Here is a 115,343-nt window from a genome sequence, read left to right on the forward strand (position 1 = left end):
TCCGCTTTTCTATGTCCAGCTGCAGTGGTCTGCTCCCGTTTGAAAATTAACCTTAGGCTTTTGAGGCAAAAAGCGCCTCTAAAGCCTAAGAACATTTTTCAAAGGGAGCAAAACGCCCACTTCCGCTTTTCTAATGTCCAGCTCCGGCGGCTAGAGGCTCGAGACATAAGCCATGCCAGCCAAAAAGGCAAAGACCGCCTTTGTGGCTGCCCTGTCTTATGCTTGTCGCCTCTGGGCGAGCCGCCTCCGCTTTTCTATTCATACACATGATACAACATTAGCTCGTGGAGTTGTTTTTTTAGGTCTTCTTCTTTGTTTGCAGGCGGTATATGGCCTGTCCATTCGATGTTCCCGTTTTTATGATAATTTCCTTCGTATTTCATTCCGCTGAAATAGAATGAGAAAGTCCATCCAGGAAGCTGTTTGTTTTCATACATATTTTTATATTGAAAATGCTGTATCAATTTAATCACCTCAATCCTCATTGTATACGTTTCATCATAAGCTGTGTAGGAATTCCTTTTATCCAATCATACTTTTCTTTTTCGATTAATAGAATGTAGGGAAGAAACTTGAGGAGGGCGAAGCATGAATTCGTTTATTCGGGATTTGGAGAAAGCGATCAGTGATGAATGGACAGCCTATTATTTTTATAAAGATTTGAAGAGCAGGACGAATAATCCTTTGTATGTCGAGTTCATCGGGCATGCCGGGAAGGATGAGAAGGAACACTATGAGATGTTTCAGTATCTGCATTATTTATATACAGGGGAGTATTACGAACATAAGAAGGAAAAGATCGAATATACAACGTTCAAAGAAGGAGTGCTGCTTGCCTTGAAGGATGAATTGGAGGCAGCGGAATTCTACAGGGATATGTTACTGGAGATGCCGAATCAGCAGGCCTATAATCCGCTATTCATTGCGATGACAGATGAGATGGAGCATGCTACCCGCTTTTCCACGATATATAATTCCTTGCGTTGAATTAAAGGTTGACCGATCGAATTGTCCATCAGGGTCAACCTTCTTTGTGCTGCTTCGAAAGTGTCATAAATGTACGGACCAGCTGCTTTCGCCTCTTTGTTTCTATATCTTCTTCGTCGAATGTCATCGGTTTCGAATTGATTTCAAATAGGACATACCCTCCATCTACCCGAGGGGCAAGGTCCATGGAGAATTCGCCTACATAACCGAATGCCTGTACAAGCTCCCTACCGCATGCTTTCATGATAGGAAGGATTTCTTTCTTTGTCCGCGGTGTCGATACATCCGTCAGAGAAATGATTTTTCCGCCTGCAGGGACATGTGTGGTCACTTCCTGGCGCTGTGAAATCCTGACGCCGATTCCAATGAGTTTAAAGTCTTCCCCTGTGTGCAAGACAAGGACACGGTAATCATACCGGTGATCATGAAGCGTCTTGCAGGGGATTGCTTCCTGCATGATTAAATGCTGATCGGAGTGGAACCATTCCTGGTAAGAAGTGAAAAATCGTGTAAGTGATGTAAACTTTTCTATTTTCTTTATACTCTTACAGATGATATGGCCGTTTGATTCCATCTCGATCAGTCTGATGCCCCTGCCCTGTGAGGCAAATGATGGTTTTACATAGATTTTCTGATGACGTTCCAAAAAATTCGTGAAGCTATCTTCCTTTTCCACCAGGGAAGTGGAGGGCAAATATCCCTGAAGCTCTCCGCACCGGGAAAGAATTTGATGAACGTCCCATTTACTAAAGAAGTGAGGGTTGAAATAGGGGATGTCAAATCTCTTGATGAATTGTTTTAATGTGATATAGTCCTGATTTTGTTCCGCCTCCCTTGATGGGATTCTATTGTAAATCACGCTTGGTATCGGAAATTGACATTTAACCCATTTATTTACATTATTATTGAAGGTGATTCCCTGGATGGATTTCCCTGCAGCATCCCCGGGCGAGAAGACGAAGCACATGCCACCGAGTTCTTCGATATCCAGCTGGATCGACCTGAATAATTCGAAATTCCCTTTATATTTATTCTGATCCCTGCTAGTAACGATGCCTACAAGCGGGACTGCCATAATCTTCTTTTCCGACTGAATCGTAAAGCTGTATGATTCTGATGTTGCTTTAGCAGAAAGCAGAAAGGAATTCTTCGCAAAAGGGACGGCAGTCAATGATTCCTCTCTGTGAAAGAAAACCTTCCTGGTCATGTCGTATAAAATGTTCATGGCATCATTTCCTCAGGGTGATGGATGGCACGCTGCGATAAGAAGACCCCGAATGATAAGGCGAGTTTCCGAGTCAGGATATCAAAATTTCTTAACTCAGGGTGGGAAAAGATAGCTCTCCCCGGTTTTGAATTTGCTTCAAACATCCATACCCCGCCGTTTTCATCCAATCCCAAATCAAAGCCGATTTCTCCGATGTAGCCTTCCATGTTGGATTCAATCGCACGGGAGAGCTTTAATGCTGCCTCATTCAGTGAGGCTTCCGCAACCATTTTCCGCGATGATTCAGGGAAAAGTTCAGAGAGGCTCCTTACCACTCCGCCATTATTGGCGTGGGAAGTGACGCTTCCAATACCGGCTACTTTCCCTGCCATAGCACTCACTTGCCAGCTGCCTTCTTCATCTTTGTTCGTATGAACACGGAAATCGATCGGCCGATTGTCTTCCGAGATGAGAGTGATTCCCTGCTGGATTAAAAACGTATCCAAGCTCCGGTTTTTAAAGATGGAATTTATCATCCGTTCGAGTGAAGAGAACCTGACCAGTCGATTTTTCCCTTCTCTATCACGGCACCGGCAGTAATAATCCTGAGATTGACGGTCGAAGGTAAGCTTGTGTATTCCGTTTCCTAAACTGCCGTTTTTCGGTTTTATAAAGACTTGCTTATAAAGGGAAAGCATTCGTTCAATTTCCTGGAATGATTGAAAAGAGTGGGTCTCTGGAAGGTATATGCTGACTGATTCATCCGATTCAAGGCGTTCGAAAAGATCCAGTTTGTTGAAGAATCCAGGGTTATACCAGGGAATGCCATACTCCCCCTGCAGTCTGTCTTTAATTTCTTTGCAGTTTTTTCTTTTTTCGCTCCGGCGGTTGGGCAGCCTGTCATAAATAACGTTTGGGAAGGGAACTGTTTCAGTTTCCCATCCCTCACCAAAATGGAAATACCCATCGATCAGCCCGTTTTCCCAGTCAATGTGCTTCTCCCCAAAGATGAAAGGGATGACGCCGAGAGAAGACTGTACGGATAATAGTTTTCTGAAGAAATAAGATCGTTCCCCGACAGGACTTGGTTTGAAGTTCGTAAATCCGGAGGTGAAGATCCCGATCAATACTCCCAGGTAGAGACAGTCGTCTTTGATGAATAGAGATAATGAACTCACTTTCTCCGGGAGATGGAGACTCTTCGCAAGCTTCGAACTGATTCCGATTACATTCCTTCCGTTCGGATGCCTTTTACATATGACAGATTGTTTTGCTGTTCCGAGGGCAGCTGTCTGCGGTAAATGGATCTTTTCTTGTTTCCAGCGCGAAGGCAGATAAAGGATGGCCTGTTTATCTTGAAACTGTTCGATCTTATAGGTTTTTAACATTTAAAAATCACCTCGCCTTAAGGATGGAATAGATTTTGAATAGAGATGCTCACAATATTCCAGAGGAGTCCGGTGTAAAGATTCGAGCTTCCCGGTTCCCAGAGTGTCCACAATCTTATGACCAGGCTTAGAGTTGATGTCGAGGATCCACAAAGAGCCGTCCTTTGCAAGGACGATATCAACGCCGATCTCAAACAGCGGAGAGAAATAATCTTCGAGTAGAGCAGGGAGTTCATTCAGGATGGCATTCAACTCGTTCCCGACGAATGCCCAATCTGCCTCTGGATGAATACTTTCCCAATCTTCTTGTGAAAAATAAGAGGCACCTCTGCTTATATTCGTTACGATACCGCCTTTTGTCCCTTCACGGATTGCACGTTGAAATTCCCGCCAATCTCCAAACTGATCCTTATTCAGCAGAATTCGTATGTCGAAAGGTGTATCGAGCTCCGTCCGGTTATCGATCCTTTCCTGCGCTATGAAGATATGCTGTTCAAGCATCCGTTCCGCCCAGTTCAAGAAGATGGACTTCGATGGGAATGATTGTTGGGTTATCTGATGATTTTTTGTCGTGCGGACGGTCACTTTACTATTTGAAAGTATTAAATGATAAACAGCAAAACCATTTGCTCCATCTACTGGTTTGATTATTATATCTTTATGCTTAATCAGTAAATTAAATAAATGAAGGTGGTTTTTAAGTAAGAATGTTTCTGGAATATAAGAGGAAAGTGTGCTGTTTTTTAATTTTTCGTACATAAGCCATTTGTTAGGCAGACCATACCCGAGAAAATGTATATGGGGCTGGTTTTTCATCCATTGCACCACAGCTTTCGCTTGTCTGGATTGCAGGCTTTTATCATAGTAGGTTCTGTCGTAAATAAAACCGGGGATGTCAAATATTTCTTTCACCCAATTCCCGGCTTCACGGTTGAATGCGTATCCTTCGACGGTCTCGTTGACCGGGGAGATGTCACGAGGTGAAAATAAGTACAAATCATTGGTGTTGGAGATGGATTGTTTTCCGATCCCGTTAAAATATGGGTTGGAAAGATCGGGATTCAGCGTCATGATACCAAGTGAATAATGCATATTAATCCTCCTTCTCATTCCAAATGTTGTAACTATATTCATAGAGGGCCTTTACTGAAGGTCTGACCCGTTCATTATCCATAAACGTCCGTTTGGAAGGTTTTGAATTGATTTCAATGATCCATGGTTTTCCGTTACCATCAATCCCGATATCAATACCAAATTCCGCATATTGACCATCGAGATGCTGAGACAAGAAAGAAGAAGCTGAAAGAGCTAAAGCTTTCATCTTTACGAGGATCACTTTTCCGTCCTCATGAGGGAAAAGGGAGGTCATGATTGAAAGTGGTGATTCAATTTGACCGCCCTGATCGATATTTGCTACAAATTGCTTCTCTGATGCGATCCGTCCTACTGATGAGATCACAGACCAGGTTCCTTTATGATTCTTGTGGCACAGGAAACGAAAGTCCAGCGGCTGGTCATTGACCGACACGAAAGGGATTGTCTGCTGAACGATATAGTGCGAAGCATGGCACCAGGATTGAAGCTGCTTGTAAAGGGATGAATAAGTCGGGAAAGTGAGAGTACGTTTAGAAGTGAAGGAATTTTGGTAAACGAGATAATCATTCGCCCTTTGTTGGACACGCAGGATGTAGCGGCCTTTGCTTCCATTGACAGCTTTTACGAATACATCCTTATAGATTGACAGCATTTCATCGATCCGGTCGATTCCTTGAACTGTTTCCGGCAAATGAGGATGTAGCTGTTTACTATTTCGTAATTGTTTATAAACGATATCCTTGGAAAGAAATGAAGAATTAAATAAGTGAACAGATTGACCTTCCGTCCTTTTCAAAGCGGATTCATAAAGTGGATGAGTTTCTAGTTTGCGGGAATGACTTCGATTGTAGATCACATGGGGGAGAAGCATTATTTTCTTCTGCCACTCACTTTGATTGAATACCCATGCTTCTGATCCGTTTTTTAATAAGGAAGTGACCGGGAGTAGATAAAATAGTCCGCCTTTCAGTTGAAACCATCTCTGACACTCTGTAAAATATTCCTTTAAAGAATGTGTATTCAGTTTATCTTCATGACAGTGATCGATTAATAAAGCCGTAACCGGGCCGATAGAGAGGCTGTTTTTGGCCGGATCCAATTTCACAAGGATATTTTCCATCCGTGGAATCGATGAAAATAACGGGTGACTCGTTTTCAATGTTATCTGTGAGTCCCCCCTTCCAGTCGGTAAGCAGTTTACATTTAGCGAAGAAGCACCTGCTCTCAGGGTCAGCTGCCTGGAAACATCAAATTTATGATAGATGCCTTCGGGTAAAAGTAATTCATCTGCATTTCTCTCATTCTCAAAACTGATGAAGGAGCATTTATACATCATAGACATTCCTCGTTTGCATATGAAGATGAGTTATAATTATAATTGTATATTGGGCTATTGTTGATATAGCATTGTATGTAAAGATGGGCAAAATGTTCAAAGCAGAAAAGGAAGGTGCAGTTATGCTGGATGCTATTATCCTCATTGCGTTTATGGTAGTGATTGGTGCGCTTATCGGAGGGGTAACCAACTCACTTGCGATCAAAATGTTATTCAGGCCATACAGGGCTTACTATATTGGAAAATTCAAAGTGCCATTCACACCGGGTCTCATCCCAAAAAGAAGAGAAGAACTTGCCCAGCAGCTGGGCAATATGGTAGTCGATCATTTAATCACACCAGAAAGCCTCCAGAAAAAAGTCATGAATGAAGAGTTTCAAAGAGATGTCGTTCAATGGCTCAGAGAAGAGTCAGAACCCGTTTTCTGCTCTGAAAAAACTGTCAATGAATGGCTCGACATGCTGCAGGTTCCTGTTTCAGCTGATAGATTGAATCAATGGCTTACGGATTGGGTAGAGGAAAAAGTATCCCGCACAAAAATGGAGTACAGCTCTAAACGAATCGAAGAAGCACTGCCTGAAAAGTGGCAGGAAAAAATAGAAGACACGATCCCGAAGCTAGTCGACATGATTGCCGGCCGGGCAGAGGCATACTTTACAAGTCCAGAAGGAAAAGCGAAAGTGAAGGTCATGATCGATGACTTTCTAAAGGAACGGGGTACGCTCGGGAATATCCTTGGAATGTTTCTTGGCAACGCGTCCGTTGCTGATAAGGTTCAACCGGAAATCGTGAAATTCATCAAGCATGAAGGCACACAGGAAATCCTCCACAACCTTCTGAGAAAAGAATGGGCTAAACTTAAACTCATGAAAATAGAAGAAGTGGTCGACAGGCTTCCTGAAGAAGATCTGATGTCGGAGCTTCATACATCCTTAATCAAGATCGTCAACATCAAAGCTCATCTGTCCCAACCATTATCACACTGGCTTTCCCCGCATCAGAAGACGATCACGGAGAAGTTGCTTCCACAATGGGTGGGAAAAGGGACAGACCTCCTGTCAAACAGGATCCCGAATCTAATGGCGAAACTTCACCTTCAGAAAATCGTCCAGGATCAGGTGGAATCATTTTCTGTGGCAAGACTCGAGGAACTGGTCCTTGGCATCTCACGACGGGAGTTTAAGATGATCACCTATCTCGGGGCCCTTCTCGGAGGAATCATCGGATTGATACAGAGTGTATTCGTCATGCTGTTCTCATAGATGGATATTGGCAGAAATATGATGGCACCATCTGGCCATAAGGAAACTTCCTAGAATTATCCCATATAGTTTGTTATAGTGGTGGAGGGAACAAAGAGTGAAAATTTTTAGGAGGTACGTATTTTGGCTATTAATTTATACGATCAAGCAAACGAACTGGAAAGTGCGCTTAGACAAAGCGACGAATTCTTGGAACTGAAAAGAATGTACGACGAAGTAAACAACGATGAATCTGCAAGCAATATGTTCGAAAACTTCAGAAACATACAGATGAATCTTCAGCAAAAACAAATGAGCGGTGAAGAAATCTCTCAAGAAGAAGTTGAGCAGGCTCAAAAAACAGCACAACTTGTGCAGCAGCATGAAAAAATCGCCAAGCTTATGGAAGCTGAACAGCGCATGAGCATGGTGATCAATGACCTGAACAAAGTCATCATGAAGCCTCTGGAAGAATTATACGGCTCAATGCAGAAATAATCTTATCGGCAGTTAAAGCATCCGGATTTGATCCGGGTGCTTTTTTTGATATCGCCCCCTTGTCATATTTGTCTCAATCCCCTCATAAGAGTATAGAAAGGATGTAGACACCATTTTAGGGGGGACACCAATGATTTATAGAATGCTGGCTCTAAACATCGATGGCTCTATAGTGAACGAAAACGGAAAAATTGCAAAGGAAACCAAAGAAGCGATTGAGTACGTTCAAAATAAAGGCGTGCAGGTCACTCTTGTCACAAGCAGAAACTTTGCATCTGCCAGAAAAGTCGCCAAAGCCCTTAAAGTCGAAGGGCCCATCATCACGCATGGCGGGGCCTATATTGCTGCTGAGCGTGACCAGCCATTATACGTAAGGAAAATCTCTGAAAATATTACGTATGAAATCACACAGTTTTTAGAAGGGTTCTCCAGTCAGATTCAACTATCTCATGAAAAACAAAGTATTGTAGGGAAAGCAAATAATCAGTCTAAAATGACATCAAAGCTTTCATGGGAAAGGGATTCCCGTTTTTTATACAGCAAGCAGTATGTGAATATCGTAAGCGAACATCAGCTGGAAAATCCGCTGGCTGTCCCGAAAATATCGGTGCTGCTGGAGCATAGAGAGGATTTATGGGATATCGCTGCCGCTATAAAAGGGATGTACGAGGAAGTGGAAGCGGTCCCTACATCCGAACATACACTCGATATCGTTCCTAAAGGCGTCTCGAAGCTGAGAGGTCTCATGTATTTGTCAGAAAGACTCGGAATCAAAAAAGAGCAGATCATCATGGTCGGTTCGGGTATCGATGATGTGGACGCCATCAGATGCTGCGGTCTGGGGGTAGCGATGGGCGAAGCACCGCGGGAGGTTAGAGCCCATGCAGACTGGGTGACAAGGAGTCAGGACCTAAAGGGTCTTCCATATTTCATAATGGAACTCTTCAGAAAGCAGCACCCGATTCCGTTTTTGAAAAAGATGAACATCATAAAATCCTGAAATCAGCCCTGTACCTTGAGTTATAAAGGTGCGGGGTCATTTGTTTTTTCATCTTCCTCTATACCAGGGTGCTCATTGACCATTCATGCCCCATTCTGTACACTAGAAAAAGCTAGCTCTATTGAAAGGTGATTTTGAAGGTGAATATTTTAATAACAGGAGTAGAGGATGAACGTTTTGAGCGCCCTCTTCGATTGATTGCCAATTTATTTTTTGAAGAAACATCCATACGGTTTACGGAATGTGATGACGTCGATTTAATGGTTCATATTGACATAAGTACGGTAGATAGAATTGAAGCGGCAGCTGAAATAACTGATCCTGCAAGCGGCAAGGAATATCACGCTGGGTATTCGAGTGACTGGCAGCCGTATGAAACCGATAAAGAACGGTTCCGGCAGGTGAAGACCGCGCTGTCCCATGTCTATCTCAATGTGCTCCAGGACTTGACGGGAATCCGGCAGAAATGGGGGATTCTTACAGGGATCCGTCCGACTAAACTGATCCACAAAATGAACCAGCAGGGTACTCCGAAAGAGGAAGTTCATGCAAAGCTGAGGGAAGAATATTTGATAACGGATGAGAAAATCGAGTTAATGCAGAATATAGTCGACCGGCAGCTGTCCGTTGTGCCTGATTTGTATGATGTGCAAAATGAAGTAAGCATCTATATCGGTATTCCTTTCTGCCCTACGAAATGCGCGTATTGTACATTCCCGGCTTATGCGATACTGGGGAAACAGGGACGGGTGGACTCCTTCCTGGCAGGTCTGCACTATGAGATACAAGAGATGGGGAGATGGCTCAAGGAAAAAGGGATCAATATCACAACCATTTATTACGGCGGAGGCACACCTACTTCAATTACCGCAGAGGAAATGGATGCACTTTATGAAGTGATGCACCGCTCCTTCCCGGACGTAGACAAGGTTAGGGAAGTAACGGTGGAAGCCGGGCGTCCCGATACGATCTCCGAAGAAAAGCTGGAAGTCTTGAATAAGTGGAATATCGACCGTATCTCCATCAATCCTCAGTCTTATACACAGGAAACCCTAAAGGCAATCGGACGCCATCATACAGTGGAAGAAACGATAGATAAGTTTCACCTTGCCCGTCAAATGGGGATGAATAACATCAATATGGATCTGATCATCGGACTTCCAAACGAAGAGCTACCTGAGCTTCAGCATTCATTGGATGAAACGGAAAAGTTGATGCCGGAATCTTTGACTGTCCACACTCTATCCTTTAAGAGGGCCTCTGAAATGACTAAAAATAAAGAAAAATATAAAGTCGCGGACAGGCTTGAGATCGAGCGGATGATGAATCTTGCAGAAGATTGGACAAGCGGGCATGGATACGAACCCTATTACCTTTATCGTCAAAAAAATATTCTTGGAAACCTTGAGAATGTAGGATATGCACTTCCAGGACAAGACAGTATATACAACATTATGATCATGGAAGAAGTACAGACGATTATCGGAATCGGATGCGGGGCAGCAAGTAAATTTATCGACCCGAAAACGGGAAAGATCACTCATTTTGCAAATCCTAAAGAACCTAATGCGTACAACCTGGGATTCAAAGAATATACAGAGAAGAAAATCAAGATCCTGGATGAATTGTTTTCCTGATCAAATGCAGTTCGTGAGCATGCGTCTCATGAACTGCATTTTTATATTTCCCCGGTTTAAAATGTATCGGAAATTATTGGGAATTCTCAATAAACTTAAAGGGAAATTGAAAGTTAAAGAGAATACTAACTAAAGATAGAAATGAAAGCGTTTACTATTTGAGGGGAGAGATGGAATATGATGCAAACACCTCTGCTTTTAACACAAATGATTGAAAGAGCTGAAAGGTATTATCCGAAGAAGGAGATTGTTTCACGAACTGAATCGGGAATTCACCGTTTCACTTACAAACAATGGGGAGAGAGAACAAGAAGGCTGGCAAGTGCCTTGAGTACATTGGGAGTGAAAGAGGGTGACAAGGTTGGAACACTCGCCTGGAACCACCACCGCCACCTTGAAGCCTATTTCGCAATTCCGTGCAGCGGAGCCATCCTGCATACAATCAATATTCGTTTATCGCCTCAGCATATATGCTATATCATCAACCATGCGGGGGATAAAGTGCTGCTTGTTGACCCGGATATTCTGCCGCTCATAGAGAAGATTAAAGACAGCATTCCGGTTGTTGAAGCTTTCATTATCATGACGGATGGTGAAATGCCGGAAACATCACTGGATAACGTCTATCATTATGAACAGTTATTGGAAAAAGGAAATCCGTCATTTGCTTTCAGGAAAGACCTGGATGAAAATGCCCCTGCCGGCATGTGCTATACCTCTGCGACAACGGGGAATCCCAAAGGGGTCATCTACTCTCACCGTGGAATTGTGCTTCACGCCATGGCGCTTGGGCTTGCTGATACGACAGGAGTCTGTGAAAGGGACACGGCTCTTCCAGTGGTGCCGATGTTCCATGTGAATGCCTGGGGTCTGCCATTTGCCTCTGTATGGTTTGGTACGAAACAAGTGCTTCCAGGTCCTTATTTTACTCCCGGCATCCTTGCAAGCCTGATGCAGGATGAGAAGGTGACGATTACGGCTGGAGTTCCAACCATTTGGCTGGGGCTGTTGAATGAGATGGAGCAGAACACGTATGATCTGTCCTGTCTGCGTTCTGTGCTGTGCGGAGGTTCTGCCGCCCCCAAGGGTATGATCAAAGCATTTGAGGAAAAATTCGGGATTCCGTTCATGCATGCTTATGGAATGACAGAAACAAGCCCCCTTGCTGTCATTGCAGCGTCAAAGAGTTATCACGAGAACCTGTCTAAAGATGAAAAGCTTGATTTGAAAGCGAAGCAGGGCATCCTTGTGCCGGGATTGGAAATGAAGATCGTCGGTAAAGACGGAGAAGTCGCCTGGGACGGGAAGGAAATGGGAGAACTGGCTCTGAGAGGTCCGTGGATCGCGTCGGAATATTATCAGGATGAGCGGAGTCAGGAAGCTTTCCGTGACGGCTGGCTCTATACAGGTGATGTTGTGACCATCGATGAAGAAGGATATATCAAGATTGTGGACCGGACTAAGGATTTAATCAAATCAGGAGGAGAATGGATTTCTTCCGTGGATCTGGAAAATGCACTTATGGCCCACGAAGAAATTTTTGAAGCAGCAGTCGTGGCAGTGCCGCATGAAGAATGGCAGGAACGACCGGTTGCCTGTGTTGTGTTAAAAGAATCGTCGAGCGGAAAGGTGACCGAAGAGGAAATACTCGACTTCCTTAAGCCGCAGTTCGCGAAGTGGTGGATCCCCGATGACGTCCTGTTTCTGGATGAAATTCCTAAAACATCGGTAGGGAAATTCTTAAAAAGAACACTAAGGGACCAGGTACAGGATAAAGTAAAGTAAGATTGATTCAAGAGAGGTCACCCATCCTGGGATGATCTCTTTTCTATTTAATTCCAAGTAAATAGTAAAACTATTCAAAAAAATGATTCACTATTCATTTTTGTTGGGGTATTCTAGACATAAGGGGAGGGATTACATTGACAGTGTCAAATCATTATGAAACGGTCAAGTTACATAAAGAGGGAAGGGTTGCAAGACTTCGACTTAACCGGCCGAAGTCATTGAATGCCCTGGATGCAGGACTGATGAAAGACCTTTTGGCAGCATTGAAAGAAGTGAAAAAAGATCCGGATATTTCATTGGTTATCCTGACAGGAGAGGGAAAGGGGTTTTCTTCAGGAGGGGATATCAAGTCCATGCTCACGTTAAGTGGCGAAGAACAATTTACAGGGGTAATGGATATCATCAATGAGCTTGTCATGACGCTGTATTGCATGCCCAAAGTTGTGGTTACCGGAATTCATGGTGCAGCCGCCGGACTTGGGTTCAGCCTGGCACTTGCCTCGGATTATATTTTATGTGAGGAAGACAGCAAGCTTGCCATGAATTTCATAGGAATCGGATTGATCCCCGATGGAGGCAGCCATTTCCTTCTGCAAGAAAGATTGGGAACCCATAAAGCGAAGAGATTGATTTGGAACGGGAAAGTACTCGATGGCCAGGAAGCGTTAATGAAAGGGCTTGTTGATGAAGCACTTCCGTCAGGCAAATTGGAGGTTGGCCTCCAGAGGTACATGAAACAATGTTTGGCAGCTCCCGTCAAAGCGATGCTCAAGACTAAGGAAGTCTATGTGACTTTGAATAAAGAAAGATTGCAGCATGCATTGGAGCTCGAGAAAGAAGGACAGTGGCTCATGAGGCAGACCGGTGATCATGAAGAAGGGATCAACGCATTCGTCGAGAAGCGTAAACCGGAGTTTAAAGGAATCTAGCAGGTTCTTATCATAGTATGAACACGTTGAGAAGAGGTCTCCCGCAGCCGATGCATGCTGCGGGAGACCTCTTTATCAGAATTTGTCTGTTAGTGAAAGGGACGACGCGGGTAAACAAGAGAAAGTGCTCAACAGCGTGACATTTATGCATTCGGAACTGACGTCCAAACATTTTATCCTGATCTACATAAACTATTACGATCAAGATAAAAAAGGAGGAAATGTATGAAGACGATCATCATCGATCCAGGCCATGGGGGAAGTGACCCAGGTGCAACATATAAAGGTCATGAAGAGAAGACACTGAATCTATCAACTGCGCTGAAAATAAGGGACTTTCTGGAGGAACACTATCAAGTGACGATTCATATGACCCGAAGTGAAAATAAAACGATGTCCCTGAGTGAGAGAACCAATTTCGCAAATGAGACGAATGCGGATTTCTTTCTATCGATCCACCACAATGCTGGCGGGGGCAGCGGTTTTGAAAGTTATACGTACAACGGAAATGTACCTTCGAATACACTTTCATACCAAACTATGATTCACAATGATTACATTTCAGCAATCAAGAAGAAACATACAGTCATTGACAGGGGGAAGAAACGGGCTAACTTCCACGTATTGAGAGAAACAAAAATGCCCGCTTTTCTTGTTGAGATTTTATTTATTGATCATGATAGAGATCTTGCTTTATTGACTAATACAGCCTTCATGAATGATGCTGCCAGATTTCTGGCAGAAGGGGTGGCAAAGGCACTGTCACTTCCAGAAAAAAGCGTAATCCCTGAAGGGCGGTTATTTAAGGTCATCGCAGGTTCTTTCGCAGAGCGAAAGAATGCAGAAGAGCGGATTGCTGAGCTTAAACAAAAATCTTTTCGTGCATTCATTGCAGCCGAGGTCATTTCAGGCAAGACGTATTACAGAGTGCAGGCAGGCGCATTTACTCATAGAGAAAACGCAGACACGCTTGTGGCAAAATTGAAAAGCAAGTATTTCGATGCCTTCATCATTGCAGAAGGTACCGGCATTGAAGCGCCTCCTTCAACAACTGAAGCCCCTCCGGAGAAAGATGTCACCATTTTAGGAGAATCCCTCTTAAAACCACACCAATTGAACGAATTTGTCAGAACGGTCAATCCATCGGCGCCTTTACTGGGGGATTATTATATAAAGTATGGTATGGTCTATGGTATCCGTGGAGACATAGCATATGGACAAGCTATTCATGAAACGAATTATTTCCGATTTACCGGACAAGTCAAACCCGGTCAAAACAATTTTGCGGGTCTTGGAACGACTGGTCCCGGTGTTGACGGGGCTTCCTTCACAACTCCAGAAGAAGGTGTCCTTGCTCACATTCAACACTTATATGCATATGCTTCAAACGAGAAGCTGCCGGATTCCTATCCACTCGTCGATCCGAGGTATTCGCTTGTCAGCAGGGGGAGCGCCCGGTATTGGGCAGGCTTGAATGGGAAATGGGCAGTTCCTGGTACAACTTACGGGCAAAGTATATTGAATGTATACAGCAGAAATCTGGATCATGCACTTGAAGAAATGGAAAGAGAAAAGAAGATCATTCAAGCAAGAATCGATCTGTTGAAATAGATGAAGGCCCTTCCGGGAGTGCGGTAAAGCACTCCCGGAAGGGCCTTTGGTTTCTCGGATCAGGCGTGGAATAATACAAGTTTACCAAGGGGGGAGGTACAGCGGTGTGTATGATCAAGGTATCCCTTTTCTCCGAGTAAGGATTCGCCCGCTTTCTTGGCTTCATTATCTGAGGATGCTTCGAAGGATTCGTCGAGAATTTTCGTGCCGTCTTTTTCAAATACCGTCAACTTATACGTTTTCATCATTTATACCCCTTTGTCTATAAATCTTCACTCTATATTATTTTTCCATAATTTTCGAGAAATTTAAAGTCTTAATGGATAATAAAATGAAAGTTGGAAAATGAAACCTTTTTCTAAGAGAATCGTAGAAGTATAGTAGACAGTAGGAAAAGGGAGAGGAGAAACTTCAAATGAGCTTATCAATTCACCAGGTCACCAAGAAATTTGGCAGCTTCACAGCAGTCGACAAATTGTCACTTACAATTGAACCCGGAGAAATGTTCGGATTCCTCGGAGCAAACGGGGCAGGTAAAACGACTACATTCAGAATGGTATTGGGATTATTGGATCCAACAGCAGGAGAAATAACATGGAATGGCAATATCATCGATTATTCCGCAAGCGGGGAAATCGGGTATTTGCCTGAAGAGCGCGGACTATATCCCAAGATGAAGGTCAAGGATCAGATTGTTTATCTGGCTAGACTTCGCGGGATGGACAAGAAAGACATACTAAAGGAATTATCCATATGGCTGGAACGATTTAATATCCCCCAGTATCTAGATAAAAAAGTGGAAGAGCTCTCGAAAGGAAATCAGCAAAAGATTCAATTCATTTCTTCGGTCATTCATAAACCGAAGCTTTTGATTCTGGATGAGCCATTCAGTGGATTGGATCCTGTAAATGTGGAACTGCTTAAAGATGCAGTCAGAGAACTAAAGAAGAAGGGCACGACCATTGTCTTCTCAAGTCACAGGATGGAGCATGTGGAGGAACTTTGTGAAAGTTTATGCATCATGCACAAGGGACGTCCGGTCGTACACGGGGGATTGAAAGAAATCAAGCGTTCCTTCGGCAAAAAGAATGTTGTGATCAATGCTGATTTTGATTTAACGTATTTACTGGATTTCAATGGTGTCACTAAGTCCAGAGAAACAACAGAAGGCATCCTTCTGCAAGTAGAGTCAGAGAAAGCTGCAGAAGAAGTATTTCATCATGCATCTCAAAAAGGCTTCCTTCGAAAATTTGAATTGGAAGATCCGTCACTGAATGACATTTTTATCGAAAAGGTAGGGACTTCTTATGAATAAATTCATGATTATGCTTGCCCACTCCTATTTCTCGAAACTGAAAGCCAAATCTTTTATCATCTCTACCATTATCATTGCAGGTGCGCTTATTTTATTGACGAATTTTGATACCATCATTTCAAATTTCAAAGGTGACGAAGAAGATAAGGTTGTTGTCCAGGATGAGACCGGCTATCTTTATTCGATGCTTAAAGCACAGGTGACTGTTACAAATGATGAAATTAAGCTGACGGATTCCACCGATTCGATTGAAGAAATTGAAACGAAAATCGAAGAAGGGGAAGTCAAAGGGCTGCTCGTGTTGACTGAGGGAAAAGACGGTCTCCCCGAAGCACAATATAAATCAAGTTCATTGTCTGATTCATCGGTGACGTCCGACTTGCAGCTCGCTCTTCAGAATATTAAATCTTCCCTGGCTGCAAATAAACTCAATCTTTCAAGTGAAGAGCTCGCAACGTTAAGCGGTCCGGTCACATTTGAAAAGACAGCCTTGTCCGAAGGGGCTAAATCGGAAGAAGAATTGAGTCAGGCAAGGGGAATTGTTTACGTTCTATTATTCTTTATTTATTTCTCTGTCATTGCTTATGCAAACATGACGGCGATGGAAGTGGCGACAGAAAAAAGCTCAAGAGTTATGGAAATATTGATTTCAAGTGTATCTCCAGTAAAACAAATGTTTGCGAAGATCATCGGAATCGGTCTTGTGGGATTGACTCAACTAGCCATTATCCTCGGGGTGGGTTATGTCACATTACTCAACCGTAAAGATGAACTTGCAGGTGGTTTTTTTGAATCATTTGGGTTTGAATCTTTATCGGTGAGTGTCATCCTTTATGCAGTTGTATACTTTTTGCTTGGATATTTTCTTTATGCAACGCTTGCGGCACTGCTTGGTTCACTCGTCAGCAGAATCGAAGATGTTCAGCAGATGATTATGCCGATGACCTTCCTGATCATGATCGGATTCTTTATCTCGATGTTCGGGCTTGGAAATCCTGAATCAAGCTTTGTCACAGTCACATCATATATCCCGTTTTTCACTCCGATGGTCATGTTCCTCAGAGTCGGGATGCTGAATCTGCCGGTGTATGAACCGATGATCGGTATAGCACTGCTGCTTGTCACCATCATTCTTCTCGGTGTGTTTGGGGCAAGGGTATACCGCGGAGGTGTTCTGCTTTACGGTAAATCAAACTCTTATAAGGATATTAAAAAAGCGATAAACCTTACGAAAAATAAATGATAACGGGCTGTCTCCTAATCGGGGGGACAGCTTTTTTGATTCATTCCCTTATACTTTTAATGATAACAGCTGAAATGAGTGCAGGTTTTAGGATATAATGAATGTATAGAACGTACATTCGTAACCGAGAGGTGATTTCATGGAGAAGATACGATTCATACATTGTGCCGATTTGCATTTGGACAGTCCGTTTATCGGTTTGAAGCACCTTCCCGCGGACCTATTCGATCGTATCCAGAACAGTACATTTGCTGCATTTGAAAAACTGGTGAAGGAAGCGGTACAGAGAAGGATTGATTTTATGATCATAAGCGGAGATCTGTTTGATGAGGAGGACCGAAGTATAAGGGCACAGGCCAAGCTTTTGAAGCAGTTCAATCTCTTGGATGCAAGTGGGATTCCGGTATATGTCATTCACGGAAACCATGATCATCTGGGTAGTTTCCGGCTGAACCTTGATATGCCGGGAAATGTCCATATTTTTGATGTGAAAACGGAAGTAAAGGAATTGTTGACAAAAAGCGGCGCATTGGTGAAACTGGCAGGCTTCAGCTATGGTACCCGTCATATTCGGGAGCGGAGGATTACCGACTATCCCAGGCACATTGAAGCTGATTATGTCATCGGGCTCCTGCATGGGAGTGAAGGAAGCATTCATTCATCACATGAACATTATGCCCCGTTCACCATCAAGGAGCTGAAAGAGAAAGACTATCATTATTGGGCGCTTGGACATATCCACCAGCGTCAGCTTCTGAATTCCGACCCCCCAATTGTATATCCGGGGAATATTCAAGGCAGGCACAGAAAAGAGACAGGGGAAAAGGGCTGTTATCTTGTAGAACTGCACGAGCGGGATGCAGCTCTTGAATTTATCCCGACCCAGGATATCCTTTGGGAAAGAGTGGAGGTATCACTCTCAGGTATTGAACGGTTCGGCGAAATGTTCCGGAAAATCATGAAAAAGGCAGAGGAGTATGAAGTGAGTAGCGACAGCCTGCTGCAGATCGACCTGAAGGACTATCTGGATTTATCCAGTGAAATATTTCATGCAGTGGAAAACGGCGACCTTCTTCAAGCCCTGCAAGCGGATCTGCTGACCGGTGAATACAGTAAGTGGATTCATTCCATTAAACTAAGCAGGGGCGAACATGTTCAAATAGAAAGGAATGATCCTTTTATAGGGGATGTTATACACGAACTGACTGACATGAGCACGGAAGCAGGGATTGAGGCACTGGCGGAATTATATGAACATCCTTCTCTCTATCGCTATATCGATGTTTTAAAAGAAGAAGAACTTAAGCATTTAATAGAGGAGTCAGTAGAGTTGATCCTATACCCGGCGAAGCGTCAGTAAGAAAAGGGGTGAAAAGATGAGATTAATACAACTTCAAGTATATGGATATGGGAAGTTGATCAACCAGGAATATAATCTTGAGAACTTGCAGCTGGTCTACGGGGAGAATGAGGCTGGAAAATCCACCATCATGTCATTTATACATAGTATATTATTCGGTTTTCCGACCAGGCAGCAAACCCAGCTTCGCTATGAACCGAAACGCTCCTCTGAATATGGAGGGAAAATCGTATGTGAAAGTAATGAATTTGGCAGACTCACCATCGAACGGGTAAAAGGGAAGGCAGCGGGTGACGTTACTGTTCTGTTCGAGGATGGAAGAAAGGGCGGGGAAGAAGTCCTTCATGAACTGGTCGGAAAGATGGATAAAGTCACGTATCAGAATATCTTTTCATTTAATCTGGAAGGTCTGCAGGACATACATAAATTGAAAAAAGAAGAACTGAATCGTTACTTATTCAGTGCTGGTTCCACAGGCACGGATCTTCTCCTTCAAATGGAGCAGCAATGGCAAAAGGAAAGAGAACAGCTATTTAAGAAAACCGGAAGAAAACCTGTAATAAATAGCAAACTCAATGAACTCAAGGCAATGGATAAACTGGTGGCTGAAGCCAGAGAGAAAAATAAAGAGTATGGTCCATTGCTTGAGGAACGTCACTCATTGGAGTCTTCCATCTGTATCCTGACAAATGAAAAGGAATCGCTGGCAGCAGAAAGGGACCGGCTGTACGTGATCGAAGAGCATTGGGATGTTCTTTCTGACTATGCAGCCATATCCAAAAAGCTTTCCACTATGGAATCCCTCGCTTATCCCGCTAAAGGGACAGAGCGCCTAAATGGGTTGAAAGCAGAGTGGAGACAAACTTCATCTTATTTGGAAACATTAATTTCAAAGCAAAAGAAACTGGAAGAAAAGCTTGAATCCGTTCAAATGCATACGCAATTCACTGAGGAGCTCCATCAAGTTGAAACCTTGCTGTCACAACAATCCATTTTCATGAAATGGCTGGATGATCTTGAAGAAATCAGACTTGAAACGAAGATTTCTATAAACAGAGTAAGTGAAACAATCAGAGAATTAAATCTCCAACTATTTGAAAAAGATATACCTTCCATCAATACAAGCTTGTTGATGAGGGAACGAATCGAGAGGAGCCTTCAGGGATTCAGCAGGCTGCAAAATGAAAGTGAAAACCTGAAAAAACAGTATGAAGCCGAGTTGGAAACCATGCATAGGATCGAAAGCAAATGTGATGACCTTGAAGAAATCCTCATGAAAGAGGAAGACTATCAAGCTTTGCAAAAGAAGATGAAACAACAGTCTGTAAAACAAGTATCACTTCAACAGAAAATATGGGTAGAAAACCAAATTGATGAAAGGGAAAAAGAACTGCGTTCAAAGCGTAAATCCTTTTCACAACAAATTCTATACAGCGGAATTGCAGCTCTGATTCTGACTGCTTTCTTGATTTGGGGGTTGCTAAATGATAATTCATTGGGAGCTTTTCTAGCCTTTCTGATCATTTCACTTCTGGCCATTAATGGCTGGAAGACCAGACAACAATTGAATAAAAATACTGAACGAATTCATGATTTAAGAAGAAAAGTCAGTGAAATATCCGGCGGGGTCAGTGAAATGAACGGTGAATACACAGATGTGGATCAAGCGGAGCGGACATTGCGTGAGCAGGTTGACTACCGAAGTGAATGGAAGCAGAGAATCCTTCAACTTGAGGAACAAGAATCCAAATTGAAGGAAATTCAAAAGCACCAGGAAGCAGTCCAAACCAAACTAAACATGGAGATTGACGTCCTCGAGGAGATAAAAGCAGCCTTACGATTGCCGCATGAATTTCCTTTGGAATGGGTGAAAGACGCATTTGAGGAAATCAAGGAACTTGTCCAGACTTATGAAAAATTGAGTCAGTTGAGAAAGGATGAACACGTTCTTCAGAAAAAGGTCGATGATTTCTCAAATCGATGTGAAGAATGGTTTGTCGGGAACTCATTCGTGTTTACAACCATGCAGGAATCTTTCGTTAGAATGAAGGGTATTTTGCATGAAGCGGAGAAAAAGAAACTCATCTTTGAACAAACTCAGTCAGATTTAGAGCCTCTGCTTCTTGAAAGGGAACAAGCGGTTGGCCACCTGCAAAAAGTAAATAGTGAGATCGACTCGTTGATTCAAGAGGCTGGATGCGCGGATGAAGAGGAGTTCCGTAAGCTTGCCCTTAAGGCAGAAGAAAGAGAAGAATTTCTTGCCAGGTATGAGGGAATGAAAACGAGAATAAATCAACATACCCTGTCCTTATTCTCTTCCTTTGAATGTAAGGAAGATGTAACGAAAAGATTGAAGAATAGTGTATTAGGGATAAATGAGCTGATTCAGGAGATCTCCCAGCATCAAAAGGAGCTTGCTTCCGTTGAACATGAAATCAAACGATTGGAGGAAGGCAGCAGCTATTCAAAGCTCCTTCAGGAATTTCAAGACAAGAAGGCGGAACTGCAGGAGTATATCATGAAGTGGTCTAAATATACTCTTGCTCAGGAAAGCCTCCATAAAACAATTTATCATTATCAACAAACCAAAATGCCGAACGTAATAAAACTGGCAGAAGAAGACTTCACGATATTGACTAATGAGGCCTACAAGGCCATTCATCTCACTGAAAATGAAATGGTGGAAGTCGAGAGGAAAGACGGTACACGCTTTCAGGCCATCGAGCTGAGTCAGGGAACGAAGGAGCAGCTGTACATTGCCATCAGATTCGCACTCGTTCAATCCTTCAAAGATATCTACCGTTTACCCATCATAATCGATGATGGGGCGGTTAACTTTGATTCTGCCAGAACAGAGGCATTCGTGGAGCTGTTAAGAAAAATGGGGAAAGAGCATCAAATCCTGTTATTCACCTGTCACCCGCATATAAGAGATTGCTTTGAAGAAAAAGAAACCCTCATATTAAATACAACGGTGCCAGTATAAGCCTTCCACTGCAACTGGCCGTTCACCTGTGGAAGGCGATGGGCTGCTCGGAAACAAACTGCAGGGTTTTAACAAATTACCATAGTCAAAATTCCGTTTGATTGCTACAGACGGAATTTTGACCATTCATCTTTCATGCAGGATCACATGTCAATGAAGCTATCAAAATATGTTATACTATAGAATATTTATAAGAGGACGGAGGATGAATATGACTGGAATCATGACATTTAACGTAGGGGAAACCGCAGATTTATATCTGCTGATTAAACAAATGACAAAAGGGACGACGAACACAGGTAAGCCCTTTTTAACTCTTATCCTGCAGGATAAGAGCGGTGAAATGGAAGCGAAGCTGTGGGATGCTTCCGAACAGGATGAAAAAGCATACCAGCCGGAAACAATCGTGAAAGTGGTAGGGGATGTGCATAGCTATCGAGGAAAGAACCAGCTGAAAATCAAGCAGATCCGTCCGGCATCACCTGCTGATGGACATACGATTTCAGACTTTCTGCAAACTGCCCCTTTGTCGATCGATGAAATGACCAGCAAGATCACCCAATACATCTTTGAAATGAGAAATCCAAACATACAACGAATCACAAGGCATCTGATAAAGAAATACCAAAAGCCATTTCTTGAGTATCCTGCTGCCACAAAGAATCACCATGAATTCGTTTCGGGTCTAGCTTATCACGTAGTATCAATGCTAGATCTTTCGAAAGCAATCGCTAGCTTGTATCCGTCTCTTGACACAGACCTTTTATATGCAGGTGTGATCCTTCACGACTTAGGGAAAGTAATTGAATTATCAGGTCCAACATCAACGACATACACCATCGAAGGAAATCTGATCGGTCATATTTCCATCATGGTCAATGAAATCGGAAAGACAGCAGAGGAACTGGCCATTGAAGGGGAAGAAGTTATGATTCTTCAACACCTGGTATTAAGCCATCACGGCAAAGCTGAGTGGGGAAGTCCAAAGGCCCCTATGATCCGCGAAGCAGAAATCCTGCACTATATTGATAATGTCGATGCGAAGATGAATATGCTCGACCGTGCATTGGAGCGGGTGAAGCCTGGCGAATATACAGAAAGAATCTTCCCGCTCGATAATCGCTCATTCTATAAACCCGTGTTCCATAAGTAATCGATCTATCAGCTGCTCAATGCTTTCATTTAACTCCAAATAATAGGGTATGTTTCCTTATGGAATATCATATAGTGTAAACAAGAGAGGACAAACTATAAGGAGATGAAGTAAGTGACTCTACCTATTTGGATGTATTTCGTTGTGGCAGGAATATTCGCCAGTGCCTTCATGACCATTAAGTCTGCAAAGGAAGAAAAACAGGTGGAAGAAGATTGGATCCAGAAAGAAGGGGAAGTCTACATTACCCGGATGGAAGACGAAAAAGAACGAAGACGTCAATTCTCCTAACTAAAATAAGAATGAAGCCCATAAAAAAGAATCCTGAAGACTGTACAATCTTCAGGATTCTTTTTTTGTTTTCATTACTCTTCAGCAGCAGGTGTTTCTTCGCTCTCAGGAGCTGGCGTCTCCCCTTTTTCAGGAGCAGCAGGCGGATTCAACACTTGCTCAAACGCTTTTTTCAAATCTTCATCCTTAATTTTCAAGTCTGCCTTTTCGATTTCGCGCTTCATGGCTTCTTGAATTTTTTGAGGATCTACTTTGGAAAGCTTTAATTCTTTCTCAAGTTCTTTTTTCATTTCATCAAATGATTTCTTTTCTTTCTTGTCAGTGATTTCAATGATATGGAATCCATATTCTGTTTTGATCGGCTCGCTCACTTTGCCTTTTTCCAACGTATCAAGTGCTTTGGAGAATTCAGGCACAAAGTTTTGACGGCCGGCATAATCTACCCATCCAAGACTTCCCCCGTTTTCAGCTGAACCGGGATCTTTCGAGTATTCTTTTGCGAGTTCTTCAAACTTAGCGCCGTCCGCTAACTTTTGCTTCACTTCTTTAGCCGTTTTCTCGTCATCGACAAGGATATGACGTACTTGGATATCAGGCTTCCACTTCTCGTAATACTCTTTAAGTTCCTTCTCTGTTACTTCCACATCAGAGATCGCAGCTTTTTCCTGAAGCAGCTGCAGCTTTAAGTATTCTTTAAAAGATTTTTCATCAAGATTATATTGTTGGAGGAACATGTCAAATTGTGGCCCTAACTGGTCCTTGGCTTCATTCAGCTTTTCTTTCACTTCTTTGTCGCTTACTTCATATTTATCAGAAAGCACTTTTGTATAAACTAGTTCCTGCAGAGCTTGTTCCATTTGAGGAGTGAACTTCTGTTTCATTGATGAATATAGCTCTTCTTTCGTTACATCCCCGGCTTTTGTAGTTGCCACAACTTCGCTGTTTTCTGCACCGTCACCACTGCAGCCGGCAAGTCCGATCATCCCGGTGGCAAGTGTCACTGATATTATCCACTTTTTCATGCTGAACATCTCCTAATATAAATATTCTAACGGCTTGTCAAATTTCTACAATCCATACTATATCACACTTTTTCCATTAAAAAAAATATTTTCCAAACTTAACTTAATAAAAATGGGCATTTCACACACCCATTTCCCGGGTTCCTTCATATGATAACAACGAATAGAGAAAAGGAGGTAATAAATATGAGCTGTGGATACAATTCCGGATTCGCGTTAATCGTAGTGCTGTTCATCTTATTAATCATCGTTGGTGCCGCGTATATTTGTTAATTAATAAAAATATGACAAATGCCTAAACAAAAGGCGAGTAACTTGAATAAGATAAATTAGCGCTTCAAAGGAGGTGGAAAGTTATGGGTAACGCATACGGCGGAGGTTTCGCGTTAATTGTTGTACTGTTCATCTTGCTGATCATTGTAGGTGCAGCTTGGCTGTAATCTAGCCTCAGGATAGTGTAGATTCACCGGATAAGGATTGTTGATGGGGCGGCTAAGCCCCTATTGGCTATTCTTACTCCGGTGGCTTTCCATAAATGAAAGGAGGAGCACATATGTCTGGTGCTTACGGCGGAGGATTTGCGTTAATCGTTGTGTTATTTATTTTATTAATTATCATCGGTGCAGCATACGTTTGCTAATTAATTTACAATTAAAAAACCAGTCTCGAGTTATTCGAGCTGGTTTTTTAATTGCGGGAATGCTTGCCGCCTCTGAGCGAGCCGCCTTCGCTTTTCTATTATGTATACAATATTTCTACATATGAAGACACCAGAAGAATGGTGATTAGAATGTTGATGGTTCTAAATACCTTGGGCTGGCGTTCTTCAGGTATTTCTTTTTGTAAGCATAGTGCGTTTGTCATTTTGTTTATATAGAATAAAATAAACACTGCAAATATTAAAAACATGGAGATCATTCTAACCCCTCCCCGTTATCTCCTATAAGCTATACGATACCAAAATATGAATCAGATTGGTAGAGCGAGTATTGCCGAAATATTGGTAAAAATCAAGTGTAAGGATGATGGCAGATCATTGCGTTAGAGCACGATCTTTATCATCCTTACTGATAGATGAGGATTTCATATCCGTCTTCATTCTCTTCGATTAATGCCTTCCTGGGCGAATACATCAATTGTTTCGCATAAATAAAATCAATGGCACAGATTCCTGAGTGAAACGCTAATAATATTGCAAAATAATGAGAGTGATGGGGGAACTGAATACACCCGGCCAATAAAATACTGTTAATAAACAGGAACGGTGCTATTAAGGCGAGCATATAAAGATGCTTTGAAATCGGACGATTGACCCTAAGGGAAACGATTGGAAGGATGATGAGCTTCCGATCCCATTTCCATCTCATCTTATTCACATAAGGAAGAATCGGTAACAAATGAATGAGCTTATGCAATGGATATATACTTACAAGTCCTAATACAAATGCCAGTAAATGATTGTCGTAAAACGAACTGGAATACACTAAATTCATTGGTACGTATATTAAAGAGAATACCATCATCATGATGATAGATGAAAGTAAAAAGACTCGATAAAAGCCAAATTGTCTTTCTAAATTGATTGTTTTCCAACAGTGCATAAAAAAATCGCCTCCATAGACGATAGTGTTGTAAATGAGCGCTTTACATACTTTATTACGATTGAAGGAAAAAATCAATACATAATCCGAGATTTTTTTTGGGGTAAATAGAAGAAAGAAAGGATCGTCATGCAAAAGACGATCACAGCAGGCAAAAAGAGAGAATAGTCTTGAAAATACAAATGATTTTGACATTTGAAAGGCGGGGGTGCAGGCTGGCTTGTGAGTTTGTGCACAAAAGGAAGCAAAAGTAAAAAGCGGATAGATTTATTTTTACTCCGCTTTTTAAATATAATACGGTTGTTAATAATTTGTGATAGCTGCATGGCCGGATGACGTAAGTCGAAACTGGCATGACAATGCTGGAAATGAGTTAAGCGAGTTCCTCTTCATTCTCAAATAATTCACTGAGTTTGGAATTATCTTCTGCAAACTCACTGTCGATGTTATTGAATGATTTCTCGAAGATTTCCATGAAATCATTTCCATATATATTCCGGACAACTGACATCATTTCGATCATTTCAGGGAATTTCCCATAAAGTTCCTTTAATGGGGCAACCCCTTGGAAGATTGAATGCGTTTCGGGTTTATAATTTTTCATCAGCTCAAGCAGAATTTTTTCGCCTTTACCCGTTAGTTGGATATATGTGTTCCTTTTGTCGTTATCACGTTTAGAGAACTCGAGTAATTCCCGTTCTTCCAGCTTTTTTGAAAAGTTGAAAGCTGTTGATACATGCATGACGCCGAACTTTGCCACATCTGAAATAGATGCACCCTTTAGATGATAGGCAATCCAAAGGATATGATGTTCGTTGATATTTAAATCATAAGGCTTGATCCATTGCTGCCAGTCTTTTTCGATGGCCTTCCACAACGCTTTACTCAGTTGAGCCATTCGCTGACTGAAGATGATTGCCTCTTTCAATGAATATTCTCTTTCTTCCATCCCTTACACCCACTTTGTTAGAAAATCTTTTCTTTATATACGCATGACCATTATTCTTGCTGGAAACAGCTATCGATTAAAGAAAGCGCTTTTATTTTATTATGCCAATAAAATAAAAATTAATAAAGGATAAATTGACAAAATTTTTCGAAGTATATGTTTTTATTTGATATTAGCGCCATTTACACCGGTGTCAGACGTGTATGGAATGAGAAAGAAGACCCAGTTTGCATTATTTTATTAATAATGCAATAAAGGTCCTCTTTCTTATAAATCAGTTTAATCCTGCTTGTTATTGGTATTGAGTGAACTTTCGAGTTCTTCGATTTTAGATTGGATCATTTGGATTTCCTGCTGGAGTTTCTGGTTGTTTGGTTCGGTTGATGCTTGCCATTGCTTCACTGAAGCCTGGAGATCCTTTGATATTTGCTGGACGGTTTCTTTTCCTTCTTGTGAAAGGGTGGAGATTGATTCTTTCAGTTCTCCCAGGTGCACCTTCATTTCTTCAAATACCTGGCTCCAATCTTCTTTCTTCGTTTTGATTTGGGTTCTCAGTTCTTTTCCGGATGAAGGCGTGGACAGGAGGGAGCCAATGCTGCCGATCACCCCGCCAATGATCAATCCATACGTTAGAGATTTTATCTTCATTTTCATCACCTCGTTATTCTATAATACTTACTTCTACAAAAAACATGTATTTTCCTTTTCCCTATTGAACGGGATTGAAAACAAGTAAGTTCATATCCGGAATTCCTTCAGCATAAAAATAAAGGTAAGAGGCGGAGTGGAGGAGGGGTAAAGATGGACGGGATTATTTTTGGTTTTTTTGCTTTGAGCGGTCTGCTGTTTTTGTGCATGGTATATAATTTTATCAGTATTCAAAGGCCCGGTATGTATCCCCCTAAAAATATGTTGAAGAAAAGAGCGGCGGTATTGGGATCAGGCGGTGTCATCACCTTCTTGATAGGAATCTTGTTTTGGCTCGCGTCCTGAAAGATATAAATGATAAACAAAAAGGACTGTATTGCAGCGGCAATACAGTCCTTAAAATGATTAGGTAAGTTGTTCAGTAGTTATGGCTTCCTTCATGCTGGATCGTTTCAGGATGGAGTGAATGATTGGATACACAACAAACATGGCTCCTGCATTGACAATGGTTGCAGGCAGAACGACTGCTGCAAACAGGGCGAAGAATGCGCCGGGAAGCCCGACAATCAAGTAAGCGGAAAGCAGGAATATACTTCCCGATACGAGGGTACCCACAGCAGTTAGCACTGAAGCTCCCAAGACAGAGCGTGTAATCTTTTGTGTAGCTAAAAACAATCCGTAGAACACGAATGCCGTAATAGGTTTATCAATTAAATTAGGTAAAAAACCGCCCGGAAATTGTGTTGTCAATCCGGAGATGACTCCAGTCAGCACTCCTAGCAGAAGAACATTTTTCTTTGCTGGAAACAGGATAATGCCAAGGAACATCATTGTAAGCATCATATCTGGTTTCATCCCTAAAAAGAAACCGGGAATAACCGTATGAAGGACGGCTCCGATCCCCACTAATAATGATAGGGATACAAGTGTTTTTGTATTCATTTCTCATCTCTCCTCAACTGGTCTGGTCTAATTTTATCCTTTTCCTAATGTGCACTCATTGCCATCAGCGAAAAGATAGGTACATTATAACACATGAATAAATAGTGTCAAAGATAAAAATTCCAAAAAAGACATCCGTCACAAGGGTATGACGGATGTCTGATTGTTTTAAGAAATATGTTTAGTAATGGAATCGGCAATTTCTTTTAAATCATCTGTGCTGTAGTCGTCATTGTGTGTTTTCCAGACTGCACCGAAGCCGTCTCTCTGGCCATAGCGGGGGATGAAGTGCATGTGGAAGTGAAAGACGGATTGACCGGCTTGTTCACCGGTATTATTTAATAAGTTGAATCCTACTGGCTCAAATTCCGCTTTTAGTGCATTCGCGATTTTAGGGGCAACGGAGAAAAGATGACTGGCAATTTCGGGCGTAAGTTCGTAAATATTTTCTTTATGTACTTTCGGGACCAGCAGGGTATGTCCTTTGGTAACCTGGCTGATATCTAGAAATGCCAACACATGTTCATCTTCGTAAACTTTCAAGGAAGGGATATCACCATCGATGATTTTACAAAAAATACAGTCGCTCACATTGTTTCCACCTTTCTGTATTGGGAGTATATTGTATATTTTATCACGAATGAAAAAAGAATGAAAAGTAAAGAAGAGACAGGAACGGTTTTCCTGCCTCTCTTTGAAGGGGGAATCTATAAAGGTTAAGTTTCATGTTTCCTTTCTTTGATAAACACTTCATTTGCTTTGTAGCGTAATCAGAGATCACATTCTGAAATTGAATGAACGTTTTGCAATGCGACCATCCCCTATTCTTTTAGCTGTTTAGCTTAAAATACTAGAAAATTAAGTGGTCTGCGACAAACACCTCATTTGGCTATAAGCATGATTTGTGTAATCTTGGAAATTGAATGACTTTGTTCAAAGTGACCATCCCCTTATCTTTTCAAGCTGAAAAGCTGCACAAGATAATTGATTCAGTCAAAATGTTCTTTAACAAACACCTCATTTATCAATATAGTGATGAATGAATATGGTGAGTGTGTCATTCACTATGAAAGAGACTATCCTTTAAGCCGCAAACAATAGTGAAATCGGTAAACTGGTCTTTAACAACCACCCCGTTTTTCTTATTGCTGGCCCCTTCAGATATTAGAATGTGCAGGAATGACCAAAGTATGAATTCTAATAAATGGAATATCGTGCTCTAACACGGTGCCATCCGGAAGAAACTTTGCTAAAATAGAGTCAAACCATGTAGAAGAGAAAGGACGTTGCTGCCCATGGCATTATTAGAGATTAATCACCTTGTCGGAGGCTATACACGAAAGCCAGTATTGAAGGATATCAGCTTTTCAATCGATTCAAGCGAAATCGTCGGTTTGATTGGATTGAACGGAGCGGGTAAAAGTACGACGATCAAACATATCATCGGCTTGATGGAACCGAAACAGGGAGAAGTTTCAATCAATGGTCATACATTGAAGAAAGATGCAGATCAATATCGCAAGCAATTTTCATACATACCGGAAACGCCTATCTTATATGACGAATTAACTCTTGAGGAGCATTTGAAGCTGACGTCCATGGCGTATGGTTTAACAGAAGACGAATTTAAAGAAAGGGTGGGGAAGCTGCTGAAGGCTTTTCGGATGGAAAAGAAGCTTGGCTGGTTTCCTGCACATTTCTCCAAAGGGATGAAGCAGAAGGTGATGATTATGTGTGCCTTTCTCATACAACCGAGCCTTTATATCATAGATGAGCCGTTTGTTGGCTTGGATCCTCTCGGCATTCAGTCATTATTGGACTGGATGGAAGAAATGAAGCGGAGCGGGGCAGGCATATTGATGTCTACTCACATTCTTGCGACTGCAGAGAGATATTGTGATTCCTTCATCATCCTGCATGAAGGGAAGATCAGGGCAAAGGGAACATTGAAGGAATTGCGAACGGAATTTTCCATGCCCGGCGCCACCTTGGATGACATATATATACAGCTGACAAAGGAAGAGTCCGACGATGAATAATGTAGAAAGCATTTGGAAGAAACGGATTATCGAATACAATCAGGAACTGCAGAAATACCTTAGATATATGTTCAATGATCATTTGCTTTTTGTCATGATTTTTGCATTGGGCGGCGCTGCTTTCACCTACAATCAATGGGTGAAGACACTGGAACCTTCTTTTCCTGCAGCAATTATTATGGCAGCGATATTGGGGCTGGTTCTTGCGTGGAGTCCAGTGTATACCTTTCTGAAAGAAGCTGACGCCGTATTTCTGCTGCCGCTTGAAGGGAAACTTTCGGGGTATTTCAGGAAAAGCATCTGGATCAGCTTCATGTTCCAGTCATATATCCAACTGCTTGTCCTGGCGGCTTTAATGCCTATGTATGTTGCAGTGTCAGGAAGGGGCTTCACAAGTTTCTTCCCATTACTTGCGCTTGTGTTGGCGATCAAGGTATGGAATCTTTATGTCAGGTGGTTCATGCTCCGTCATCAGGAAAGGGCTGCACATTTGATCGACAGCATCATCCGTTTTTTATTATCTGCTTCCTTACTTCTGCTTGTCTTATCAGATGCGCATGTACTGATGATCATAGCAGTGGCAGTCATAATGGCAGGTTACTTCGGTTATTTTCATCAAATAACTAAAAAGAAGAATTTGAAATGGGATTTGCTCATTCATCTGGAGCAGCAGAGAATGCTGTTGTTTTACCGTATTGCCAATATGTTTACGGATGTACCGAAGCTGAAAGGGAAAGTGCACAGGAGGAAATGGCTCGATTTCATTGTTAAGACAGACTTTTCACAACGTTCAACATACCGTCATTTATATCTTCGCTCTTTGGTCAGAACGAGTGAATTTTCGGGTCTTTATGTACGATTGACATTGATCGGAGCGATATTGATCTATACAAACCAGTCCTTACTCATCAACATCCTGTCTGCACTGTTATTCCTGTATTTGACGGGATTCCAGCTGATCCCTCTCTATAAACGCTTTGATTATAAAATATGGGTGCTCATCTATCCGCTCTCAAAAGACCTGAAAACATCGTCATTCAAGAATGTATTGAATCAGTCCATGATGATGCAATCATTCATTTTCACCCTTCCCCTTTTACTAAAAGGGAGGTGGATGGAGGCAATCATTGTTCTTCTGTCGGGCTTTGTTTTTTCTTTATTGTTCAGCCAATATTATTTAATTCAGCGACTGAAAAAAATGGACAGCAGCTTTTATCTTTGAAACCAATGAGCTTCCCCTTGCGTATAAAGGAATGATGAACCCAAAAGGCGGGATGGACAATGTATCAGGAAAGAGAAGAGCTTGAAACCTGGAAGAGGAGGTTCAATAAGAAATCATCTGTTTTCCAGCGGGCTTCGAAGCAGGCGCAGAAAAAGGTGAATCAATTCATACCGGAAAAAGCCCATCGATTGATTACGGAGAGTATCAAGAAGATGGTGGAAGTGACTCTCAAGGGGAGCGAATGGATCAAACTTTCAACGTTTGAATCCATGCCTTCCTTGCATGAGAGAGAAGATCGGATGAAAGAAAGACTCGAATTCCATCGGAAAACTGCCGTCATCGAGGGGGCAGGCACTGGGGCAGGAGGCATTTTCCTCGGACTTGCGGATTTCCCTTTGCTTCTTTCCATCAAGATGAGGTTTCTCAGTGAGTGCGCCGTGATACATGGCTATGATGTAAAGAAATATGAGGAGAGATTGTTTCTTCTGTATGTGTTCCAGCTTGCCTTTTCCAGCGATGAACATAAGAGAGAAACGTTGATGATCATCGAGAATTGGAATGAAGAGAAAGAAAAACTGAAAGACATGGACTGGCGTGCGTTTCAGCAGGAATATCGTGATTATATCGACTTTGTGAAGATGCTTCAGTTAGTACCTGGCGTCGGTGCAGTGGTAGGGGCATATGCGAATTACCAGCTCCTGGATCAACTGGGAGAGGTAGCAAAATTTGCGTATCGGATCCGATATTTTAATGAACGTGATTGATATCAAAAAAGATCGGCCGCGGCCGATCTTTTTTGGATTACTTTTTAACGGTCACCACGGATTCGTTATGTTTTTTTTGATAGTGAAGCGCTGCAGAAGATAATGTTTTCGCGGCAATCAATAACGCCTTTTCGTTGATATCGAATTTAGGATGGTGATGCGGATACAGAGTTTCTGCATTTTCTGGTGCTGCTCCTGTGAAGAAGTAGGTGCCTTTCACTTTTTCCAGATAGTATGAAAAATCTTCCCCTCCCATTTGGAGTTCAATTTCTTCTACGTTATGAATTTCATCGATATCAGCAGCACATTGTATGAGGAGCTGAGTTTCTTCCGAATGATTTACAACTGCCGGGTATCCTCGCTCATAACGGTATTCGTATTCACAATTGAAAGATAAACAGACCCCTTTCAGCACTTGTTCAATTTCAGTTTCAATGAAATCCCTGACTTCAGGAGCGAATGTACGGACAGTGCCGATGAGCTTTGCTTGATCAGCAATGACATTGAATGCATTGTCTGCGACAAATGAACCTACTGTGACGACAGCGGGGTGAATCGGGTTCACTCGCCTGCTTACAATCTGCTGAAGATCCGTTATCAACTGGGCGCCTGCAACGATTGCATCCTTTGTTTTATGGGGTTGTGCACCGTGGCCGCCGGAACCCTTGATGATGACTTCAAAGCGGTCGGCAGCAGCCATTACCGGTCCAGTTCTGAAGAGGACTTTCCCAAGCTTTTCTGTCGCCCATAAATGAGTGCCGAATATGACATCGACGCCTTCCAGGCAGCCATCCTCTATCATCGGCTCTGCTCCGCCCGGTGCATACTCTTCCGCGTGCTGATGGATAAGTTTGATTGATCCCTGCAGCTGTTCCTTGAATTCATTCAGCGTTTTTCCAAGAACGAGAAGGGTTGCAGTATGTCCGTCATGGCCGCATGCATGCATCACCCCCGGTACGGTTGACCGGTATTCAACATCTTTTTCATCCTGGATCGGAAGGGCATCAAAGTCTGCGCGCAAAGCGACCGTTTTACCAGACAGTCCTCCCTTAATAGTGGCCACAACCCCATTACCGCCAACATTTTCCCGGACATCGATCCCCAGTCTGCGATAATAATCAGCAATATAAGCAGCCGTCTCCTTTTCTTGAAATGACAATTCAGGATTCTGGTGCAAATATCTTCTGATTTCTACCATTTCTGTCCATCTCTGTTCCAGTTTTTGATATAATTCTTTCAGCACGGTGGAACCTCCTTATCATTGTTGAACATTTAGAATATTATAACATTAAAAAGAGGGAACAAATAGTCAATTGAAGACAATACTATTTCAAAGGAGGTTTATGATGAAAAAATTATTCTACATATCCGGCATTATCTCTTTCATCCTTTTCATGACGCTTGCCCATTTTGTCTATCACGAACTGTCCATACCTTGGGATCCCTATTTATTAGAGAATTTGACCCGTTTGCAGTTTGTTAAAATCTTTTCTGTGGTTGGTACGGAAATGGTAATCGGTATCGGGACGATCCTGTTGATTCTCTATCTCTGGTGGGTGAAAAAAGATTTTGCAGGCATTTTAACGGTCGTAGTCGCGGTGGCTGGAAGTAATGTGCTGAATAAAGGAATAAAAAATCTGATGGAGAGGGAAAGACCTCCGTATTTACACGGTGAAGATGGTTTCAGTTTCCCAAGCGGCCACGCAATGGTCGGCATTGTCTTCCTGTTGACAGCTGCCTATTTCCTCAGCCGGGAATTCTCTTCAATGAAAGTGAAATGGGGACTATACATAGTGGCGCTCATATTTGCAGTCCTGACTGGAATGAGCAGAATAGTGGAACAAGTCCATTATCCGTCAGATATACTGGCAGGCTTCTTGATCGGATACTCCCTCTATACACTGACAACCTTTCTGTATGAAAAAAGACCAGTTTAAAAGGTCCGCTCCCATTGTCAATCCAATGGGGAACGGACCTTTTTTCTTTAGATGAGGAACATGGCAACGATGGTTGTGACTGTAAGACCGATGATGACTGGAAGCATGTTTCTTCTTGCAAGTTCGAATGGGTCGACGTTACAGATGGCGGCTACTGGGATGATGGCCCATGGTACCAGCGTTCCCCCTCCAACCCAAATACCTGCAATCTGACCGAGTGCCGTGAGGGTTGCGGCACCTGTGCCGATGCTTTCTGCGAATAAGTTGGCCACAGAGCCGGCAAGTGATATTCCGGAGAATCCTGACCCATCAAGGCCGGTAATGGCCCCGACAATCGTTAATGTAACGGCTCCGACAGCTTTAGAAAGAGGAACGACCGCTGCAAGAGATGCACCGAGGTCATTCACGATACCATGTGATGTTTTTGGAAGGAAATCCCCTATGATAGTCTGGAAGCCTGCATCGCCAAGATAAAAGAATGCAGCGATCGGAATGACTGGTCCGAAAACCTTAAAACCGAATTGAAATCCGTCGATCAGATAGCCGGTTGTTCGTTCCAACCCTTTAGCTTTGAATGCGGACAAGGAAATAATCAGTAATATGAAGATCGAGGTCCCGCCAATAAGAGCAGTCGCATCTCCCCCCTGCAGGTCAAACGAAACCATGGCCGCGATGTTCAACGCAAATAATACCGGGATCAGAAGTGCGATCATTTTTTTCCAAGTAGTTGATAATAAATCAGAATCCGTCACGTTCTCATCATCATCCAGAAAGGTTGACTGATTGACTTTCAAAATTCCTTTCTTCATATCGCGTTTAATGAAGAGAAAAGCAGTGATCGTCGTGACGGCACCCATGACAATCACTAAAGGTACACTTGCTGCAATCACTTCAGCCACAGGGATTCCGGCTGCATCTGCAGTCAACTTTGGTGCGGCTTGAATTACGAAATCACCGGAAAGCGCAATCCCGTGTCCGAATAAGTTCATCGCCATAGCGATTCCGAGTGCCGGCAATCCTACCCGCAATGCCACAGGCACAAGAACAGCACCAAGCAATGCCACCGCAGGAGATGGCCAGAAAAACCATGAAATCAGCATCATGACGATGCCGATCGTCCAATATGCAAGAGCCGGAGTACGTATGAACTTAGTAAATGGACGGATCATGACATCATTGACCCCGGTCGCTGTCAGCCCTTTACTCATAGCTACAATGATTGAAATGACAAGGATGGTGGAAAGCAATTCAGTAATTGCAAAGATAAAACTATTAAAGACAGAACTTATCGAGCCGCTTAAAGAACCTGTCGCAACCAGGGCAATACTGAAAATCCCTGCAATGCATACGATGGTCGTATCCTTCCTGAAAACCATAAATAGGATGATAAATCCTATGAATACCAAGTAAATCCAATGTAGCGCCGTTAAGTCGATCCCCATTAGACACAACCTCCTTCACAAATCCTTTCTCAAATTGGGTATACGCCCGAATCTGTACTATAGGGTATGAAATTTTAAAAAAAGGTGTGAAACAACATTTCAGTCTGAAGACGTAGACTCATTCATGCCCATGTTCCTCAAATGAGTAAGAAATAACATTTATAATGAAGTAAATACAGGAAAATAGTTCCTAATCTCGAATGAATAGAATGTAAGGTGGTGAAGAAGTGAGACATGGAGGAAGTAAGCATTGGTTCTTCTCATTGGTATTATTGATGACTGGTGTAGGGCTGCTGCTGTTGAACATCGGTGTCATTTCCTTGGAAATAACAAAGATATTTGTCAATATTATCCCTATATTGTTGATGCTGACCGGATTGAAATGGACAGTGGACGGATTTTATAGAAAAAGTTTTGGGAAACTCTTCTTAGGTCTATTCAGTCTTGTTTACGGTTCACTCATCATTCTGGATGAGTGGAATAAAATCGATTTTGATTATGGCAGCTGGTGGAAGTTGTGGCCGATCCTTATTATTTCGATAGCGATATCAAGAGCAGTATTTGACAGATCGATTAAAGTGACTGTTACGAATGAAACTCCTGCTCAACAGGGTACTGATGCGGAAATCAAAGTCGGTGAAAAGCATAAAGCAAAGCTTAAGAATAAAATCAATAAAAATTTCATCGTGGGGGAAGTAAAACTGTCAGAACCCAATTGGTCACTAGAGCCTATGACATTCCACAATGTGATCGGAGACTATTATATGGATTTCAGTAAAGCATTCATCCCCGAAGGTGAGACGCCGATTGAAATAAAGGGATGGGTTGGTGATTTGAAAGTGATCATACCCGATAATGTCCCCGTTGACATCATGATTAAGGTCAAAGTGGGTGAAGTGAAGTTGTTTGACCATCAGTCTTCTGAAGTCAGGTCTGATTTCCATTATCAGTCTCCGGAATATGAACATTCCAGCAAAAAAATCAAGCTTTCAGTAAATGTGAAAGTAGCTTCGATCAGAATCAGCGGAGTATAAACGAAAGCACGAGGGATTTACTCAACTATAGAAAGGAGGGAACAGCGTGAACAGTCCTTCAACGATCAGAATCTCGATTTTTAAAAGTTTTTTTATGATGTCCATCATGGCGACCTTGATATCCTTTGTCCTTTTACAAATCTACTTGTTTATTTCAAACAATGAAGGTGTTTCACTCAGTTTATCGATTTTCTTGACAATGGCATTATTTTTCATCCTTATCTTATTAAGTGTGTACTTTGGATTCCGCACCAGCTTTACATTCAAGGGACGCATTGATGATATCACCACTTTTGTGACTTTGTTAAGGAGCGGGAAATTTTCAGCAAGATTGGATTCGTACGGACATGACGAGCTTGGCCAGCTGGCGGATGAATTAAATCAGCTCGCCAAGTATTTTCAAGAGCAGGTCAAATCACTGCAAAGGCTGGCTGATGAGAAATCAGAACTCGCCGAACGGGCACACGGTGCTGCGGTCATGGAAGAACGTCAAAGACTGGCAAGGGATCTGCATGATTCAGTCAGTCAGCAGTTGTTTGCACTGAATATGCTTTCTTCTGCAGCTTATAAGAATATTGGGGAAAATCCTGATAAAGCAGAAGGCATCATCAAGCAGGTTGCTGTAATCGCTGCAAAAGCACAGGGAGAGATGAGAGCGCTTCTTCTGCATTTAAGACCAATCGATTTGAAAGGCGAAAGTCTTCGTGAAGCATTAACGATCCTGATTCAGGAGCTTAAAGAAAAGACACAACTTGAAATCGAAGCGGCATTTGATGGAATCGAGAATCTTTCAAAAGGAACGGAAACACATATGTTCAGAATCATCCAGGAAAGTCTATCAAATATCCTCCGTCATTCAAAAGCAACAAAAGTAAAAATCATGACAGAGAAAAAAGCAGGTTTCGTGACTTTGTATATAAGTGATAATGGCAAAGGGTTCAATCTAAGTGATAGCAAAATGACATCTTATGGGCTCCAGACGATGAAAGAACGTGCTGAAGAAATCGGCGGATATTTTCAAATCCGTTCGAAAGAAGAAGAAGGGACGTATATCGATCTGCGTATTCCGGTCGGATAAAGGGGGAGAGTCTTGTGGAGAAAGTAAAAGTGATGATTGTAGACGATCATGAGATGGTGAGGTTGGGAATCAAAACCTATCTGCTGACTGAAGAACGTATTGAATTTCTAGGTGAAGCAAAGAGTGGGAATGAAGCCGTCCAGCTTGCCAAAATCTACAAACCTGATGTTATATTAATGGACCTCTTGATGGAGGATGGAGACGGAATAGCAGCCACCAGAAAGATATTAACTTTTAATCACAATTGTAAAATCATCATTCTCACAAGCTATTATGATGATGAAAAAGTATTTCCTGCCATTGAAGCAGGTGCTCACAGCTATCTATTGAAGACAGCAAGTGCAGAAGAAGTCACTTCCGCCATCTATAAAGCGGTAAAAGGGGAAGCGGTCATTGCTTCCAAGGTGGCAGATAAGATGATGACCCGTTTCAGGCCTCAGCAGAAAAAACCTCACGAAGATCTGACATCCAGGGAGCATGAGGTTTTAAGATGCCTGGGAGAAGGTATGACCAATCAAGAAATCTCCGAAGTTCTATATATAGGAATAAAGACGGTAAAAACACATGTGAGCAATATCTTAAGCAAACTCGGTGTAGCCGACCGGACACAGGCCGCGATCTACGCAAACCGAAATGGAATTGTATACAAAGAAAAATAATTCATTGGCTTAAAATGAGGAACACGAATCCAACTTCACACTAAAGCAAAAGTCCAACTCTATAGACATGGGCCAACGTACAAGGCGGAACCTCATCACTATGAGATTCCGCCTTGTTCAGTGTGTTCCTGTCTATACCGGATGGCTTCTTGAATTATCATGACCCTGTGCGGGCTGAATGAATGCACTAATTAGACATCTGAATCATTCCCCGCTCACTGCATATTCCGTTACATAAGATGCACGAGGGAAAATGTCTTTTTTGGCATCTACTCCTTCATCGGTACCGCGTTTTGCATGGGCTTTCTGGTATTGCTTGGATTCCTGCCATCCCAGGAAGCTTTGACGATTCTCCCAGAGAGTCATGATCACATATGTATCACTGTCCAAAGGACGCAGCACCCGGATGGCGATGAAGCCGGGGACTTCTTCAATCAAGCCGGCACGATTCTTGAATCGATATTCAAACAACGGACGCCCCTCATCCGAAACAGGGATATTATTGAAGACGGCATACCCCTTCTTCTCCAACGAGCCTGTTTGGTCGACGATTTCATAGCGGCGCGGAGATTCAAATATTGATTCGCCATTCGTTTCATGGACCAGCAGGGCATCTGCTTCCTGCATCAGGATCATTTTTTCTTCCGGGTGCTGATTCAATATCTTGCTTAAAAATTCATGTGTTCCTGTTGTCATATACATCTTCATTTTCATTCACCTCGTAAATGTAATCTCTCTTTTAATCTTCCCTATTATTTCCGTTCTGTAACCTGCTTTACCTTGATTTTTCAAATAGACCATTAAAATCGGCAAATTTATGACATTTTCAGTTCATAACTATACATTTTCCCTGTAAAAGTCTATAGTTTATAAGGGTTACAATTTGCACGGTTAAACAATTTTAGAATTTTATTCTTTTATAATACAATAGAACCAATGGATGAGTGAAAGGTGGCCGACAGGTATGAAACAATTAAATGATACATTTTTGAGAGCTGCGAAAGGTGAAGAAACGGATTATACACCAGTATGGTATATGAGACAGGCAGGCAGATCGCAGCCTGAATATAGAAAAATCAAGGAAAAGTATTCCCTATTTGAAATTACACATCAGCCTGAGCTTTGTGCGTATGTGACTAGACTCCCGGTCGAACAATATGATGTGGATGCGGCAATCTTGTATAAAGACATCATGTCGCCGCTGCCTGCAATCGGAGTGGACGTGGAGATCAAATCGGGTATCGGTCCGGTGATCGACAATCCGATTCGTTCTGTGGCTGATGTTGAGAAGCTTGGGGAAATCAATCCCGAAAGTGATGTCCCATATGTGCTGGATACAATCAAGCTTTTGACCAGCGAACAATTATCCGTACCTTTGATCGGTTTCGCGGGCGCACCATTTACGATGGCAAGCTACATGATCGAAGGCGGTCCGTCAAAGAACTATAATAAAACGAAAGCTTTCATGTACTCAGAACCGAAAGCCTGGTTTGCATTGATGGACAAGCTGGCAGATATGACAATCACTTATGGGAAAGCTCAAATCAAGGCTGGGGCATCTGCTTTCCAAATCTTTGATTCATGGGTTGGTGCCCTGAATGTTCAGGATTACAGAGTGTTCATCAAGCCAATCATGGAAAAGATATTCAATGAATTAAAAGAAGAGAATGTACCGTTGATCATGTTTGGTGTCGGTGCCAGCCATCTGGCAAACGAGTGGCACGACCTTCCGCTTGACGTCGTCGGGCTTGACTGGCGCCTGCCGATCTCGGAAGCGAGAGGGATGGGTATTACCAAGCCGGTTCAAGGAAATCTCGATCCGGCCATCCTTCTTGCACCTTGGGAAGTAATCGAAGAAAGAGCGAAAGCCATTCTTGATCATGGGATGGAAATCCCGGGCTATATCTTTAACCTGGGACACGGTGTATTTCCTTCAGTTAAGCCGGACACGTTGAAGCGTTTAACTGCTTTTGTACATGAATACAGTGCAAAATAATCGATCAGATACGATACTAGTAGAGGTGAGAATTGATGGCAAAAAAAAAGATGGGTCTTTTGGTTATGGCCTATGGGACTCCATATAAGGAAGAAGATATTGAGCGTTACTATACTCACATTCGTCATGGCAGGGCACCCTCTGAAGACATGCTTGAAGACTTACGCAGAAGATACGAGGCAATCGGCGGCATCTCGCCGCTTGCAAAGATTACGATGGATCAGGCTGAAAGCCTTGAAGTACATTTGAATTCTTTACAGGATGAGATTGAATTTAAGATGTATCTCGGCTTGAAGCATATTGAGCCTTTTGTAGAAAATGCGGTGGAACAAATGCATAAGGATGGCATCGAAGAAGCGGTGTCCATTGTCCTTGCTCCACATTTCTCTACTTTCAGTGTCAAATCGTATAATGGAAGAGCGAAAGAAACAGCTGAGAAATTAGGCGGTCCGCGCATTACTTCTGTGGAAAGTTGGTACGAAGAGCCGAAATTCATCGATTACTGGGTGAACAAGGTGAAAGAAACATATCGCGGCATGAGTGATGATGAACGTCAAAATGCAGTCCTGATTGTTTCGGCACACAGCCTGCCTGAACGAATCCTGCAGAATGGGGACCCTTATCCTCAGCAGCTTGAAGAGACGGCAAAACTGATCGCTGAAGGTGCAGATGTGCACGATTATGCCGTTGGCTGGCAGAGTGAAGGAAACACTCCGGATCCATGGCTTGGACCGGATGTTCAGGATTTATCCCGCGAGCTTCATAGGGAGAAAGGATACACAACGTTTGTATACACGCCTGTGGGTTTTGTTTCAGACCATTTAGAGGTTCTTTACGATAATGATTATGAATGTAAGGTAGTGACCGGTGAAATTGGTGCGAAGTACTACCGGCCGGAGATGCCGAATGCAAAGCCGGAATTTATTGACGCTTTGGCGGATGTTGTATTAAAGCACATAAATAAATAGTTACCTGGCATCCCTTATCTTGAATATCAAGGACTGAAGCTGATGAGTTCATTCTCAGGAGCTCAGTCCTTCTTTCTGATGAATGGGGAGGGACACCGGTTTATATTCTGTTTTCAGAATAATGAGCCAACTCTTTCGGGGAATGAGAAGAGATCATAATTTAGTAAAAAGAAGGCGATGAATATGAGGGGACAACAAGTAAAAAAGGTTGTGGTGATCGGGGGAGGGATCACGGGGCTGACAGCGGCATATTATCTGCAGAAAGAAATCCAGGGAAAGAATCTTCCCATCGAACTTAAGCTGGTGGAAGCATCCCACAGACTCGGAGGTAAGATACAAACACTCATTCAGGACGGATTCGTCATTGAAAGAGGACCTGATTCATTTGTCCCCAGAAACTCCAGTCCCCAGAGACTGGCTGAAGAGATCGGAATAGACCATACAATGGTCGGCAGCAACTGGGGGAAATCTTATGTCATCGCCGGCGGAGAGCTCTACCCTATGCCCGGTGGATCGATCATCGGGATACCGACTCAAATCGCCCCGTTCATCACTACGAATTTATTCTCCCTGACAGGGAAAATGAGGGCAGCAGCTGACTTCATCCTGCCAAGATCAGGAGTAACCGATGACCAATCACTCGGAAAGTTCTTCAGGAGAAGAATGGGGGATGAAGTAGTAGAGAATTTAATCGAGCCTTTACTGACAGGAATCTATGCCGGGGATATCGACCAATTGAGCCTGATGTCCACCTTTCCCGAACTACATCGGATTGAACAAAAACATCGGAGTTTGATTGCGGGTATAAAAAAAGCTGCGGCACAAACAAAGAATGAGGGGAAAAATGGAAGGTTCTTAACATTTTCAAATGGGCTGCAATCGCTTGTCGAAGGGGTAGAAGCGGCTTTATTCCCTCAGACTGTTCACAAAGGGATGAAAGTATCCCGCATCCAACAGGAAACGGGAGAAGGTTATACGATTCACTTCACAAATGGCCATGTTCTGGAAGCGGACAGTGTAGTGATCACAACACCGCATCATTCCCTGCAATCCATGTTCCCGGCATATTCATTCATGGATTTTCTGAAAGAAATGCCTGCCACTTCTGTAGCGACCGTTTCAATGGGATTCAGCCAGTCGGCGATAACAGAAAATATGAATGGAAATGAATACATTGTGTCCCGAAACAGTGACTATTCAATCACAGCCTGTACATGGACACACAAGAAGTGGCCGCATGCAGCTCCTGAAGGAAAAGTCTTGATCCGTTGTTATTTGGGGAAATCAGGGGATGAAACCATCGTGGATTTATCAGATGATCAAATACAGCAAATCGTACTAGAGGATCTTGAGAAAATCATGAATCTGGAGGGCGAACCGGATTTTACAGTCGTCACCCGTTACAAGGATTCCATGCCTCAATACACGGTCGGTCATCAAGAACGTACGAAATCCCTGTATCGTGACCTGGAAGCAGAGCTCCCGGGGGTTTTCATAGCAGGAAGTTCATTTGAAGGTCTCGGTATCCCCGAATGCATAGAGCAAGGGGAGAAAGTGGTCCGGAAGGCAATCCAATATATGCAATGAAGAAAGGACCCCCAATCGGAGGTCCTTCCTTTACATTCACATGTCACTCACTTTTTGCAACACGATATCCCGCATGCTGCAGCACCCAATTTTGTGGAAATGCACTGCCAAGCACCCAGTAACTCAATCCCCTCAGTTTATATTCATCCAAAGTCTTATGTTTTGCTTGAATGCTGCGAGAATCTTCAAACCATACTTCGTGCTGTTGGCCGGTTTCATCCCAATACCTGAAAAAAGGTGCTTGATATTCGGTGTTATACTGAATGCGGACTCCATATTTGCCCGCCATTTCTACTGCTTCAACAGGTGATACCGTCTTGGCGAATGTTCCGTCTACCCAAGGGACTTTCCAATCCCGTCCATATAAGGGAACACCCATCAGAATTTTATCAGGTGGAATAACACTTACGGCATAGTTCAAGACTTTTTTCACTTCGTTGATCGGTGCAATTGCCCAAGGTCTTCCTCCAGCCCAGCCCCATTCATACGTCATAAGAACAACAAAGTCGACAATTTCTCCGTGAGCTTTATAATCATGAGCTTCATATAGGAGCCCTTTTTGTTCTTCTTTTAATTTTGGAGCAAGTGCGGTGGAAACTTTATACCCCTTAGGCTTAAAATCCTTTACCACTTTCCTCAAAAACTGATTATAGTGTTCGCGATCCTGCGGATATACGTATTCAAAATCAAAGTTAACGCCTTTATAGCCTTTTGTCTCCATCGTTTTCAACAGGTTAGCAATCAAGGTTTCTTGAAGACTCTCATCCCTCAAGATGGCAGCAGCCAGATCAGAATCAAACATCGATCCTGAATAGTTTGTGAGTACCAGCAATGGATCGACATTATTACTTTCTGCTGCAGCGATCAATCCGGCATCATTTAAATTGGAAATAGATCCGTCTTCTTTAATGGAATACGTAAAAGGCGTCAAGTAAGTGAAGTAGATCCCCAGTCCGGTTACCTCGGCAACTCCGGAAGCCCCCGTTTGAGTAATGTACGAGTTTACTTCGATGGTTTTCCTTTTATTCGGTATTCGGATTTTCTGATCAGGATAAATGAGGGAAGGGTTTGAAATATCATTTGCATTCAGGATGTCTTGTAAACTGACTTTATAGTTGTATGAAATGGTATAAAGTGTATCCCCTTTTTTTACAATATGGGTATAGTAAGGGAGCACGACCAGCTGTCCGATATATAGCCGAGAAGGGTTGGTCAGCTGGTTGAAGTCAATCAGTTCCTGAATCCCAATGTTGACCTTTTGGCTTATTGCACTGAGTGTGTCTCCGGGCTGTACAATATATTCTTTATTTTTCTCCGGGATAAGAAGACTTTGTCCAATGACAAGTATATTCACGTTCTTTAATTGGTTGCCATAGGAAATCTGGGAAATCTCGGTATTGAATTGCCGTGAAATGGACCAAAGCGTATCTCCGCTTTTCACAACGTAAATATTCATGCGGCACCTCCTGCCAATGGGCTCTCTATAGCTTATTCATTAAGGCTTATTTTATATGTATTTAAAAAGTGTTGTGGATACGAAAAGAATGTGGTAGATTTAATAATGTGTTAATGACCAAATAATAATTTCGGTCATTCGGTCAGAAGAGAGGTGAAGGAATGGCAGTAAACCGGAAACAACAAATCGTTGAGGCAGCATCCAAATCATTTTCTTTATTCGGATATAAAGCTACGACTATGGATCAGGTTGCGAAGCTTGCGAACGTCGGCAAAGGAACGATCTATACTTTTTTCAAGAATAAAGAAGAATTATTTGATGAAATCATCACCTCATTGATTACCGAAATGAAAAGGGAAGCAGAAGAAGTCATTGTGCCTGCAGATTCTTTTTCTGATAATGTCCACCGTGCATTATTCAGAATGCTCGAATTCAGGAAAGAGCATAAATTGACAATCAAGCTCCATCAGGAAGCAAGGGAAATTGGAACACCTGCAGTGTCAGAAGTAATCGATCGAATGGAGAAGGTCGTCATCGAATTTGTCAGTAAACGAATTGAAAAAGCGATTGACACCGGTGCGATTAAACCTTGCAATCCGAAAATGACCGCGTTTGTGATGCTGAAACTATATATATCCCTCGTCTTTGATTGGGAACGTTCACATGGCCCGCTCGAAAAAGATGAAATTGCCAACCTGTTCGAATTGTATTTAATTAATGGATTATCGAAGGACTGATTGATAATCCTTACTTTTTTGGATTGAAATGACTAAATGAATAAAATAGTCATTTATTTTTTGCTAGAATTAATGACCAGATGAGGTTATTGGTCACATATTCGTTTTACTGTTGATTATAAAGGGAGGATAATATGAAAAATTCATTTACTAGATCAGAATTCAAAGCAATATTACGCAACAAAAAACTGCTTATTCCCATTCTCGCTGTATTATTTGTCCCTGTCCTATACAGCGGAATGTTTCTTTGGGCATTCTGGGATCCATATGAACAGCTGGATGACTTACCGGTAGCGGTTGTAAACAGTGACCGCGGTGCAGAGTTTAATGGCGAGGACCTTCATATCGGTTCAGATCTCGTTGAGAAACTGAAAGACAGCAATCAATTTGATTTTCACTTTGTAAAAAAGGACGAAGGTTATAAGAATCTGGAGAAGCAGGATTATTATATGCTTGTTGAAATTCCCGAAGATTTCTCAGAAAACGGTACTACTCTTCTGGATGATCATCCAGAAAAGCTTTCCCTGAAATATGTACCGAATGAAAGCTTCAACTTCCTTTCCGCTCAAATTGGAGAAACAGCGATGAAAGAAATCAAGGCAAGTCTCTCCGATTCTGTTTCTGAAACCTATGCGGAAACGATGTTTGATAAGATTCAGGAAATGGGTGAAGGCTTCCAGACAGCAAGTGATAAATCAGGCGAAATCAACAATGGAGCTATTGATTTATCACAAGGAGCCAACAAGTTGAAGGCTAATTTATCAGTGCTGGCTGAGAAAAATGTTGAAATGACAGACGGCGTGGCGAAAACGCAGGGGGGTGCTGCTGAACTTGCCAGAGGTTCGAAAGAATTATCAGATGGTGTCGGAGTTATGACCGATAAAACTCAGCAATTATATAAAGGAACTCAGGATGTGCAAACAGGAATTGATGCTCTTGCAGGTGGAATCGATAAGAGTAAGGGCGGCCTGAAAGAAGTTTATGCCGGATTAGACAGCGTGATCGGCAATACAGCCGAATTATATGCTGGTTCTCAATCTCTCGCGGAAAAAATGGGGGACCTTCAGGCGGGAGCCGATCGCGCTCAAGCAGGTGCACAGTCGATAGGGGCTGGTGCTGCTGAGCTGGAGAGACAATTGGCTCCACTCATGGGCAGCCTTCCAGAGGAAAAACAAGCTGAATTACAGGCCGCCATCAATCAAATGAAACAAGGTGCAGCCGGCCTGGAGACAGGCACAGGCTCCCTTAGCAACGGCGCCTCAGAGCTGCAAAAAGGTGCGGGCAGTCTTGCAGGAGGAATTGGAAAATTGAATGAAGGCCAGAAAAAACTTCAGGCAGGGGTTGGCCGATTGGTGGAAGGTTCTGCCCAACTTGATCAAGGTTCCAACCAGCTCCAGGCAGGTCAAGGTGAAATTGTGAAAAACGTTGGACTGCTGAACGAAAAAATGGGTGAAGTCTATCAAGGCACCAAGGGGGTTGCATCAGGAGCGGGTGAATTAAGCACCGGTCTAAACAAGGTGTACGATGGTTCTGCCCGCTTATCTGACGGGACTAAAAAGCTTGCTGATGGCTCCAGTGAGCTGGCAGAAGGCTCAGCGAAGCTGTCGGAGGGCACGACTGAATACAAAGAGAAATTAAAAGAGGCTGCCAAGGAAGCTAACAGTGTCAAGCCGAGTGAAGGTACGTACGACATGATGGCCGCACCAGTGAAAGTGAAAAATGAGAAAATCAATCACGTACCGAATTACGGAACCGGCTTTGCCCCGTATTTCTTATCACTTGGATTATTTGTCGGAGCACTGCTCATTTCGATTGTGTACCCGCTCAAGGAACCTGCAGACCGTCCATTAAGCGGGATGAGCTGGTTCTTTGGGAAATTCACAGTGCTGACAGCGGTAGGAATCATTCAGTCAATGATTGCAGCGGGGATCTTGTTGTTGGGGCTCGGTCTTGAAGTTGAAAGCGTCCCGCTGTTCCTTCTGTCTACGGTCTTCACAAGTCTTACCTTTTTGGCTCTGATCCAAATGCTTGTGACGATATTGGGAGATCCGGGACGATTTGTTGCCATTATCATCCTGATTCTTCAATTAACGACGAGTGCGGGAACATTTCCATTGGAATTGATTCCATCAGCACTTCAGCCGATCAGTGCAATACTGCCGATGACATATTCAGTCGCTGGATTCAAATCGGTCATATCAAGTGGTGATTTTGTGTTTATGTGGCAGAATCTACTCATTCTTTTAAGCTACTTCGTTGTATTTACTGCAATTACATCCATTTACTTCATGGGTCTATTCAAAAAGCACTATACAAATTCGATTGAAGCATAGAAAAAAGCGGCTGAGACAAAAGTGTGTTAGTCTGAATAAAACCCGAACTGATTTGAATTCTAAGTTCAAATCAGTTCGGGTTTTTTATTAGCTTTGTTCAAATGTCCATTTAGTATATTGCTTGTTAGAGCGGTTGATTGGAGTGCAATACGAAGACTCCTGCGGGAAAAGTAGCTTATTAGAAAAGCGGAAGGGCTTTGCTCAGAGGCGTGTGGCATAAGACGAACCGGCCTGGAAGGCGCTCTTTGCCTTCTTGGCCGGTTCGTCTTATGACATGTGCCTCTAAGCCCTGCAGCTAGACAAGTGAGACCCCGCAGGCTTGCCAATACCCGCGGAAAGCGAAGTCTTGCACGGAAATCATTAGCGGTATTCAGGGTCAATACTGATAATGTTCGTCTTTAGGCAGCCGCTTTTACATTCATAATATGGACAAACCTTTTTGAATTAGGCGGGTGTATACTAATCTGTGACATGTCTATAATGGAACTGTATGAATCAATGATATTGTAAGGGAGAGTTTTGAATGGTAAGGAAGTTTGCTATTTTTGTACTTATTATCATGTTTTCATTAATTGCTGCAGCTTGTGGGGATGGAAATGAAAACAATGCATCAAATCAAGATGAAAAGCTTGAGCCGATCCAGGCAACTTTGGAAGTTCCTGAAGCAGGTGATAAAGGAGAAAAAGTGGTATTTTCAACAGAGGTCACTCACGGTGAAGAAAAAGTGGAAGATGCAAGTGAAGTGAAATATGAGGTATGGAAAGATGGACAAAAAGACAAAAGTGAAATGATTGAAGCAAAGCATGAAAAAAACGGTATCTACAAAGCGGAGAAAACATTCGATGAAGATGGACTGTATACCGTACAGGTGCACGTGACAGCCCGTGATATGCATACGATGCCGAAAGCCGAAATACAGATCGGTGAATCGGAAGCACATGGGCACTCTGATGAAAGCAGCGACGAACACGGTCAGGGCCATGAAGAGAGCATAGTTTCTATTCATTTAATGAAAGCAGACATCATCAAAGCTAATCAAGAAACCGAGTTGAAAGTCCATGTCGAACATGCAGAAAAAGCATTGGAAGATGCTGAAGTCAGATTGGAGATTTTTAAAGAAGGTCAGGAAAAACATGATTGGGTCGATCTGACGGAAGCACAAGCGGATGAATATGAAACGAACTATGCTTTTCATGAAACCGGAACGTATAATGTTCAGGTCCATGTATCAAAAGGCAGTGATATTCATGAACACACGATGGAAAAGATAGAAGTGGAATCATAATAAAAAGAAGGCTCTCACCCCAGAGAGCCTTCTTTTTATTATGATTCCGGCAGCTGTCACACCTTATTGCTACACATGCGTGTTCTTAATACTCATGATCCGTTGTACATTTTTCGCAATAGATACCGTAGCATTCATGCTGTTCTTCAATTGTTTCCCCACATTGTGCACAAGACTTAGGCGGCAAATTCCGAAAGAATTCCATAATATTCTTTACCATGTAGATCACCCTCCGTAAATTAAATTCACCCGTCATTTGTTCGTGTTATATAACTGGTGTGTTGATTTACTATATTGTATTATAACAGTATGAAACCCGTCAATGATTTATTCAAAAATAGGCGGAAAAAATGAAAAAATAGGCAAAATGAAGTATAGTAGGAATGTATGAAAAAATACGCCCGGGAGGTTTAAAATGAAGCTGACCATAGTCGGTCATTGGGGTGGATATCCGAAAGCAGGCGAAGCAAGCTCAGGGTATCTGCTTGAACACAATGGCTTTACATTATTACTCGATTGCGGGAGCGGAGTGCTCTCACATTTGCAAAAACATATAGATCCAACAAAACTCAATGCAGTACTAATATCCCATTACCATCCCGATCACACTGCTGATATTGGTGTACTGCAGCACGCGTTATTAATACAGTATTTCTTAGGGAAATCAAATGGTACATTACCGGTATATGCACATAAAGAAGATACACATGGTTTCCGGTCACTTACATATAAGGATTTCATGAAAGCTCATGCTTACAACGAACAGTCAAAAATTACAATCGGTCCTTTCTCGGTTTCTTTTGTGAAGACCATACACCCTGTACCGTGTTACGGCATGAGAATTGAAGCAGGTGGAAAATCCATTTTTTACACAGCGGATTCAGCTTTCAAAGAATCTTTCGTGCCATTTGGAAAGGATGTGGAACTGCTGCTTTGTGAGTGTAATTTCTATGGGAATATGGATGCTTCTGGTGCGGGTCATATGACTAGCCTGGATGCAGGAAAGCTTGCCCATGAAACAGGGGCTAAGAAGCTCATCCTTACTCATCTTCCTCATTTCGGGGATCTAAAGCAGTTGGTCTCGGAAGCGGAAACAATGTATGAAGGGGACGTACAACTCGCCAAACAGGATATGGAAGTCACGATTTAGGAGGATTAAGATGTTATTTATCGATAATAAAGGAATCACAGATCCCAGGATCAATCTGGCAATTGAAGAGTATGCCCTGAAGAATCTGGATATTGACGAAAGTTACTTGCTTTTCTATATCAATGAACCTTCGATCATCATCGGAAAAAACCAAAATACAATTGAAGAAATCAATACGGATTATGTTGAGAAAGAGGGTCTCCACGTAGTGAGACGCCTTTCAGGAGGCGGTGCGGTTTACCATGATTTCGGCAACTTGAATTTCAGTTTCATCACGAAAGATGACGGTGAAAGTTTCCACAACTTCCAGAAGTTCACCGAACCCGTCGTGAAAGCGTTAAACAAGCTTGGGGTCAATGCTGAACTGAGCGGAAGGAATGACCTGCTCGCAGAAGGAAGAAAGATCTCGGGAAATGCCCAATTCTCCACCAAAGGTCGCATGTTCAGCCATGGAACGCTGTTATTCGATTCCGAAATGGAAAATGTTGTATCTGCCCTGAAGGTGAAGAAGGATAAAATTGAATCAAAGGGGATCAAATCGATCCGCAGCCGCGTGGCAAACATTTCGGAATTCCTCTCAGAAAAAATGACGATTGAAGAATTCCGCTCCACACTCCTTGATTTTATTTTTGATGGCAGTGATGTAGAAGAGCATGTGCTGACAGAAGAAGACTGGGCAAACATACAGGAACTTTCCAAAGAACGCTATCAAAACTGGAATTGGAATTATGGAAAATCACCTAAATTCAATCTGCAGCATTCCCACCGCTTCCCGGTAGGACAAATCGATGTCCGTTTGGAAGTGAACAAGGGCATGATTGAAAACTGCAAGATTTACGGGGACTTCTTTGGTGTCGGAAATGTAGAAGACATTGAAGATAAACTGGCTGGTACAAAATATGAACGGAAAGAAATCGTGCGGGTGTTGGAAGGCGTGGACATACAACATTACTTTGGCAATGTTACAAAAGAAGAATTTGTTGAACTGGTGTATTAATATAGAAAGATGAAAAGTGCTCCTGGTATTGGAGCCTTTTTTTTGTTTGAAAGAAAATGAATTCTGATGATTCAGGGGGGAGTCGTGACGGGTTGCTGTTATCAAGTAAACATCTGTCCATTTTCAATTTAGAAATCAACACTGTGTTCAAAAGTAATATGGTAGGATTCTACCACTAAAAATATAGAACTAAATATTTATGTACCATATTGAATTATTATTCTATCATTATAGTATTACATAATTTGGAGGTACATACATGAAAAACAAGATTATTGCAGGAATTGCTAGTTTTACACTGCTGGCTTCCACCCCCTTTAACGTCATGGCCGACTCCCCCCAAACGGTCATCCAAAACACTCAATTAGAGGAAAAAGAAAAAAGTTTATTCAACAGTGAACATTATGACTTCGTGAAGTACTCAGAAATAGAAGGGAAATTGGATGCACTTGCCCAGGAGAGCAACCGGATTACAGTTGAAAAGAGTGAAACAAAATCTGCACTCGGACAAGACATGTACGTGGTAACTGTTTCTGATCCCTCAGCTAAAGGGAAGTTTGGTTATTATAAAGGTCTTCGCAAAAAGATGATCCAATCACCGGGAAAAGCACAGGACTTTATTGATAAGCATCCGGATTTAAAAGTACCGGTCATGATAAACGGCTCGATTCACGGTACCGAGTTTGTGGGAACGGACGCAGTTCTTCAGTTAATAGAACGATTTGCAACCGACGATGATGAACAGACGAAAACGATTTTAGAAGACCACATTTTAGTATTTAACGTTACAGCGAATCCGGATGGGCGTATTGGTGCAACCCGTTTCAACGGGAATGGTATCGATCTTAACCGTGACTTCATTACTCAATCACAGCCTGAAACAGAACATATGGTTGATTTGATCACTGAATGGAATCCGATGGTGTTCCTTGACCTACATGGATATGTGAAGGGGTACGGGGGTCCTTCGAAACCTGGTCTCATTGAACCATGCACACCTCCTCATAATCCAAACTATGAATATGATCTGTATTCCAAGTGGGCCATGAGTCAAGCCGAGGCAATGGAAGCAAGCATTGTAGGCAATAAGGCTAATTATGAAAATACGAATACGGAAACGTCCAAGGTAGATTATCAAAATATGGAGGGTACATATATCCCCCAGCGTGATGATTCGGCAGGGTGGGACGATTATCCACCGATTTTCACGCCGATGTATGCAATGTATCATGGGGCATACGGCTATACGCTCGAAGCACCGACAAATGATTGGGATGGTGTTAAGTGGACATATGATGCTGTGATGGGTGCGTTAAACTTTGCGAGTGAAAACAAGGCAGAAATGGTAAAGGATCAAATTGAAGTGTTTAAACGCGGCGTGCAATTCGATCATCCATTCCATAAAGAAGGGCATTTCCCGTCTGCGTATATTTTACCTAATGACAAACAAGATCAAACAGCCACTCAAAAAGCTGTCGCACACCTTCAAGATAATGATATAACCGTTGAAGAAGCTAAAAAAGAGTTTACGTATGAGGGTGTGACCTATCCGAAAGGCACTTACATTGTACCAATGGATCAAGCAAAAGCGGGGCTTGCCAATACGATGCTTTGGGATGGTGAGGATATAACGGAAGATACACCGGGCATGTATGACATTTCCGCATGGAATCTGCCGGAACTATGGGGATTTCAAGCAGTGGAGGTAAGCAGTGAGGTTCAACTGAATGTGAAGTCCAATGAAGTACGCGTACTGGATTCGAAAGGTGAAGTGATTGGAGCAGGACCTTATGCCATCCCGAATTCTTCAGTTGAATCTGTCTCCATGGCAAATCAGTTATTAAATAAAGGTCACACGCTATACAGGGACAGTGATGGTACATTTTATGCCGACAGTTCAGCTGAATCTGAACTTAAGACCCTAGTAAAAGATTCAGCTTTAACCATCACTGCTGAGGCCATCCCTGAGGAGGCAAAAGAAATATCCTCCAAGAAAGTGACAATTCTCAAAGATGGTGGAATCAATAAAGCTCAATCTCATTCCGGAACAAAATTAGCGTTGGAGAGGCTGGGATTCCAGGTTGTTGAAAAAACACCTGTGCAGGTAGCCGAACAAGGTTTGGGAGATAGCGATGTTTTCATTTATAACGGAAAATCAAATTTGATTTCATATGATAACAGTACGGCCAACCGGGAGTTCGGACTCCAGGACGCTTCTCAATATGAAGCGTTTAAAGCAAACGTGGAAACGTTCATTGCTGAAGGCGGAAGTTATCTTTCTATCGGGGCAGGTGCTTCACATGCATCAACCAAACTTGGCCTGAGTGATGTGGAAGTGAAAACGGGAGGACCGAACAGCAACGGCATCGTCCAGCTGACACACGGAGATTCATCCTATACAGCTGGGTATAATACCGATGATCTAGGGTTTGTCTACCAGCCGACCTGGTACTCAAATACCGATAACAAGGAAGTGTTATCAAGCTATAAAGATAGTGAAGATTTCTTTGTTGCCGGCCACTGGAAAGACAGTGGGCAAGCGCAGGGAAAACCGGTCATGGTAAAAGACGGGAATGTGGTGTTCATTGGATTGGAACCAACTTTCCGTGATCACACGGATTATCTGTTCCGACTGGTGTCAAACGCAATTTTTGCGGAATCAAGCTAATCACCATACAAAGAAAGACTGTCCTTATCAGGGCAGTCTTTTCTCTGATTCTATCAAAGGTTTAATAAAGCGGGGGACTTGTATTAATAGTATTCTTTATATAAAATATATTTTGAATACTTTTATAATTAGATGAATGACGATTCATTCATTTTACAAAGAGGAGGGATTACAATGAATATTTCATCACGATTAGAACAAATTGCTCTAGAAAAATCCGATAAGACAGCCTATCACTTTTTGACTCACTCGAGTACATACGGAGAGTTGAATGAAGCTGTATCTAAATTTGCAAGCGGTCTGGAGCAGCTGGGGTTGAAAAAAGGGGATCATATCGCACTTGTGCTTGGAAATTCACCACATTTCGTCATAGGATTGTATGGGGCGCTGCGCCTTGGATTAAAAGTCATTCCTATCAATCCGATTTATACACCTGAAGAAATCGGCTATATCCTTAAAAACGGGGATGTCAAAGCTATCGTCACATTAGATCTGCTTCTTCCTCTGATTGAGAAGATGCAGCATCTGCTGCCTGGTGTAGAGAACTTTATCCTTTGTGAATCCGGTGATGAACGGGCAAATGGGATTGATGTAGAAAAGCTCTCTGCAGTAAACCAAAAATTGAAATCGTTTACAGAGGTCCTGTCAAGTGGGGATATTGGCTTTAAAGGACCTCAAAGCGATGAAGAGGAAGTCGCCATCATCCTGTACACATCCGGCACAACCGGAAAACCTAAAGGAGCCATGCTGACACATAAGAATATTTACTCGAATGCAATGGATGTCGGCAGCTACCTGAAGATGAATGAAGAAGACCGTGTCATCACCGCGCTTCCGATGTTTCACGTATTCTGTCTGACGGTCGTTTTGAATGCACCACTAATGACCGGAGCGACATTATTGATTGTCCCTCGTTTCAGTCCGAAAGATATCTTTGCCCTATCGAAAGAATATCAGCCGACTGTATTTGCGGGTGTCCCGACGATGTACAACTTTATTTATCAGTATCCTGAAGGAAATCCGGAAGACTTATCTTCACTGCGTTTATGCATTTCCGGCGGAGCCTCTTTACCGGTTGCCTTACTGAAAAACTTCGAAAAAAAATTCAATGTCATGATCTCCGAAGGATACGGATTATCTGAAGCATCACCTGTAACATGCTTCAATCCACTCGACCGCCCTAGAAAACCAGGTTCAATCGGTACTTCCATCATGAGCATCGAGAATAAAGTAGTCGATGAGCTCGGAGATGAAGTTCCTGTCGGACAGGTGGGCGAACTGATCGTCAGAGGTCCGAATGTCATGAATGGCTATTATAAAATGGAAGAAGAAACAGATGCTGCCATACGCGATGGCTGGTTATATACTGGAGATCTTGCCCGGATGGATGAAGAGGGCTACTTCTATATTGTAGACCGCAAAAAAGAGTTGATCATCGTCGGCGGCTACAATGTTTACCCTCGTGAAGTGGAGGAAGTTCTCTATAATCATCCTCAAATTGTGGAGGCTGCCGTGATCGGTATTCCTGACCCTGAAATGGGGGAAGCGGTAAGCTGCTATGTGGTCAAAAATGATCCATCACTCACGGAGGAAGCAGTGAAGGAATATTGTAAAGAACATTTGGCTAAGTATAAGCTCCCTTCACATATCGATTTCCTGGAAGAACTTCCTAAAAACACAACAGGGAAGATATTGAGAAGAGCATTGAAAGAGCCAGTGCTGCAGTCCTGAATGCAGAGATGTCCAGTGGTTGTTAGCTGGGCTTCTTTTTCATTTTGTGAAAGGGTTTACACAATTTATGTCGAATGATACATACTGAGAAACTTTACAGACAAAGGGGAGAGAACAAACATGGAATCGATCATATTGGAACAAAAGGGTCACACTGCACTTGTTACGATTAATCGACCAGAGGCAATGAATGCCTTTAATTATGATACGTTAAATGAATTGCAGCAGGTGGTGGATTCACTCCGCATCAATCCGGATGTACGTGTAGTGATATTTACCGGAAGCGGGGAGAAAGCATTCAGCGTAGGGGCTGATTTGAAAGAACGTAAAACGTTAACGGAAGCGCAGGTGCTCCGGAATGTATATAAAATAGGGGAAGTCTTTCAATCCGTTGCTACCCTTCCTCAGCCGACGATTGCTGCAATGAACGGATATGCATTCGGCGGGGGAATGGAATTGGCGCTTGCCTGTGATTTCCGCCTCGCCGCTGCAGATATTTCAATGGGATTGACTGAAACAAGTCTTGCCATCATCCCGGGAGCAGGAGGGACGCAGCGCCTTCCTCGGTTGATCGGAGAGTCGAAGGCACTCGAACTGATCCTCACCGCCAGGCGGCTGACTTCGGAGGAAGCACATGAGATCGGATTGGTGACAAGAGTCCTCAGCAAAGACAACTTCTTGGAGGAAGTCCATGCATTCGTCGTGCCTATGCTTTCTAATGGGCCGGTTGCCCTTCAACAGGCAAAATATGCAGTGAAGAACGGCATGAACGTCGATCTTCAAACCGGGTTGCAGATCGAAAGAAAAGCGTATGAAATTACGATTCCCACAGAGGACCGTGTTGAAGCACTGCTTGCATTCAGTGAAAAAAGGAAACCTCAGTTCAGAGGGAAGTAAACTTTTTCTGATAAATCAAAGTAAAGATGGTATCAGTGAAATCTATATCAACCAGCCATTCTGCAATCCGCCCGATAATCTGAAAACGATAGTCAGGGTAAGAATGGAGAAGTAATAAATTGGCTCGCCTTTTTAGGTGAGTTTTTTTTATGTTTTTTGGAATTTAAGAAGTTAACGTGGCAGGGGGGTTCAAAAGGATAGCAGAGACTTATGTCAAAGAAAACGGGAGGTTTGTCCGTTCTGGCTGGCGAACAGTGGATAAGTGGAAGAGCCCTTAATGGGTTTGCAGTTGTAAAGGGTTTAATAAAGGGGTTTTTATAAAAATGGTTTTGACAAATTGAGGTCTTGGGTTGTTGATTTGATTCGGGGGACGGGGTGCGGGATGAAATAGCGAGAATTCGACAAGGGGCGCAATTAATAGGAAAGTAGCGCAATTAACTGAAAAGTGGCCCAATAAATGAAGATGAAGCGCAATTATCCAAAAACCAGCGCAATAATTTAAAAAGTGACGCAATTAATATTAATATATTTATATTCAAGCTGAAAAGGCAGGATTTTCCAATGTTTAAAGAGAAGTATTTAATAAAATGTTTAAAGGAGTGATCAATTGTTCGCAAAAGGCAGAGTTAAACCGATGAAACTTGAACAAAATGAAGCATTGTTAAGAAATTTGAATGACTGTCATCTGAAAATTCCACTTATCGAACAAGAACTTAAGAAAAGAAAGGCAGGATTTAATGGAGAAAGAGCTGTAGATTATCAATTAAGTTTTTTAACGGATAAAAAGTACATGATATTTAATGATTTGAAACTTCCGTTAACCCCTCACCATTTTCAGGTTGATTCCTTACTTTTTACCCCCTGTTACACTTTAATCCTTGAAATCAAAAACATATCAGGCACCCTCACGATCGATTCCGAATTTAATCAACTGACCAAAGAATACAACGGGGCAGTAACCGGATTTTCGGATCCAATTACCCAAGCAAGACGGCAAAAGCTTTTCCTGCAAAGGTTCTTTTATGATAACAACCTGATAATACCTCCTATAGAATACTTCGTGGTAATAAGTAATCCGAATACCATTCTCAGAATGGGCAAAGGCCAAACCCTTCAGGCTCCTTACAATAAAATCATCCATGCTCAAAATTTAATTAGTGAAATCAGTAAATTGAACTCTTTATATACTGAGGAGAAGTTCAATAAAAAGGAGTTCAGGCGAATTAAAAAAGTCCTTCTTACAAAGCATGATACCAGTTATTCAAGTATATTGAATACCTATGGGATTAATGAAAATGAACTTCTCAGAGGTGTCTTCTGTGAATTGTGCAGGAGAAAAATGGAGAGGGTATATGGAACCTGGTTCTGCAAAGGCTGCAAGGTTTGCTCCAAAACGGCACACGAACGGAAAGTTGAAGATTACTTTCTATTAATTAAACCATGGATTACGAATAAGGAATTGAGGTATTTCCTTGAATTAGAATCAAGAAAAACCTCAGAGATCATTTTAAACTCCCTAAACCTAAAAACCACAGGCTCAACCAAAGGAACCATCTACCACAAAGAATTCCACTAATCTAAACTGACCCAGCCCAAATAGTATCTTCCGCCAAAAAACTAAATTGATCAGTAACATCTTTCAATTTTTTCCTCCCTCCCCAATCACTTATTTTGACATCTCCCTGCAAATCTATTACTATATTAAAATAAATTCCAACTAAGTCAATCAGATTAAGGAGGGTTTTGCATGGGAAGCTATGTTCAACCAATAGATGAATCCAAAGGACCTAAAAAAGGCAGTACTGAGTTGAACCGGCCGCAGACTTCGCTAGTAATGGGTGGGATTGTGGCTGCAGTTTTTCTAGGAATCTATTTATTGTTTACCCAGGAAATTGTCCAAACGGTATTGCTTGTCCTTGGTTTGCTTTTAGGATATACGTTGTTTCACGCTCGCTTTGGCTTCACTTCGGCATTCAGGAGAGTGATGTCAGTCGGGAATGGACAGTCACTCAGATCACATATGCTGATGCTGGCTGTTGCTGTTACTTTATTCGCACCGATCCTGGCAACGGGGTATACTTTCTTTGGCGGTGAGGCTGCCGGGTATGTCTCGCCGGTCGGTGTCAGTCTGCTGGTAGGTGCATTCATGTTCGGAATCGGCATGCAGCTCGGGGGAGGCTGTGCCTCAGGTACTCTATATGCAATCGGAGGCGGCCGGTCCGTTATGTTCATCACCTTGTTATTCTTTATTGTAGGTGCTACGGTAGGGGCAGCTCATTTACCGTTCTGGACTGAGGAACTGCCTTCGTTTGCACCGATTTCATTGGCAACTTCCACCGGATTGGGTTATTTCGGAGCATGGGCCCTTTCAATCGCATTATTTGCATTCATTGCCTGGATTACGCTGCGAGTTGAAAAAAAGAAAAACCCTCCGAAAATGGCTGCACTTCCAACGACTCAAGGTTGGAAAAGGATTTTCCGTGGTTCATGGCCGCTTTTTGCAGCAGCGATCGTGCTTGCTGTTTTAAATGCAATGACGCTTATGACACGGGGGAATCCTTGGGGGATCACATCTGCCTTTGCCCTTTGGGGATCTAAGACAGCAGCCATGTTCGGCGTCGATGTCGCAAGCTGGGGCTACTGGACCGGAGCGAATGCAGAAGCTCTGCAAGCGTCAATCTTCGCTGACTCAACCACAGTATTAAACTTTGGGGTAATCCTTGGTGCATTCCTTGCTTCAGCAGCGGGTGGATTGTTCCGTTTCAATAAAATCACTGGTAAGAATGCCGCTGCATCCGTAATCGGCGGTCTGCTGATGGGCTATGGTGCACGTTTGGCATTCGGCTGTAACATCGGCGCCTACTTTGGGGGCATCGCATCTTTCAGTCTTCATGGTTATGTATGGGGAATACTTGCTCTTGCCGGAACCTTCCTTGCATTATACCTAAGACCATTATTCGGATTATCCGTACCGAAACCAAAGGATACGTTCTGTTAAAAAAAAACCTCCTGCCAATGCCCGGCAGGAGGTTCTTCTTATTGATAAGAAAGCACTTAACCTCGAGAATTGTCCAGCTCCGGGGCTTAGAGGCACATGTCATAAGTCAAACCGGCCAAGAAGGCAAAAGGCGCCTTCCCGGCTCATTCATCTTATGCTTGTCCGGCCTGAGCGAGCCGCCTCCGCATTTCTTATTGTCCAGCTCCGGCGGCTAGGCCCTCGAGGTCATAAGCTAAATGGTCCAAGAAGGCAAAAGGCGCCTTCCCGGCCCATTCATCTTATGCTTGTCGGGCCTGGGCGAGCCGCCTCCGCATTCCTTATTGTCCAGCTCCGGCGGCTAGGCCCTCGAGGTCATAAGCTAAATGGTCCAAGAAGGCAAAAGGCGCCTTCCCGGCCCATTCATCTTATGCTTGTCGGGCATGGGCGAGCCGCCTCCGCATTCCTTATTCATTCCCATAATATATCATCATCTGGCATATGGCTTTTTCATCATGAATGTTCATGTATTGATGACCGGAATCTGCCGCAAAGCGGATTGAACTTCCTGCATTCAATACATAGGTTTCCTCTCCGATCTGCAACGAAATTTCACCGCTTATCACACTGATATATTCCTCAACTCCAGGGGGATGGCCTTCATTCCGGTAAGAACAGCCGGACTTCATCTCCACCCGGTAGCTTTCCCATTTTTTAAAAGGATCGAATGGAAAGATCGGGTAGACTATATAGTTTCCATTGTCTTCGAGTACAGGCTGCACATCCTTGTAGTGAGTGAGAGTGACCTGCAGCTGGGGTTGTTCGATAAGGGAAGAAAATGAAACCTTTAATCCATTTGCAATTTTCCATAGAATGGCCACGGTCGGATTGGAGTCGCCGCGTTCGATTTGACCGATCATCGCTTTGCTTACTCCTGTTGATTCTGCCATTTGTTCAAGGCTTAACCCTCGTTCTCTCCGGATTTTTCTTATGTTACCGCCAATTTGTATAGGGAATTTATCCATTCTTAAAACCTCTCTTGTATACTATAACGTCTATATGTATAATATAATAAATTATCAAATTATTAAAATAGTTATTAATTTCTATTATAAAGGATGTGGAGAGGTGGAGGCACTGCTTTCAACAAAAAAAGCTGGTGATTTTCGTCATGGGCTTCAAGGCGGTTTAAGTATTGCCATCGGATATATGCCGGTTGCCCTCACTTTTGGCTTATTAGCAAAAACGACGGGACTGACGGTTGCAGAAACGGTGTTAATGAGCATGCTCGTTTTTGCAGGGGCTGCTCAATACATATCGCTGAGTCTGATCGCCGTGGGGACGGGGATTCTGGAAATCATTCTTACAACATTTATCGTGAATATCCGTCACTTCCTTATGTCTGCTTCACTGAGTGAAAAGCTTGAGGAGGATGTACTCTATAAAAAATTGACATACGCATTCGGTATAACGGATGAAACTTTTACGGTCATCAGTGTGAAAGAGGGGAAAGTACAGACGGGGTTCGCTTTTGGAGTAATTCTGATATCCTATGGAAGCTGGGTGATCAATTCCGGAATCGGGTATTTCATCGGAGAAATTCTTCCCGCATTCCTGCAGGCAAGCATGACGATCGCACTATACGCCATGTTCGTCGGACTTCTCGTTCCATCTATGAAAAAAAGTATCAAGGTAACGTTTCTTGCTGTCACCGCAGGTGCATTGAACAGTGTCCTCCTGTTTACAACGAACCTTTCGAATGGCTGGTCCATTGTAATGGCCACACTTGTTTCAGCCATACTTGTCGAAGCAGTCGTCATGATTAAACGAAAAGGGGGAGGTAGGGATGCATAGTACAGTGATGTGGATGATTATCGGGATGGCGGTCGTCACTTATATTCCGAGAATGCTTCCTTTCCTCGTCTTTAAAGGGAAGGAGCTTCCACCATTTCTTCAAGGAGTTTTGAAAAACGTCCCGTTTGCAGTATTAGGGGCATTGATATTTCCGAGCATCTTATTGATTCGTGAGGGGGATATTTTATTCGGTACGGTGGGGACCGCTGCAGCATTCCTCATTGCCTTCCTTGGGGCGAATGTGATTGTGGTTGTCATCGGTGCCATTTCCATTTTATCTCTATATTCGGTATTCTTAATGTAACGGATAAAGTCACATCTCTGTGGCTTTTTTATTGTCCAGCTCCGGCGGCTAGGCCCTCGAGGTCATAAGCTAAATGGTCCAAGAAGGCAAAAAACGCCTTCCCGGCCCATTCATCTTATGCTTGTCGGGCCTGAGCGAGCCGCCTCCGCTTTTCTATTTGTCCAGCTCCGGCGGCTAGAGGCTCGAGACATAAGTCATGCCAGCCAAAAAGGCAAAGAGCGCCTTTGTGGCTGCCCTGTCTTATGCTTGTCGCCTCTGAGCAAGCCGCCTCCGCTTTTCTTGTTCTAAATACAAGGACAAGGTATTACATATAATAAGAGAGGTAGGAAGGGAGGAAGTACATTGGTAAGAAAGTGGGCATTCCGGGCGGTATTGGGTTATTTGCTGCTGGGGTTGTTATTATATGTGTATTTGTTTTTTCTGGCGGATTCAACACTGCCGGATGCGTATAAGGGGAGCAGCGCTGATCCGGCGATGTTCATGAATGAAAGGGAAATCATGCTGAGTGAGGAATTTTCTAAAATCAAGAACCTGTTGTTCTTTTTGTCTACACCTTATGAATGGCTATTTTATTTTCTCATCCTGATTCTCGGTGTTTCGAGGGGATTTGAGAGATGGGCAAGAAGTACAACGAAAAATGGATTCCTTCAGACCGGAATCTTTTTATTCTGGTTATCACTTGCTTCATTTATTGCCATTTTCCCTTTGCAGTTCATTTCGTATAAAATTTCAAAAACCTATCATATTTCAACCCAGACATTCCCGATGTGGATGAAGGATGAATTGACGGATTTCTGGGTGAACTATTTGATCATGTTCATTATTATTTCTGTGCTTTATGGTCTAATGAAGCGGTTTAAGAATAGATGGTGGCTGGCCGCATGGGCTTTGTCGGTACCGTTTACGATATTCATGATGTTCATCCAGCCTGTCGTGATTGATCCTTTGTATAATGATTTCTATCCATTAAAAGATCAAGCACTTGAACAGAAAATCCTGACCCTTGCTGACAAAGCACAGATTCCGGCTGATCATGTATTCGAGGTGAATATGTCAGAAAAGACGAATTCACTTAACGCGTATGTAAATGGAGTGGGATCGAATTCCCGTATCGTTCTGTGGGATACAACTCTTGATAAGCTCACAGATAAAGAAATTCTCTTTGTGATGGCGCATGAAATGGCTCATTATGTAGAAAAGCATATCTATATCGGTATTGGCATATATTTAGTGCTTTCGTTCTTCGGTTTATTCCTGGCCTCGAAGCTGATGAGGGGAATTGTGGCGAACTATAAGGATAGTATCAAGGTCTCAAGTGTATCCAGTCTTAGTTCATTGCCTTTATTCCTCCTGATTACTTCAATGCTTATGTTCACTGTCAGCCCGTTTTCAAATTGGATTTCGCGTTATCAGGAAACACGTGCAGACCGGTACGCGATTGAATTGACAGAAGATAAGCAGGCGGCGATCACTTCATTTCAGAAGCTGTCGAAGGTGGGGCTTTCGCAGGTCAATCCGCCTCTGCTGGTGAAGGTTTTCCGTTATGGACATCCAACGATGATGGAACGTTTGAACATGCTGGAGAAATATGAACAAGAGAAAAAGGAATAATCAAAAAAGCCTGGTCAAATGACTAGGCTTTTTCTCTTTTACTGATGATAAGGTTTTTCTTCTTTTCCGTCATGTAGGCAAAGATGACTTCTTTTGGATGGATTCCTTCACTTGATAATCGGTCCAGCAACCAGTCCCGATTTTTACCGAGAAGGTGCAAATTCCGTTTTTGAATCTTTCCGTCGACTATAACAGAAATCGGCAGGCCTTCATCATCAATCTTTAAATTTAAATGCTGTACCGTCACCGGTGTATTTTCGACTTTGGGGATGACACTCACTTCCCCGATCGGTTCAAGCATGGCATAATCCACATCAGAGATTTTCGGGTAGCCGTTCGCTCTTAGAATGGATGTCAGCTGAATGAGGGAAATCTTGGACTTTTCCAGATTGTCTTCGAGAATTTCGCCGTTTTTAATCAGCAGGGTCGGCTCACCTAAGAAGAACTTATTTCCCCATTGACTTAACGTAAGGAATGAGAATAAGACATGAAGTCCCACCAGTATGACCAGCGCAATGAGGGTCGGCCAGAACTTTGTACTTATGAGGGGCTCTGAAGCGATTGTGCCCACAATGATGATGGCTACGAGATCATAAGGGGTCATTTGGACAATCGTTGATTTTCCCATCAGGCGCATCGCTGCTATTGTAATTAAATAAAGGACAAGTACTTTGATGAATATCATGTTGTTCTCTCCATACATATCGTTTTGTGATTAGCTTTCACCATTTCACAGAAACCCATTCCTGGTGCGGGGCAAAAAGGAAAGGCAGGCTCATTTATATGAGCCTGCCATTTGTTATAATCCGTAACGGATATTGACTTCTTTTAATTCTTCTGTGAGTTTCATAAACAATGATTCATTTTTACAATCGAGGGCTGCATCAATGTCTTCCAACAGCTTAGTCTTCTGGGTTGTCAGTATGCTTTCGTATAGAAGCATATCAATATAAATTTCCAGTACGTTCCTCTCGGCGTTTCGTTTCCGGGTCATCGCAGAAGCTTTCATCATTTCGGTATAGGACTTCTTATTTTCCATTACGACCACCTCTGAATTCTTTTTATTAGTATATGGAACAAGTGGCAAAAATTCAACCAAAAAAATTAAATTTTCAGATAATTTTTAACAGCAGAGTCAGTAGAAGATAAAAAATTTCAGAATTTTTTAATAATAATGAAGACACTCTCTGATATTTATGGTATTATTTTGGAGAAATATGTAAAAGGAGGAGAGAATATGAAGGGGAAATCTCGAATTTTGGAAGAATATGAAGTAAATCCTTATACACTGATGTTAAAGCCCGTTGAATATGGGGCGAAGACATTTACTGAAATCATTGAAATGGAGGATGTTATTCTTTCTCCGTTTAAACCGATGGACATCCTGAAGAAAAGCTGTGAATTTTTCGGTTCTTCATATCAAGGAAGAAAGGATGGGACTAAAGAACTGATTGGCATTTCTTATAAGGCACCGATTATGTTAAATCCCCAAATGTCGATGTTTTTATTTCCGACTACTTCTCCTGTGAAAAGTGAGTGTATATGGATCTCCCATTCCCATGTAACGAGTTATTCCGCTGCCGGGAATGGTCAAACCTCTGTGACTTTTCAAAACCGGGAATCCCATTTGGTTCCGATTTCATGCAGTTCATTTGAAAATCAGGTGCTTCGAACGTCCAACCTGCGAACCGCCTATTCACAGCGGATCTCAGAGATGGAAAGCAAATACACGATGAAAACATTTTATATGAAAGCAAAACAAACGCGTGAGGAGACACTCTAATCACGCTTTTTTTAATTGATGTGTATGGAGGCTTGTAAAACCATCAGGCCTGGCGGGGGTGATCCGGGCTTTCGGCAGGGGATTTGGATTCAAGAAACCGGCGAAACAGGTAATGGCGCATTAAATCCTCCACCCGGTTTCTGAGACGCGGGTTGAAATAATTGTGATGTTCCTCGTAGCCTTTATATAAAAACATATACATCGTGAACGCATCGTCCGATTGTATTCTTTCCACCTTCATTTTGTTTGTCCTCATATACTTCTTCACGTAAGCAAGCTCTCCCTGAATTACTTTCATGGTATCTTCTATCAACTCTAAATAAGGACGCTTGAGTTTGAAGGGACTTTTGTCTACAATTTGAAGGTCCCGGTTGAGGATAGTCAGAACCATGGGCAGATATATCGCCTGTTCTAAAACGTTTCGGTCATTCTCTGGGATTCGTGTCATATGAAAAGACTCCTTTTCATTTTGTATCGAACAAATGTTCGTAGTTCTATTTTAAGGTGAAATGTGTGCAGTTTCAATAGCGAAAAATGGAGAATTTGGATTTTGTTTTTAGTATAAAGCTGAAGCCGTTTCTTATCCATACGGTTTATTGAAAGATGTCTGTTGATCAGTGGAGGGAAATGAATTTCCATTGTCGAAATAGAAAACAAGGCTACTATAAGTGAAGAAAGGGTGTCAAAAGTCATGAACCGACAAGGGATCGAAATAAATGATCTTTATCAATTAAAAGCATTATCTGATCCACGGCTGTCCCCTGATGGCAAAGAAGTCATCTATGTGCAGACGTTAATGGATGAAGACAAGGATGAGTATGTTTCCGCATTATTCTGTCAGAACATCAAGACGGGAGAAGTACGTCAATGGACTTTCAGAGATGAACGGGTTTCTTCTCCCAGATGGTCGAGTGATGGAGAGAGAATCGCCTTTATCTCAAACAGATCGGGAGTGAACCAGCTGTATTTGATTAGTCGAACGGGCGGGGAAGCAGAACAAGTAACGCATTCAAGAAACGGGGTTTCCACCCCCGTGTGGTCACCATGCGGGGGGAAGATCGTATGCAGCATCCGGATGGAAAAAGGTGAATCATTTGAAGAACGAGAAGAAAGGGAAGAAAAAATAAAGCCGTTCGTCGCCTCATCAATGAAGTACAAATCAGATGAGAACGGGTTTCACGATGATCGATACACACAGATGGTCCTTGTGGATCTTGAGACAAAAGAAATAACAAGATTGACTGACGACGAACATGACTATACTCTGCAAGCCTGGTCGGGGGACGGAAGGTTCATAGCCTATTCGGTAAATCTGGAAGAGAATAAGGACCTTTCTTTCGATTCGGAATTATTTCTATTGGACGTCGAGAAAAGTGAATACAGAAAAGTGGCGGAAGGACCGGGATTTTACGGCGGATCAAGCTTTTCCCCGAATGGGAAGTATCTTGCATATGTCGGGCATGGACGTGAATTCCAGAATGCGACTCAAAATAAAGTGTATCTGTACAACCTTGAAACCGGGAGTTCATTTATGCTTACAGAGGGATTGGACTTGCCGGTTGGAGATTATCTTAATAGTGACAGTATCCAGGGATCCTCCCAAACGGGCATCGTGTGGGCTAAGGACAATGAAAGCTTTTATTTCATAGCATCCGATCGAGGAAACACGATTCTTTACTATGCCCACATAGAGGGGTCGGTATATCCGGCACTGCTGGAAGAAGAGCAGCATATATACGGATATGATTTTTATTCGGACGCGCAGATGATGGTACTGGCGATGAGCAAGCCGGTAGAGCCGGGAGAATTATACACGCTTCATGTTCCTTCCGGAGAGAAGAGAAAAATCACTGACGCAAATGAGGGGTGGCTGGCTGAACGCACCTTATCGAAGCCTGAATCATTTATGCATCCCGGACCGACAGGGCACAATGTACAAGGATGGATCATGAAGCCGGTAAATGCCGGGGAGGGAAAGAAGTATCCGCTGATTGTCGAGATTCATGGAGGACCGCATACGATGTATGGAAATACATTTTTCCATGAACTTCAGCTGCTTGCAGCAAAGGGGTACGGAGTCTTATACATCAATCCAAGGGGCAGTCACGGGTATGGACAGGCGTTTGTCGATGCTGTAAGGGGGGATTATGGAGGCGGTGATTATGAGGATATCATGGCAGCGGTCGATTATGTACTGAAGGAATATGACTGGATTGATGAATCAAGGCTGGGAGTGACCGGAGGAAGCTATGGAGGATTTATGACAAATTGGATCATCGGCCATAGTGACCGGTTCAAAGCAGCAGTCACTCAACGGTCCATCAGCAACTGGATCAGCTTTTACGGAGTGAGTGATATCGGCTACTATTTCTCTGAATGGCAAATGAAATGCGGATTAAAGGATATCGAAAGCCTTTGGAAGCACTCTCCACTGGCTTATGTGCAGCACATTGATACGCCTCTTTTGATCCTGCATAGCGAAAAGGACTACCGCTGCCCGATTGAACAGGCTGAACAATTGTATATCGCTTTGAAGAGGGATGGGAAAAATGCCAGATTTGTACGTTTCCCAGAATCCAATCATAATCTTTCGCGTACCGGCAAACCCTCCTTGCGAAAAGCAAGGCTCCGGGAGATCGTCGAGTGGTTTCAGAAATACCTCTAGCATACCTGGCGCCGTTTCAATAGAAGCGGCGGTCTTTAATTTAGTGATATTAGTAAAGAGACAGGTTGCTCGACAGGACGCGATTAACTTCCTGAGATTTAATCCGATAAATACATAAAAACATCATTGACTGTTTAAATCCGCCAAGTTTAGGAAAAGGTTTAAATAGCGGAACACCGAGTATGGCATTCTATCATTGATATGATATGATGAAATAGAAGTTTACGGATAAACGAATGAGAATTGTTCATCGTCGTATAAGGGGAAACATATACTATGGATATTAATACAATAAAAGAGTGGTTTACCCTCGAAAATATAATGGAACTGGTTCAGCAGTACAAGGCACTGGGGCCATTTGCCGGCATTCTGCTGCCAATGCTTGAGGCATTTCTTCCCTTCCTGCCATTAGTTGTCTTTGTGATGGCAAATGCCAACGCTTTTGGTTTATGGTTCGGGTTTCTCTTTTCCTGGATAGGGGCAGCTGCAGGTGCGCTTCTCGTATTTTTGCTGGTAAGAAGATACGGGGATACACGGGTGTTTCGCTTTTTAAGAAACAACCGCCAAGTGAAAAGGCTGACTCGATGGGTAGACAAGCATGGATTCGGTCCATTGTTTTTACTTTTATGTTTCCCGTTTACTCCTTCTGCACTGGTGAACGTCGTTGCCGGTTTATCAAGCATCAGCATCGCTCAATATATGCTTGCTGTCTTAACCGGTAAAATGGTGATGATATTTACCATAAGCTTCATTGGGTATGATATTATATCATTAGTGCAAAAGCCTATGCGCACCGTAATCGTAGGGGTTATTATCTTTATATTATGGATTGTGGGAAAACAAATAGAAATACGTTTAAATAAAAAGTTGGATATCGACCAAAGAATTGAACGGAAAAAGCAGGAGGAATCAAATTGAGAGATGAGGTAAAAAGAGAAGGTCTTGAATGGATTAAAGCTCTGGGAATCGGGTTGATCATTTTTATTGTCATTCGAACTTTTCTTTTCTCAAACTATGTAGTGGAAGGCGAGTCGATGCTGCCGACATTGGAAGATGGCAATAAGCTTGTCGTAAACAAAATCGGTTACCAATTAGGTGATCTGAACCGGTTCGATGTAGTGGTCTTCCATGCAAACGAAAATGAGGATTATGTTAAGAGAATCATCGGGCTTCCCGGTGATAAAGTGGAATATAAAGACGACAAACTATACATCAATGGTGAATATTATCCAGAACCGTATTTGGAGAAATTCAAGCAGGAATACATCGGCAATAAACTTACCGGTGACTTTACGATAGAAGAAATCACCGGTGAAAAGACCGTGCCTGAAGGAAAAGTATTTGTCCTCGGTGACAACCGCAGGGGAAGCATGGACAGCAGGTACTTCGGTTTTGTCGATCAGGAGAAGATTGTCGGCAAAGTTGATCTCAGGTATTGGCCGATAAGTGAATGGGATATGCAATTTAAGAATTGACGCACATAAAGAGTTTTGTTCAGGAAGTATGAACAAGACTCTTTTTTTTATGGATGAATGAATTCAACAGAACGGAATCGATTGAAACAACCGGGAAAGCAGGACTTCGGACAAATGTTGTCGAAACCATAAAAAGAATGATGAAGAAAGCGGTTCCAAGGATTGCATGACCAGACAAATTCAGGTGTAAACAGTGTCTTCATCCATTATACAGCATGCCTGTGTCTACGATTTGCCTGGATGAGCAGATTCTTCAAAAGGAGGAAGTTTCATGAGATTAGAAGGTAAAGTGGCTCTCATCACTGGAGCTGCAAATGGAATAGGATATGCAGCAGCAGAAGTATTTGTGAAAGAGGGGTGTCATGTTGCACTTGTTGATTTTGATGACCAAACCGGAGAAGATAAAGCGGGAACATTGAATAGGCTCGGCGCGGGGAAAGCTGCATTCTTCCAAGGGGATGTAGCGGACCGGTCTTCCGTGGACGGCTTTGCTGCAAAAGCCAAAGAGCATTTCGGGAAAATCGATATTCTCATCAATAATGCAGGCATTACCAGAGACGGCATGCTGCACAAACTGTCAGCGGATAACTTTCAAAAAGTGCTCGACGTCAATTTGACCGGGGTGTTCAATTGTACCCAAGCGGTCCTTCCGTATCTGATTGAAAACGGGAAAGGTAAAATCATCAACACTTCATCTGTGAGCGGTGTGTATGGGAATGTCGGCCAGACAAACTATGCTGCAGCCAAAGCAGCTGTCGTAGGGATGACCAAGACGTGGGCGAAAGAGCATGGGCGTAAAGGGATTAATGTCAATGCGGTGGCTCCGGGCTTCACTGAAACCGGAATGGTTGAGAGCGTCCCTGAGAATGTGATTGGAGGCATGAAATCGTTGATCCCGTTAGGCAGGCTGGGAAAGCCCGAAGATATTGCAAAAGCTTATTTATACTTAGCATCCGATGACAGTGATTATGTGAATGGCACTGTTCTCCATGTAGACGGAGGAATCATGATGTAAAGGAAGTATCCTGAAAAAATCCATATATATCGAAAGGGGAAGTTAAATATGAGAAATATAGTGATAACATCAGCCCTCCGTACACCAGTCGGAGCCTTTGGGGGAGCATTCAAAGACCTGCTGCCGACAGATCTGATTGTGCCTGTAATGAAGGAAGCAGCCAAACAGAGCGGCTTGAATCCCAGTGATATAGATGAAGTCATCCTGGGGCACTGTATTCAGCGCACTGACCAGCCGAATACTGCCAGGACGGCAGCGCTGCTTTCAGGTTTTGATGATACAACGACGGGATATACGATACAGAGGCAGTGTGCCAGCGGAATGCAGGCAATCATCTCTGCTGCCATGCAAATTCAGACGGGCTTTTCGGATATTGTCCTCGCGGGAGGAGTTGAAGCAATGAGCTCAAGTCCATATATAGTAAAACAGCATCGTTTCGGTCAGCGCATGCAGCATGGTGAAATCCGAGACTCGGTCTGGGAAGTCCTGGAGGATCCGATTCACGGAATCATGATGGGAGAAACCGCCGAAAACCTGGCAGAAAGCCACGAAATATCCCGCGAAGACCAGGATCAATTCGCGATGCTCAGTCACCAAAGAGCGGTCAATGCAATTGAGAAGAGTTATTTTGACTCCCAAATTGTCCCTGTGACAGTAAGGGAACGCAGAGGGGAAAAAGTAATCGATACTGATGAAAGCCCGCGGTCCGGATTGACTGCAGACAAGCTTGCTAAATTAAAGCCTGCTTTCCGTGAGGGCGGGACAGTAACAGCAGGAAACTCTTCCAGTCTGAATGATGGGGGAGCGGCACTTATTCTGATGAGTGAAGAGGAAGCAGAGAAGAGAGGGCTCAAACCGCTTGCCCGAATTGCCGGATACTCGGTGGCAGGCGTGGATCCAAAAATAATGGGGATCGGACCTGTTCCAGCCATTCAAAAAGGATTACAGAATGGGAGCTGGACGTTGGATGAAATCGATCTCTTTGAAATCAATGAGGCATTTGCAGCCCAGTACCTGGCAGTTGAAAAAGAGCTGGGTTTAGATCGCAATAAAGTAAATGTAAATGGAAGCGGCATCAGTATCGGACATCCAGTCGGGTGCACGGGTGCCCGTATCGCCGTCTCACTTGTACATGAGCTGAAGAGGCAGAACCTGAAAAAAGGAATTGCTTCTCTTTGCGTAGGAGGGGGCATGGGAGCTTCTGTCTTGATCGAAAGTATGTAAGGTTAATAGCAGTGCAGGAGTACCAGCGAAAGTCTTAGGCTGGTGCTTTTTTCATATGGTTATGAAGCTTTTAGAAAGCCGGCATTTCGGATTTTTTCTTTCTTACAATTAGATGATCGCTGGGGTTTTTTGTATGAAAAGGAGCTGAATTACTACCTAAACCATTGAGGTCTTTTCTACCGATTAAATGATGAGACCAATGCTCCAATTTACTTATTTTAGAAAATTTACACTATTTTAACCCCGATTCAAATTTTCTATTGTACGCTAAATACGTACCATAACTAAGGAGGCGTTACGATTGAAAAAGTTTTCAGGAAAAGTGGTCAGTACCCTCACTGTGATCGTCATGTTTTTATTTGTTTTCAGTGGAATGCGGCTGGACAAAATCGATGCAGCCGGAAGCGGCAGTTGGGATTCACCTTTTTCAGTAAGTCAGGCAATCTCGAACCAAACAGGGGCAGCCTATACCGTTGAAGGATACGTAGTAGGGCAGCCTGTTTCACAAACAAGTGTCGTGACCGGCAATTTCCCTAATGATTATGCACTCGCACTTGCTGATTCCCAATCGGAAACCAATACATCTCAAATGGTCTATGTACAGATACCTTCCTCATTTCGTTCAAGCTATGGATTGCAAAGCAACCCGGAACTGATGTATCAAAAGCTTAAAGTGACCGGAAATCTGACAGATTATTTCTCACATCCCGGAGTGAAATCGACGTCTGCCTTTGAAGAGGTACAGGGAGATACAGACCCAGGCGATCCGCCGTCCTATGATGAATACTATACTCCAGCAGATGGAAAAGCAGGCTCAGCTCTTAAATCAGCACTGCATAATATTATCGATGACCACACCACACTTTCTTACAGTGAAGTATGGGGTGCTCTCCGCAATACAGACGAAGATCCCGGAAACTCAGACAATGTTCTCTTGTTATACTCTGGCCGCTCACAATCTAAATTCACCAACGGCGGCGGGGTGGACGACTGGAACCGCGAACACGTATGGGCGAAATCACATGGTGACTTCGGTACTGCACAGGGGCCGGGGACTGACCTTCATCATTTGCGGCCAACCGATGTAACAGTGAATTCCACAAGAGGGAATCTTGATTTTGACAATGGAGGAAATGAGCATAATGAAGCCCCCGGAAATTATTATGACGGCGATTCGTGGGAACCCCGGGATGAAGTGAAGGGGGACGTCGCCAGGATGATTTTCTACATGGCAGTACGTTATGAAGGCGACAGCGGTGAAGCAGATCTCGAACTGAATAATGATGTGAATAACGGAAGTGCCCCTTATCACGGGAAAATTTCTGTACTGCTGGACTGGCATGAAGAAGATCCGGTAGACTCCAGGGATATACGCAGAAATAATATCATCTTTGAGCAGTATCAAGGAAACCGGAACCCATTTATCGACCATCCGGAATGGGCAGAGATGATCTGGTGAGCAGATATTGATAGGACGCCTGGGACTGAATGTAAGTCCCAGGCGTTTTTGATAAAACCAAGGTGGACAGTTCAGGAAATGAGCATGAAAGGGTGTGAATTTGAGATTTTTAGTCTATAGGAGGAGAAAAAATACAGGTGACTATGTGTTCTGGAAGAGTACACGACGCTGTGTTAGTGACTCATTATCTTAATTGCGCCAGAATGAGATTTATTGCGCTGGTTATCGAATAATTGCTCCACTTTCAAGATTATTGCGCGGGTTTTCAATTAATTGCGCCGGATTCCAAATAATTGCGCTACTTGTCGAAAAATCGCTGCCTTTCCCACCCCCCCAAACCCCAACCAAAACATTCACACCGATTACTTCCCCAATAAAGGATAAACCCACCTTTATCCAGAATACTAATAATTCGAGGTGAATACTAATGACACAACTACTTACTGGAACGAATCTTTATCTGACAGGTTTTAAAGAAGGCGATATCCCGCTGTTGGTCAAATGGAGCCGTAATGAAAAACTTCAGCGAGTATTGGATGCCCTTCCATATATACCGAAGTCTAATGATGATATGGAGAAATGGATCAGCGCGAAGGATCATCGTTCGATTCGCCTGGCGATCAGGCTGAGAGAAAGTGACAGATTGATCGGCTATGCTGAGCTGGACGGAATACTTTGGGCACATCGGGTAGGAGGTCTGTCGATTTTAATCGGGGAAGAAGCCCACCATGGCAAAGGGTATGGCAGGGAAGCGATGGAATGTCTGCTTGCATACGCATTCAGTGAACTCAACTTACATCGTATGCAGTTAACAGTGTTTTCTTATAATACACGGGCCATCCGCTTGTATGAAAGTCTCGGATTCACGAAAGAAGGCAGCTTCCGGGAATTTCTTCAGAGAGACGGAAGCCGCCATGATATGCTGCTTTATGGGATGTTAGCCGATGAATGGAATAGCCGCAGAAGAGAAGGATGATCTCCTTCTTTTTTCTTTTTTACTATGATACTTTTTCATTAAGGACATTCCCGGGGTGAAATATGGCTGCATACCTGATTCCTTTCCCCGCTGCAGATATCTCTGACAATCAAGAGAAACTCCCAAATATTTTCAAGGAAGATTGAAGCAGGAAGGATTTGTTCAGAGTGAAAATCGTTTATAATGGACCTATACAAAAATTTATAGAACCTGTTGGCTATAATAGATTACATAAGAAGAAGGGGTGAGGGCATGGCTGTCAGATTTTTGCTGGGACGTGCAGGTACGGGTAAGAGCTACGGGATGCTGTCAGAAATTAAAGAAAAGCTGCTCGATCAGCCGGATGGCGATCCTATCATTTATCTTGTACCTGATCAAATGTCATTTATATCGGAATATGAATTAGTCAATACTCCGGGGTTGAATGGGATGATACGCGCGCAGGTGTTCAGCTTTACGAGGCTGGCCTGGAAGATCCTTCAGGAAACCGGGGGGATGAGCCGCTATCATCTATCCAATGCCGGCTTAAATATGATGATTCGAAAAATCATTGAAGAAAATAAAGACAACCTGCAGATTTTTTCAAAAGCATCGGAAAAGCCGGGTTTTATTGACCATGTGGAAGCAATGCTGACAGAATTCAAAAGGTATTGCATAAAGCCTCAGGAGCTGGGGGACTTCAAACAGGAACAGGGGCAATCCAAGGTATTAAAGGATAAGCTCCATGATCTGGAACTTATTTATGGAAAGTTCGAAGAGAAGCTTTTTGGAAAATACATCGACTCAGAGGATTATTTTCAGCTCCTTGCTGATAATGTGAAGAACTCTGAGCTTCTTAAAGATGCCGAAATTTATATTGATGGTTTTCACAGCTTCACTCCACAGGAATACCTCATCATCGATCAGCTCATACAGCACAGCAGGAAGGTGACCATCGCACTTACTGCAGATCCGGAGCAGCAGCTTGGGGCAGTGAATGAGTTGAGCTTGTTCCGGATGACGAATGAAACGTACCACACGCTGCAGGATATATGTCAAAGAGCGCATCAGTCCATTGAAGAAGAAGTATTCGTTAAACCGATCCGGTTCAGAAATAAATTAATGGAGCACATGGAGCAGCACTTTGAAGAACGTCCGGCTGCTTCTTATACGGAAGGGGATACCAGGGAATCAATCATGTTTCTCGAGGCATCCAACCGCCGGGCAGAAGTGGAAGGTATTGCGAGAGAAATAAGAAAGCTCGCCCGCCTCGAGGGATACAGATATAAAGATATTGCTGTCCTTGTACGGAATAGTCAGGATTACCGGGATAAAATAGAAACTATCTTCCAAGATTACGAGATTCCGTTTTTCCTTGATCAGAAGCGGACAATGCTGAACCATCCTCTTATAGAATTGATTCGTTCATCACTTGAAATCATGAATTCAAATTGGCGGTATGAACCTGTGTTCAGGGCAGTGAAGACGGACTTGCTTTTCCCTTACCATAAGGACCCGGCTGAACTTCGGGAGCAGATGGACCGCCTGGAGAATTACGTACTGGCTTACGGCATTCAGGGTGAACGCTGGACGAATAAAGAACGCTGGAAATACCGGCGCTTCAGGGGTCTTGAACATGTGGATGCCCCTCAAACGGACAAGGAAAGGGAGCTTGAGCACGAAATAAACGAACTGAGATTATTTATTTCCGCTCCGATCGTCCGCCTTGGCAAACGCTTGAAGAAACAAAGAACGGGAAGGGAATTCTGCGAGACTCTTTATCTCTATTTAGAAGAATTGGACATTCCCGCGAAGCTCGAGCGTTTAAGGATACAGGCTGAAGAGCGTGGCGACCTGGTTGCTGCGAGGGAGCATGATCAAGCGTGGAGCGCAGTCATTGAGTTATTGGATCAATATGTCGAAATGCTTGGGGAAGAAGTGACGTCAGTTAAGAAATTCACCTCGATTCTGGATGCCGGAATAGAGTCGATGAAGTTCTCGCTGGTTCCTCCGGCGATTGACCAGGTCATCATTGCCGATCTGGAAAAATCAAGACTTGCTGATATTAAATCTGCCTTTATCATCGGGGTCAATGATGGAGTGCTTCCTGCAAAGATGAATGAAGATGGTGTGTTGTCAGAAGAGGATAGGGAATCACTCCTTCAGGAAGGCTTCAAGATAGCACCAACGAATAGAACAAAGCTGCTCGATGAAGAATTTATTGCATATAAAGCTTTTACGACTCCAAGCAGGAAATTGTTCATCAGTTACCCTATTGCAAATGAGGAAGGGAAAGCGCTTCTTCCTTCTTCGTATATTAAAAGGCTGAGAGAAATGTTTCCTGATGCAGGAACGAAACTGTTGATCAATGAGCCGTCCGAGTTGCCGGAGGAAGACCAGCTGCACTATGTGTGTCATCCAAATGTCACGATTTCACATTTGACTTCACAGCTGCAGCTGAAGAAACGTGAATACCCCATCTATGATTTCTGGTGGGATGTATACAACTTCTATGCGTCTTCTCCTGAATGGAAGTGGCAGGCACAGCATATCTTATCGAGTTTATTTTATGAAAACAGAGCGGATTCACTGACTGAGGGAACGAGTAAAGACCTGTATGGCGATCATATTCTTGCGAGTGTTTCAAGGATGGAATTGTTTAACAGCTGCCCTTTCTCACACTTCGCCAGCCATGGCTTGAAGCTTCGCGAAAGGGAGTTCTTTAAGCTTGAAGCGCCTGATATAGGGGAGATGTTCCACTCCGCATTGAAATGGATCTCGGAAGAAGTGGAGCGTCACGGACTGACATGGTCAACGCTTTCTAAGGGGCAGTGCCTGCAATTAGCAAAGGATGCGGTAGCGATGCTTGCACCAAAATTACAGCATCAAATCCTGCTGAGCTCTAACCGACATCATTACATTGCAAAGAAGCTTGAGCATATCATCAGCCGGGCCAGCCTCATCCTGAGTGAACATGCGAAAGCGAGCGGATTTGTTCCAGTCGGGGTCGAGTTGGGATTCGGACCGAATGCCGCCCTTCCTCCATTTCAGTTTCAATTGCGAAACGGAACGAAGATGGAGCTTCAGGGGAGGATCGACCGGGTGGATAAAGCGGAAGATGAAAACGGTGTGTATCTGCGTATCGTCGATTATAAATCAAGTACAAGAGACCTTGATATGACAGAGGTTTATTATGGGCTCGCCCTGCAAATGCTGACTTATTTGGATATAGTATTATCCCACTCCAAACAGTTTGTGGGAAAGGAAGCGCAGCCTGCAGGTGTAATGTATTTCCATGTTCATAATCCGATGATCAACAGTAAAAAGATCCTGACCCTGGATCAGATAGAAAAAGAAATCTTCAAAAGCTTCAAGATGAAGGGGCTTGTTTTGGGTGACACAGACATCATCCGCTTGATGGATCAAACGCTGGATACAGGAAACTCTGATATTGTCTCGGCAGGGATTAAAAAAGACGGAAGTTTATCTTCAAGGTCAAAGGCCGCTTCGAAGGAAGACTTCCATTTTATGCGGCAGCATGTGAGGAAACTTTATGAAAAAGCGGGTAACCGCATTGTTTCAGGTGCCACTGAGATTACACCTTATAAACTTAAAGACAGGACCCCGTGTCAATTCTGTTCGTACCGGCCAGTCTGTCAATTCGATCAGTCATTGGAAGAAAATGAATTCAGAGTTCTGCCATCAGCAAAAGCGGAAGATCTGCTGGCAAAAGTCAGAGAGGAGGTAAATGAAAATGAGTAATTTCGCCATTCCGGTAAAACCTGCAGATGTTACGTGGACAGATGATCAGTGGAAAGCCATTTGGGCAAAAGGACAGGATATCCTGGTAGCAGCTGCTGCAGGGTCAGGGAAGACGGCTGTTTTGGTGGAAAGGATCATTCAGCGCATCCTTTCAGAAGAAGACCGGTTGGATGTAGATGAACTGCTGGTCGTTACCTTTACTAATGCTTCTGCTGCTGAAATGAGACACCGTATCGGACAGGCGCTCGAGAAAGCGATTGATGAAGATCCCCAATCCACACATCTCAGAAAGCAGCTGAGCTTATTGAACCGGGCATCGATTTCAACACTGCATTCGTTTTGTCTGGAGGTGATCCGGAAATATTATTATCTAATCGACATCGATCCCGGTTTTCGGATTGCAGATGAAACAGAAGGTGATCTGATTCGTGATGAAGTACTGGATGAATTATTTGAAGAGGAATACGGGAAGGGAGATAATACCGCCTTTTTCAGACTGGTTGACACCTATACCAACGACCGAAGTGACGGTGCTCTTCAAGAGATGATCAGGAAATTGTATGATTTCTCACGCTCACACCCGAATCCTGACAAATGGCTGAGCAATTTAACATCGATGTATGAGATCGGTGACGATACGGACATTGACAATCTTTCGTTCATAGAGCCTCTCGAGGTGGATATAAGCCTTCAATTGCAAGGAGCCAGGACCTTGTTCCAGCAGGCTCTTGATTTGACGAAGGTGCCGGGCGGTCCATCTCCAAGAGCTCATAACTTCCTGGATGACCTCGCGCTGGCAGATGGGCTTTTGGAATCAGCTAAGCGTTCATGGAATGCTCTTTATGAGAAAATGCAGGATCTTCATTTCACTAAGTTGAAAGCTTGCCGCGGTGACGAATTTGATAAAGATCTCGTGGACGAGGCAAAGAAATTGCGGGACCATGGGAAGAAAATGATTGAAAAGCTGCAGGAAGAGTTCTTTTTAAGAAAACCGGAGTCATTCCTTGCAGATATGAAAAATATGAAAGCTGTCATTCGGACGTTATCAGAACTTGTCATTGAGTTTGGGCATCGCTTCAAAGCAGTGAAGGAAGAGAAGGGTCTTGTGGATTTTGCCGACCTTGAGCATTTCTGTCTGGATATCTTGAGGGAACCCGGCCGCGGGGAGATGCTCGAACCGTCTGAAGCGGCTCTGCAATATAAAAACAAATTCAAAGAGGTACTCGTTGATGAGTATCAGGATACCAATATGGTGCAGGAGTCGATCCTTCTCCTGATTACCGGGGTAGAAGAGAAGACGGGCAACCGGTTTATGGTAGGGGATGTGAAACAGTCCATCTATCGATTCCGTCTGGCAGAGCCTAATCTGTTTATGACAAAATATAATCGTTTTCTTCCTCACAGCGGGGAATCAGGATTGAAAATTGACTTGTCTCAAAATTTCAGGAGCCGTAAAGAGGTTCTGGATGGAACGAATTTTTTGTTCAAGCAGATCATGGGTGAATCAGTCGGTGAGATGGAATACAGCAAGGAAGCGGAATTGGTGAAGGGAGCACCGTATCCGGAAGAAAGGGACCATCCTATAGAGGTTGCCCTGATCGATCAGGATACCTCAGAAAAGGCTCCGGCTTCACCCGAAGACGGGGATCTGTCCCTTTTTGATGAAGAGGATATTGAAAAATCTGTGCTTGAAGCAAGATACATGGCAGGGGAAGTAAGAAGGATGATTGAAGAAAGGACTCCTGTTTATAACACGAAAACAAACACAGAAAGACCGATTCAATATAAAGACATCGTGATCCTTCTTCGTTCAATGCCGTGGGCAGCAGAAATCATGGAAGAATTTAAGCGTCAGGGCATTCCGATTTATGCGAATTTGTCTACAGGGTATTTTGATGCAACGGAAATATCAATCATGTTGTCTCTGCTCAAAGTGATCGACAACCCGTATCAGGATATCCCGCTTGCATCGGTTCTGCGGTCTCCGATAGTTGGCATCGATGAAGAGGGGTTAGCGAGTATTCGCATTCATTCAAGAGCAGGCAGCTATTATGACGCATTAAAGAATTTTGCTTCACAGAAGCCGGCACGTTCAAGTGACGAGGAAACATTTGAAAAGGTAAAACTGTTTACCTATCAGCTCGACCGCTGGCGCACCAGAGCACGTCAGGGTTCTGTCACCGAACTGATTTGGCAGTTATACCGTGATACCCGGTTCTATGATTATGTCGGGGGAATGGCCGGTGGAAAGCAGCGGCAGGCGAATCTTCGTGCACTGTATGATCGCGCCCGGCAATATGAAGAGACGACTTTCAGGGGATTATTCAGATTCCTTCGATTCATTGATCGGATGAGAGAGCGGGGAGATGATTTAGGGGTGGCAAGGGCCCTTAGTGAACAGGAAGATGTCGTCCGCTTAATGACGATCCATTCCAGTAAAGGGCTTGAATTTCCGGTGGTCTTTGTGGCAGGCACTTCCAAGCAATTCAATCTGATGGACTTGAATGCCTCTTATTTATTGGATAAAGATTTAGGTCTGGCAAGTAAATATACTGACCCTGATAAACGGATAAGCTATCCGTCTCTCCCACAGCTGGCTTTTAAACGGAAGAAGCGGATGGAAGCCATATCAGAGGAAATGCGGGTTCTGTACGTGGCCTTGACCCGGGCTAAAGAGAAACTTTTTCTCGTTGGAACAGTCAAAAGCTTAGAGAAATCATTGAAGAAATGGAAAGGGGCAATGAATGAAAGGGAATGGCTGCTGCCGGATCATGAACGGTCAGGGGCAAGTTCCTACCTTGATTGGATCGGACCTTCACTCATGCGCCATCCGCAATGTGTAGAGCTCAATGGAGGAGAGCTCACCGGGATGGACGGGCAACAGGAAATGATTGTTCATCCTTCGTGCTGGAAAGTCACGCCCATTCACAAGTCAGAACTGACTGCTGAGAATCAACCTCTCGAAGGAACAGATGGTGATTGGAAAGACAAAGTGAACGAGGGGAAAGGAGTTGATTCAGAGACAAGTCATAAAGATGAAGTCCTTGCACGTCTCTCTTGGACGTATCCAAACATGCGGGCTGCAAGCCTTCGTTCGAAACAGTCCGTATCCGAGTTGAAACGGATGTATGAAATTAGAGATGAAGCTTCGAGTGTGGAATTACTCAGACGTCAGCAGAAACCCGTCTATAATCGACCTGCCTTCATGCAGTCCAAAGAATTGTCTCCTGCTGAGAAGGGGACTGCCATGCATATTGTCATGCAGCATATTTCATTTTCAGGCGGGATGCCATCAGAAGAGCAGATCGGCACACTGCTGAAAGATCTTGTCAGAAGAGAAATCTTCACGGAAGATCAGAGTGAATCGGTATCTGTCGATCATATCCTTGATTTCATGGAGAGTGAAATCGGTCAAAGGATGTTGAAAGCAGAGAATATTCAAAGAGAGATTCCATTCAGTATGAGCGTCCCTTTAAGGGAGATTTCCGATACCGGGGAAGAGGCTGCTGAAGAAACCATTCTCGTGCAAGGGGTAATCGATTGTGTGTTCAGGGACGAAAAAGGCATTGTTCTGCTGGATTATAAAACAGACGGTATTCATGACCGCTATAAAAATGGATTTGAGGAAGCGAAAGAAATCCTTGAAAATCGCTATAAAGTCCAAATAGAACTGTACACAAGAGCATTGGAATCAATATGGAAAGAAACAGTTTCAGAAAAATACCTGTATTTCTTTGACGGGGGACATCTGCTGGAGCTGTAATAGAAAAGCCGCTTCGGGATGAGATCATCTTTGAAGCGGCTTCTTAATTATTTCCTGTTATCGGCTGATCAACAACATTGCAATCAAATGTGTTGGTTATGCTGAAAACATTATAACTCAATTGGAATGGACCGGTATTGAAACCGCCAGAGCCGCCAAATGTTTTCGAGGCGGACTTTGGTGAGATGACTGCAGTATCCCCAAACTGAACATTCCCGCCGCCTACACTTAATATGGAAACTGGACCTATAATCGCAGGCATATAAAACATCCTTCTTTTTGTAGTCTATACTTCTAACCTATGTGATAATAATGCGAGCGTTCATTCAATTGTGTTTTGATTTTCCCCATCCCTGAATTCAACGAACTCAATTGGCTCCTCGTCTTCGGCTTCCAGTCCAGGAATTTCAGTTTCTTGAATTTCTTCAAGTTCTTCCTCGCTGTATTCTGCATCGCCTTCTAGCTGACGGATATTCTTTACACGAGAATCCATATATACATTGCAGGTGTTGCCTATATGGATGATGGAGGAGAATGCAGTTGCCTGTACTTTCATACAATTGACTCTAATGGGAGAAAGGTTCATCCTGTTGACGATTACATTTCTTTTAATCGGTGGGAGTTCGACCGTTTTATTGAATACATCGGAATCGAAGGTCCCCTCGCTGCTGAGAAAAAATTCCTTTTCCCTCTGAACGGCATATGCTTTAGTTGTGGAGAGAATGGTTTGTGAGTCGCCAAGCTGGTAGACGGAAGAGAAAGAAAGTGTGATTCCTGATAGCTCATTCACGATGGAACATCTTTTTAACATGATTGAATCATCCCTCCGGAGAGAGCGGGACGAACGGACCAATCAACAGGGATTCAGGAGGGGTATCAAAAGCCGATGCCAGTTGTATGACGTCAGCGTCCCCGATAAGCACAAGGGATGCGCTTGCCACCCCTTCAATGTCAATGCTGCCGACAGATAATTCTCGATTAATCACTTGTAGATTCATCATTTTTCATCCCTTCCATATTTTCAGGCATTTGTGACATGAAAGAAAAGAGTGCGGTTTGGATATCTTGTTTTATTTTGGAGATGATTTTCCCCCTCCACTCATCATCCGAGTGTTTTCCTTCAATAAATGGGATATTCTCCATGTAGAAATCAATTCGCTGAGGCATCTGCTTTAAAAGATCCTGCTGTATCATTTCATGATAAGAAGAGTCAATCGAACGCTGAAGCTGTGCCTCATTATCCGAAATCAATCCAGACAGATCCTGCTGGATGTAAGCAGTAACTTCTTCTGTAATCCTTTCGCGATAAGGTGTCAAATCTTTGATACCTTTCTTCTTACCGTTTGCATCCACCACGAAGTCCTCGATTTCTTCTTTAAGTCCGCCCGGATTCAAGCCGATATTCAAGGTTCCGTCCAGGGACTCGACCTTTAACTGATCAAACTTATATTCAATTTTTTCAACATTGATTTTTGGTGAGTCCCTAACGGCGTGCAGTTCTTCTGAAAGTTTAGTGACCTTTTTTTCCAGCGCGACAATTTTCGTATTCAGGTTTTCGATATATTGATAGAGCTGTTGTGGTGTTAAATAATATTGGTTCATGTATACACCTCTTTCTTTCGCCGCGGGTCATGACGTTCCGGGAGTTTGTAATGGAACCAGAGGAGTCGCTGAAGGTCCTTCGGGCGTCTCATCGCTTCCGTTCTTCTTTGCTTCGGGTGCGGGACCAGTAAACCCGCCGGTATTGTAAAGGTAGCTGTTCGTATTGATTTGTCCGCAAGTTCCTATTTGAAAAACGGAGGAATTCGTCATTCCACCGATTTTGATATACCTGATCTGGATGGTTTGCTGAAGGTAATAGTTCATGGGCATCACTCTCATAAATTAAAGTTTATACCTTGATCCATGACATCATCGTCCACAGTATATGTCAGGGAACTTTCATTATAGACGGAAATCCCTTTACCTGTTATGAAAGATCCTGCACCGGCAAAGGTTTTTGCAGTTGAAATCGGACTGATTGTAAAGACATCCCCGATATGGAAGACGCCGCTCGAACCGACACTGACGACCTGAGCTATTCCTACGATTGCGGGCATAACAACTCACACCTTTAAGACTAAGTTAATTATTGTTATTCTATGTGAGAAGATAAATTAAGTGATAATCGCCTAAATCGCAGTTGTCATGTACAATGAAAGAGTAATAAATGCTGGAGGAAAAATGAATGAATACATTATCGCCAATTAAAGAATCAGAACGCATCGCAAGTCTCGATGTGATCAGAGGATTTTCATTGCTGGGAATCTTTATCATCAACATGATATCTTTTCATTCGCCATTTCTATATATGGATCCTTATTCATGGTGGAAAGTTCCAAGTGATACTGCGCTTTTTCCGTGGATAGATGTGCTGGTACAAGCAAGTTTCTATCCCTTGTTTGCCATGATGTTCGGATATGGCCTTGCTATTCAGCAGGACCGGGCTGAGGAGAAAGGACTGCCTTTTTATACATTTGGAATCAGAAGGCTGCTGATATTGCTTGTCATCGGCTGTATACATGCTTTCTTGATTTGGTCAGGGGACATATTGATCAATTATGCTGTTTTCGGGCTTCTGCTGCTGTTATTTATGAGATTGAGTGGGAAAAGCTTACTGCTGCTGGGGAGCCTGCTGCTTCTTCTGCCGCAATTGTTTTTTAGTATATTATTAGTATTAATGTCATTTTCCGATCCTGCCGGTGTAGCAAATTATACGAATATCGGGGCATTGCAGGACTCTGTCGCCGCTTACGCATCAGGGAGTTTCTCAGAGATCATGGTGCAGCGATTCAGCGATTGGTATGCAGTCAATTCACCAGGCAATATATTATTCCTGATTCTGTCCATCCTGCCGGTCATGATGATCGGTGCCGGGGCAGGTAAGCTTAAACTTCTTGAAAATGCAGCTTCCTACAAAAGAAGATGGCTTCTCTTGGGGACGGGGTTACTGATTACAAGTATTGCAATCAAGATGCTTCCTATTATGATAGAGACCAATGCAGCTTATTCTTACATACAGGATTATCTGGGAGGTCCTTTCTTATCAGTATCTTATGCAGTAATCCTGGCTTTATTAGTAGAGAATAAAAAAATGAAAAAATGGAGCAAGCCGCTTGCTTCAGCAGGCAGAATGTCATTGACCAATTATCTGCTTCAATCCATTATCGGTACATTGATTTTTTATTCCTACGGATTTGGGCTTTATGGGCAAGTGACTCTGACCACGGGGACTTACTTAGCGGTTGGCATTTTCGCTATACAGGTAATCCTTTCTGAAATCTGGCTGTCGAAGTTCCAGCATGGTCCTGTGGAGAAGCTGTGGCGACTTCTAAGTTATGGGAAACGTAAAAAGAGAGTTTTGTAAAGTACTATTACATAAGTAAAGCAAAGGGGATGAATAGTGGATGAAACTGGCGAGTTTTGTAGTGAATGGAAAGGCAGCATATGGAGTTGTTGATGGAGAATACGTTATTGATTTAATAAGCTTATCAAAGAGTTATGGTGAATCGCTTCCTCATAGTGTGCAGGAAGCAATTGATAGCGGGGAGGAGTTTCCCGTGAAAGCGGAAGAGCTTCTAAGGTTCGCCCGGGACAAGAAAGCTATTGCCGGCCATATGTACCCGTTGGGAGAGATAAATTGGCTGCCGCCTATACCTGTTGTAAAAAGGAATATTATGTGCGTAGGGAAGAACTACCGTGATCATGCCATTGAGATGGGTAGTGAAAAAGACATACCTGAACATATCATGATCTTCACCAAAGCGACAACCACGGTTACCGGACACGAACAGAAGGTTCCTGTCCATGATGATGCAACAAGTGAGCTGGATTACGAAGGGGAGCTTGCGGTTGTGATCGGCAAGAAAGGCAAAGGAATCTCGCCTGATGAAGCGATGAATCATGTTTTTGGCTACACGATCGTAAACGATCTTACAGCCCGGGACCTGCAGAAAAAACATGGTCAATTCTTTATCGGGAAAAGCCTGGATTCCACGTGCCCGGTCGGCCCTTATATCGTCACAAAAGATGAAATTGATGCCCCCGACCGTCTTACGATCAAAACCAGTGTCAACGGGGAAGTCCGCCAGTCCTCGAGCACGGATCTGATGATTTTCAAGATTCCGGACATCATCTCGATCCTATCTAAAGGGATGACGCTGGAAACGGGTGATATCATTGCGACGGGCACCCCGGCAGGAGTCGGAAAAGGCTTTAATCCGCCTCGCTTCTTAAAAGCCGGTGACTTGGTTGAAATCGAAGTCGAAGGCATTGGAATTTTGACAAATCAGTTACAGTGATGGGTTATATTTCTGTTACTGATTAGGTTATGGTAATATATTATGAGCATAAACATTCTAGCTGTGGGAGGTTCACTATGTTTGATAATACACATGCCCATATCACAACCTGGGCCATTGCGATTATTCTTTTCTTTGTAGCCGTGGGATTACATAATGCCGGCAAAGCGAAAGGCATGAAAGTGGTACACATGATCCTTCGTTTGTTCTACTTACTCATCATACTGACAGGCGCACTCTTGTTCTGGAAGCATCAAGGCATCGATCCGGCTCTATATGGTGTGAAAGCACTGGTCGGAATCTGGGTCATCGGGATGCTTGAAATGGTACTCGTCCGGATGAATAAAGGAAAGAGCACGAAGGTTTTCTGGATTCAATTGATCATTTCGTTGATCATCGTCATCATCTTAGGATTTAAATTACCTCTTGGATTTTAATAGGATTAGGATGCAGGGTCTGCTTTTTGCAGGCTCTTTTTGTTTGAGGGCGATAAGGGATGTTGATTTTATGAAAAAATACATATCCAATTCTGTCGAATTGTGGTATTTTTGTAGTAACATGTCTTTAAGAGTAGGTGTGAAATTTGATTAAAACATTTCAATACATATACAAAGACGAATCTTCATTAAAGCAATTTATACAGGAGAATGAATTAACTTTATTTCCTTCTCTCCTCATTCAAGCCTTCGCAGGTCATTCTTCCATTCACTTCATAACTTCGCTTCAAAGAGAGTTAAATGAACATTTACCCCAGGCGGCACTTATCGGCTGCAACTCCAATAGTCAAATATACGAAGGCCGGTCTGTTTCCGAAATTGTCCTTTCTTTTACAGCCTTTGACAGAACGGAAATTAACGCTTTCCTTATCGATGAAACAGATCTAAGCTGCAATCAAAGAAAGGAATTATATAATGAACTGATCCGTTTTGATACGAAAGCGCTGATTCTTTTTGCCAGCCATCTTAAGCTGGACATAGCAGGACTACTTGAGGAGATGGCTCCCCGCAATGATGAGTATAAAATTGTCGGCGGAGTATGTGCGGATGATCCCGCAGTATTGCCCTCATATGTTTTCACGAATGATCGAATTTCAGCTAATGGTTTTGCAGCCGTTTCGCTGAATAATTCGAATTTACATGTTCACACTTATGCCCTTGAACATTGGCAGGAAGTCGGTCCCTCGTTTGAAATCACGAAGGCATCCGGCAATATCATCTATGAAATCAATCATAAGAAGCCGCTTCAGCTTCTAGAAAGATACTTAGGGGTAGCGTTCGTCGAAGAACTTCCCGACTCCTCGATTGAATTTCCTTTCTTGTTTCAACAGGGAAGCGAGAAATCAGCGGTCTATGTCATTAATCTTTTAGCGCACGGTGCGATTGAAGTTAACCGTGAATTAAATGTTGGGGACAGGGTAAGTTTCGGTTTTGTAAATGTGCAGGATTTACTGAATTCTACTACGAAACAATTGAAGAAACTTAAACGGCGTCCTGTAGAATCACACTTTGTATACAATTGTATGGCAAGGAAGAGGTATATTAGGGATTTTACCAATCAAGAACTTTCCAAATTGAATTCGATTGCCTCAGTCAATGGTTTTTTCTCATATGGGGAGTTTGGCTATGATACAAAAAAGAGACCTAAGCTACTTGCGCATACTTTGACATATATGGGAATCTCAGAAGAAGCAGGGGAGCCTCTGGATGATTTCATGACAGATTTTCAATTGTCACCGGAAGCCAATGCCATGATGTCATTGACCAACCTGATCAACACGGCTTCCACCGACATCAAAGAACTCACTCAGAACATAGAGGTATCGGAAGAATATTACCGCTCTCTTTTTGAGAATAATACTGATTTCGTTTACAGCACTGACTTGAACGGCCGTTTTACCTCGCTTAATCCTTCTTTCATAAGAACATTCGGTTACAGTGAAAAGGAACTTATCGGAAAAAACGCATTAAACTATATCATGCCGCAGGATCGGCATAGAGTTCGGAGGCATTTCTACCGGGCGATGGATGGAAGGGAACAGTATTATGACCTTCCAATTGCAACAAAGAATGGTAAAATCAACTATTTTCAAATAAAAAATATCCCGATCACGGTTAACGGCCAATGTGTCGGTATATTCGGTATAGGCAAAGACGTCACCCAGCAAAGGCAGTCGGAAAAGAAAATCACTCAACTTGCTTACTATGATGGAGATACTGATTTACCGAACAAACAGAAGTTCAGGGAGATCATGGATGAACATATCCGGCGGGCAAAAAAGAAAAAACGGGAGCTTGCCGTTCTTTTCATGGATATCGATCGCTTTAAAATCATCAATGACACATTGGGCCACAGAGCAGGTGATCTCATCATAAAAGAACTCGCCCAGCGACTCTCGGACACACTTCCGAAGGGAGCCTATCTCGGCAGGTTCAGCGGGGACAAATTCACCGTCCTATTATCTAAGAAGGTGAATGAGGAAAGCATTTCTGCAGTAACAGAAGCTTTATTGAAGACGATTAGAGACCCTTTTAACTATAAGGGCAAAGAATTCTATATGACGGGGAGTATCGGGGCCGGTATATTTCCAAGGGATGGAGTGAAAACTTCGGAAGTCCTGCGTAATGCGGATGCCGCGTTAAACTACGCGAAATCTGGAGGCGGTAATAAAACAGTCTACTTCTCAAAAGATATGAATGAAGAAACCCTCCGTAAAGTGGAAATGGAAGCTCAATTACGTAAAGCAATCGAAAGAAATGAATTATATGTCGCCTATCAGCCGATCATTGCGGTACCGAATGAGTCCCTGATAGGGTGTGAAGCGCTATTAAGATGGAATCATGAAGAAAGAGGGACGATATCGCCTGCAGAGTTCATCCCGTTGGCGGAAGAGACCGGATTGATCCAGGAAGTCGGGAAATGGGTATTGATCAGGGCATGCCGTCAGCTGAAAACATGGCTGGATAATAAGATGGGGGATTTCTATGTATCTGTAAATGTATCAGCCTGCCAATTCCAGCACCCGGCATTTCTGAGTGATGTAAAGGAAGCCCTCGGCATATCAGGGTTGCCGCCGGAATATCTCTGTCTGGAGCTGACTGAAACCATCATGCTTCATGATGCCTCTTATTCGGTTCAGGTCATGGAGGAACTGTCGGTTCTTGGAGTCAGACTTGCTATTGACGATTTTGGAACAGGATATTCATCGTTGAGTTATCTGAAACATTTACCTCTTGATATCTTGAAAATTGACAGGTCCTTTGTCCGTAATATGAATGATCATTCTCCCGATGTCGCCATCGTTCAATCTGTTTCCATGATGGGGCGGGGGTTGAATATGAAAGTGATAGCTGAGGGTGTGGAAACATTACAGCAACTTAAATTGATCAAGCAATTAGGCTGCGATTATGCACAGGGTTTCTACATAGAGAAACCGATGGAAGCCGGCAAAATGGATGAATTCATACTGAAACATAACACAGCGGCACTGCAGGAACACTAATTGGCTTTGTTGCGGGAAATATAAAAAATTCGTGCAGTCGAAGTTGCACGAATTTTTTTGCGTTCTGAAATTCTTGAATAATGATTTAATGGCTTTGCCTTCCAATAGACGAAAAAAGGCGGATCATGAGAAGTAATCCGCCCTCCTCCCTGTCATTCCCAGGTCATGGATTGAAATTCTCTATAACAATTCGTTTTCCCGTGCTGAGTGTAAATTCAAAGCGGTCCCGCTTCTTTTTGTAGTAAGTAAAGTGATGCTGAACTGCGCATACCTCATCACCATTATCGAAAGTGATGAAATTCACACCCTGTTTCATTTTCTGGCTGCCTAAGAAAACAAGATGATTGTGACAGAATATACAATCATATAAAGAATAATTTAAGTTGTTCAGAGTAGATATGAATTGATGGAAAGCATCATCAGAAATGTCCTCGATCAGATTTTCCAGTGAATAGAGAATGTTCTTCTTTATTTGAATCCTGTCTCCATCCTCCATTCTGATACGCTCGTAAGGAGTCGCAACAACCCCATTTTCCAAAAGGACGCCGGTCACCCATGTATCCTCCCTGAATAACCTGATTTCATGATTGATGTAAAACTCCAGTTCTGACTCTTCATCTGCATCTATTTCAAAAAATAGCCATAAGTCTTCATCAAAAAGGACAGTTCCTTCTGAAAAAGCTCTTTTTTGGGATTTTAGGATGTTTGAACGGTATATATTACTCAAATGAATATCCCTCCTTAACTACATTTCTTATCATAATTATCATATTTCATTCATGTGAAAATGGAGTGAGGCAATTAACCATTTATCTTGAATTGCATAAGATAATCTATGTGTCAGAGAGCCCAGTTTGTTTGACCAGAAAGTGAGGATGATCACAATGTGCGGAATTACAGGTTGGATACATTATAAACGAAATCTTTCAAACCAGGAAAAATTAGTCGGGAAAATGGCAGAGACACTGACAAAGAGGGGTCCGGATGAAACAAATACGTGGGTTAATCATCATGCAGCATTTGGTCATAAACGTCTCATCGTAGTGGATCCTGAAGGCGGACGGCAGCCGATGAGCATAACGCATCAGGGGAATTCATATACGATTTGTTACAATGGAGAGTTATATAATACTGATGATTTGCGTGCAGTGCTAAAGGGAAAGGGATACTCCTTCAAAGGGCATTCCGATACGGAAGTTCTATTGACATCCTATATTGAGTGGCGGGAAGAATGTGTGAATCATTTAAACGGCATCTTCGCTTTTGCCGTTTGGGACAGTGAAAAGGAGCATGTCTTCATCGGAAGGGACCGGATGGGCGTTAAGCCTTTATTTTATTTTGAGAAAGACGGGGGGATCTTGTTCGGTTCGGAAATCAAAGCCCTTCTGGCGCATCCGGATTGTAAGCCGCAAGTGACTCATCAGGGCTTGTCGGAAGTCCTTGGACTTGGACCTTCCCGCACTCCGGGTGAAGGGGTTTTCAAGGGTGTCGGGGAACTCCGCCCCGCCCATGCATTGATTTTCTCTAAAGACGGATTGAAAATGTGGAGATACTGGAATGTAAAGAGCAAGGAACATACAGACTCGTTTGAAGATACTGTCTCAAATGTTAGATACCTGTTGACCGATGCCATCAAACGTCAGCTTGTATCTGACGTTCCTCTTTGTTCATTCCTATCTGGAGGGCTGGACTCCAGTGCCATCACTGCAATCGCAGCCAATACTTACCGCGACGAAGGAAAAGGGAATCTTCATACCTATTCGATTGATTATGAAGAAAATGACCAGTATTTTAAGAAAAGTGATTTCCAGCCCAACTCAGATGCCCCGTGGATTGAAAAAATGTCCAAGGAATTCAGTACGGTCCATCACCGCAGCGTCATCAGCCAGCAAGTACTGAAAGATTATTTAATCGAAGCCGTTCATGTAAGGGACCTGCCCGGGATGGCAGACGTCGATTCATCCCTCCTATGGTTCTGCAAAGAAATCAAACATGATTTCACCGTAGGGCTTTCAGGGGAGTGCGCGGATGAAATATTCGGCGGCTATCCATGGTTCCATCGTGAGGATGACTTCAACCGAAGGGGATTCCCTTGGATGCGTTCGGTGGCTGAAAGACAGGGACTGTTAAAGGATGAATGGAATAAAAAGTTGAATCTTCAGGAATATGTCTTATCTCAATATGATAAATCGGTAGCTGAAACGCCGTTATTAGACGGGGAAAATGAAATTGAAAAGAAAAGAAGGCAGTTATTTTATTTAAATTTAATATGGTTCATGACGACATTATTGGACCGCAAAGACCGGATGAGCATGGGGGCGAGCCTCGAAGTCAGAGTTCCGTTCGCCGATCACAGATTGGTAGAATATGTGTGGAATATCCCTTGGGAAATGAAAATGCATGATAACAGGGAAAAAGGCATTCTCAGAAAGGCGTTGGAGGGGATCCTGCCGAATGAGGTCCTTTATAGAAAGAAGAGTCCATATCCAAAAACACATCATCCCGTCTATACGAAACTAGTAAGTGATTGGCTGAATGAAATTTTGGAGGACCGTTCCAGTATACTCTATGAGTTGTTCAACGAACAAAAGCTGAAAGAAATCATGAAAACTGGAGGAGCGGCATTTCAGGTACCGTGGTACGGCCAGCTTATGACAGGGCCGCAGCTGCTCGCCCATCTTTGTCAGATTCATGTTTGGTTCAGGGACTATAAAATAGAAATTATTTAGTAGCTCTTTTTGTTTAATCGAAGTTTCAGTAAAAGAATGTGCCCCGTCCGCAAAAGAGGACGGGGCACATTCTTCAATCATGTTATATCGTATTACGCTGATCTACATTGCTGACGTTACCGTTACCGATGGAGTTTAAGCGCTCCACAAGGTCAGTTCCAAATGGGGAAGGTGCAGCATTTGATTCCAGCACGGTATCTTTCAGTTCATAAGCATTCGAACCATGTTCTGTGAAATCAAGTCCGGACAATTCTTCTTCTCTGGAGACGCGTATGCTTGAGAATCTTGTAACGATAAACAAAAAGCCACCCACTGTGACAGTGGTCCACAGGATGACAGCTGCTATACCTAGGGTTTGGGCAGCCAATAAGGAAGCGCCACCTCCGTATAATAATCCATTCTGTACATCAAAGAGCCCGACAGCAGCGGTTCCCCAAATTCCACAAATGCCATGCACGGCAATCGCTCCTACAGGGTCATCAATTTTGAATTTGGAATCAAGAATCGTAACAGCTTCGACCAGAATGACACCCGCTATAAGACCGATGATCAGTGAGCCTGTTAACGATACGTTTGCACATCCTGCAGTGATACCAACCAGTCCCCCCAAAGCTCCATTAAGAGTCAGGGAAGGATCTACTCTTTTGAATCTGAGTAAGGTATAAAGTGCAGAGGATAGGATTGCAGCAGATGCTGAAAATAATGTTGTCGTGATTACATGAGGGACAAGTTGAGGGTCAGCTGCCAGGCTGCTGCCTCCATTAAATCCGAACCATCCAAACCAAAGGATGAAAACACCGAGAGCCCCTAATGGGATATTGTGTCCGGGGATGGCATTTGCTTTTCCTTTGGAATATTTTCCAATCCGTGATCCAAGGAACAATACTGTAATGAGAGCTCCGACAGCTCCAGTGAGATGAACGACAGTAGATCCCGCGAAATCAACAAAACCAAGTTCTGAGATCCATCCTCCGCCCCAGACCCAATGCCCAACAACAGGATAAATGAGACCTGTCATGACAATCGTCAGTAAAATGTAGCTCTTCAGTTTCATGCGCTCGGCTACAGCTCCGGAGATAATGGTGGCGCATGTAGCTGCAAATACGGACTGAAAGAGGAAGAATCCGATGTCTTCACGACCTGAAAGAATAAAGCTGTCAATACCGACGATACCGCCGGCGGTGCTGCCGAACATCAAGCCGAAACCCAGAAGGAAGTAGAGGACAGCTGCGATTGAAACGGTCAGGAAATTTTTCATCAAAATGTTAAGTGCGTTTTTCGCCCGGGTAAAACCTGTTTCAACCATCGCAAATCCAGCATGCATGAAAAATACTAAAAAGGCTGCAATCATGACCCACATCGAGTCTACGGAAGCTTGAACACTTTGAGCAGTAGGAGCAGCAGCAAATGCAGAAGTACTAATAACAAGAGACAACAACAGCAAGACAGTTACTTTTTTAATCAATGGTATCCCTCCGATTATTTAATGTAAGTGTAAATGATGTTAGTGAAAAGAAGACTAGAGAACAGCTTCCTTTCCTCGTTCCCCTGTACGAATGCGCACAACCTCTTCTACAGGGTAAATAAAAATCTTTCCATCCCCGATGGTTTCCGTACTGCACTGATCGACAATCAGACCTATGATTCCTTCCACTTGATCATCGTCGACTACCATTTCCACCTTTACACGCGGCACGAGATTTATCTCAAATTTATTTCCGCGGAATATACCTTGTTTTCCTTTTTGCTTTCCGCATCCAGCGGCTTCCGAAACAGTTAATCCGCCGAACCCCCGATGACTTAATGCTTCCCGCAGTGATATGAAAGCCTCTGCCCGTATGATTGCTTCCACCTTTTTCATGTAATTGCCTCCCTATATAGTTGATTGAATTTAATGTTAGGTTTTTTAACATTAAATCGTTATATTATTTATCATATTCAGAAAATAATAAAATATCAAGTACTAAAATTACATGAAAGCGTTTTAATGTAAAAAAACCTTACATCAGAATTGTGTTTTCTGTGGCAAAATAAAAAAAGAGCCATTCAAAAGAATAGCTCTTACCAAACATACCTAACAAGTTACGATGAATAAGTTCAAGAATCTCCGAGGGTTTACCCGGATTCGACAAAGCTTTTTTTCATCCAAACTTTCGAACGCCACCTTTTCAACATGATTAAACCTCTCAACCATTCATCTGCAATGAAGGAAATCCAGATTCCTATCAGGCCGAGGCCAAACCAGATTCCGAGTACATAGGACAATGTGACGCTGACACCCCACATTGAAAGGATGCCCATATAAACTGGGAAGCGGACATCTCCTGTTGCCCTCAGTGAATTGATGACGACCAGGTTGAAGCTTCTGCCGGGTTCGAGAATGATGGTTAAATAGATCAACGTTTTCCCAAGTTCGATGATTTGTTCATTATCTGTGAATAATCGTAATAACGGTTCTGCAAAGATTGAAAAGATTCCTGCCATGGCAAGTGAAATGATGATGGCAATTTTTAAACTTTTTAAACACCGTTCGTATGCATGTTCATATTCTCTTGCACCAACCAGGTGGCCGATCAATATTTGCGTTCCCTGACTGATTGCCACACTGAATAAAAAGATGAACATCATTAAGTTCTGTGCATACACTTTCGTTGTAAGGGCGTTGGTGCCGATGCTTGCAATGAAGTACGTGATCACCATTTGCGAGCCATTATAGGATAAATGTTCGCCGGCTGACGGAATCCCGATTCGAAGTAAGTTCTTAACATGCGAAAGAGAAAGCTTAAACAACCTGTTAAACGGTAAAGCAGAAGGGATTCTCTTCTTGATAACGATAATTCCCACAATGAGTCCGAGCAAGCGGGAAGTGATAGTAGAAATGGCCACTCCTTCAACTCCTAAAACAGGAATGCCGAATGGCCCGAATATGAACATGTAATTACCGATCACGTTAATGATATTCATCCCGATTGTGATGTACATGGCATCTTTTGTGTAGCCGTAACTTCTCATGATTGAGCCAGCAGTCATGATCAGGGCCTGAATAAACGCGAACCCTCCGACAATTTTTAAATAGGAGGAAGCTTCACTCATCAATGACTGGGGTAGATCCATGGAAGAGAGTATCGGTTTTGTGAAGAGAAACAAAGCGATACTCAGAAACAGTCCGAAGAGAAGATTCACGGCCAGTGAAACGAGTGAAATCTCCCCGGCAAGATTCTCTTCTTCAGCACCTAAATGTTGTGCGACCAGAATCGCTGTCCCGGTGGCGACAAAACCGAACATGACGATGATGAGGGACAGTATTTGATTGGATACCCCGACTGCAGCAACAGATTCATCTGAATACTGGCTGAGCATTAAAGTATCCGCATTTCCCATGAGCATATGAAGAGAGATTTCAATGAAAATTGGCCATGTGAGTGCAAACAAGGTCATTTTTTTCTGTGATTTGTTCATAAAGTTACTCCTTGTTATGAAAAATTCTAATAAAGTGAGAAGGGACTAACTCAGTTCATTGAGTTAGTCCCGCAAAATGCAAGGAATCCGGAATTAAAGTTGAAGGATGGCAAACCCATATTCTTCAAGTTCGACTTCGATGGTATCTGCTTCAGCAGCGAATTCTTCTTCATTCCACAAATTCACGATTTTCTTCCCTTTTAATTCAAAGGGCAGGGAATAGGTGGTTACTTCATCCCTGCAGTTCAGAACGATCAAGATGGTATCCTCTCCATTCGACTTTGTGAAGGCGATGCATTCATCGTGTAGTTCTGCAGGTAAGAAGGAAAGATTTCCTTCATTGGCGAGTAAGGGATGGGTACTCCTCAGCCCAATGAGTTTTTGAACATGGCGGAACAGTTCTTCGTTATGTTTTTCCTTTTCCCACGGGAAACATTTACGACAGCCTGGGTCCTGTTCGCCGGTCATTCCGATTTCATCTCCATAGTAAATGCATGGTGTACCGATGAATGACAGCATGAAACTGTATATTTGTTTCAGCCGGCGGATATCCTCCCCACACTCTGTCAATATTCTAGGTGTGTCGTGACTTCCAACCAAATTGAAATTCACTTCATTTACGGTTTTGGGATACATATGAATGACGCTGGTTAAATTCTCTATAAACGTTGATGGCGGGATAGATTGTTTTGCAAACAGATTGATCAAATTTGTCGTAAAAGGATAATTCATAACCGCATCAAACTGGTCCCCGCGGAGCCATGGCATCGAATCATGCCAGATTTCACCAAGGATATACAGGTCTGGTTTAATGGATTTCACTTCTCTTCTAAAATCCCTCCAGAATTGGTGATCAACCTCGTTTGCAACATCAAGCCGCCAGCCGTCAATATCAAACTCCTTCACCCAGTAGCGGCCAACTTCGAGTAAATATTCCCGTGCTGCTTTGTTTTCTGTGTTTAATTTAGGCATGGATGCTTCAAAAGCGAACGTGTCATAGTTCGGGGGTGTACGATCTGCTTCGAGCGGAAAATCTTTAATGTGAAACCAGTCGCGATAAGGCGAATTCTCACCATTTTCAAGTACATCCTGGAAATGAGAGAAATAATAACCGCTATGATTGAAAACGGCATCAAGCATGACTCTTATTCCATTTTCATGACATTTACTAACAAGTTCCTTTAATGTTTCTTTAGAGCCGAATTGAGGGTCAATTTCAAAATAATCGATTGTATCGTATTTGTGATTGGAGTGAGCCCTGAAAATTGGAGTGAAATAAATTCCCGAGATTCCTAACTCTTTTAGATAGGGAATATTCTCGATGACCCCATCAAGATCGCCGCCGAAGTAATTTGTTCTTGAAGGGTCCGTGCTGTTCCATTCCAGTGTCCCTTTCGGATCGTTATTTCGATTGCCGTTCGCAAACCGTTCCGGGAAGATTTGATACCAAACGGTGTCCTTTACCCATGGGGGAGCTTGGAAGACATCGGCTGCATTCAAGAATGGAAAGCAAAAGTAATCACCAATGTCTGATGAAGGGTTTTCGGAAAACCCTTTCTCTCCATAAAAAATCTCTTCTTCACCATCATTCAGGACGAATCCATAGCGGAGGCGTTTGTATGGAGGAGTCAATGAAGCAAACCAGTAATCAAACAATTCATCGGTGCCTGTTAAAGTCATTTCTGCCTTATCGTAAATCCACTCTCCGTTGTCCCATTGATAGGGATCACCGTGGACGAGGGAAGAGGTTTTAATATCATGTTTCTTTGTTCTGATTCTAATATGGAGTTCGTCAGTAGTGCAAGCGTATGCATAGTTGTCTTTCGGACGATGGTAGATCGCTTCACGAAACATGGCTGGAACCTCCTTCTATACATTTTTATATAAAGAGTAGTCTACTCTTATTGTGTTGTCAATAATACATATCGTCTATATGAAGGTGATTTTTCATTTTTTCTATTAAACTTAAAAATATTGAAAAAACTATTGCTAAATGAGTTTTAATTTGTATAATAGGAGATAGATTGTGCAATCGCTTTCACACATAAGTGTAAGCGGTATCTTTTGCACCTTTGTACGTTTATGTGTGCAAACGGTTGTACAGTTCTGGTGAGAGTATTTATTTACCTATACTTAGGAGGGGTCAAGATGAAGAAAGCATTATCACTGTTAATGGTCGTTATGCTTGTACTAGGGGCGTTGGCTGCTTGTGGTCCTAACCGTGAAGAACAATCTTCAGGTAATAAAGACAGCGGGAAAGAAGCTGACGATGCCAACAAGCCTGAAAAACTGGTTATCTGGGAAGATGAAAAGAAATCCGGGTGGCTGGATGAAGTAGGCGCCAAGTTCACAGAGGAAACTGGTATTGAATTAGAAGTGAAAGAAGTAGAAATGGCCAGCAAAATGAGAGAACAATTACGTTTAGACGGTCCTGCGGGAACCGGTCCTGACGTATTGACTTTACCGCATGACCAAATCGGTGAGCTTGCTCTCGCAGGGCATATCGCTCCATTAGAAGTAGAAGATGATGTAGAGAAGCGTTTCACTGAATCATCTATTACTGCTCAAAGCTACGATGGAAAACTATATGGTCTACCGAAGTCATCTGAAACACCAGTATTTATCTATAATAAAGATTTAATGGAAGAAGCGCCTGAAACAATGGATGAAGTATATTCATTCTCTAAAGATTTCACGAAAGATGGAAACTTTGGTTTCTTGGCTCTATGGGATAACTATTACTTTGCTCACGCACCAATCGGCGGGTTCGGAGGATACGTATTTGCTGAAAAGGACGGAGCATTGGATCCGAAAGATCTTGGATTGAACAATGAAGGTGCCGTTGAAGGTACTGAGTATATTCAGAAATGGTATTCAGAAGGATTATTCCCTAAAGGTATCGTCGGTGAAAACGGCGGATCTGCAATGGACGGATTATTTAACGAAGGAAAAGTCGCTTCCGTTATGAACGGGCCATGGTCATTCCAATCGTATAAAGATGCTGGAATCGACATCGGTATTTCTGCAATGCCTAAGCTTCCTAACGGGGAGCCAATGAAAACGTTCATGGGCGTTAAAGGATGGCACGTATCCGGATACTCTGAAAATAAGGAATGGGCTCAAAAATTCATCGAGTTCATCACTCAAGATGAGTATGCTAAGCTTCGTTTCGAACAAACTCAAGAAGTTCCGACAAACCAAGGGCTGATCGAAGACCCGGCGATTGCTGATAATCCAGGGGCAAAAGCGGTAGCCGAACAATCTCAATATGCCGTTCCAATGCCGAATATCCCTGAAATGGGAACTGTGTGGGAGCCGATGGCTAATGCACTTCAAACAGTTGTGACAGGGAAACAAGAGCCTAAGGCAGCTCTGGATTCCGCTGTGGAACAAATTAAACAAAGTATTGAAGCAAATCATTCAAATTAAATTAGCATCTTTATAGCGGTACCTCCTCCTAGCGGTGAGGTGCTGCTATCCTTTTAAATACCCATTCAAGGGCTTTAAGAGGAAGAAATACGTTTCTGTCTCTTAAAGCTCTTGAAGTGTAAGAAATCAAGTTGAAAATAGAAAGGGGAATACAGGATGGAGCAACATTCCTATCATACAAACCATAGAAAATCAGCGCTGGCCCTGTCCCTTATCCCAGGATTAGGTCAGTTGTATCATAAACAGTATCTCAAAGGCGGATTTTTCCTGATTATGACAGCCGCTTTTATTCTCGTATTCAGAGATTTGATCAGTTACGGTCTGTGGGGAATCACTACCCTGGGAACGGATGTATCCTACGGAGATCACTCTATATTCCTGATGGTGTATGGAATTCTTGCAATCATCGTCTTATTATTCGGAATCGGTTTTTACCTATATAATTTAAGGGATGCTTATGTAAATGGAGAGAGAAGGGACAGGGGGGAAGAGCTTAGCTCAATCAGAGATCAGTACAGAAATCTGGTAGACAATGGATTTCCTTATCTGATCATGTCACCGGGGTTCCTGCTTCTTGTTTTCGTAGTGATATTTCCGATTATATTCGTAATTTTACTTGCTTTCACCAATTACGATCTTTATCATTCCCCGCCGGCAAAACTTGTGGATTGGGTAGGGATTCAAAACTTTGTCGATATTTTCAAGATTGATATTTGGAGAGAAACATTTATTACTGTTTTAGCATGGACACTCGTTTGGACATTTGGAGCGACGACTCTGCAGGTTGCTCTTGGTATCTTCCTTGCTATTCTTGTAAACCAAAAGGACTTAAAAGGGAAGGCGGTCATTCGTACAGTATTCATTTTACCTTGGGCGATTCCTGCATTCGTCTCGATCCTTGTGTTTGCCGGAATGTTCAATGAATCATTCGGTACCATAAATCGGGACATACTCTCATTCTTGGGAATAGGAGATTTACCGTGGATGACTGAACCCATGTATACTCGGCTTGCTCTGATCTTCATTCAGACTTGGCTAGGGTTCCCGTTCATCTTTGCTATGACAACAGGAGTCCTGCAATCCATACCTGATGAATTGTATGAGGCTGCGACAGTGGACGGGGCATCCATTTTCCAGAAATTCAGGAATATTACACTCCCGTTAGTATTATTTGCGACAGCACCGATCATCATTACCCAATATACATTCAACTTTAATAATTTTAATGTCATCTACTTATTCAATGGCGGCGGACCTGCTTTGACAGGTCAGAATGCAGGTGGAACGGACATCCTGATTTCATGGATTTACAGCCTGACGATGACATCGGCTCAATATTCCAAAGCAGCTGCCATCACATTACTGCTGTCCATCATCGTCATCACTGTAGCGATTTGGCAGTTCAAGCGCACGAAATCATTCCAAGAAGAGGATATGATGTAATATGAATATGAAAAGACAGAAACTTATACGGTTAACCCTATCTTATCTGGCTATTGGCGTTATGTTTGCAATCATCCTTTACCCTGTTGCCTGGATCGTCGGTTCATCCTTTAATCCGGGACAGAGTTTATCAGGTTCGTCCATTATTCCTAAAAATGCGACGCTTGCACATTATAAGGAATTATTTGATCTTGGACAAAGCAACTATCTTATCTGGTATTGGAATTCCCTAAAAGTAAGTTTATCAACGATGGCATTGACGGTTCTTCTTGTGAGCTTAACAGCGTATTCCTTCTCGCGGTACCGTTTTACCGGGAGAAAAAATGGATTAATGACCTTCTTGATCCTGCAGATGATCCCAAATTTTGCAGCGTTGATCGCTATTTTCGTATTGGCATTATTAACAGACTTGCTTGATACACATATCGGGTTGATCCTGGTATATGTAGGCGGTCAGATTCCAATGAACACATGGCTGATGAAAGGCTATCTGGATACAATACCGAAAGAACTTGATGAATCAGCAAAAATGGATGGAGCGGGTCATCTGCGGATCTTCTTCCAAATTGTCATGCCGCTTGCAAAGCCGATTATCGCTGTGGTGGCATTGTTCTCTTTCATCGCACCATTTGCTGACTTCATCATAGCTAGTATCTTATTGCGTTCAGAAAAAATGTACACACTGCCAGTTGCCCTTTATGATATGGTAGCAAAGCAGTTCGGTGCTGAATTCACTACATTTGCCGCAGGCTCTGTGTTAATTGCAGTTCCTATCGCATTTTTATTCCTTTTCTTTCAGAAATACTTCGTTTCAGGATTGACGGCAGGGGGTACGAAAGGATAATCTTATAGGCGTTACTAACTATTGAGGAGGAGCGGAGATGAAAAGAAGAGTACTATCTCTCATTTTAGTCCCGTTTCTTCTTTTTTACGCCCTTCCGGTAGGTGCAGTTGAAAAAGAAGAACGAAAGTGGCAGGATGAAACAATATATTTTTTAATGGTAGATCGTTTTAATAATGGTGATACAAGCAATGATAAAGAAGTTGACACCAAAGACCCGAGGGCTTATCAGGGCGGGGACTTCCAGGGAATCATCGACCGCCTGGATTATATCAAAGAAATGGGATTTACTTCCATTTGGTTGACTCCGGTCTTTGACAACCAGCCTAAAGGATATCATGGCTATTGGATTACGGATTTTTATAAGACAGAAGAACATTTCGGATCTATGAAAACGTTCAAGAAGCTTGTTGATGAAGCTCATAAAAGAGATATGAAAGTAGTTCTTGATTTTGTAGTGAATCATGTGGGTACAGAACACCCCTGGGTGGGGGATCCGGCAAAAGAGGACTGGTTTCATGAGAAACAGACCATGAATTTTTTGGATAAGGAAAGTCTTCAGAACGCATGGTTATATGACTTGCCTGATTTGAACACAGAAAATCCAGAGGTGAGAGAGTATCTTTTTGACGCAGCAAAATGGTGGATAGAAGAAACCGATGTTGACGGGTATCGATTGGATACAGTGCGGCATGTCCCTCGGGAATTTTGGAAAGAGTTCAGTAAAGAAGTAAAATCAGTGAAAGATGATTTCTATCTTCTTGGAGAAGTGTTTGATCAAGATCCCGGAAAGATAGCGGAATATAATGATACAGGAATTGACGGTTTCGTTAACTTCCCTCAAGCGGAAGAATTACGTTCAGTCTTTAAAAAACCGGATACCTCCATGAATCGATTATTTAATTTCTCTAAGTACAATGAAACATACTATGAAAATCCTTATTTAATGGGAACGTTCATAGACAATCATGATATGGAACGCTTCACCCGATTGCTGGTGGAGGAGAATGTGTTCCCGGGCACAAGATGGAAGCTTGCGTTGACATATATGTACACGACCCCGGGGATCCCGATTGTTTATTACGGTTCGGAAATTGCCATTGATGGCGGAGAAGACCCGGATAACCGCCGCCTGATGAATTTCAGGGCAGACAAAGAGTTGATCGACTTTATTTCAACGTTGGGGAAGGTTCGCAATGAATACCCGGCCTTGACGAGAGGAACGATCGAACCGCTATATGAAAAAGACGGAATGGGTATATTTAAAAGAACGTATAAGGATCAGACAGTGGTCGTAGCCATTAACAACTCGAGTAAAACACAGACGGTCGAACTTGATGCGGCTGATCTTGCTGAGAATAAGGAACTTAAAGGTTTATTGACAAAAGATCTAGTCCGAAGTGATGAGAGCGGAACCTATAAATTGGCGCTGAACCGGGAAGAATCGGAAATCTATCTGCTAAAAGATAAGAGCGGTCTGAATATTCCATACTTGGCTGCTCTCGGGACGGTTTATGCATTATTTTTATTATTCATTTACCTGGTATGGAAACGGGGTAGAAAAAACAGGAATTCCTAAATGAAAGGCTCTTAAGGAGCCTTTTATAAAGTATTTGAGCTTAGATACCAGTATAAATGGAAGCGCTTTTAATTGGTGGAGCAGAAGGGGGGAGGAACAATGGCTGTAACGATAAAAGATGTGGCGAAGCTTGCAAATGTCGCACCATCCACCGTTTCAAGGGTAATCGCGAATAACCCGAGAATAAGTGAAAGAACGAAACAAAAAGTCAGGGAAGCGATGGAGCAATTGGGTTATCACCCGAACTTCATCGCAAGAAGTCTGGCAAATCAGTCAACCAGAGTATTGGGGCTTGTATTGCCGGGCTCGGCAAGTACTTTCTCACAAAACCCGTTTTTTCCAACCGTTTTAAGAGGATTGAGTGAGGGAGCACATGAGAAGCAATATGCGCTTCAGATGACAACGGGTCAGACGGAAGAAGAAATTTACGATGGTGTTGTCCAAATGGTCCAGGGTGGACGCGTAGATGGTATCATCCTTCTTTATTCAAAAGTGGAAGATAAAGTGATGAACTATCTGAAAGAACGCAATTTTCCTTTCGTTGTAGTCGGGAAACCATATAAATTTTGTGAAGAAATTACTCATGTGGACAATGATAACTTCAGGGCTGCAAGAGAAGTGACCGATTATCTCCTTGGACTCGGACATGATTGCATCGGTTTCATCGGAGGGGATTTGAATCTGGTTGTGACAGTAGAGCGTTTACTTGGGTATGAAAAAGCGCTGAGAGAAGCAGGTTTCGATTTAAGAAATGAATATATCATTCATGAAGAATTTTTACGTGAAGGCGGAAGAGAAGCGATCAATGAACTGATGCAGCTTGATCACCCCCCAACCGCATTAGTGGTAGCCGATGATCTTATGGCTTTAGGTGTATTGAATACTCTGGATGAAATGAACATTTCGGTGCCCGATGATATATCCATTATCAGTTTCAATAACGTATTGCTGGCAGAAATGTCACGTCCGCCCCTGACTTCGGTTGATATCAATATCTTCCACCTTGGGAATGAAGCAGCCAAGAGCCTGATTCAGCGAGTGGAAAATCCGAAGGAACCCATCAAGCGGATCATCATTCCCCATGACATTGTGAAGCGGTCTTCCTGCAGCAAGCTTGATAAAAGAGCATAAAAAACGACTGAAGCTTACTATGGGTAAGTTTCAGTCGTTTTTTAATTGAGGACGATTCCTGTATATAATTACCCGTTCACCACAGTGCCGCCATTTACGTGAAGCATCTGTCCCGAAACATAGGTTGAATCTTCACTTGCAAGATATACGTATGCGGGCGCTAATTCATACGGCTGACCAGCCCTTCCCATCGGTGTATTGGCACCGAATTCGGATACTTTATCTGCACCGAATGTCGATGGGATGAGAGGTGTCCATATTGGACCAGGTGCTACACCGTTTACCCTGATACCTTTCGATGCGATATTTTCAGCAAGCGAGCGTGTAAAGCTTACGATTGCCCCTTTGGTGGATGAGTAATCGATCAGATCTTTGTTTCCCTTGTAAGCAGTGATGGAAGCTGTATTTATGATGGAAGCTCCCTTCTTCAAATGAGGAAGGGCAGCTTTCGTTAAGTAAAACATTGAAAATATGTTAGTTTTAAAGGTGCGTTCCAGCTGTTCATCGCTTATTTCCTCAAGCCCTGTCTGCGGATGCTGTTCGGCTGCATTATTGACAAGGATATCAAGTTTACCGAATTGGGAAATCACTTTGCTGATGATGTCTTGACAGAATGTCGAACTTCCGATATCACCAGATAGAAGCATGCATTTGACTCCTTCTGCTTCAACAAGTTCCTTTGTTTTGTTTGCATCCTCATGTTCATCTAAGTAGGAGATTGCTACGTGGGCACCTTCGCGAGCGAAATACCATGCAACGGAACGTCCGATTCCACTGTCACCACCGGTAATCAATGCAACTTTTCCGTCCAGTTTTCCGCTTCCCTTATAATGTTGGTCTGTATGAATCGGCTGGGGATTCATTTCATCCACTGTTCCAGGCTGATGATCCTGATGTTGCGGGGGAAAAGTCTGTTTTCCGTTTTGCTGTTGTGACAATTGAAACACTCCTTTTTATAAATGGTAAGTTAAATGAAGAATTTCTTTGATGAAATAGTTTCCTTAGAATCGTGTTTACCCGAACGAATGTAATTCTAACTTGTTTCACGAATAATCTCATAAAACAGTCTGCTCTCATGAATTCATCATTTTCTCTGCTTTGTAGCCTATCATATTTAATAGACCTTTCGGTGATGAGTAGGGAGGGGCGTAGCAGGATTCAACTTCCTGAAGCTGTATGACAGTCAGGCCGCCGAATATTGCGGTGGATAGTACATCGATCTGTTTATCGACACCTTCGCCGCCAACCACGTTGCCGCCGAATATTTTACCGGTATCAGGGCAAAAATGAACCCTGACATAAACTTCCTTGCTGTCTGGATAATATCCTGCATGCGATTTCCCTTTATGAATGACTGTTTTATACTTTTTTCCGCGTTCAGTGAGTTCTTTTTCCCCAAGCCCAGTAGAGGCAATGGTCAAATCGAATACTTTTGCGATCGCGCTGCCGAGCATGCCTTTAAATGGTACGGGGTCACCGGTGATGTGTTTTGCGATTATATATGACTGACGATGGGCCGGCCAGGCTAGGGGAACTTGCTTTGGGCTGCCGTCAATCAAGTCGATGGACTCGACAACATCCCCTACAGCGTAGATGGAAGGATCATCGGTCTGCATGAATTCATTCACTGAAATGCCTCCCGATTCCCCGGTAGTCAGTCCTGCCTCCCGGGCAAGTTTATTGTTTGGTTTAATGCCCACTGATAAAAGGAGAAAGTCGGTTAAGACGGTTTCTCCGTTATCAAGTTGGATTTTACTTGCGGATGTAATCTTGTGTAGTCCGTTTTCCAAGTACAACTTCACACCTTTTTCAGTTAAGTGACGTTGGACGTTCAAAGCCGTTTCTTCGTCTATGACGCTTAAAACATGATTCGAGCGCTCGACGATACTCGTTTCGATTCCGAGGCGGGTCAGGTTTTCCGCCATTTCAACACCGATAAATCCTCCGCCGATAATGGCTCCGGTTGAAGGTTTTTCCGTCTCTAAATAGTTTTTTAATACATCCATATCTTCAACGGTTCTCAGGGTGAAGGATGGGATGTGGTTAAGTCCTTCGATATCAGGTATGAACGGTGAGGCGCCGGTAGCGATTACAAGTACATCGTATCGCTCCTCATACTCATGATTGTTTTCATTGTTCCTGATTTGAACCGATTTCTTCTTTCTATCGATTGTCATAGCTTCGTGCATCATTCTTACATCAATATTTTTTTTAGCCTGCAATTTTTCAGGTGTAGAAGCAAATAGATCATCCCGGTCTTCAATTACCTCCCCAAGATAATATGGCATGCCGCAAGCTCCGTAAGAGAGATATGGAGTTCTTTCCAGTAAGATGATTTCGGCTTTATCATCTAATTTTCTCAGTTGGGATGCCGTTGTTGCTCCGCCGCCGACGGCACCGATCACGATAATTTTTCTGCTCATTTTTCTCCTCCATGTACACGTCTTTTAGTTATATCAAGGTTGATTTGTATAAAAAAAGCCTAATGAGTTTATTGTACCCATTAGACTAAGTAAGATAACAACTCAGCGGAAGTTTACGAACTGAACATCGATTGACAGGTCGGCGTCCCTTACAGCTGAAATGATATTTTGGAGGTCATTTTTACTTTTCCCGGTCACCCGGACCTGATCGTCCTGCACCTGGCTCTTTACTTTGACACCGGAATTTTTGATGATAGCATTGATTTTCTTTGCGTTTTCCTTGTCGATTCCTTGAACGAGCTTCGCACGCTGTCGGACGGTACCGCCTGATGCACCCTCGATTTTGCTGTAATCGAGATTCTTGACAGGTACTTCACGTTTGATCAATTTGCTTAGCAACACATCTTTCAGTTGATTCATTTTAAATTCGTCATCTGAAATTAATACGATTTCTTCCCCATCCAGTTTGATATCGCTTTTGCTTCCCTTGAAGTCATAACGATTCTGAATTTCTTTAAGAGCAATCTGAATCGCATTGCTTACTTCTGACATCTCCACCTTTGATACGATATCGAATGAACTTTCTTTCGCCATATGTATTTCCCTCCAATTAATATTCTCTTTTATTATTATAGAGGAGCAGTGTTCACTCGTACAACTAATAGGGAGATGATTTACTAAAAAAACCACCTGTGACTCAGGTGGTTAAATCAATTCCGTATCAAACAGCGGTCAGTGAATCAAATATGATCAGTCTTTTTTGAATATTGATTCTTACCGGCTTGACGGTTCAGTTCTTTTATTTTATTTTTTTCTTCATGCAGTGCTTGATTATCTTTTGCTTTTTTATCATTATCAGAAGTGTGCGGCATTGGTTTAACTCCCTTCAGTATAAACATCTTCCTGGTTAGTATGAGAATATGAAGGATGGATTATGAGTGTTAATTCAGGAAAAATACTGCCAATGTACCCGTTCCTGTATGGGATCCGATCGCACATCCAATAATATTGATATAAACATCTTTTGGAGAGAACTTCTCTTCGATCATTTTTTTCATTTCGAATGCAAGTTGTTCATCATCGCCGTGACTGATGGCAATCGTCTGGCCGGAAAGGTTGGAACCCCGAACCTCCATCAGTTCAAGCATTCTCTTTAAAAGCTTTTTTTTGCCGCGGAGCTTCTCGATCGGGACAAGCTTACCATCCTCGACATGCAGAAGCGGTTTAATGTTGAGCAGGCCACCCAAGAAAGCCGAGGCTTTAGAAACCCGTCCGCCTTTGGCAAGGTAGTCGAGATCCTCCACGGTAAAGAGGTGTTCCATATGCTCTGCATGATAGGTGATGGAATCAATGATTTCTTGCCGGGTGCCTCCTTCTTGTAACGTCTTTAATGCGTTTTTGACAATCAGTCCGTAGCCGAGGGAGGCACACTTTGAATCAATGATAGTAAGGTCGAGCCCGGGGTAATCCTCTTTTACCTGATCGTGGATCATGACTGCTGTTTGGTAGGTACCGGAAAGTTGAGAAGAGAATGCCACATAAATGCCTTTTTCATCCTTTTCAGCAAGCTCGGTGAATTTTTTCAGGAAGCTCTCCGGAGATACTTGAGATGTTTTAGGCATGTACCCTTCACGGATTTTGTCAAAGACCGTTTTCGGTTCGATATTTAGCAGGTCTTCGTAATCCTGGCCATCGATATGTACTTTAAGAGGAAAAAACTCTATGTTGTCTTGATTAAAGAAATCTTTTGGAAGGTCGCTTGCACTATCAGCAAATAATTTTACTGTCATCATTATCATCCTTTTATCTTTACTTATAGCTTTAGTCTAGCTATTTTTCAGTAAAATGACAATCTATTCCTTAGTTAATTTATACAGAGTTACAGTCATTCAATAGTTGAAAGAGCCATATGTGACAGCAAGGGGGATTTATAATGAAAGCATGACAATAGATGTATTGGGGCAAGTGTTTAGTTATGATAGATTGTGGAACATAACAAATAGTATTGTACAACAGGGGAGGTCTGTCATGAACAGGGATAACGTTCATTTAGAAGCAAAAAAATTTTTGGTCGTTCTGATCGGTTCACTTTTGGGTGCGATCGCCATGAATTTCTTCTTGATACCGGCAAATGTATACGCAAGCGGTTTTACCGGTATAGCACAATTATTATCGAGCATCATCAAAGAATTTACACGATTTAATGTATCGACGGGTATTTTACTATTCATATTAAATATTCCTGTAACCATTATCGGTTGGAGGAAGGTTGGAAAGTCATTTACTGTTTACAGTTTCATTTCAGTGTTTCTTACTTCCTTCTTCCTGGAGGTCATTCCCATCATTCATTTGTCACCTGATATTTTACTGAATGCGGTGTTTGGCGGAGTTATTGCTGCAGTAGGGGTCGGCCTGACCTTAAAGTGGGGGGCTTCCACGGGGGGAATGGATATCATCGCGATGATTCTCTCACGAATGAAGGATAAGCCGGTGGGATCGTATTTCTTCCTTATGAATGCCATCATCATCATTTCTGCCGGTTTCTTATATGGATGGGAAAAGGCTTTATACACTCTCGTCACTCTTTACGCTTCAACACGGGTCATTGATGCCATCCACACCCGCCATGAAAAGTTAACTGCAATGATCATCACGAAAAAGTCAAATGAACTGCGCGAAGCCATTCATTCAAAACTGATGAGAGGGATAACGACACTACCTGCGAAAGGTGCTTTTTCAGGTGAAGAAAAAGAAATGATGATCATCGTCATTTCACGGTATGAGTTGTATGAACTCGAGCATACGATCAAAGAAGTTGATCCTAATGCATTTACCAATATCGTTCAAACAACAGGGATCTTCGGATTCTTTAGAAAAGATTAGAAGGATGGGGATGACGTTGAGAAGATAATCTTCATTAAAAAAGGTTGACCTTGTTTGCAAGGTCAACCTTTTCGTGTTATTGAAGAGTATTCAATTCGTCTTGAAGGGTGCGTAATTGGCGTTGTTCTTCCACATTGCTATTGGCGTATGCAGAAGATAAGGCGTTTTTTGCTTTATTGACAGATGATTCGACATCCCCGCCAGCCGCCGATGATGCTTTTGCAGTGTGTACGGCTTGACGAGCTTCCCTGAATAACGGATTGCTCATACTATATTCCTCCCAATGAGGAGTCTTCCACTTTGGAGGACAGCTTGTTAGCCTCAGCTTCAGCGTATGTTAAATGGTAGGGAATTCGCTCATCGTGCTTTGCTACAGCAACTTTACCTTGTTGCACAAAACGTTTGGATTTATTTCTACCCATTGCAACCACCCCTTTACAAGCTTAAACACAACTATTGTGTGTTCTCTTGTAGTATGGCTGATATCAGTATGGTTTACAGTAAAAATAATTCCCAACGCTGCCATTAAAGATTAAACCGATTCTGCAAATATCTGCCGATTCCGTCTTCTTCGTTGGATAAAGTAACCTCATTCGCAATTTCCTTTAAATCATCGATTGCATTTCCCATTGCAACGCCGGTACCTGCATATTTCAGCATTTCAAAATCGTTGTCCTCGTCACCGAACGCAATGATGCGGTCTTGAGGGATATTCAAGGTTGATGCGACTTTTTCTATTCCGACAGCTTTATTCAACCCTGATTTAACGATTTCGATTACATGCCACGGGGCAGCCCATCTGCGGTGATCGATCACCTCTGCATGAACTTCATCAAGATGTGCACGGATTTCGTTCACATCTTCCTCTTCGGCATGGATCAGCATCGAAGTAGGGTTATCAGTAAGGAATTCACGGATATCACCAGTTGAAATCGACGGGTTGCCCATCATGAACACGTCAATGAGTTTTTCGTCATGGTAATGAAGGTAGACATCATCTTTCACTTCTGCAATGATGTTTCGGAATGGAAAGTCTTGACACGCTTCGATTATTTGCCTGGATACGTCTAAATCCATCGGTTCGTGATAGGTTCCCCAAGTGTTGTCTGCAGGATGGTGCACAAAGGCTCCATTGAAATTGACGATTGGGGTGCCTAATTGCAATTGCTTATAATAAATCTCACTTGCACGATATGGCCTGCCGGTGGCGATCATGACTTCGTGACCTTGTTTCCTTGCTTCCGACAATGTGTGCATGGTCTTAGGTGAAATCTTCTTATCATCGGTTAAAAGTGTGCCGTCCAAATCTAATACGATTAAGTGTTTTTCAAATAAATTCATATCATTTCCCCAATTCTCTATAATGTTTTGATACGCAATATTCACTGTGAGTATGTATGGCATATTAAACCATCACTGTATGGATAGTGTATAAGGAGACAGTGCAGGCTGTCCATATCCTGAAATTGAACTTAATAAAGAATTTACATAAAAGCAGTTTTAAATATTATACATATTGTAAAATCTAGGATATCATAATACTGTGATCGGCGTACAGGAGGGAGCAAGCTAATATGATCGTTATTGAGAAATCAAACATAGAAGAAATTCCGTGCCTTCATCTTGTGAAGGAAGAAGAAAAATACAATCCTCTGCCTTTGTGCTTTTTTATACATGGTTTTACCAGTGCAAAAGAGCATAATCTCCACTATGCTTTCTATCTTGCTGAGAAAGGCTTCAGAGTGATACTTCCTGATTGCCTTGAACATGGTGAAAGAGCAACAGGCAAATCGGAAGAAGAATTAGGCAGGGTATTCTGGAAGATCGTATTAAACAGCATTCATGAGCTATCTCTTCTGAAAAGGTATTTCGGGAAAAAAGGCTTGCTGATTGAAAATGGTATAGGAGTTGCCGGTACTTCGATGGGAGGCATTGTCACTCTGGGCGCTTTGACACAGTATGATTGGATTTCTTCCGCTGTATCCCTGATGGGCAATCCATCTTACGTGAAATTCGCGAAAGCCCAGCTATCGCATCTGAAATCGACCGGTTACCAACTTCCGTTCAGTGAAGAAGAAGTAGGGGCAATTCTGAATGAATTGTCTCACTATGATCTTAGTCTTCAACCGGAAAAGCTGAATGGGCGGCCACTGATGTTTTGGCATGGAAAAAAAGACAAGGTAGTACCATACCATTTAACAGAAGAATTTTACAAAAGTATATTGCCTGCATATGAAGGCAATGAAGATAATATATTATTTATTTCGGATGATAAGGCAGATCACAAAGTTTCAAGAGAAGGCGTCATAAAACTTGTGGAATGGTTTGAAAAGCATCTGTCGGCTTAAGCTTTTGTCAACATTGGTTTTCTTTGATAAGATAAACAGTAGATGACGCATATTAAAGGAGAGTGTAATAATGGATCAGGACCTTAAAGACAACTTGATGGGTGCACTTGAACAGGTAGTGGACCCTGAATTAGGCATAGACATCGTCAATTTAGGCTTGGTATATGATGTAGATCTTGATGAAGAAGGTAAAGCGACAGTCACTATGACATTGACATCGATGGGCTGTCCGCTTGCAGGAACGATCGTTGAACAAGTCAAAGCGGCTCTGGGAGATCTTCCGGAAGTAAAAGAAACAGAAGTGGATATCGTTTGGAATCCACCATGGAGCAAGGACAAGATGTCACGCTACGCAAAAATTGCACTGGGCATCACATGATAGAAGAGACTGGGACAAAAGTGTTTTAGTCTAAATAAAACCCGAACCAATTTGAACTCTAAGTTCAAATTGGTTCGGGTTTTTTATTAGCTTTGTTCAAAAGTCTATATTGTATATAGCTTTTTTTTGTTTTGTTCCAGCCTCTTTATTTCAAGGCTTTGCAGTTCTTCTAGTTTTGATAATAACAGCGGTGTTGAAGAAAGGTATCAAATGAAAATAACGACAAGAACACCAACGACCAGGCAATAAATGGCGAAATATTTAAGATTCCCTTTTGCCATGATATTCATAAACCACTTTAACGAGAAGTATGAAGCAACCAGAGATCCAATGAAAGCCAGGATATAGGGGATCGCCATAGATGCCGCCGGAGGTTCCTCGATCAAATCGCTGATCCCGAGAAGCATGACCCCGAAACTTACCGGAATATATAGCAGGAATGAATAACGCAGGGCTGTTTCTGCTTTCATTCCTCTAGCCATTGCTGCAACAATGGTGGCACCTGAACGGCTGATCCCGGGAATCAACGCGACAGCCTGGGCAAGACCGATGATCAGGGCATCCTTTACATTCAAATCCCCATCGTTTTTTCTGCCCCGCAGATTTCGGATTAGCCATAACGCGGTACCAGTTATAATGAGTGTGATTCCGATCGTAACGACGTAGGAAAGATTTTCTTCAATGAAATCTCCGTACAAGACACCGATGACACCTGCAGGAATCGTCCCGATGATTAAATAAGCAATAAAATGGAAGTCCCGTTTATTCTCTGGTGTCTTCTCTTTAAAATATCCCAACCCGTTGACAATCAATCGCCAAATATCTGCACGGTAAACAAGTAACACAGCAAAGAGAGATGCCGTATTCACTAATATCTCGAAGGTTAAGCCAGGTTCTTCAATTCCAAGGAAATATTGAGCCAATACCAGATGGCCGCTCGACGAAATGGGAATAGGTTCTGTAAAACCTTGAAAAACGCCTAAAAATAAGTATTTCAATACTAAATAAAAATCCATCATATATCCTCCAAGCATATATCTCTACACAGTTTTTTATTTAACACTAAATAGAGTGGTACTGTAAAGACTTTTTCCAAATGTTAATCAAACCGTAACCTGATTAACATGAATATACCTTCATATGGCATGCATGAACCTTTTAATGAAGTAGAAAATAAAAGAGAAGCTGCCATGCTTCAATCAGAGGAGGTATCTTGATGGGACAACCAAGACATTTCAGAGGCGGAGAAAAAGCGCCTAATAATGGAATTTATATCGAAATTGGTGAAACCGGAAGCAATGTTAATAATCCTCAAAAACTGAAGATGAAAGCGGGGGACCGGTTCCCTGAGAACTCAAACCACAACCGTCATTGGACATATATGAGAAAACCGTAACAGAGAGAAGGAACAAGTATGACCGAATGGGAATAAGGAAGAGTGAAGAATTTTCTTATTCAACCGGTGATTACTTGTTCTTTTTCCTTTTTCATATCAGCACAAAAGGGTTATAATGATCATAAAGGTCAAAAAAGGTCAAATGAGGTGTGAACGTAATGAATATTGAATCCATGACGCACAGTATCCAAGAGGGACTTGCAGCAGCCGGTCAGCTGGCAAAGGACTATAAGCATACGGATATCCGGGTTCTTCATCTTTGGAAAGCTTTTGTAAAAACCCGCGACGGTCTTCTTTGCTCCATTTATGAAAAGGCAGGAATGGATATAAACGCATTTCATGATTATATTCAACAAAAATTGAAAGAAATTCCTGCCGTGGAAGGGAATGGCGTGCATTATGGACACTATCTATCCAATGAAGTAAACCGCCTGTTTCAGGATGGAGAGAAACTTAAGAGTAAATGGGGAGATGGGTACTTATCAATCGAACATCTTATTCTTTCGTTATTTCAACAGACTGATCATCCGATCATCAGTTATTTGAAGGATACAGGAATCACAAAAAAACAGCTGACAACGATCATTACATCTGTAAGAGGGGGAAAAAAAGTGGACTCACAGAATCCTGAAGTTACATATGAAGCACTGAAAAAGTATGGAAGGGATCTCGTTGCAGAAGTCAGGTCGGGTAAGATTGATCCTGTCATTGGAAGGGACAGCGAAATCCGTCATGTCATCCGCATCCTTTCAAGAAAAACAAAGAATAACCCGGTCCTGATCGGTGAGCCGGGAGTGGGGAAAACAGCAATCGTCGAGGGGCTTGCGCAGAGGATCGTAAGAAAGGATGTCCCGGAAGGTTTGAAGAACAAGACCATATTTGAACTCGACATGAGTTCCCTGGTCGCAGGTGCAAAGTTTCGCGGAGAATTTGAAGAAAGATTAAAGGCTGTTCTTACAGAAGTGAAAAAAAGTGAAGGGAGAATCCTTCTGTTTATTGATGAACTCCACACGATTGTCGGAGCCGGAAAAACCGAAGGGGCAATGGATGCAGGGAATATCCTTAAACCAATGCTGGCAAGGGGTGAACTTCACTGTATAGGGGCGACGACACTGAATGAATATCGTAAATATATAGAAAAAGATCCTGCCTTGGAACGTCGCTTTCAACAGGTGCTGGTGAAGGAGCCGAGTGTGGAGGATACCGTATCCATCCTAAGGGGATTGAAGGAACGCTTCGAAATCCATCACGGCGTCAATATTCACGACCGGGCAATCGTAGCAGCGGCGAGCCTTTCGGACCGATACATTTCTGACAGATTCCTCCCGGATAAAGCCATTGACCTGGTGGATGAAGCATGCGCAATGATCCGGACGGAAATTGATTCGATGCCTTCCGAACTTGATGAAGTGACGCGAAAAGTGATGCAGTTGGAAATCGAAGAGGCAGCTTTGACAAAAGAAAAAGATGAACAAAGTCTGGAACGGTTGAATCGAATCAAAAAAGATCTGAGCACCCTGAAGGAAAAAGCGGATGCAATGAAACTTAAATGGATGAAAGAAAAGGAAAGCATTGGCGTTGTCCAAGAGAAAAGAGAAGAGCTGGAGAAGCTGAGACGACAGCTTGAGGAAGCAGAGAGCGACTATGACTTAAATAAAGCAGCAGAACTGCGCCACGGCAAGATCCCTGCAATGGAGAAGGAACTTCAGGAAGTTGAAAGTAAAATGATGAAGGGACAGGAGGGAAGGCTGGTACGAGAAGAAGTAACCGAGGAAGAAGTCGCAAACATCGTGGCCAGATGGACCGGTATCCCTGTCACAAAGCTGGTGGAAGGTGAAAGGGAGAAACTCCTGAAACTCGATAAACTATTGCATGAACGTGTCATTGGACAAGAAGAAGCGGTTGAACTAGTCAGCGATGCTGTGATACGAGCAAGAGCCGGGATCAAAGATCCAAATCGCCCGATCGGCTCATTCATATTCCTCGGTCCTACCGGGGTGGGAAAGACAGAGCTTGCTAAAACACTTGCCAATACCTTATTTGACAGTGAAGAACAAATGATAAGAATCGATATGTCTGAGTATATGGAGAAGCATGCAGTATCCAGACTGGTTGGTGCCCCTCCCGGATATGTGGGATATGAGGAAGGCGGCCAGTTGACAGAAGCTATCAGAAGGAAACCTTACTCGGTGATCCTGCTTGACGAAATCGAAAAAGCACATCCTGAAGTATTCAATATTTTACTGCAAATGCTGGATGACGGTCGGATTACCGATTCACAGGGACGAACGGTAGATTGTAAAAACACAGTTATCATCATGACTTCCAATATTGGGTCTTCACATTTATTGGAAAGAAATAAAGGGGAAGAAGAAATTGATGATGAGACCAAGGAGCTGGTCATGATGCAGCT

The 115,343-nt window shown here is 42.8% G+C and carries 108 protein-coding genes (1 of these 108 running past the window's edge); 66 read left to right on the top strand and 42 right to left on the bottom strand.

All coding sequences use genetic code 11. The features are described 5' to 3' along the window. Positions 1 to 254: 254 nt before the first annotated feature. Positions 255 to 464 carry a YheE family protein gene (locus tag V6B33_RS07170; RefSeq protein ID WP_334217697.1) on the bottom strand — a complete coding sequence of 70 codons (210 nt, stop codon included), beginning with the start codon at positions 462 to 464 and terminating at the stop codon, positions 255 to 257. A gap of 124 nt (positions 465 to 588) precedes the next feature. Between V6B33_RS07170 and V6B33_RS07175 the strand changes: the two genes are divergently transcribed. Then, positions 589 to 987, top strand: coding sequence for a ferritin-like domain-containing protein (locus V6B33_RS07175; RefSeq protein WP_334217080.1), 399 nt, complete (start codon positions 589 to 591; stop codon positions 985 to 987). Positions 988 to 1,021: 34 nt separating this feature from the next. Here the strand turns inward: V6B33_RS07175 and V6B33_RS07180 are convergent, their stop codons facing one another. Genes V6B33_RS07180 through V6B33_RS07195 form a run of 4 tightly spaced genes read right to left on the bottom strand, consistent with a single transcriptional unit; the run spans position 1,022 to position 6,013 of the window. Next, positions 1,022 to 2,212, bottom strand: a complete 1,191-nt coding sequence (locus V6B33_RS07180) for a YheC/YheD family endospore coat-associated protein (RefSeq protein WP_334217081.1) — start codon at positions 2,210 to 2,212, stop codon at positions 1,022 to 1,024. Further along, entirely contained in the window at positions 2,209 to 3,582 is a 1,374-nt protein-coding gene (locus V6B33_RS07185) for a YheC/YheD family endospore coat-associated protein (RefSeq protein ID WP_334217082.1), read from the bottom strand. The genes V6B33_RS07180 and V6B33_RS07185 overlap by 4 nt, the downstream gene beginning before the upstream one ends. Then, positions 3,583 to 4,674, bottom strand: a complete 1,092-nt coding sequence (locus tag V6B33_RS07190; RefSeq protein ID WP_334217083.1) for a YheC/YheD family endospore coat-associated protein — start codon at positions 4,672 to 4,674, stop codon at positions 3,583 to 3,585. It lies immediately after the preceding gene. A gap of 1 nt (position 4,675) precedes the next feature. Next, positions 4,676 to 6,013 (bottom strand): YheC/YheD family endospore coat-associated protein, encoded by a 1,338-nt coding sequence (locus tag V6B33_RS07195; RefSeq protein WP_334217084.1) that lies wholly within the window; start codon positions 6,011 to 6,013, stop codon positions 4,676 to 4,678. Between the two features lie 122 nt (positions 6,014 to 6,135). Between V6B33_RS07195 and V6B33_RS07200 the strand changes: the two genes are divergently transcribed. The 7 genes from V6B33_RS07200 to V6B33_RS07230 all read left to right on the top strand — a co-directional run bounded on the left by V6B33_RS07200 (position 6,136) and on the right by V6B33_RS07230 (position 14,717). Further along, entirely contained in the window at positions 6,136 to 7,275 is a 1,140-nt protein-coding gene (locus V6B33_RS07200; RefSeq protein ID WP_334217085.1) for a DUF445 domain-containing protein, read from the top strand. A 123-nt stretch (positions 7,276 to 7,398) separates the two neighbouring features. Further along, a complete protein-coding gene (locus V6B33_RS07205) occupies positions 7,399 to 7,752 on the top strand; it encodes a YlbF family regulator (protein WP_334217086.1) in 354 nt (117 codons plus the stop codon). A gap of 130 nt (positions 7,753 to 7,882) precedes the next feature. Beyond that, a complete protein-coding gene (locus V6B33_RS07210; protein WP_334217087.1) occupies positions 7,883 to 8,752 on the top strand; it encodes a Cof-type HAD-IIB family hydrolase in 870 nt (289 codons plus the stop codon). A 140-nt stretch (positions 8,753 to 8,892) separates the two neighbouring features. After that, the gene (locus tag V6B33_RS07215; protein WP_334217088.1) at positions 8,893 to 10,389 is read left to right on the top strand and encodes a coproporphyrinogen III oxidase; all 1,497 of its coding nucleotides are present in this window, start codon (positions 8,893 to 8,895) and stop codon (positions 10,387 to 10,389) included. A gap of 177 nt (positions 10,390 to 10,566) precedes the next feature. Continuing rightward, positions 10,567 to 12,174 (top strand): long-chain fatty acid--CoA ligase, encoded by a 1,608-nt coding sequence (locus V6B33_RS07220; protein ID WP_334217089.1) that lies wholly within the window; start codon positions 10,567 to 10,569, stop codon positions 12,172 to 12,174. A gap of 137 nt (positions 12,175 to 12,311) precedes the next feature. Then, positions 12,312 to 13,106 carry an enoyl-CoA hydratase gene (locus V6B33_RS07225; RefSeq protein WP_334217090.1) on the top strand — a complete coding sequence of 265 codons (795 nt, stop codon included), beginning with the start codon at positions 12,312 to 12,314 and terminating at the stop codon, positions 13,104 to 13,106. Positions 13,107 to 13,331: 225 nt separating this feature from the next. Further along, positions 13,332 to 14,717: an N-acetylmuramoyl-L-alanine amidase gene (locus V6B33_RS07230; RefSeq protein ID WP_334217091.1), complete on the top strand. Its 1,386-nt coding sequence runs from the start codon at positions 13,332 to 13,334 to the stop codon at positions 14,715 to 14,717. A 59-nt stretch (positions 14,718 to 14,776) separates the two neighbouring features. On the opposite strand, the gene V6B33_RS07235 is transcribed toward V6B33_RS07230, so the two are convergent. Then, positions 14,777 to 14,965, bottom strand: coding sequence for a YhzD family protein (locus V6B33_RS07235; RefSeq protein ID WP_442915487.1), 189 nt, complete (start codon positions 14,963 to 14,965; stop codon positions 14,777 to 14,779). 167 nt (positions 14,966 to 15,132) lie between these two features. Here V6B33_RS07235 and V6B33_RS07240 point away from each other — a divergent pair, with 167 nt between their 5' ends. The 6 genes from V6B33_RS07240 (at position 15,133) to V6B33_RS07265 (ending at position 23,065) form a co-directional block, all read left to right on the top strand. Further along, positions 15,133 to 16,032: an ABC transporter ATP-binding protein gene (locus tag V6B33_RS07240; protein ID WP_334217092.1), complete on the top strand. Its 900-nt coding sequence runs from the start codon at positions 15,133 to 15,135 to the stop codon at positions 16,030 to 16,032. Beyond that, on the top strand, positions 16,025 to 17,275 hold the full coding sequence (locus V6B33_RS07245) for an ABC transporter permease (protein WP_334217093.1): 1,251 nt from the start codon (positions 16,025 to 16,027) through the stop codon (positions 17,273 to 17,275). The genes V6B33_RS07240 and V6B33_RS07245 overlap by 8 nt, the downstream gene beginning before the upstream one ends. Positions 17,276 to 17,414: 139 nt before the next feature. Next, on the top strand, positions 17,415 to 18,635 hold the full coding sequence (locus V6B33_RS07250; protein ID WP_334217094.1) for a metallophosphoesterase family protein: 1,221 nt from the start codon (positions 17,415 to 17,417) through the stop codon (positions 18,633 to 18,635). Between the two features lie 16 nt (positions 18,636 to 18,651). Beyond that, positions 18,652 to 21,621, top strand: coding sequence for an ATP-binding protein (locus V6B33_RS07255; RefSeq protein WP_334217095.1), 2,970 nt, complete (start codon positions 18,652 to 18,654; stop codon positions 21,619 to 21,621). A 211-nt stretch (positions 21,622 to 21,832) separates the two neighbouring features. Continuing rightward, the gene (gene yhaM / locus V6B33_RS07260) at positions 21,833 to 22,774 is read left to right on the top strand and encodes a 3'-5' exoribonuclease YhaM (protein ID WP_334217096.1); all 942 of its coding nucleotides are present in this window, start codon (positions 21,833 to 21,835) and stop codon (positions 22,772 to 22,774) included. Between the two features lie 132 nt (positions 22,775 to 22,906). Then, on the top strand, positions 22,907 to 23,065 hold the full coding sequence (locus tag V6B33_RS07265; protein ID WP_172254288.1) for a sporulation YhaL family protein: 159 nt from the start codon (positions 22,907 to 22,909) through the stop codon (positions 23,063 to 23,065). Between the two features lie 74 nt (positions 23,066 to 23,139). On the opposite strand, the gene V6B33_RS07270 is transcribed toward V6B33_RS07265, so the two are convergent. Next, positions 23,140 to 24,087: a peptidylprolyl isomerase gene (locus V6B33_RS07270; RefSeq protein WP_334217097.1), complete on the bottom strand. Its 948-nt coding sequence runs from the start codon at positions 24,085 to 24,087 to the stop codon at positions 23,140 to 23,142. Positions 24,088 to 24,273: 186 nt separating this feature from the next. Here V6B33_RS07270 and V6B33_RS07275 point away from each other — a divergent pair, with 186 nt between their 5' ends. From V6B33_RS07275 to V6B33_RS07285, 3 genes are all read left to right on the top strand, one after another. Continuing rightward, on the top strand, positions 24,274 to 24,360 hold the full coding sequence (locus tag V6B33_RS07275) for a YjcZ family sporulation protein (protein ID WP_044337791.1): 87 nt from the start codon (positions 24,274 to 24,276) through the stop codon (positions 24,358 to 24,360). Positions 24,361 to 24,443: 83 nt separating this feature from the next. After that, on the top strand, positions 24,444 to 24,527 hold the full coding sequence (locus V6B33_RS07280) for a YjcZ family sporulation protein (RefSeq protein ID WP_032089274.1): 84 nt from the start codon (positions 24,444 to 24,446) through the stop codon (positions 24,525 to 24,527). Between the two features lie 113 nt (positions 24,528 to 24,640). Continuing rightward, positions 24,641 to 24,727: a YjcZ family sporulation protein gene (locus V6B33_RS07285; protein ID WP_082051156.1), complete on the top strand. Its 87-nt coding sequence runs from the start codon at positions 24,641 to 24,643 to the stop codon at positions 24,725 to 24,727. A gap of 98 nt (positions 24,728 to 24,825) precedes the next feature. Here the strand turns inward: V6B33_RS07285 and V6B33_RS07290 are convergent, their stop codons facing one another. The 4 genes from V6B33_RS07290 to V6B33_RS07305 form a co-directional block, all read right to left on the bottom strand. Further along, a complete protein-coding gene (locus V6B33_RS07290) occupies positions 24,826 to 25,005 on the bottom strand; it encodes a hypothetical protein (RefSeq protein ID WP_246288847.1) in 180 nt (59 codons plus the stop codon). Positions 25,006 to 25,151: 146 nt separating this feature from the next. Further along, positions 25,152 to 25,688 (bottom strand): DUF3267 domain-containing protein, encoded by a 537-nt coding sequence (locus V6B33_RS07295; protein ID WP_334217098.1) that lies wholly within the window; start codon positions 25,686 to 25,688, stop codon positions 25,152 to 25,154. 373 nt (positions 25,689 to 26,061) lie between these two features. Next, entirely contained in the window at positions 26,062 to 26,637 is a 576-nt protein-coding gene (locus V6B33_RS07300) for an HTH-type transcriptional regulator Hpr (RefSeq protein WP_334217099.1), read from the bottom strand. 279 nt (positions 26,638 to 26,916) lie between these two features. Further along, complete coding sequence (locus tag V6B33_RS07305; protein WP_334217100.1) at positions 26,917 to 27,285, bottom strand: YtxH domain-containing protein; 369 nt, start codon at positions 27,283 to 27,285, stop codon at positions 26,917 to 26,919. 153 nt (positions 27,286 to 27,438) lie between these two features. Between V6B33_RS07305 and V6B33_RS07310 the strand changes: the two genes are divergently transcribed. Then, positions 27,439 to 27,630, top strand: coding sequence for a hypothetical protein (locus V6B33_RS07310; RefSeq protein ID WP_334217101.1), 192 nt, complete (start codon positions 27,439 to 27,441; stop codon positions 27,628 to 27,630). A 60-nt stretch (positions 27,631 to 27,690) separates the two neighbouring features. Here V6B33_RS07310 and V6B33_RS07315 read toward each other — a convergent pair whose 3' ends face one another. Beyond that, on the bottom strand, positions 27,691 to 28,227 hold the full coding sequence (locus V6B33_RS07315) for a tryptophan transporter (protein ID WP_334217102.1): 537 nt from the start codon (positions 28,225 to 28,227) through the stop codon (positions 27,691 to 27,693). A gap of 168 nt (positions 28,228 to 28,395) precedes the next feature. After that, positions 28,396 to 28,818 carry an HIT family protein gene (locus tag V6B33_RS07320; protein ID WP_334217103.1) on the bottom strand — a complete coding sequence of 141 codons (423 nt, stop codon included), beginning with the start codon at positions 28,816 to 28,818 and terminating at the stop codon, positions 28,396 to 28,398. Between the two features lie 704 nt (positions 28,819 to 29,522). On the opposite strand from V6B33_RS07320, the gene V6B33_RS07325 reads away from it, so the two are divergent. The 3 genes from V6B33_RS07325 to V6B33_RS07335 are packed head-to-tail and all read left to right on the top strand — an operon-like array spanning position 29,523 to position 32,252. Further along, positions 29,523 to 30,266, top strand: coding sequence for an ABC transporter ATP-binding protein (locus V6B33_RS07325; protein WP_334217104.1), 744 nt, complete (start codon positions 29,523 to 29,525; stop codon positions 30,264 to 30,266). Then, entirely contained in the window at positions 30,259 to 31,488 is a 1,230-nt protein-coding gene (locus V6B33_RS07330; RefSeq protein WP_334217105.1) for an ABC transporter permease, read from the top strand. Before V6B33_RS07325 ends, V6B33_RS07330 begins: the two co-directional genes overlap by 8 nt. A 59-nt stretch (positions 31,489 to 31,547) precedes the next feature. Further along, on the top strand, positions 31,548 to 32,252 hold the full coding sequence (locus V6B33_RS07335) for an EcsC family protein (RefSeq protein ID WP_334217106.1): 705 nt from the start codon (positions 31,548 to 31,550) through the stop codon (positions 32,250 to 32,252). A 37-nt stretch (positions 32,253 to 32,289) separates the two neighbouring features. Here V6B33_RS07335 and V6B33_RS07340 read toward each other — a convergent pair whose 3' ends face one another. Then, positions 32,290 to 33,450, bottom strand: coding sequence for a M20 family metallopeptidase (locus tag V6B33_RS07340; protein ID WP_442915504.1), 1,161 nt, complete (start codon positions 33,448 to 33,450; stop codon positions 32,290 to 32,292). 145 nt (positions 33,451 to 33,595) lie between these two features. On the opposite strand from V6B33_RS07340, the gene V6B33_RS07345 reads away from it, so the two are divergent. Next, on the top strand, positions 33,596 to 34,189 hold the full coding sequence (locus V6B33_RS07345; RefSeq protein ID WP_334217108.1) for a phosphatase PAP2 family protein: 594 nt from the start codon (positions 33,596 to 33,598) through the stop codon (positions 34,187 to 34,189). Between the two features lie 47 nt (positions 34,190 to 34,236). Here V6B33_RS07345 and V6B33_RS07350 read toward each other — a convergent pair whose 3' ends face one another. Then, positions 34,237 to 35,631 carry a hypothetical protein gene (locus V6B33_RS07350; RefSeq protein ID WP_334217109.1) on the bottom strand — a complete coding sequence of 465 codons (1,395 nt, stop codon included), beginning with the start codon at positions 35,629 to 35,631 and terminating at the stop codon, positions 34,237 to 34,239. 227 nt (positions 35,632 to 35,858) lie between these two features. On the opposite strand from V6B33_RS07350, the gene liaF reads away from it, so the two are divergent. The 3 genes from liaF to V6B33_RS07365 are packed head-to-tail and all read left to right on the top strand — an operon-like array spanning position 35,859 to position 38,402. Then, positions 35,859 to 36,665, top strand: coding sequence for a cell wall-active antibiotics response protein LiaF (liaF, locus tag V6B33_RS07355; RefSeq protein WP_334217110.1), 807 nt, complete (start codon positions 35,859 to 35,861; stop codon positions 36,663 to 36,665). Between the two features lie 46 nt (positions 36,666 to 36,711). Further along, the gene (locus V6B33_RS07360) at positions 36,712 to 37,743 is read left to right on the top strand and encodes a sensor histidine kinase (RefSeq protein ID WP_334217111.1); all 1,032 of its coding nucleotides are present in this window, start codon (positions 36,712 to 36,714) and stop codon (positions 37,741 to 37,743) included. A gap of 32 nt (positions 37,744 to 37,775) precedes the next feature. Further along, positions 37,776 to 38,402, top strand: a complete 627-nt coding sequence (locus tag V6B33_RS07365) for a response regulator (RefSeq protein ID WP_442915505.1) — start codon at positions 37,776 to 37,778, stop codon at positions 38,400 to 38,402. A gap of 204 nt (positions 38,403 to 38,606) precedes the next feature. Here the strand turns inward: V6B33_RS07365 and V6B33_RS07370 are convergent, their stop codons facing one another. Beyond that, positions 38,607 to 39,110 carry an antibiotic biosynthesis monooxygenase family protein gene (locus V6B33_RS07370; RefSeq protein ID WP_334217113.1) on the bottom strand — a complete coding sequence of 168 codons (504 nt, stop codon included), beginning with the start codon at positions 39,108 to 39,110 and terminating at the stop codon, positions 38,607 to 38,609. 256 nt (positions 39,111 to 39,366) lie between these two features. Between V6B33_RS07370 and hemE the strand changes: the two genes are divergently transcribed. From hemE to hemY, 3 genes are all read left to right on the top strand, one after another. Further along, on the top strand, positions 39,367 to 40,398 hold the full coding sequence (hemE, locus tag V6B33_RS07375; RefSeq protein ID WP_334217114.1) for a uroporphyrinogen decarboxylase: 1,032 nt from the start codon (positions 39,367 to 39,369) through the stop codon (positions 40,396 to 40,398). A gap of 35 nt (positions 40,399 to 40,433) precedes the next feature. Then, the gene (hemH, locus tag V6B33_RS07380; protein WP_334217115.1) at positions 40,434 to 41,366 is read left to right on the top strand and encodes a ferrochelatase; all 933 of its coding nucleotides are present in this window, start codon (positions 40,434 to 40,436) and stop codon (positions 41,364 to 41,366) included. Between the two features lie 183 nt (positions 41,367 to 41,549). After that, complete coding sequence (gene hemY, locus V6B33_RS07385; protein WP_334217116.1) at positions 41,550 to 42,953, top strand: protoporphyrinogen oxidase; 1,404 nt, start codon at positions 41,550 to 41,552, stop codon at positions 42,951 to 42,953. A gap of 43 nt (positions 42,954 to 42,996) precedes the next feature. Here the strand turns inward: hemY and V6B33_RS07390 are convergent, their stop codons facing one another. Further along, on the bottom strand, positions 42,997 to 44,409 hold the full coding sequence (locus tag V6B33_RS07390; RefSeq protein ID WP_334217117.1) for a LysM peptidoglycan-binding domain-containing protein: 1,413 nt from the start codon (positions 44,407 to 44,409) through the stop codon (positions 42,997 to 42,999). A 161-nt stretch (positions 44,410 to 44,570) separates the two neighbouring features. On the opposite strand from V6B33_RS07390, the gene V6B33_RS07395 reads away from it, so the two are divergent. The 3 genes from V6B33_RS07395 to V6B33_RS07405 all read left to right on the top strand — a co-directional run bounded on the left by V6B33_RS07395 (position 44,571) and on the right by V6B33_RS07405 (position 48,764). Beyond that, complete coding sequence (locus tag V6B33_RS07395; protein ID WP_334217118.1) at positions 44,571 to 45,146, top strand: TetR/AcrR family transcriptional regulator; 576 nt, start codon at positions 44,571 to 44,573, stop codon at positions 45,144 to 45,146. A gap of 134 nt (positions 45,147 to 45,280) precedes the next feature. Then, positions 45,281 to 47,479, top strand: a complete 2,199-nt coding sequence (locus V6B33_RS07400; RefSeq protein ID WP_334217119.1) for a YhgE/Pip domain-containing protein — start codon at positions 45,281 to 45,283, stop codon at positions 47,477 to 47,479. A gap of 523 nt (positions 47,480 to 48,002) precedes the next feature. Continuing rightward, positions 48,003 to 48,764, top strand: a complete 762-nt coding sequence (locus V6B33_RS07405; protein WP_334217120.1) for a FixH family protein — start codon at positions 48,003 to 48,005, stop codon at positions 48,762 to 48,764. Positions 48,765 to 48,849: 85 nt separating this feature from the next. On the opposite strand, the gene yhfH is transcribed toward V6B33_RS07405, so the two are convergent. Continuing rightward, the gene (gene yhfH / locus V6B33_RS07410; RefSeq protein WP_172250675.1) at positions 48,850 to 48,984 is read right to left on the bottom strand and encodes a protein YhfH; all 135 of its coding nucleotides are present in this window, start codon (positions 48,982 to 48,984) and stop codon (positions 48,850 to 48,852) included. 195 nt (positions 48,985 to 49,179) lie between these two features. On the opposite strand from yhfH, the gene V6B33_RS07415 reads away from it, so the two are divergent. From V6B33_RS07415 to V6B33_RS07445, 7 genes are all read left to right on the top strand, one after another. After that, a complete protein-coding gene (locus tag V6B33_RS07415) occupies positions 49,180 to 49,914 on the top strand; it encodes an MBL fold metallo-hydrolase (RefSeq protein WP_334217121.1) in 735 nt (244 codons plus the stop codon). A gap of 10 nt (positions 49,915 to 49,924) precedes the next feature. Then, positions 49,925 to 50,911 carry a lipoate--protein ligase gene (locus V6B33_RS07420; RefSeq protein ID WP_334217122.1) on the top strand — a complete coding sequence of 329 codons (987 nt, stop codon included), beginning with the start codon at positions 49,925 to 49,927 and terminating at the stop codon, positions 50,909 to 50,911. Between the two features lie 259 nt (positions 50,912 to 51,170). After that, a complete protein-coding gene (locus tag V6B33_RS07425; protein WP_334217123.1) occupies positions 51,171 to 53,579 on the top strand; it encodes a M14 family zinc carboxypeptidase in 2,409 nt (802 codons plus the stop codon). 174 nt (positions 53,580 to 53,753) lie between these two features. Then, positions 53,754 to 55,310 (top strand): fatty acid--CoA ligase family protein, encoded by a 1,557-nt coding sequence (locus tag V6B33_RS07430; protein WP_334217124.1) that lies wholly within the window; start codon positions 53,754 to 53,756, stop codon positions 55,308 to 55,310. 120 nt (positions 55,311 to 55,430) lie between these two features. Then, the gene (locus V6B33_RS07435) at positions 55,431 to 56,207 is read left to right on the top strand and encodes an enoyl-CoA hydratase-related protein (RefSeq protein ID WP_334217125.1); all 777 of its coding nucleotides are present in this window, start codon (positions 55,431 to 55,433) and stop codon (positions 56,205 to 56,207) included. A gap of 607 nt (positions 56,208 to 56,814) precedes the next feature. Next, complete coding sequence (locus V6B33_RS07440; RefSeq protein ID WP_334217126.1) at positions 56,815 to 57,783, top strand: nuclease-related domain-containing protein; 969 nt, start codon at positions 56,815 to 56,817, stop codon at positions 57,781 to 57,783. 171 nt (positions 57,784 to 57,954) lie between these two features. Continuing rightward, complete coding sequence (locus tag V6B33_RS07445) at positions 57,955 to 59,205, top strand: YeeE/YedE family protein (protein ID WP_334217127.1); 1,251 nt, start codon at positions 57,955 to 57,957, stop codon at positions 59,203 to 59,205. A 443-nt stretch (positions 59,206 to 59,648) separates the two neighbouring features. On the opposite strand, the gene V6B33_RS07450 is transcribed toward V6B33_RS07445, so the two are convergent. After that, positions 59,649 to 60,206, bottom strand: a complete 558-nt coding sequence (locus V6B33_RS07450) for a helix-turn-helix domain-containing protein (protein ID WP_334217128.1) — start codon at positions 60,204 to 60,206, stop codon at positions 59,649 to 59,651. A 103-nt stretch (positions 60,207 to 60,309) separates the two neighbouring features. On the opposite strand from V6B33_RS07450, the gene V6B33_RS07455 reads away from it, so the two are divergent. The 3 genes from V6B33_RS07455 (at position 60,310) to V6B33_RS07465 (ending at position 62,950) form a co-directional block, all read left to right on the top strand. After that, on the top strand, positions 60,310 to 61,035 hold the full coding sequence (locus V6B33_RS07455; protein WP_334217129.1) for an AzlC family ABC transporter permease: 726 nt from the start codon (positions 60,310 to 60,312) through the stop codon (positions 61,033 to 61,035). Then, positions 61,028 to 61,339, top strand: coding sequence for an AzlD domain-containing protein (locus V6B33_RS07460; RefSeq protein ID WP_334217130.1), 312 nt, complete (start codon positions 61,028 to 61,030; stop codon positions 61,337 to 61,339). The genes V6B33_RS07455 and V6B33_RS07460 overlap by 8 nt, the downstream gene beginning before the upstream one ends. A gap of 342 nt (positions 61,340 to 61,681) precedes the next feature. Then, complete coding sequence (locus tag V6B33_RS07465; protein WP_334217131.1) at positions 61,682 to 62,950, top strand: M48 family metallopeptidase; 1,269 nt, start codon at positions 61,682 to 61,684, stop codon at positions 62,948 to 62,950. 22 nt (positions 62,951 to 62,972) lie between these two features. Here the strand turns inward: V6B33_RS07465 and V6B33_RS07470 are convergent, their stop codons facing one another. Both V6B33_RS07470 and V6B33_RS07475 read right to left on the bottom strand, forming a co-directional pair. Further along, positions 62,973 to 63,635 carry a DUF421 domain-containing protein gene (locus tag V6B33_RS07470; RefSeq protein WP_334217132.1) on the bottom strand — a complete coding sequence of 221 codons (663 nt, stop codon included), beginning with the start codon at positions 63,633 to 63,635 and terminating at the stop codon, positions 62,973 to 62,975. A 114-nt stretch (positions 63,636 to 63,749) separates the two neighbouring features. Beyond that, positions 63,750 to 63,989: an IDEAL domain-containing protein gene (locus V6B33_RS07475; RefSeq protein ID WP_334217133.1), complete on the bottom strand. Its 240-nt coding sequence runs from the start codon at positions 63,987 to 63,989 to the stop codon at positions 63,750 to 63,752. A 198-nt stretch (positions 63,990 to 64,187) separates the two neighbouring features. Between V6B33_RS07475 and V6B33_RS07480 the strand changes: the two genes are divergently transcribed. Next, positions 64,188 to 64,733, top strand: a complete 546-nt coding sequence (locus V6B33_RS07480; protein WP_334217134.1) for a competence protein ComK — start codon at positions 64,188 to 64,190, stop codon at positions 64,731 to 64,733. Positions 64,734 to 64,776: 43 nt separating this feature from the next. Here V6B33_RS07480 and V6B33_RS07485 read toward each other — a convergent pair whose 3' ends face one another. After that, positions 64,777 to 65,181 (bottom strand): hypothetical protein, encoded by a 405-nt coding sequence (locus V6B33_RS07485; protein WP_334217135.1) that lies wholly within the window; start codon positions 65,179 to 65,181, stop codon positions 64,777 to 64,779. 243 nt (positions 65,182 to 65,424) lie between these two features. On the opposite strand from V6B33_RS07485, the gene V6B33_RS07490 reads away from it, so the two are divergent. From V6B33_RS07490 to addA, 9 genes are all read left to right on the top strand, one after another. Then, on the top strand, positions 65,425 to 67,398 hold the full coding sequence (locus V6B33_RS07490; protein WP_334217136.1) for a S9 family peptidase: 1,974 nt from the start codon (positions 65,425 to 65,427) through the stop codon (positions 67,396 to 67,398). Between the two features lie 276 nt (positions 67,399 to 67,674). Beyond that, entirely contained in the window at positions 67,675 to 68,316 is a 642-nt protein-coding gene (locus tag V6B33_RS07495; protein ID WP_334217137.1) for a TVP38/TMEM64 family protein, read from the top strand. Continuing rightward, positions 68,313 to 68,873 (top strand): signal peptidase I, encoded by a 561-nt coding sequence (lepB, locus tag V6B33_RS07500; protein WP_334217138.1) that lies wholly within the window; start codon positions 68,313 to 68,315, stop codon positions 68,871 to 68,873. The genes V6B33_RS07495 and lepB overlap by 4 nt, the downstream gene beginning before the upstream one ends. Before the next feature lie 271 nt (positions 68,874 to 69,144). Beyond that, entirely contained in the window at positions 69,145 to 69,888 is a 744-nt protein-coding gene (gene fabG, locus V6B33_RS07505) for a 3-oxoacyl-ACP reductase FabG (protein WP_334217139.1), read from the top strand. Positions 69,889 to 69,936: 48 nt separating this feature from the next. Beyond that, positions 69,937 to 71,112, top strand: coding sequence for a thiolase family protein (locus V6B33_RS07510; RefSeq protein ID WP_334217140.1), 1,176 nt, complete (start codon positions 69,937 to 69,939; stop codon positions 71,110 to 71,112). 373 nt (positions 71,113 to 71,485) lie between these two features. After that, positions 71,486 to 72,571: an endonuclease gene (locus tag V6B33_RS07515; protein ID WP_334217699.1), complete on the top strand. Its 1,086-nt coding sequence runs from the start codon at positions 71,486 to 71,488 to the stop codon at positions 72,569 to 72,571. A 427-nt stretch (positions 72,572 to 72,998) separates the two neighbouring features. Next, positions 72,999 to 73,547: a GNAT family N-acetyltransferase gene (locus V6B33_RS07520; protein WP_334217141.1), complete on the top strand. Its 549-nt coding sequence runs from the start codon at positions 72,999 to 73,001 to the stop codon at positions 73,545 to 73,547. 252 nt (positions 73,548 to 73,799) lie between these two features. Continuing rightward, a complete protein-coding gene (addB, locus tag V6B33_RS07525; protein ID WP_334217142.1) occupies positions 73,800 to 77,288 on the top strand; it encodes a helicase-exonuclease AddAB subunit AddB in 3,489 nt (1,162 codons plus the stop codon). Beyond that, the gene (addA, locus tag V6B33_RS07530) at positions 77,281 to 81,051 is read left to right on the top strand and encodes a helicase-exonuclease AddAB subunit AddA (protein ID WP_334217143.1); all 3,771 of its coding nucleotides are present in this window, start codon (positions 77,281 to 77,283) and stop codon (positions 81,049 to 81,051) included. Before addB ends, addA begins: the two co-directional genes overlap by 8 nt. 43 nt (positions 81,052 to 81,094) lie before the next feature. On the opposite strand, the gene V6B33_RS07535 is transcribed toward addA, so the two are convergent. The 6 genes from V6B33_RS07535 to V6B33_RS07560 are packed head-to-tail and all read right to left on the bottom strand — an operon-like array spanning position 81,095 to position 83,150. Further along, a complete protein-coding gene (locus V6B33_RS07535; RefSeq protein WP_334217144.1) occupies positions 81,095 to 81,313 on the bottom strand; it encodes a spore germination protein in 219 nt (72 codons plus the stop codon). A gap of 60 nt (positions 81,314 to 81,373) precedes the next feature. After that, positions 81,374 to 81,862 carry a spore germination protein GerPE gene (locus V6B33_RS07540; RefSeq protein WP_334217145.1) on the bottom strand — a complete coding sequence of 163 codons (489 nt, stop codon included), beginning with the start codon at positions 81,860 to 81,862 and terminating at the stop codon, positions 81,374 to 81,376. 7 nt (positions 81,863 to 81,869) lie between these two features. Beyond that, positions 81,870 to 82,049, bottom strand: a complete 180-nt coding sequence (locus V6B33_RS07545) for a spore gernimation protein GerPD (RefSeq protein ID WP_334217700.1) — start codon at positions 82,047 to 82,049, stop codon at positions 81,870 to 81,872. After that, positions 82,030 to 82,653, bottom strand: a complete 624-nt coding sequence (gene gerPC / locus V6B33_RS07550; RefSeq protein ID WP_334217146.1) for a spore germination protein GerPC — start codon at positions 82,651 to 82,653, stop codon at positions 82,030 to 82,032. Before gerPC ends, V6B33_RS07545 begins: the two co-directional genes overlap by 20 nt. A 27-nt stretch (positions 82,654 to 82,680) precedes the next feature. After that, the gene (locus tag V6B33_RS07555; protein WP_334217147.1) at positions 82,681 to 82,917 is read right to left on the bottom strand and encodes a spore germination protein GerPB; all 237 of its coding nucleotides are present in this window, start codon (positions 82,915 to 82,917) and stop codon (positions 82,681 to 82,683) included. Positions 82,918 to 82,928: 11 nt separating this feature from the next. Beyond that, a complete protein-coding gene (locus tag V6B33_RS07560; protein ID WP_334217148.1) occupies positions 82,929 to 83,150 on the bottom strand; it encodes a spore germination protein in 222 nt (73 codons plus the stop codon). A 128-nt stretch (positions 83,151 to 83,278) separates the two neighbouring features. On the opposite strand from V6B33_RS07560, the gene V6B33_RS07565 reads away from it, so the two are divergent. The 4 genes from V6B33_RS07565 (at position 83,279) to V6B33_RS07580 (ending at position 88,890) form a co-directional block, all read left to right on the top strand. Further along, positions 83,279 to 84,457, top strand: a complete 1,179-nt coding sequence (locus V6B33_RS07565; RefSeq protein WP_334217149.1) for a DUF418 domain-containing protein — start codon at positions 83,279 to 83,281, stop codon at positions 84,455 to 84,457. Positions 84,458 to 84,497: 40 nt separating this feature from the next. Then, a complete protein-coding gene (locus tag V6B33_RS07570; protein ID WP_334217150.1) occupies positions 84,498 to 85,391 on the top strand; it encodes a fumarylacetoacetate hydrolase family protein in 894 nt (297 codons plus the stop codon). Between the two features lie 77 nt (positions 85,392 to 85,468). Continuing rightward, positions 85,469 to 85,828: a YisL family protein gene (locus tag V6B33_RS07575; protein WP_334217151.1), complete on the top strand. Its 360-nt coding sequence runs from the start codon at positions 85,469 to 85,471 to the stop codon at positions 85,826 to 85,828. A gap of 146 nt (positions 85,829 to 85,974) precedes the next feature. Next, on the top strand, positions 85,975 to 88,890 hold the full coding sequence (locus V6B33_RS07580; RefSeq protein ID WP_334217152.1) for a bifunctional diguanylate cyclase/phosphodiesterase: 2,916 nt from the start codon (positions 85,975 to 85,977) through the stop codon (positions 88,888 to 88,890). A gap of 163 nt (positions 88,891 to 89,053) precedes the next feature. On the opposite strand, the gene V6B33_RS07585 is transcribed toward V6B33_RS07580, so the two are convergent. Then, positions 89,054 to 89,617 carry a DUF2777 family protein gene (locus tag V6B33_RS07585; RefSeq protein ID WP_334217153.1) on the bottom strand — a complete coding sequence of 188 codons (564 nt, stop codon included), beginning with the start codon at positions 89,615 to 89,617 and terminating at the stop codon, positions 89,054 to 89,056. A gap of 148 nt (positions 89,618 to 89,765) precedes the next feature. Between V6B33_RS07585 and asnB the strand changes: the two genes are divergently transcribed. Next, positions 89,766 to 91,619, top strand: coding sequence for an asparagine synthase (glutamine-hydrolyzing) (asnB, locus tag V6B33_RS07590; protein ID WP_334217701.1), 1,854 nt, complete (start codon positions 89,766 to 89,768; stop codon positions 91,617 to 91,619). 82 nt (positions 91,620 to 91,701) lie between these two features. On the opposite strand, the gene V6B33_RS07595 is transcribed toward asnB, so the two are convergent. The 4 genes from V6B33_RS07595 to V6B33_RS07610 form a co-directional block, all read right to left on the bottom strand. Next, complete coding sequence (locus V6B33_RS07595) at positions 91,702 to 93,084, bottom strand: ammonium transporter (RefSeq protein WP_334217154.1); 1,383 nt, start codon at positions 93,082 to 93,084, stop codon at positions 91,702 to 91,704. 54 nt (positions 93,085 to 93,138) lie between these two features. Continuing rightward, a complete protein-coding gene (locus V6B33_RS07600; RefSeq protein WP_334217155.1) occupies positions 93,139 to 93,480 on the bottom strand; it encodes a P-II family nitrogen regulator in 342 nt (113 codons plus the stop codon). Positions 93,481 to 93,734: 254 nt separating this feature from the next. Next, complete coding sequence (locus V6B33_RS07605; protein WP_334217156.1) at positions 93,735 to 95,078, bottom strand: MATE family efflux transporter; 1,344 nt, start codon at positions 95,076 to 95,078, stop codon at positions 93,735 to 93,737. A 93-nt stretch (positions 95,079 to 95,171) separates the two neighbouring features. Continuing rightward, the gene (locus V6B33_RS07610) at positions 95,172 to 96,932 is read right to left on the bottom strand and encodes an alpha-glycosidase (protein WP_334217157.1); all 1,761 of its coding nucleotides are present in this window, start codon (positions 96,930 to 96,932) and stop codon (positions 95,172 to 95,174) included. 294 nt (positions 96,933 to 97,226) lie between these two features. Between V6B33_RS07610 and V6B33_RS07615 the strand changes: the two genes are divergently transcribed. The 5 genes from V6B33_RS07615 (at position 97,227) to V6B33_RS07635 (ending at position 103,501) form a co-directional block, all read left to right on the top strand. Further along, positions 97,227 to 98,507 carry an extracellular solute-binding protein gene (locus tag V6B33_RS07615; RefSeq protein WP_334217158.1) on the top strand — a complete coding sequence of 427 codons (1,281 nt, stop codon included), beginning with the start codon at positions 97,227 to 97,229 and terminating at the stop codon, positions 98,505 to 98,507. Between the two features lie 156 nt (positions 98,508 to 98,663). Beyond that, a complete protein-coding gene (locus tag V6B33_RS07620) occupies positions 98,664 to 99,950 on the top strand; it encodes a carbohydrate ABC transporter permease (protein WP_334217159.1) in 1,287 nt (428 codons plus the stop codon). A 1-nt stretch (position 99,951) separates the two neighbouring features. Further along, on the top strand, positions 99,952 to 100,794 hold the full coding sequence (locus tag V6B33_RS07625; RefSeq protein ID WP_334217160.1) for a sugar ABC transporter permease: 843 nt from the start codon (positions 99,952 to 99,954) through the stop codon (positions 100,792 to 100,794). A 37-nt stretch (positions 100,795 to 100,831) separates the two neighbouring features. Beyond that, positions 100,832 to 102,370: an alpha-amylase family glycosyl hydrolase gene (locus V6B33_RS07630; RefSeq protein WP_334217161.1), complete on the top strand. Its 1,539-nt coding sequence runs from the start codon at positions 100,832 to 100,834 to the stop codon at positions 102,368 to 102,370. A gap of 99 nt (positions 102,371 to 102,469) precedes the next feature. Further along, a complete protein-coding gene (locus V6B33_RS07635; protein ID WP_334217162.1) occupies positions 102,470 to 103,501 on the top strand; it encodes a LacI family DNA-binding transcriptional regulator in 1,032 nt (343 codons plus the stop codon). A 68-nt stretch (positions 103,502 to 103,569) separates the two neighbouring features. Here the strand turns inward: V6B33_RS07635 and V6B33_RS07640 are convergent, their stop codons facing one another. The 5 genes from V6B33_RS07640 to V6B33_RS07660 all read right to left on the bottom strand — a co-directional run bounded on the left by V6B33_RS07640 (position 103,570) and on the right by V6B33_RS07660 (position 107,714). Beyond that, positions 103,570 to 104,439: an SDR family oxidoreductase gene (locus V6B33_RS07640; protein WP_334217163.1), complete on the bottom strand. Its 870-nt coding sequence runs from the start codon at positions 104,437 to 104,439 to the stop codon at positions 103,570 to 103,572. Positions 104,440 to 104,574: 135 nt separating this feature from the next. After that, positions 104,575 to 105,924: a CoA-disulfide reductase gene (locus V6B33_RS07645; RefSeq protein ID WP_334217164.1), complete on the bottom strand. Its 1,350-nt coding sequence runs from the start codon at positions 105,922 to 105,924 to the stop codon at positions 104,575 to 104,577. Between the two features lie 102 nt (positions 105,925 to 106,026). Then, entirely contained in the window at positions 106,027 to 106,518 is a 492-nt protein-coding gene (locus V6B33_RS07650; protein WP_334217165.1) for a YajQ family cyclic di-GMP-binding protein, read from the bottom strand. 146 nt (positions 106,519 to 106,664) lie between these two features. Beyond that, positions 106,665 to 106,796: a DUF3941 domain-containing protein gene (locus V6B33_RS07655; protein ID WP_334217166.1), complete on the bottom strand. Its 132-nt coding sequence runs from the start codon at positions 106,794 to 106,796 to the stop codon at positions 106,665 to 106,667. A 69-nt stretch (positions 106,797 to 106,865) separates the two neighbouring features. Then, positions 106,866 to 107,714 (bottom strand): DegV family protein, encoded by an 849-nt coding sequence (locus tag V6B33_RS07660; protein WP_334217167.1) that lies wholly within the window; start codon positions 107,712 to 107,714, stop codon positions 106,866 to 106,868. 238 nt (positions 107,715 to 107,952) lie between these two features. On the opposite strand from V6B33_RS07660, the gene V6B33_RS07665 reads away from it, so the two are divergent. Continuing rightward, positions 107,953 to 108,807, top strand: coding sequence for a YitT family protein (locus V6B33_RS07665; RefSeq protein WP_334217168.1), 855 nt, complete (start codon positions 107,953 to 107,955; stop codon positions 108,805 to 108,807). Positions 108,808 to 108,883: 76 nt separating this feature from the next. On the opposite strand, the gene V6B33_RS07670 is transcribed toward V6B33_RS07665, so the two are convergent. The 3 genes from V6B33_RS07670 to V6B33_RS07680 form a co-directional block, all read right to left on the bottom strand. Next, the gene (locus V6B33_RS07670; RefSeq protein WP_334217169.1) at positions 108,884 to 109,075 is read right to left on the bottom strand and encodes a DUF3813 domain-containing protein; all 192 of its coding nucleotides are present in this window, start codon (positions 109,073 to 109,075) and stop codon (positions 108,884 to 108,886) included. A 1-nt stretch (position 109,076) separates the two neighbouring features. Continuing rightward, positions 109,077 to 109,229 (bottom strand): hypothetical protein, encoded by a 153-nt coding sequence (locus tag V6B33_RS07675; RefSeq protein ID WP_171910678.1) that lies wholly within the window; start codon positions 109,227 to 109,229, stop codon positions 109,077 to 109,079. Between the two features lie 103 nt (positions 109,230 to 109,332). Continuing rightward, the gene (locus V6B33_RS07680) at positions 109,333 to 110,148 is read right to left on the bottom strand and encodes a Cof-type HAD-IIB family hydrolase (RefSeq protein WP_334217170.1); all 816 of its coding nucleotides are present in this window, start codon (positions 110,146 to 110,148) and stop codon (positions 109,333 to 109,335) included. A 233-nt stretch (positions 110,149 to 110,381) separates the two neighbouring features. Between V6B33_RS07680 and V6B33_RS07685 the strand changes: the two genes are divergently transcribed. Together V6B33_RS07685 and V6B33_RS07690 are read left to right on the top strand one after the other, a co-directional pair. Then, entirely contained in the window at positions 110,382 to 111,155 is a 774-nt protein-coding gene (locus V6B33_RS07685) for a prolyl oligopeptidase family serine peptidase (RefSeq protein ID WP_334217171.1), read from the top strand. A gap of 70 nt (positions 111,156 to 111,225) precedes the next feature. Further along, the gene (locus tag V6B33_RS07690) at positions 111,226 to 111,534 is read left to right on the top strand and encodes a metal-sulfur cluster assembly factor (RefSeq protein ID WP_334217172.1); all 309 of its coding nucleotides are present in this window, start codon (positions 111,226 to 111,228) and stop codon (positions 111,532 to 111,534) included. Positions 111,535 to 111,740: 206 nt separating this feature from the next. Here V6B33_RS07690 and V6B33_RS07695 read toward each other — a convergent pair whose 3' ends face one another. Then, on the bottom strand, positions 111,741 to 112,553 hold the full coding sequence (locus tag V6B33_RS07695) for an undecaprenyl-diphosphate phosphatase (protein ID WP_334217173.1): 813 nt from the start codon (positions 112,551 to 112,553) through the stop codon (positions 111,741 to 111,743). A gap of 197 nt (positions 112,554 to 112,750) precedes the next feature. Here V6B33_RS07695 and V6B33_RS07700 point away from each other — a divergent pair, with 197 nt between their 5' ends. Together V6B33_RS07700 and clpB are read left to right on the top strand one after the other, a co-directional pair. Next, a complete protein-coding gene (locus tag V6B33_RS07700) occupies positions 112,751 to 112,930 on the top strand; it encodes a YjzC family protein (protein WP_032089181.1) in 180 nt (59 codons plus the stop codon). A 158-nt stretch (positions 112,931 to 113,088) separates the two neighbouring features. Beyond that, positions 113,089 to 115,343 carry the 5' portion of an ATP-dependent chaperone ClpB gene (gene clpB, locus V6B33_RS07705; protein WP_334217174.1) on the top strand. Its footprint extends 343 nt past the window's final position, so 2,255 of the gene's 2,598 nt are visible here — the first part of the coding sequence; its start codon is at positions 113,089 to 113,091; the stop codon falls past the right edge of the window.

The organism is Mangrovibacillus sp. Mu-81 (assembly GCF_036867415.1).
Taxonomy (GTDB): domain Bacteria; phylum Bacillota; class Bacilli; order Bacillales; family Bacillaceae_B; genus Rossellomorea.

Bases quoted from the DNA above. Each gene is read 5' to 3' on its own strand.
- V6B33_RS07175 (WP_334217080.1), top strand. From the start codon at position 589: ATGAATTCGTTTATTCGGGATTTGGAGAAAGCGATCAGTGATGAATGG.
- V6B33_RS07180 (WP_334217081.1), bottom strand. From the start codon at position 2,212: ATGAACATTTTATACGACATGACCAGGAAGGTTTTCTTTCACAGAGAG.
- V6B33_RS07185 (WP_334217082.1), bottom strand. From the start codon at position 3,582: ATGTTAAAAACCTATAAGATCGAACAGTTTCAAGATAAACAGGCCATC.
- V6B33_RS07190 (WP_334217083.1), bottom strand. From the start codon at position 4,674: ATGCATTATTCACTTGGTATCATGACGCTGAATCCCGATCTTTCCAAC.
- V6B33_RS07195 (WP_334217084.1), bottom strand. From the start codon at position 6,013: ATGATGTATAAATGCTCCTTCATCAGTTTTGAGAATGAGAGAAATGCA.
- V6B33_RS07200 (WP_334217085.1), top strand. From the start codon at position 6,136: ATGCTGGATGCTATTATCCTCATTGCGTTTATGGTAGTGATTGGTGCG.
- V6B33_RS07210 (WP_334217087.1), top strand. From the start codon at position 7,883: ATGATTTATAGAATGCTGGCTCTAAACATCGATGGCTCTATAGTGAAC.
- V6B33_RS07220 (WP_334217089.1), top strand. From the start codon at position 10,567: ATGATGCAAACACCTCTGCTTTTAACACAAATGATTGAAAGAGCTGAA.
- V6B33_RS07230 (WP_334217091.1), top strand. From the start codon at position 13,332: ATGAAGACGATCATCATCGATCCAGGCCATGGGGGAAGTGACCCAGGT.
- V6B33_RS07235 (WP_442915487.1), bottom strand. From the start codon at position 14,965: ATGATGAAAACGTATAAGTTGACGGTATTTGAAAAAGACGGCACGAAA.
- V6B33_RS07240 (WP_334217092.1), top strand. From the start codon at position 15,133: ATGAGCTTATCAATTCACCAGGTCACCAAGAAATTTGGCAGCTTCACA.
- V6B33_RS07245 (WP_334217093.1), top strand. From the start codon at position 16,025: ATGAATAAATTCATGATTATGCTTGCCCACTCCTATTTCTCGAAACTG.
- V6B33_RS07250 (WP_334217094.1), top strand. From the start codon at position 17,415: ATGGAGAAGATACGATTCATACATTGTGCCGATTTGCATTTGGACAGT.
- V6B33_RS07255 (WP_334217095.1), top strand. From the start codon at position 18,652: ATGAGATTAATACAACTTCAAGTATATGGATATGGGAAGTTGATCAAC.
- yhaM (WP_334217096.1), top strand. From the start codon at position 21,833: ATGACTGGAATCATGACATTTAACGTAGGGGAAACCGCAGATTTATAT.
- V6B33_RS07265 (WP_172254288.1), top strand. From the start codon at position 22,907: ATGTATTTCGTTGTGGCAGGAATATTCGCCAGTGCCTTCATGACCATT.
- V6B33_RS07270 (WP_334217097.1), bottom strand. From the start codon at position 24,087: ATGAAAAAGTGGATAATATCAGTGACACTTGCCACCGGGATGATCGGA.
- V6B33_RS07275 (WP_044337791.1), top strand. From the start codon at position 24,274: ATGAGCTGTGGATACAATTCCGGATTCGCGTTAATCGTAGTGCTGTTC.
- V6B33_RS07280 (WP_032089274.1), top strand. From the start codon at position 24,444: ATGGGTAACGCATACGGCGGAGGTTTCGCGTTAATTGTTGTACTGTTC.
- V6B33_RS07285 (WP_082051156.1), top strand. From the start codon at position 24,641: ATGTCTGGTGCTTACGGCGGAGGATTTGCGTTAATCGTTGTGTTATTT.
- V6B33_RS07290 (WP_246288847.1), bottom strand. From the start codon at position 25,005: ATGATCTCCATGTTTTTAATATTTGCAGTGTTTATTTTATTCTATATA.
- V6B33_RS07295 (WP_334217098.1), bottom strand. From the start codon at position 25,688: ATGCACTGTTGGAAAACAATCAATTTAGAAAGACAATTTGGCTTTTAT.
- V6B33_RS07300 (WP_334217099.1), bottom strand. From the start codon at position 26,637: ATGGAAGAAAGAGAATATTCATTGAAAGAGGCAATCATCTTCAGTCAG.
- V6B33_RS07305 (WP_334217100.1), bottom strand. From the start codon at position 27,285: ATGAAGATAAAATCTCTAACGTATGGATTGATCATTGGCGGGGTGATC.
- V6B33_RS07310 (WP_334217101.1), top strand. From the start codon at position 27,439: ATGGACGGGATTATTTTTGGTTTTTTTGCTTTGAGCGGTCTGCTGTTT.
- V6B33_RS07315 (WP_334217102.1), bottom strand. From the start codon at position 28,227: ATGAATACAAAAACACTTGTATCCCTATCATTATTAGTGGGGATCGGA.
- V6B33_RS07325 (WP_334217104.1), top strand. From the start codon at position 29,523: ATGGCATTATTAGAGATTAATCACCTTGTCGGAGGCTATACACGAAAG.
- V6B33_RS07330 (WP_334217105.1), top strand. From the start codon at position 30,259: ATGAATAATGTAGAAAGCATTTGGAAGAAACGGATTATCGAATACAAT.
- V6B33_RS07335 (WP_334217106.1), top strand. From the start codon at position 31,548: ATGTATCAGGAAAGAGAAGAGCTTGAAACCTGGAAGAGGAGGTTCAAT.
- V6B33_RS07340 (WP_442915504.1), bottom strand. From the start codon at position 33,450: ATGGTAGAAATCAGAAGATATTTGCACCAGAATCCTGAATTGTCATTT.
- V6B33_RS07345 (WP_334217108.1), top strand. From the start codon at position 33,596: ATGATGAAAAAATTATTCTACATATCCGGCATTATCTCTTTCATCCTT.
- V6B33_RS07350 (WP_334217109.1), bottom strand. From the start codon at position 35,631: ATGGGGATCGACTTAACGGCGCTACATTGGATTTACTTGGTATTCATA.
- V6B33_RS07365 (WP_442915505.1), top strand. From the start codon at position 37,776: ATGATTGTAGACGATCATGAGATGGTGAGGTTGGGAATCAAAACCTAT.
- V6B33_RS07370 (WP_334217113.1), bottom strand. From the start codon at position 39,110: ATGAAGATGTATATGACAACAGGAACACATGAATTTTTAAGCAAGATA.
- hemE (WP_334217114.1), top strand. From the start codon at position 39,367: ATGAAACAATTAAATGATACATTTTTGAGAGCTGCGAAAGGTGAAGAA.
- hemH (WP_334217115.1), top strand. From the start codon at position 40,434: ATGGCAAAAAAAAAGATGGGTCTTTTGGTTATGGCCTATGGGACTCCA.
- hemY (WP_334217116.1), top strand. From the start codon at position 41,550: ATGAGGGGACAACAAGTAAAAAAGGTTGTGGTGATCGGGGGAGGGATC.
- V6B33_RS07390 (WP_334217117.1), bottom strand. From the start codon at position 44,409: ATGAATATTTACGTTGTGAAAAGCGGAGATACGCTTTGGTCCATTTCA.
- V6B33_RS07395 (WP_334217118.1), top strand. From the start codon at position 44,571: ATGGCAGTAAACCGGAAACAACAAATCGTTGAGGCAGCATCCAAATCA.
- V6B33_RS07400 (WP_334217119.1), top strand. From the start codon at position 45,281: ATGAAAAATTCATTTACTAGATCAGAATTCAAAGCAATATTACGCAAC.
- V6B33_RS07405 (WP_334217120.1), top strand. From the start codon at position 48,003: ATGGTAAGGAAGTTTGCTATTTTTGTACTTATTATCATGTTTTCATTA.
- yhfH (WP_172250675.1), bottom strand. From the start codon at position 48,984: ATGGTAAAGAATATTATGGAATTCTTTCGGAATTTGCCGCCTAAGTCT.
- V6B33_RS07415 (WP_334217121.1), top strand. From the start codon at position 49,180: ATGAAGCTGACCATAGTCGGTCATTGGGGTGGATATCCGAAAGCAGGC.
- V6B33_RS07420 (WP_334217122.1), top strand. From the start codon at position 49,925: ATGTTATTTATCGATAATAAAGGAATCACAGATCCCAGGATCAATCTG.
- V6B33_RS07425 (WP_334217123.1), top strand. From the start codon at position 51,171: ATGAAAAACAAGATTATTGCAGGAATTGCTAGTTTTACACTGCTGGCT.
- V6B33_RS07430 (WP_334217124.1), top strand. From the start codon at position 53,754: ATGAATATTTCATCACGATTAGAACAAATTGCTCTAGAAAAATCCGAT.
- V6B33_RS07435 (WP_334217125.1), top strand. From the start codon at position 55,431: ATGGAATCGATCATATTGGAACAAAAGGGTCACACTGCACTTGTTACG.
- V6B33_RS07445 (WP_334217127.1), top strand. From the start codon at position 57,955: ATGGGAAGCTATGTTCAACCAATAGATGAATCCAAAGGACCTAAAAAA.
- V6B33_RS07450 (WP_334217128.1), bottom strand. From the start codon at position 60,206: ATGGATAAATTCCCTATACAAATTGGCGGTAACATAAGAAAAATCCGG.
- V6B33_RS07460 (WP_334217130.1), top strand. From the start codon at position 61,028: ATGCATAGTACAGTGATGTGGATGATTATCGGGATGGCGGTCGTCACT.
- V6B33_RS07470 (WP_334217132.1), bottom strand. From the start codon at position 63,635: ATGATATTCATCAAAGTACTTGTCCTTTATTTAATTACAATAGCAGCG.
- V6B33_RS07475 (WP_334217133.1), bottom strand. From the start codon at position 63,989: ATGGAAAATAAGAAGTCCTATACCGAAATGATGAAAGCTTCTGCGATG.
- V6B33_RS07480 (WP_334217134.1), top strand. From the start codon at position 64,188: ATGAAGGGGAAATCTCGAATTTTGGAAGAATATGAAGTAAATCCTTAT.
- V6B33_RS07485 (WP_334217135.1), bottom strand. From the start codon at position 65,181: ATGACACGAATCCCAGAGAATGACCGAAACGTTTTAGAACAGGCGATA.
- V6B33_RS07490 (WP_334217136.1), top strand. From the start codon at position 65,425: ATGAACCGACAAGGGATCGAAATAAATGATCTTTATCAATTAAAAGCA.
- V6B33_RS07495 (WP_334217137.1), top strand. From the start codon at position 67,675: ATGGATATTAATACAATAAAAGAGTGGTTTACCCTCGAAAATATAATG.
- fabG (WP_334217139.1), top strand. From the start codon at position 69,145: ATGAGATTAGAAGGTAAAGTGGCTCTCATCACTGGAGCTGCAAATGGA.
- V6B33_RS07510 (WP_334217140.1), top strand. From the start codon at position 69,937: ATGAGAAATATAGTGATAACATCAGCCCTCCGTACACCAGTCGGAGCC.
- V6B33_RS07515 (WP_334217699.1), top strand. From the start codon at position 71,486: ATGCGGCTGGACAAAATCGATGCAGCCGGAAGCGGCAGTTGGGATTCA.
- V6B33_RS07520 (WP_334217141.1), top strand. From the start codon at position 72,999: ATGACACAACTACTTACTGGAACGAATCTTTATCTGACAGGTTTTAAA.
- addB (WP_334217142.1), top strand. From the start codon at position 73,800: ATGGCTGTCAGATTTTTGCTGGGACGTGCAGGTACGGGTAAGAGCTAC.
- addA (WP_334217143.1), top strand. From the start codon at position 77,281: ATGAGTAATTTCGCCATTCCGGTAAAACCTGCAGATGTTACGTGGACA.
- V6B33_RS07535 (WP_334217144.1), bottom strand. From the start codon at position 81,313: ATGCCTGCGATTATAGGTCCAGTTTCCATATTAAGTGTAGGCGGCGGG.
- V6B33_RS07540 (WP_334217145.1), bottom strand. From the start codon at position 81,862: ATGTTAAAAAGATGTTCCATCGTGAATGAGCTATCAGGAATCACACTT.
- V6B33_RS07545 (WP_334217700.1), bottom strand. From the start codon at position 82,049: ATGAATCTACAAGTGATTAATCGAGAATTATCTGTCGGCAGCATTGAC.
- gerPC (WP_334217146.1), bottom strand. From the start codon at position 82,653: ATGAACCAATATTATTTAACACCACAACAGCTCTATCAATATATCGAA.
- V6B33_RS07555 (WP_334217147.1), bottom strand. From the start codon at position 82,917: ATGAACTATTACCTTCAGCAAACCATCCAGATCAGGTATATCAAAATC.
- V6B33_RS07560 (WP_334217148.1), bottom strand. From the start codon at position 83,150: ATGCCCGCAATCGTAGGAATAGCTCAGGTCGTCAGTGTCGGTTCGAGC.
- V6B33_RS07565 (WP_334217149.1), top strand. From the start codon at position 83,279: ATGAATACATTATCGCCAATTAAAGAATCAGAACGCATCGCAAGTCTC.
- V6B33_RS07570 (WP_334217150.1), top strand. From the start codon at position 84,498: ATGAAACTGGCGAGTTTTGTAGTGAATGGAAAGGCAGCATATGGAGTT.
- V6B33_RS07575 (WP_334217151.1), top strand. From the start codon at position 85,469: ATGTTTGATAATACACATGCCCATATCACAACCTGGGCCATTGCGATT.
- asnB (WP_334217701.1), top strand. From the start codon at position 89,766: ATGATCACAATGTGCGGAATTACAGGTTGGATACATTATAAACGAAAT.
- V6B33_RS07600 (WP_334217155.1), bottom strand. From the start codon at position 93,480: ATGAAAAAGGTGGAAGCAATCATACGGGCAGAGGCTTTCATATCACTG.
- V6B33_RS07605 (WP_334217156.1), bottom strand. From the start codon at position 95,078: ATGAACAAATCACAGAAAAAAATGACCTTGTTTGCACTCACATGGCCA.
- V6B33_RS07610 (WP_334217157.1), bottom strand. From the start codon at position 96,932: ATGTTTCGTGAAGCGATCTACCATCGTCCGAAAGACAACTATGCATAC.
- V6B33_RS07615 (WP_334217158.1), top strand. From the start codon at position 97,227: ATGAAGAAAGCATTATCACTGTTAATGGTCGTTATGCTTGTACTAGGG.
- V6B33_RS07620 (WP_334217159.1), top strand. From the start codon at position 98,664: ATGGAGCAACATTCCTATCATACAAACCATAGAAAATCAGCGCTGGCC.
- V6B33_RS07625 (WP_334217160.1), top strand. From the start codon at position 99,952: ATGAATATGAAAAGACAGAAACTTATACGGTTAACCCTATCTTATCTG.
- V6B33_RS07630 (WP_334217161.1), top strand. From the start codon at position 100,832: ATGAAAAGAAGAGTACTATCTCTCATTTTAGTCCCGTTTCTTCTTTTT.
- V6B33_RS07635 (WP_334217162.1), top strand. From the start codon at position 102,470: ATGGCTGTAACGATAAAAGATGTGGCGAAGCTTGCAAATGTCGCACCA.
- V6B33_RS07645 (WP_334217164.1), bottom strand. From the start codon at position 105,924: ATGAGCAGAAAAATTATCGTGATCGGTGCCGTCGGCGGCGGAGCAACA.
- V6B33_RS07650 (WP_334217165.1), bottom strand. From the start codon at position 106,518: ATGGCGAAAGAAAGTTCATTCGATATCGTATCAAAGGTGGAGATGTCA.
- V6B33_RS07655 (WP_334217166.1), bottom strand. From the start codon at position 106,796: ATGCCGCACACTTCTGATAATGATAAAAAAGCAAAAGATAATCAAGCA.
- V6B33_RS07660 (WP_334217167.1), bottom strand. From the start codon at position 107,714: ATGACAGTAAAATTATTTGCTGATAGTGCAAGCGACCTTCCAAAAGAT.
- V6B33_RS07665 (WP_334217168.1), top strand. From the start codon at position 107,953: ATGAACAGGGATAACGTTCATTTAGAAGCAAAAAAATTTTTGGTCGTT.
- V6B33_RS07670 (WP_334217169.1), bottom strand. From the start codon at position 109,075: ATGAGCAATCCGTTATTCAGGGAAGCTCGTCAAGCCGTACACACTGCA.
- V6B33_RS07675 (WP_171910678.1), bottom strand. From the start codon at position 109,229: ATGGGTAGAAATAAATCCAAACGTTTTGTGCAACAAGGTAAAGTTGCT.
- V6B33_RS07680 (WP_334217170.1), bottom strand. From the start codon at position 110,148: ATGAATTTATTTGAAAAACACTTAATCGTATTAGATTTGGACGGCACA.
- V6B33_RS07685 (WP_334217171.1), top strand. From the start codon at position 110,382: ATGATCGTTATTGAGAAATCAAACATAGAAGAAATTCCGTGCCTTCAT.
- V6B33_RS07690 (WP_334217172.1), top strand. From the start codon at position 111,226: ATGGATCAGGACCTTAAAGACAACTTGATGGGTGCACTTGAACAGGTA.
- V6B33_RS07695 (WP_334217173.1), bottom strand. From the start codon at position 112,553: ATGATGGATTTTTATTTAGTATTGAAATACTTATTTTTAGGCGTTTTT.
- V6B33_RS07700 (WP_032089181.1), top strand. From the start codon at position 112,751: ATGGGACAACCAAGACATTTCAGAGGCGGAGAAAAAGCGCCTAATAAT.